General features: G+C 44.6%; 92 protein-coding genes and 1 other RNA gene (1 of these 93 running past the window's edge). 70 read left to right on the top strand and 23 right to left on the bottom strand.

The features are described from left to right. The first annotated feature begins 4 nt into the window (after positions 1–4). From pstA to phoU, 3 genes are all read left to right on the top strand, one after another. Positions 5–1,714: a phosphate ABC transporter permease PstA gene (gene pstA / locus AACU28_RS21720; RefSeq protein ID WP_102456848.1), complete on the top strand. Its 1,710-nt coding sequence runs from the start codon at positions 5–7 to the stop codon at positions 1,712–1,714. Beyond that, positions 1,715–2,533: a phosphate ABC transporter ATP-binding protein PstB gene (gene pstB, locus AACU28_RS21715; protein WP_004735071.1), complete on the top strand. Its 819-nt coding sequence runs from the start codon at positions 1,715–1,717 to the stop codon at positions 2,531–2,533. 74 nt (positions 2,534–2,607) lie between these two features. Next, positions 2,608–3,306 carry a phosphate signaling complex protein PhoU gene (phoU, locus tag AACU28_RS21710; RefSeq protein ID WP_004735072.1) on the top strand — a complete coding sequence of 233 codons (699 nt, stop codon included), beginning with the start codon at positions 2,608–2,610 and terminating at the stop codon, positions 3,304–3,306. A 9-nt stretch (positions 3,307–3,315) separates the two neighbouring features. Here phoU and AACU28_RS21705 read toward each other — a convergent pair whose 3' ends face one another. The 5 genes from AACU28_RS21705 to AACU28_RS21685 all read right to left on the bottom strand — a co-directional run bounded on the left by AACU28_RS21705 (position 3,316) and on the right by AACU28_RS21685 (position 7,337). Then, positions 3,316–3,807: a hypothetical protein gene (locus tag AACU28_RS21705; RefSeq protein WP_121603584.1), complete on the bottom strand. Its 492-nt coding sequence runs from the start codon at positions 3,805–3,807 to the stop codon at positions 3,316–3,318. Between the two features lie 150 nt (positions 3,808–3,957). Next, complete coding sequence (locus tag AACU28_RS21700; protein ID WP_061023908.1) at positions 3,958–4,509, bottom strand: porin family protein; 552 nt, start codon at positions 4,507–4,509, stop codon at positions 3,958–3,960. A 128-nt stretch (positions 4,510–4,637) separates the two neighbouring features. Then, a complete protein-coding gene (locus AACU28_RS21695) occupies positions 4,638–5,567 on the bottom strand; it encodes a LysR family transcriptional regulator (protein ID WP_102566207.1) in 930 nt (309 codons plus the stop codon). A 99-nt stretch (positions 5,568–5,666) separates the two neighbouring features. Beyond that, on the bottom strand, positions 5,667–6,410 hold the full coding sequence (locus AACU28_RS21690; RefSeq protein WP_121603583.1) for a copper homeostasis protein CutC: 744 nt from the start codon (positions 6,408–6,410) through the stop codon (positions 5,667–5,669). Between the two features lie 318 nt (positions 6,411–6,728). Beyond that, positions 6,729–7,337, bottom strand: coding sequence for a peroxiredoxin C (locus AACU28_RS21685; protein ID WP_004735077.1), 609 nt, complete (start codon positions 7,335–7,337; stop codon positions 6,729–6,731). Positions 7,338–7,546: 209 nt separating this feature from the next. Here AACU28_RS21685 and AACU28_RS21680 point away from each other — a divergent pair, with 209 nt between their 5' ends. Continuing rightward, positions 7,547–8,452: a hydrogen peroxide-inducible genes activator gene (locus AACU28_RS21680; RefSeq protein ID WP_017090958.1), complete on the top strand. Its 906-nt coding sequence runs from the start codon at positions 7,547–7,549 to the stop codon at positions 8,450–8,452. Positions 8,453–8,639: 187 nt separating this feature from the next. Here AACU28_RS21680 and AACU28_RS21675 read toward each other — a convergent pair whose 3' ends face one another. Further along, positions 8,640–9,038, bottom strand: a complete 399-nt coding sequence (locus AACU28_RS21675; protein WP_121603582.1) for a hypothetical protein — start codon at positions 9,036–9,038, stop codon at positions 8,640–8,642. A gap of 83 nt (positions 9,039–9,121) precedes the next feature. Further along, positions 9,122–15,133: a toxin TcdB middle/N-terminal domain-containing protein gene (locus AACU28_RS21670; RefSeq protein WP_121603581.1), complete on the bottom strand. Its 6,012-nt coding sequence runs from the start codon at positions 15,131–15,133 to the stop codon at positions 9,122–9,124. 1,188 nt (positions 15,134–16,321) lie between these two features. Here AACU28_RS21670 and AACU28_RS21665 point away from each other — a divergent pair. From AACU28_RS21665 to AACU28_RS21655, 3 genes are all read left to right on the top strand, one after another. Next, positions 16,322–19,141: a hypothetical protein gene (locus AACU28_RS21665; protein ID WP_121603580.1), complete on the top strand. Its 2,820-nt coding sequence runs from the start codon at positions 16,322–16,324 to the stop codon at positions 19,139–19,141. A gap of 1,263 nt (positions 19,142–20,404) precedes the next feature. Further along, the gene (locus tag AACU28_RS21660) at positions 20,405–23,224 is read left to right on the top strand and encodes a hypothetical protein (RefSeq protein WP_121603579.1); all 2,820 of its coding nucleotides are present in this window, start codon (positions 20,405–20,407) and stop codon (positions 23,222–23,224) included. A 1,263-nt stretch (positions 23,225–24,487) separates the two neighbouring features. Beyond that, complete coding sequence (locus tag AACU28_RS21655; RefSeq protein WP_102454564.1) at positions 24,488–27,307, top strand: hypothetical protein; 2,820 nt, start codon at positions 24,488–24,490, stop codon at positions 27,305–27,307. Positions 27,308–27,409: 102 nt separating this feature from the next. Here the strand turns inward: AACU28_RS21655 and AACU28_RS21650 are convergent, their stop codons facing one another. Next, positions 27,410–29,350, bottom strand: a complete 1,941-nt coding sequence (locus AACU28_RS21650) for a HAMP domain-containing methyl-accepting chemotaxis protein (RefSeq protein ID WP_121603578.1) — start codon at positions 29,348–29,350, stop codon at positions 27,410–27,412. 275 nt (positions 29,351–29,625) lie between these two features. Next, on the bottom strand, positions 29,626–30,069 hold the full coding sequence (locus tag AACU28_RS21645; protein WP_017095409.1) for a CBS domain-containing protein: 444 nt from the start codon (positions 30,067–30,069) through the stop codon (positions 29,626–29,628). A gap of 334 nt (positions 30,070–30,403) precedes the next feature. Here AACU28_RS21645 and queA point away from each other — a divergent pair, with 334 nt between their 5' ends. The 5 genes from queA to secF all read left to right on the top strand — a co-directional run bounded on the left by queA (position 30,404) and on the right by secF (position 36,067). Next, the gene (gene queA / locus AACU28_RS21640) at positions 30,404–31,456 is read left to right on the top strand and encodes a tRNA preQ1(34) S-adenosylmethionine ribosyltransferase-isomerase QueA (RefSeq protein WP_017092445.1); all 1,053 of its coding nucleotides are present in this window, start codon (positions 30,404–30,406) and stop codon (positions 31,454–31,456) included. Positions 31,457–31,650: 194 nt separating this feature from the next. Continuing rightward, positions 31,651–32,787 carry a tRNA guanosine(34) transglycosylase Tgt gene (gene tgt / locus AACU28_RS21635; protein WP_004735086.1) on the top strand — a complete coding sequence of 379 codons (1,137 nt, stop codon included), beginning with the start codon at positions 31,651–31,653 and terminating at the stop codon, positions 32,785–32,787. Positions 32,788–32,898: 111 nt separating this feature from the next. Beyond that, positions 32,899–33,228, top strand: a complete 330-nt coding sequence (gene yajC / locus AACU28_RS21630) for a preprotein translocase subunit YajC (RefSeq protein ID WP_004735087.1) — start codon at positions 32,899–32,901, stop codon at positions 33,226–33,228. A gap of 20 nt (positions 33,229–33,248) precedes the next feature. Next, entirely contained in the window at positions 33,249–35,105 is a 1,857-nt protein-coding gene (gene secD, locus AACU28_RS21625) for a protein translocase subunit SecD (protein ID WP_004735088.1), read from the top strand. Between the two features lie 14 nt (positions 35,106–35,119). Beyond that, the gene (gene secF / locus AACU28_RS21620) at positions 35,120–36,067 is read left to right on the top strand and encodes a protein translocase subunit SecF (protein ID WP_004735089.1); all 948 of its coding nucleotides are present in this window, start codon (positions 35,120–35,122) and stop codon (positions 36,065–36,067) included. Positions 36,068–36,326: 259 nt separating this feature from the next. Here the strand turns inward: secF and suhB are convergent, their stop codons facing one another. Next, positions 36,327–37,130 (bottom strand): inositol-1-monophosphatase, encoded by an 804-nt coding sequence (gene suhB, locus AACU28_RS21615; protein ID WP_004735090.1) that lies wholly within the window; start codon positions 37,128–37,130, stop codon positions 36,327–36,329. Between the two features lie 180 nt (positions 37,131–37,310). On the opposite strand from suhB, the gene trmJ reads away from it, so the two are divergent. The 34 genes from trmJ to ureG all read left to right on the top strand — a co-directional run bounded on the left by trmJ (position 37,311) and on the right by ureG (position 69,715). Then, on the top strand, positions 37,311–38,039 hold the full coding sequence (gene trmJ, locus AACU28_RS21610; RefSeq protein WP_004735091.1) for a tRNA (cytosine(32)/uridine(32)-2'-O)-methyltransferase TrmJ: 729 nt from the start codon (positions 37,311–37,313) through the stop codon (positions 38,037–38,039). Between the two features lie 116 nt (positions 38,040–38,155). Further along, a complete protein-coding gene (iscR, locus tag AACU28_RS21605) occupies positions 38,156–38,677 on the top strand; it encodes a Fe-S cluster assembly transcriptional regulator IscR (protein ID WP_017079865.1) in 522 nt (173 codons plus the stop codon). A gap of 27 nt (positions 38,678–38,704) precedes the next feature. Beyond that, a complete protein-coding gene (locus AACU28_RS21600; protein ID WP_004735093.1) occupies positions 38,705–39,919 on the top strand; it encodes an IscS subfamily cysteine desulfurase in 1,215 nt (404 codons plus the stop codon). A 33-nt stretch (positions 39,920–39,952) separates the two neighbouring features. Then, positions 39,953–40,330: a Fe-S cluster assembly scaffold IscU gene (gene iscU / locus AACU28_RS21595; RefSeq protein ID WP_004735094.1), complete on the top strand. Its 378-nt coding sequence runs from the start codon at positions 39,953–39,955 to the stop codon at positions 40,328–40,330. Positions 40,331–40,433: 103 nt separating this feature from the next. Next, entirely contained in the window at positions 40,434–40,757 is a 324-nt protein-coding gene (iscA, locus tag AACU28_RS21590) for an iron-sulfur cluster assembly protein IscA (protein ID WP_004735095.1), read from the top strand. Between the two features lie 80 nt (positions 40,758–40,837). Then, positions 40,838–41,353 carry a co-chaperone HscB gene (hscB, locus tag AACU28_RS21585; protein WP_009848288.1) on the top strand — a complete coding sequence of 172 codons (516 nt, stop codon included), beginning with the start codon at positions 40,838–40,840 and terminating at the stop codon, positions 41,351–41,353. Positions 41,354–41,375: 22 nt separating this feature from the next. Then, entirely contained in the window at positions 41,376–43,226 is a 1,851-nt protein-coding gene (gene hscA / locus AACU28_RS21580; RefSeq protein ID WP_017090953.1) for a Fe-S protein assembly chaperone HscA, read from the top strand. 20 nt (positions 43,227–43,246) lie between these two features. Further along, entirely contained in the window at positions 43,247–43,585 is a 339-nt protein-coding gene (gene fdx, locus AACU28_RS21575; protein WP_004735098.1) for an ISC system 2Fe-2S type ferredoxin, read from the top strand. A 92-nt stretch (positions 43,586–43,677) separates the two neighbouring features. Beyond that, complete coding sequence (iscX, locus tag AACU28_RS21570; protein WP_004735099.1) at positions 43,678–43,878, top strand: Fe-S cluster assembly protein IscX; 201 nt, start codon at positions 43,678–43,680, stop codon at positions 43,876–43,878. A gap of 206 nt (positions 43,879–44,084) precedes the next feature. Continuing rightward, positions 44,085–45,380, top strand: a complete 1,296-nt coding sequence (gene pepB, locus AACU28_RS21565; RefSeq protein WP_065606557.1) for an aminopeptidase PepB — start codon at positions 44,085–44,087, stop codon at positions 45,378–45,380. Positions 45,381–45,486: 106 nt separating this feature from the next. Then, complete coding sequence (ndk, locus tag AACU28_RS21560; RefSeq protein ID WP_004735101.1) at positions 45,487–45,921, top strand: nucleoside-diphosphate kinase; 435 nt, start codon at positions 45,487–45,489, stop codon at positions 45,919–45,921. A gap of 473 nt (positions 45,922–46,394) precedes the next feature. Continuing rightward, a complete protein-coding gene (locus AACU28_RS21555; RefSeq protein ID WP_004735102.1) occupies positions 46,395–47,537 on the top strand; it encodes a bifunctional tRNA (adenosine(37)-C2)-methyltransferase TrmG/ribosomal RNA large subunit methyltransferase RlmN in 1,143 nt (380 codons plus the stop codon). Positions 47,538–47,977: 440 nt separating this feature from the next. Continuing rightward, positions 47,978–48,913 carry a cytoskeleton protein RodZ gene (gene rodZ / locus AACU28_RS21550; RefSeq protein ID WP_121603577.1) on the top strand — a complete coding sequence of 312 codons (936 nt, stop codon included), beginning with the start codon at positions 47,978–47,980 and terminating at the stop codon, positions 48,911–48,913. 7 nt (positions 48,914–48,920) lie between these two features. Continuing rightward, the gene (ispG, locus tag AACU28_RS21545) at positions 48,921–50,042 is read left to right on the top strand and encodes a flavodoxin-dependent (E)-4-hydroxy-3-methylbut-2-enyl-diphosphate synthase (protein WP_004735104.1); all 1,122 of its coding nucleotides are present in this window, start codon (positions 48,921–48,923) and stop codon (positions 50,040–50,042) included. Between the two features lie 70 nt (positions 50,043–50,112). Next, a complete protein-coding gene (hisS, locus tag AACU28_RS21540) occupies positions 50,113–51,381 on the top strand; it encodes a histidine--tRNA ligase (RefSeq protein ID WP_004735105.1) in 1,269 nt (422 codons plus the stop codon). A gap of 79 nt (positions 51,382–51,460) precedes the next feature. Then, a complete protein-coding gene (locus tag AACU28_RS21535; RefSeq protein WP_004735106.1) occupies positions 51,461–52,075 on the top strand; it encodes a YfgM family protein in 615 nt (204 codons plus the stop codon). 10 nt (positions 52,076–52,085) lie between these two features. Further along, on the top strand, positions 52,086–53,246 hold the full coding sequence (gene bamB / locus AACU28_RS21530; RefSeq protein WP_004735107.1) for an outer membrane protein assembly factor BamB: 1,161 nt from the start codon (positions 52,086–52,088) through the stop codon (positions 53,244–53,246). Positions 53,247–53,404: 158 nt separating this feature from the next. After that, entirely contained in the window at positions 53,405–54,886 is a 1,482-nt protein-coding gene (der, locus tag AACU28_RS21525) for a ribosome biogenesis GTPase Der (RefSeq protein ID WP_004735108.1), read from the top strand. Positions 54,887–55,019: 133 nt separating this feature from the next. Continuing rightward, positions 55,020–55,940 (top strand): metal-dependent hydrolase, encoded by a 921-nt coding sequence (locus tag AACU28_RS21520; protein ID WP_102497436.1) that lies wholly within the window; start codon positions 55,020–55,022, stop codon positions 55,938–55,940. A 289-nt stretch (positions 55,941–56,229) separates the two neighbouring features. Next, positions 56,230–57,231 (top strand): GGDEF domain-containing protein, encoded by a 1,002-nt coding sequence (locus AACU28_RS21515; RefSeq protein WP_017087870.1) that lies wholly within the window; start codon positions 56,230–56,232, stop codon positions 57,229–57,231. A gap of 36 nt (positions 57,232–57,267) precedes the next feature. Further along, complete coding sequence (locus AACU28_RS21510; protein ID WP_017056199.1) at positions 57,268–57,495, top strand: zinc ribbon domain-containing protein; 228 nt, start codon at positions 57,268–57,270, stop codon at positions 57,493–57,495. A 294-nt stretch (positions 57,496–57,789) separates the two neighbouring features. Then, positions 57,790–59,076, top strand: coding sequence for an urea ABC transporter substrate-binding protein (gene urtA, locus AACU28_RS21505; protein WP_004735113.1), 1,287 nt, complete (start codon positions 57,790–57,792; stop codon positions 59,074–59,076). Between the two features lie 159 nt (positions 59,077–59,235). After that, positions 59,236–60,864, top strand: coding sequence for an urea ABC transporter permease subunit UrtB (gene urtB, locus AACU28_RS21500; RefSeq protein WP_017087871.1), 1,629 nt, complete (start codon positions 59,236–59,238; stop codon positions 60,862–60,864). A 10-nt stretch (positions 60,865–60,874) separates the two neighbouring features. Next, the gene (gene urtC, locus AACU28_RS21495; protein ID WP_121603576.1) at positions 60,875–62,047 is read left to right on the top strand and encodes an urea ABC transporter permease subunit UrtC; all 1,173 of its coding nucleotides are present in this window, start codon (positions 60,875–60,877) and stop codon (positions 62,045–62,047) included. Further along, positions 62,044–62,886 (top strand): urea ABC transporter ATP-binding protein UrtD, encoded by an 843-nt coding sequence (urtD, locus tag AACU28_RS21490; protein WP_017092438.1) that lies wholly within the window; start codon positions 62,044–62,046, stop codon positions 62,884–62,886. Before urtC ends, urtD begins: the two co-directional genes overlap by 4 nt. 1 nt (position 62,887) lies before the next feature. Then, positions 62,888–63,583, top strand: a complete 696-nt coding sequence (gene urtE, locus AACU28_RS21485; RefSeq protein ID WP_121603575.1) for an urea ABC transporter ATP-binding subunit UrtE — start codon at positions 62,888–62,890, stop codon at positions 63,581–63,583. Continuing rightward, positions 63,580–64,527 carry an urease accessory protein UreD gene (locus AACU28_RS21480; RefSeq protein ID WP_017092436.1) on the top strand — a complete coding sequence of 316 codons (948 nt, stop codon included), beginning with the start codon at positions 63,580–63,582 and terminating at the stop codon, positions 64,525–64,527. The genes urtE and AACU28_RS21480 overlap by 4 nt, the downstream gene beginning before the upstream one ends. 133 nt (positions 64,528–64,660) lie before the next feature. Beyond that, complete coding sequence (gene ureA, locus AACU28_RS21475; RefSeq protein WP_017092435.1) at positions 64,661–64,963, top strand: urease subunit gamma; 303 nt, start codon at positions 64,661–64,663, stop codon at positions 64,961–64,963. A gap of 11 nt (positions 64,964–64,974) precedes the next feature. Further along, a complete protein-coding gene (locus AACU28_RS21470) occupies positions 64,975–65,310 on the top strand; it encodes an urease subunit beta (protein ID WP_004735120.1) in 336 nt (111 codons plus the stop codon). 39 nt (positions 65,311–65,349) lie between these two features. Next, positions 65,350–67,053 (top strand): urease subunit alpha, encoded by a 1,704-nt coding sequence (ureC, locus tag AACU28_RS21465; protein WP_121603574.1) that lies wholly within the window; start codon positions 65,350–65,352, stop codon positions 67,051–67,053. 130 nt (positions 67,054–67,183) lie between these two features. Beyond that, on the top strand, positions 67,184–67,636 hold the full coding sequence (gene ureE / locus AACU28_RS21460) for an urease accessory protein UreE (protein WP_017080288.1): 453 nt from the start codon (positions 67,184–67,186) through the stop codon (positions 67,634–67,636). Positions 67,637–67,710: 74 nt separating this feature from the next. Further along, on the top strand, positions 67,711–68,307 hold the full coding sequence (locus tag AACU28_RS21455) for a HupE/UreJ family protein (protein ID WP_121603573.1): 597 nt from the start codon (positions 67,711–67,713) through the stop codon (positions 68,305–68,307). Between the two features lie 42 nt (positions 68,308–68,349). Further along, on the top strand, positions 68,350–69,030 hold the full coding sequence (locus tag AACU28_RS21450; RefSeq protein WP_054542213.1) for an urease accessory protein UreF: 681 nt from the start codon (positions 68,350–68,352) through the stop codon (positions 69,028–69,030). 46 nt (positions 69,031–69,076) lie between these two features. Next, positions 69,077–69,715 carry an urease accessory protein UreG gene (gene ureG, locus AACU28_RS21445; protein ID WP_121603572.1) on the top strand — a complete coding sequence of 213 codons (639 nt, stop codon included), beginning with the start codon at positions 69,077–69,079 and terminating at the stop codon, positions 69,713–69,715. 108 nt (positions 69,716–69,823) lie between these two features. Here the strand turns inward: ureG and xseA are convergent, their stop codons facing one another. Beyond that, positions 69,824–71,170 (bottom strand): exodeoxyribonuclease VII large subunit, encoded by a 1,347-nt coding sequence (xseA, locus tag AACU28_RS21440; RefSeq protein ID WP_121603571.1) that lies wholly within the window; start codon positions 71,168–71,170, stop codon positions 69,824–69,826. Positions 71,171–71,439: 269 nt separating this feature from the next. Between xseA and guaB the strand changes: the two genes are divergently transcribed. The 5 genes from guaB (at position 71,440) to AACU28_RS21415 (ending at position 79,769) form a co-directional block, all read left to right on the top strand. Continuing rightward, complete coding sequence (guaB, locus tag AACU28_RS21435) at positions 71,440–72,903, top strand: IMP dehydrogenase (RefSeq protein ID WP_004735127.1); 1,464 nt, start codon at positions 71,440–71,442, stop codon at positions 72,901–72,903. A gap of 202 nt (positions 72,904–73,105) precedes the next feature. Continuing rightward, positions 73,106–74,659, top strand: a complete 1,554-nt coding sequence (guaA, locus tag AACU28_RS21430) for a glutamine-hydrolyzing GMP synthase (protein ID WP_017079884.1) — start codon at positions 73,106–73,108, stop codon at positions 74,657–74,659. Between the two features lie 323 nt (positions 74,660–74,982). Next, the gene (locus tag AACU28_RS21425) at positions 74,983–76,695 is read left to right on the top strand and encodes a chitinase (protein ID WP_121603570.1); all 1,713 of its coding nucleotides are present in this window, start codon (positions 74,983–74,985) and stop codon (positions 76,693–76,695) included. Positions 76,696–76,968: 273 nt separating this feature from the next. Next, positions 76,969–78,519 (top strand): Na+/H+ antiporter NhaC family protein, encoded by a 1,551-nt coding sequence (locus AACU28_RS21420; RefSeq protein WP_121603569.1) that lies wholly within the window; start codon positions 76,969–76,971, stop codon positions 78,517–78,519. Positions 78,520–79,175: 656 nt separating this feature from the next. Further along, a complete protein-coding gene (locus tag AACU28_RS21415) occupies positions 79,176–79,769 on the top strand; it encodes an acetate uptake transporter (RefSeq protein ID WP_108195564.1) in 594 nt (197 codons plus the stop codon). Between the two features lie 159 nt (positions 79,770–79,928). On the opposite strand, the gene AACU28_RS21410 is transcribed toward AACU28_RS21415, so the two are convergent. The 4 genes from AACU28_RS21410 to AACU28_RS21395 all read right to left on the bottom strand — a co-directional run bounded on the left by AACU28_RS21410 (position 79,929) and on the right by AACU28_RS21395 (position 85,354). Next, on the bottom strand, positions 79,929–81,476 hold the full coding sequence (locus AACU28_RS21410) for an alanine/glycine:cation symporter family protein (RefSeq protein ID WP_017084421.1): 1,548 nt from the start codon (positions 81,474–81,476) through the stop codon (positions 79,929–79,931). 456 nt (positions 81,477–81,932) lie between these two features. Further along, a complete protein-coding gene (locus tag AACU28_RS21405; protein ID WP_121603568.1) occupies positions 81,933–83,273 on the bottom strand; it encodes an MBL fold metallo-hydrolase in 1,341 nt (446 codons plus the stop codon). A 177-nt stretch (positions 83,274–83,450) separates the two neighbouring features. After that, positions 83,451–84,218: a 1-acylglycerol-3-phosphate O-acyltransferase gene (locus AACU28_RS21400; protein WP_121603567.1), complete on the bottom strand. Its 768-nt coding sequence runs from the start codon at positions 84,216–84,218 to the stop codon at positions 83,451–83,453. A 197-nt stretch (positions 84,219–84,415) separates the two neighbouring features. Then, entirely contained in the window at positions 84,416–85,354 is a 939-nt protein-coding gene (locus AACU28_RS21395; protein WP_121603566.1) for a hypothetical protein, read from the bottom strand. Positions 85,355–85,569: 215 nt separating this feature from the next. On the opposite strand from AACU28_RS21395, the gene AACU28_RS21390 reads away from it, so the two are divergent. The 4 genes from AACU28_RS21390 to AACU28_RS21375 all read left to right on the top strand — a co-directional run bounded on the left by AACU28_RS21390 (position 85,570) and on the right by AACU28_RS21375 (position 90,256). Next, entirely contained in the window at positions 85,570–86,403 is an 834-nt protein-coding gene (locus tag AACU28_RS21390; protein WP_371690344.1) for a YeeE/YedE thiosulfate transporter family protein, read from the top strand. Between the two features lie 46 nt (positions 86,404–86,449). Then, positions 86,450–87,178, top strand: a complete 729-nt coding sequence (locus tag AACU28_RS21385; RefSeq protein ID WP_121603565.1) for a DUF429 domain-containing protein — start codon at positions 86,450–86,452, stop codon at positions 87,176–87,178. An 82-nt stretch (positions 87,179–87,260) separates the two neighbouring features. Then, positions 87,261–88,070: a M15 family metallopeptidase gene (locus AACU28_RS21380; protein WP_121603564.1), complete on the top strand. Its 810-nt coding sequence runs from the start codon at positions 87,261–87,263 to the stop codon at positions 88,068–88,070. Between the two features lie 305 nt (positions 88,071–88,375). After that, positions 88,376–90,256 (top strand): ATP-dependent zinc protease family protein, encoded by a 1,881-nt coding sequence (locus AACU28_RS21375; RefSeq protein ID WP_121603563.1) that lies wholly within the window; start codon positions 88,376–88,378, stop codon positions 90,254–90,256. Between the two features lie 209 nt (positions 90,257–90,465). On the opposite strand, the gene ssrA is transcribed toward AACU28_RS21375, so the two are convergent. Together ssrA and smpB are read right to left on the bottom strand one after the other, a co-directional pair. Further along, positions 90,466–90,832: a transfer-messenger RNA gene (ssrA, locus tag AACU28_RS21370) on the bottom strand. A gap of 66 nt (positions 90,833–90,898) precedes the next feature. Then, positions 90,899–91,384: an SsrA-binding protein SmpB gene (smpB, locus tag AACU28_RS21365; RefSeq protein ID WP_004735156.1), complete on the bottom strand. Its 486-nt coding sequence runs from the start codon at positions 91,382–91,384 to the stop codon at positions 90,899–90,901. A 119-nt stretch (positions 91,385–91,503) separates the two neighbouring features. Between smpB and AACU28_RS21360 the strand changes: the two genes are divergently transcribed. Beyond that, entirely contained in the window at positions 91,504–91,932 is a 429-nt protein-coding gene (locus tag AACU28_RS21360; protein ID WP_004735157.1) for an SRPBCC family protein, read from the top strand. 3 nt (positions 91,933–91,935) lie between these two features. Beyond that, positions 91,936–92,247, top strand: coding sequence for an RnfH family protein (locus tag AACU28_RS21355; RefSeq protein ID WP_004735158.1), 312 nt, complete (start codon positions 91,936–91,938; stop codon positions 92,245–92,247). A 216-nt stretch (positions 92,248–92,463) separates the two neighbouring features. Here AACU28_RS21355 and bamE read toward each other — a convergent pair whose 3' ends face one another. The 3 genes from bamE to nadK form a co-directional block, all read right to left on the bottom strand. Continuing rightward, positions 92,464–92,823, bottom strand: coding sequence for an outer membrane protein assembly factor BamE (gene bamE, locus AACU28_RS21350; protein ID WP_004735159.1), 360 nt, complete (start codon positions 92,821–92,823; stop codon positions 92,464–92,466). A 167-nt stretch (positions 92,824–92,990) separates the two neighbouring features. Continuing rightward, complete coding sequence (gene recN, locus AACU28_RS21345) at positions 92,991–94,655, bottom strand: DNA repair protein RecN (RefSeq protein WP_065682545.1); 1,665 nt, start codon at positions 94,653–94,655, stop codon at positions 92,991–92,993. A gap of 294 nt (positions 94,656–94,949) precedes the next feature. After that, positions 94,950–95,834 carry an NAD(+) kinase gene (nadK, locus tag AACU28_RS21340; protein ID WP_004735161.1) on the bottom strand — a complete coding sequence of 295 codons (885 nt, stop codon included), beginning with the start codon at positions 95,832–95,834 and terminating at the stop codon, positions 94,950–94,952. Positions 95,835–95,977: 143 nt separating this feature from the next. On the opposite strand from nadK, the gene grpE reads away from it, so the two are divergent. From grpE to dnaJ, 5 genes are all read left to right on the top strand, one after another. Next, a complete protein-coding gene (gene grpE, locus AACU28_RS21335) occupies positions 95,978–96,559 on the top strand; it encodes a nucleotide exchange factor GrpE (protein ID WP_017059864.1) in 582 nt (193 codons plus the stop codon). Between the two features lie 392 nt (positions 96,560–96,951). Continuing rightward, positions 96,952–98,226: a dicarboxylate/amino acid:cation symporter gene (locus AACU28_RS21330; RefSeq protein WP_004735163.1), complete on the top strand. Its 1,275-nt coding sequence runs from the start codon at positions 96,952–96,954 to the stop codon at positions 98,224–98,226. 256 nt (positions 98,227–98,482) lie between these two features. Further along, entirely contained in the window at positions 98,483–99,520 is a 1,038-nt protein-coding gene (locus AACU28_RS21325) for a polysaccharide lyase family 7 protein (RefSeq protein ID WP_121603562.1), read from the top strand. Between the two features lie 390 nt (positions 99,521–99,910). Beyond that, positions 99,911–101,824 carry a molecular chaperone DnaK gene (dnaK, locus tag AACU28_RS21320; protein WP_004735165.1) on the top strand — a complete coding sequence of 638 codons (1,914 nt, stop codon included), beginning with the start codon at positions 99,911–99,913 and terminating at the stop codon, positions 101,822–101,824. Positions 101,825–102,107: 283 nt separating this feature from the next. Further along, the gene (gene dnaJ / locus AACU28_RS21315; RefSeq protein WP_004735166.1) at positions 102,108–103,253 is read left to right on the top strand and encodes a molecular chaperone DnaJ; all 1,146 of its coding nucleotides are present in this window, start codon (positions 102,108–102,110) and stop codon (positions 103,251–103,253) included. A gap of 137 nt (positions 103,254–103,390) precedes the next feature. Here the strand turns inward: dnaJ and AACU28_RS21310 are convergent, their stop codons facing one another. Next, positions 103,391–103,822, bottom strand: coding sequence for a type IV pilin protein (locus AACU28_RS21310; protein ID WP_108086541.1), 432 nt, complete (start codon positions 103,820–103,822; stop codon positions 103,391–103,393). Between the two features lie 102 nt (positions 103,823–103,924). On the opposite strand from AACU28_RS21310, the gene AACU28_RS21305 reads away from it, so the two are divergent. The 7 genes from AACU28_RS21305 to tadA all read left to right on the top strand — a co-directional run bounded on the left by AACU28_RS21305 (position 103,925) and on the right by tadA (position 110,864). After that, a complete protein-coding gene (locus AACU28_RS21305) occupies positions 103,925–104,431 on the top strand; it encodes a GspH/FimT family pseudopilin (RefSeq protein WP_017091999.1) in 507 nt (168 codons plus the stop codon). Beyond that, positions 104,412–105,044, top strand: a complete 633-nt coding sequence (locus AACU28_RS21300) for a PilW family protein (RefSeq protein WP_121603561.1) — start codon at positions 104,412–104,414, stop codon at positions 105,042–105,044. Before AACU28_RS21305 ends, AACU28_RS21300 begins: the two co-directional genes overlap by 20 nt. After that, positions 105,041–106,300, top strand: a complete 1,260-nt coding sequence (locus tag AACU28_RS21295) for a hypothetical protein (RefSeq protein WP_259462841.1) — start codon at positions 105,041–105,043, stop codon at positions 106,298–106,300. The genes AACU28_RS21300 and AACU28_RS21295 overlap by 4 nt, the downstream gene beginning before the upstream one ends. Further along, the gene (locus AACU28_RS21290; protein ID WP_121603560.1) at positions 106,290–106,739 is read left to right on the top strand and encodes a prepilin-type N-terminal cleavage/methylation domain-containing protein; all 450 of its coding nucleotides are present in this window, start codon (positions 106,290–106,292) and stop codon (positions 106,737–106,739) included. The genes AACU28_RS21295 and AACU28_RS21290 overlap by 11 nt, the downstream gene beginning before the upstream one ends. A 297-nt stretch (positions 106,740–107,036) precedes the next feature. After that, complete coding sequence (locus AACU28_RS21285; protein WP_065607463.1) at positions 107,037–108,599, top strand: AbgT family transporter; 1,563 nt, start codon at positions 107,037–107,039, stop codon at positions 108,597–108,599. Positions 108,600–108,836: 237 nt separating this feature from the next. Next, entirely contained in the window at positions 108,837–110,126 is a 1,290-nt protein-coding gene (locus tag AACU28_RS21280; RefSeq protein WP_121603559.1) for a hemolysin family protein, read from the top strand. Positions 110,127–110,207: 81 nt separating this feature from the next. Beyond that, the gene (tadA, locus tag AACU28_RS21275; RefSeq protein WP_076644755.1) at positions 110,208–110,864 is read left to right on the top strand and encodes a tRNA adenosine(34) deaminase TadA; all 657 of its coding nucleotides are present in this window, start codon (positions 110,208–110,210) and stop codon (positions 110,862–110,864) included. A 58-nt stretch (positions 110,865–110,922) separates the two neighbouring features. On the opposite strand, the gene AACU28_RS21270 is transcribed toward tadA, so the two are convergent. Both AACU28_RS21270 and mltF read right to left on the bottom strand, forming a co-directional pair. After that, positions 110,923–111,057 carry a hypothetical protein gene (locus AACU28_RS21270; protein WP_004735176.1) on the bottom strand — a complete coding sequence of 45 codons (135 nt, stop codon included), beginning with the start codon at positions 111,055–111,057 and terminating at the stop codon, positions 110,923–110,925. 318 nt (positions 111,058–111,375) lie between these two features. Next, on the bottom strand, positions 111,376–112,944 hold the full coding sequence (gene mltF / locus AACU28_RS21265) for a membrane-bound lytic murein transglycosylase MltF (protein WP_121603558.1): 1,569 nt from the start codon (positions 112,942–112,944) through the stop codon (positions 111,376–111,378). Positions 112,945–113,273: 329 nt separating this feature from the next. On the opposite strand from mltF, the gene purL reads away from it, so the two are divergent. Beyond that, on the top strand, positions 113,274–115,343 hold the 5' portion of the coding sequence (gene purL / locus AACU28_RS21260; protein ID WP_121603557.1) for a phosphoribosylformylglycinamidine synthase. The gene runs 1,845 nt beyond the window's last position; the window shows 2,070 of its 3,915 coding nt (coding positions 1–2,070); its start codon is at positions 113,274–113,276; its stop codon lies beyond the right edge, outside the window.

The raw sequence follows: 115,343 nt of genomic DNA, 5'->3' as shown, positions 1-115,343 counted from the left end.
CATGATGAAAAAATTGAAGTCATTATTATCTTGGGTTAAATCGGGATCTCCGTGGATCTGGCTTACGGGCGGGGCGGTGAGCATCAGTATGCTTTCTGTTCTTGGTCTTATGTTGTTGATTGGCTGGAAGGGCTTAACCTATTTTTGGCCTGCTCCTTTGTATCAATGGCAAGTCGACTCCAAAGACTTATCGTTAGTGGTTGATCTGGACGAAACCGTATCAAAACAAGATGTATTGATTGGCCAGTTGTATGAACGTAAATACATCCCGATAGAGCAAGTTCCACAAGTACACGACCTCTTGTCGCCTCAAAATTTGTCGACGGGACTAATTCAGCGCTTAAGTATCAAAGTCGCCAACAGAGAACTGTACCCTGCGGATTTTGTTTCCATTCTGGATGTTAACTTACGTGAACCAACAACGCCGCTTGATTGGATTGTGATTGAACGAAGTCGAGGTGGTTATTTCTTTGGTAAACCGGTGGGTTTTAAAACCGCTTCTGGCACCTTTGATTCGAACATAGACCAAAAGCTCGAACAAGGCTTGGCGTTCGCTGATACGTTACGTAAAGAAACGTCGCGTGTTGTGAACCAAGAAATCCGCAATATCAGCTGGCAATTGGAAAATCTACGCTTAGAAAAACGTAAGCTTGAACTCAATGAGTCAGTGAGCGATGAATACCTTAAAACCTATACTCAAACTAAATTGGAATTAAATAGCCAGTTAGCTGAAGCAGAAGTAAAGCTTGAGCATCTTAGAACACAGCTCAATGTCGAAAGCTTGTTGGTGGAAGATATGACAGGAGAGCAGGTTGAAATTTCGCTCAGTCATATCTTGGATTATTGGTACCCAAATAATATGTCTTATCTTGAAAAGGTTGGGCATTGGGGCAAACAAGTTTGGAAGTTCTTATCAGAGAACCCGCGAGACTCAAACTCTGAAGGTGGGGTGTTTCCTGCTATTTTCGGCACTGTGTTGCTGGTTATTCTCATGTCGATCGTAGTGATGCCACTTGGCGTAGTTGCAGCGATATATCTTCATGAATATGCAAGAAACAACGCACTAACACGTTTGATTCGTATTGCCGTGATTAACTTAGCGGGTGTACCGTCGATTGTGTATGGCGTATTTGGCTTAGGATTCTTTGTGTATACCATCGGTGGCTCAATCGATTCCTTATTTTATGCAGAGCGATTACCCGCTCCGACATTTGGTACACCGGGCCTATTATGGTCTGCTCTGACCTTAGCGGTATTAACATTACCTGTTGTTATTGTAACTACGGAAGAGGGTTTAACGCGTATTCCTAGCTCCGTGAGGCATGGTTCATTAGCGCTTGGGGCTACTCAATTTGAAACGCTTTGGCGCATTGTTTTACCGATGGCAAGCCCTGCGATTATCACCGGTTTGATATTGGCAATCGCGAGAGCTGCGGGGGAAGTTGCCCCACTTATGCTGGTGGGTGTAGTGAAATTAGCATCAAGTTTGCCAGTGGATGGTCAGTTTCCATATCTACATTTAGAAAGAAAGTTCATGCATTTAGGCTTTCATATCTATGATGTTGGTTTTCAAACTTCTAATATCGAAGCAGCACGACCTTTAGTGTATGCGACTTCATTTTTACTGGTTACGGTGATTGTTGGGTTGAACTTAACCGCTATCAATATCCGTAATAACTTGCGTGAAAAATACCGAACCTTAGGACAAGATTAGATGTTCTCGATTAATGAAACCTTGGGTTACCAAGCACCACTTGATGTACACAACCTGAAGGATGAGCAAATTGCTATCTCGATTGAAGGGCTGAACCTTTATTATAAAGAGAGCCAAGCACTCGATGATATTTCAATGCAGATCCCTAAGGGGCAGGTGACCGCGTTTATCGGCCCATCAGGGTGTGGTAAGTCGACTCTTCTGCGCTGCATTAATCGCATGAACGATCTTGTTGAAGGCTGTAAGGTTTCCGGGAAAGTGAAGCTTCATGGCAAGAACGTCTATCACCCTAAAGTGGATGTCGCGACTTTAAGACGCCGTGTCGGCATGGTATTCCAGCGACCGAACCCTTTTCCTAAATCTATCTATGAGAATGTGGTTTATGGTTTGAGGCTACAAGGCGTGAGCAACAGTCGAGACCTTGATGATGCGGTTGAGCGCTCTCTGCGTGCAGCTGCGTTATGGGATGAAGTGAAAGACCGTTTGCATGAGAACGCCTTTGGTTTATCGGGTGGTCAACAGCAGCGTTTGGTTATCGCTCGTGCGGTTGCTATCGAACCTGAAGTGCTTTTATTAGATGAGCCGACCTCGGCACTCGACCCTATTTCTACTTTGACGATTGAAGAGTTGATCAATGAATTGAAGACCCAATACACCGTGGTTATTGTTACTCATAACATGCAACAAGCGGCGCGTGTGAGTGACCATACTGCTTTTATCCATATGGGTAAGTTGATCGAGTACTCAGATACCGATTCGATATTTACTTCGCCATTGAAAAATCAAACGGAAGACTACATTACTGGTAGGTATGGCTAGCGTTTAAGTTCGTGCCATCTAGAGCTAAGTCACTCTGAAATAAACGGCTTTATTCATTTTTTTAAGGAGCTGACATGCATTTTGGTCGCCACATCTCAGGACAGTTTAATGTCGAATTAGAATCTATCCGTACACACGTATTAACTATGGGTGGATTGGTAGAGCAGCAGTTGTCCTTTGCGATGCAAGCTCTGCATAAAGATGACGCGGAACTGGCCAAGAAAGTGATTCGTGATGACCACAAAGTGAATGCGATGGAAGTTTCAATCGATGAAGCATGTACTCGTATTATTGCGAAGCGTCAGCCGACCGCAAAAGATCTGCGTTTGATTATGGCGATCATCAAAACCATTACCGACTTAGAACGTATTGGCGATGTTGCCTCTAAAATTGCTCAAGGCGCGATCGAGATCCCTTCGACCAAAGAGCAAAAATTTCATGTCTCATTAGAGCCTCTTTGTCGTCAGGCAATCACCATGCTTCACCAAGTATTAGATGCGTTTGCTCGTATGGATGTCGATGCTGCGGCAGAAGTTCACAAACTTGATGATAAGTTGGATGCGGAATACGAGGCAGTCATTCGTCAGTTAATGACGTATATGATGGAAGATCCTAAGAACATCCCAAATATTTTACAGGTGATGTGGTCAGCTCGTGCGATTGAGCGAGTGGGAGACCGTTGCCAAAATATCTGCGAATACATTATTTACTTTGTGAAGGGTAAAGATGTACGTCACCTAGGCGATCAAAGCCTTGATGACGCACTGAAGTAGGTCGAGCCTTTAAAAGCTAATAATGGCACCAAGATTGAAATTGACCGTCGTGTCGTAAGGCACAAAGGTTTTATTGTGATCAAAGATATTCATATCAACACCTGCACGTAGTCCAAGCATTGGTGTCGCTTGGTACACGTAGGCACCGCCTAGGCTTAAACCATGTGTTGTCTTCTCTTCAACTTCGCCTGAGCGCGTTTTTGTGCCGTCATAGCTTGCCACACCAATTTCAGCCTGAAAGCCGTGATTTTGGTTTCTTCCAAACATGTTCTGGATACCAACTCGATACGCATCAACCGTTTCATCATATCGATCGCTGTCATACCAAATATGAGAGTAGCTTAGGTAAACGGCACCTAAACTGGCCGCATCAGTAATACCCGCCTGTACTCCAAAGCCATGATAAGAGCCAATCTTTAGTTCTGGGGATAAATGAAGAGCACTTGCTGAAACGGAAGTGGAGAGGACAGAAAGTAAAAGCAGGGAAGTTTTTATCTTCATAAAAATACCTAAAGCAATTAGCCGTCCGTGGCTGCAATGAATTTTGATTTGAGAATTGTTCAAAAGTGAGTCAACTTTGATGAGGTGTTAAAACCCAGCAATTGACTGATCGCAAAAAAAGCCAGTTTAGACACTGGCTTTTTCAATCTATTAGAAGCGGTAACCGACAGTCCATGAGAATGTTTCGTAATCTACGTCATCGTAGCTCGCGAATTCAAAGCGCATGTCAGTGTATAGGTGTAGTCCGAATTCAGCTCGACCACCTAGGCCAACAACGAAGCTGGTATCGTTGTATGATTCAGTCCACTTTTTGTCTAGGATGCTAATTGAATTATCTTCACTTTGACGAGCTAGGCCCAGAACACCATAAGGTTTCAAAGAGAAGCCATCTAATTCAAATTTATAACCGATATCAGCATCAACTTGGAATTTGTAACCATCGATCTCGGCTTTTATACCTTCAACGTTTTCGTCGTCACTATTCGTTGCGTAAGAAACATTGATACCTACGATACGGTTAAATTCATAACCATATTCAAGTTTGATACCGTTACCCCAATCAACTGTGTCATCGGTTAGCCAGTCGTCTACCTGAGTTTGGTTGTAACCGATACCCACACGGTGTTGGCTGTCAAAGTTGTTTGCAAGAACTGGAACAGAAAGTAGTGAAGCTGAAATTAGGGTAGTAAGTGCAATTTTCATATTAGTCTCTATTTAGGGTTAACTTAACTGCACGATCCTTCGTAGTTCAGTATCCGTTTTGATAGGGCTAATATTAAGCAGTGTTTTATTTTTAGGCTAAGTAGATATTCGTATCTCTATAATAAGCATTACTTATTAACCTGAGTTGATAGTGCTTTTTGTATTAACTCAAATAGCCAATTGGTAATAGGGGAGTTTCTGTTTTTAATATGTAAATGGCAGTAAACAGGAGTTTTGGGAGGCTCGCCATCTATCACAACATTGATTCCGCGTAGGGTTGGGTAATTATCAACGAGGAAAAGATTCGAGTGTGGCATGTACATATCTGTGTGTTGAATGACATCAATGACCGCCATAATTAGCTCACTACGGAAACCAACACTATGTTCAACGGAGAGATCAGTTAGGATATCCGATGCCAAACTATGGTTGTCGTTCCAACCGGGTGTGACTAGTGAAGCGATATCGTAGCCTGCCACATCATAAGGTGTAACGATTTCTTGCTTTAAAGGGTGGTCTTTTCTTACAAAAATACGCCCTGTTAGTTCAATTAACTTTTTCGTATAAACTTCTTTACTCGTTTTGCTACCAAGGTAACTGACCCCCATCAACACCTCACCTTTCTGAATGTCAGAAACAGAAGCATTGGTCCAAGAGACTAATTCTAGATTCGCATTCGGTGCTTGCTCTCTTATCATTTTAAATAAAGAACCAGATAAACAAGATAGCACGATAGGTGATAGCGCTATTTTGAGTGTGTAATCGATCTCTTTTGGATCAAAAGTGTTTGATGCATTGATCGCGACAGATAGACCGTCCATGAACGGCTTTATTTCATTGGTGAGTTGTTCTGAGAAAGCGGTAGGCTGCAGACCTCCATGAACTTTAACGAAAAGGTCATCGTTGAAGTGGTGTCTTAGCTTTTGCAGGGCTTGGCTAACCGCTGGCTGAGAAACGAATAAACGCTCCGCAGCCTTTCTGGTGTTTTGTTCTTGATAAACAATCAGAAATGTTCGTAACAGGTTTAAGTCAAGAGAGCTGAATAAGTCTTTAGCCATGTCTATCCATGAAAATTTTCTGCGCTATTTAATCTAATATACGTCAGTCAGTTAGATTAGTCAGCGAGGTTCTCTGGATTTGTGTTAGCGACTATTGCCCTAAGCGATGAGAGCGGCTCTCACACTGGATATCTTGCTAGCATCAGTTACTGGTATCCGATAATCATCAATATCATCACTGCCCATTTGAGCGCTTGAATTGCTTTCCATTAGACTCGGTCTTGTCGATTTACCTGAAAGGTGAAGTGCAGGTACTTGGGTGGTGCTTTGAATCATCTTAGCATTCGTTGCATTGACGCCAGCTCCAGCCATGATATCGATTCTGCCATCGGCTTGTTTGACCATATCTGCGAGCACATTGATGCCTTGCTCAGCATTAACAGCAAGCCCTGATGTTAGGATTCTTTCACATCCAAGTGTGATGACCTGTTCTAATGCTGTTTGGTAATCAGAGCTTTGATCAATAGCTCTATGAAACGTCATTCCAAGCTTCAATGAGTGCGCTTTGTCAGCCAGTTGATGCATTTTTGGCATATCAATACTTCCGTTCGACGCTAACACACCAAGTACGACCCCATCCAAGCCTGCACTTGCACAAGCTTCAATATCTTCAAGCATACAGAGCATATCGTCATTATCGAAAATGAAGTCGCCTTGTCTTGGTCGTATCATCGCGTAGACAGGAACAGACGAAATTTTTGCGGCTTGCTTCATCATTCCGAAGCTTGGAGTTAACCCGCCAAGTGCCAATGAAGAGCAAAGCTCAATTCGATTCGCGCCACCAGATAGTGCGTTATGTAGAGATTCTAAGTTATCGATACAGACTTCAATTTCGGTGTTCATCATATTTATCCGTTCAAAAGATACTGATGAAATCATAGCAATCTAGATACGGATATGAATAGGTGGTCGCAGAGGAAAATAGGGGTAAAGTTTGTTTTTGTAATTACCTCTATTAAATGTTGCAGAGGGAGCTTTGGGGAAATGAAAGGCCGTCGAATAGATATGAAAAAAGCCCGAAGCGTTAACTTCGGGCTTTTAATAGGACTTTACTTCTTAACTGATTGGCGGTGCGCTTTGCGCTATTAGCTTATGCTTTATTTCTCTTTATAGAGAGTCTTCCAACCATTAACCTGAGTTGAGTTCAGGCTTAAGAGGTAATTACTTGCTTAGGTCGTCAGCGTGCTCAGATAGGAACGCAGCAACACCTGTTGGTGATGCGTCCATACCTGCTTTGCCTTCTTCCCATTGTGCAGGACAAACTTCACCGTTCTTCTCGTGGAAGTTTAGTGCGTCTACCATGCGTAGCATTTCGTCGATGTTACGACCTAGTGGAAGATCGTTAACTACTTGGTGACGTACAAGGCCGTCAGCGTCGATTAGGAAAGAACCACGGAAAGCAACGCCTGCTTCTGGGTGCTCAACATCGTATGCTTTGCAGATCTCGTGCTTAACGTCAGCAATTAGAGGGTACTTAACTTGACCGATACCGCCATCAGCGATAGCAGTGTTACGCCATGCGTTGTGAGAGAATTGAGAATCGATTGAAACACCGATTACTTCAACGCCTTTAGCTTGGAAATCTTCTAGACGGTTGTCGAAAGCGATTAGCTCTGAAGGACAAACGAAAGTGAAGTCTAGTGGGTAGAAGAAAACTACAGCTTTCTTACCTTTAGTGAATTCTGCGAAGTTGAAGTTATCAACGATCTCACCGTTACCTAGAACAGCTGCTGCAGTAAAGTCAGGGGCTTGACGACCTACTAGTACCATTTGGAATCTCCTAAAAAATTAGTTGGCCCAACACATCTTTGTTTGGGCTCCGTTTCTACGGGACAAACTATAGTACAATCGGTACTATAGAAAAAAGCGAATTAAATAGATTAAGTTAATCGAAAAAAGCGATGAGCTTAATCTTTGCCCAGTCCTTAGGTCTACTGACCTTTACGTAACTTATCCTACTCATATTACAAAGTAATTTCATGAATAAATGGCCAAGTCTAAAGCAGCTTCATTATCTTGTTACCCTTCACGAAACCCGTCACTTTAGCGACGCTGCGGATCGCTGTTTCGTCAGTCAATCTACGCTAAGTAAAGGCATTCAAAACCTCGAAGAGCTGATTGGTTGTCCTCTTTATGAGAAGAAAGATAAAAAGAGCCCATTGGTTTTCACTCAAGCGGGTGAGCTGGTGGTTAAGCACGGTCGAGAGCTATTGGCGAAAGGGCAAGATCTTGTTGAACTTGGAAATCTATGTAATGGAGACGCGATGCAAGGGCAGCTAAGAGTCGGGTGTATCCCTACCATTGCGCCATTCCTTCTGTGTGATTTGGTTCAAGAAGCCAATCATCGTTTTCCTCAGTTGAACTTACTGTTACGTGAAGACACGACGACTAACTTATTGGCTGCACTGCGTCATGGTGAGTTAGATGTGTTGATTCTGGCTCTGCCCGTCGATATCGACAACATGGAGAGTAAAGTTGTCGGGCAAGACCCGTTCAGAATGGTGATCAGTCGTAATCAAGCTGATGGCATTCGTGTTCCGATTAAATACGATGACTTGCCAGATGAGTCTGTATTTTTGCTGGAGAACGAGCACTGCTTAACCGAGCACGCGGTATCAGCTTGTAAGTTAACCGACAAAGAGAAGATAAATCCGTTCACCGCCACAAGCCTCCACACATTGGTGCAAATGGTAGCAAATGGTTTGGGAACCACCTTTATTCCACAAATGGCGATCGATCATGGTTTGCTGGAAAATCAAAACCTAGTGGTTATTGATCCTCCAGGTCAGCAAGCATACCGAGATATTGGTCTTGTCTGGCGACCGAGCTCATCACGTCGCGAAACCTTCCATCAACTTGCTGATGTGGTGTCTGAATTGCTTTAAAGTGGTTGTCTTTACTGATGGACTACTTATTATTTTTATTTGTCTTATGCAAAACACCTTGCTTTGCGGCAAGGTGTTTGTTGTTACTGTTTTACCTGTGATACTCCCATTACCTAGTATGGGAAATTATTGGTACTGACCCAGTCTCGAAATGTTATACTAAAATATTAATTAGAAGCGGTAAAAATCATTCATTACATTTATCTTTCGAGGTTGCAAACTTTTCTAAAACCCCTACGGAACTTCTCATCTTTAATATTGATCCGCAATATACGTGACTAATGCTTGTTTCTTTATACTCTTCAACCTTAAAGTAATAAAAAGTAGATAGTGACATGGCGATGATAAAATAAACACCGATATGATGATTTTTAGTTTGGTACTTATCATCCCTATTTTTTATTATCAGTGCTAACTGTGCCACGGTAAACACTAAGAGAAAAAATACAAAAAATGAGCTTAGTACAGTAACAAAGTAAACTTTATCTGAGTCATACTCCCCAGAAGGGAAGTATATAAATGGGTAACTACATACAGTAATGATTACTAAGCATATTATCGAGTGCTCATATTCTGATATTTTCATCTAAATAGCTCTTTTTGTAAATTAATTTGAATTTTTCAATATAACCCTCGCAATGAGGGCTTTTAAATTTATTGACATCGGTGTTATTTTTTATCTGAAGTAGTACTAGAAGTTCCCTTCTTTGTAGAGTCATCAGAAGTACCTGTAGTACTTTCTGTGTTTGTTTTACTGGCCTTATCTACTCCATTGCCATTACTTGAATGGTCACCATCATTTCCAGTATCAGTAGTGCTAGGTAGCTTAGAAGCCCCCCAGGCTGCAAGTTGAATTGAATTACCAATAGCTGCTTTCTTAGGGTTTGTAGACTGCGCAAGTCCATATCCAATAGTAGAAGCCATACTCAGGGTTGCTTTTGATTGATTAAGGGAGTTTGACATATAACTTGCACCTACTTCGCATACGGTGGCACCAAACGAAATTCCACCAGTCAGGGCCGCATTTGCTAACGCTAAATCTGACACTGGGTTTAGAAGGCCCCCTGCAGGAAGGGTAGCAAGCCCCAATGCGGCTGAGCCTATAGAGATATCTCCAGCAACATTAGCAACTTTACCACAGCCCATTTGTAATGCACTGGCAGCATTACTCAGTTGCTTAGACGCTTCGTGGTAAGCAACCTCTGCCGCTTGTTTTGTACTAGCTTTAGCGTTACTTATTGTTTCTGCATGAGCTTTAGCCGCAATACTTTCCATGTTTGACATCGTTTCATGGTAACTCACAGGGCCTAGATCGTATCGCCCATTCATAACGTCATCTATGAACTCTCCTGTTGGATCGCTATACCTCAGCGGATTGCCTCGCCCATAGGCGTAAGGTGACCAGCGTTGAGGATCCGTGAATCGGGCCTCTCTTGCAAACACAGGATCGGGGGTGATGAATTGCCCGTAGCTATGGTTCATATAGCGTTGCGAGAAATAACCAAGTCCAGATTCTTTGTCTTGCTCTTTATCGGTAAAACGATAAACCGTTTGATCGGATTGACCAAACTGAGCTTCCACATCACCAAATGGTTCGTAATTGAACGCATTAATGACTTGAGCAGAAGTGTCCACAGTCAATTCTGTTGAGCCAAGGTGCTGTTTAATATAATAAACTTCTGGAGTGAAGGTGTCATCACTTTTGCTTGTCTTGGCCACACGGTGGCTACCTAAACGAGCAAACTTGATCAGCTTACCTTCACGAATCTCAGCATCATCACTGATATACCAAGTTGTTGTGACCTTTCCTTTACTGTCTTTAACTACTTTGAGGCGTCGTTTGTTGTTATGGTCATAGGCGTATTTTGCTTGGTTTTTCGGGTTTTCGACTTGTTTCAAGCGGTTCGCATGATCCCACTGAAATTGTTGATCCCCTGAACGCAGCTGGTTGCCTACCACATCATAACTGATACCTACGTCAGCATGGGTGAGCGCTTGTGGTCCTGCTGTATCGGTTGTACGTAATCCTTGTCGGTTGTAGCGTTTATCTTCTCCTGTGCCTGTATTTCCGCCGTAGCGTAAGGTTAAGTTGTTGTCACCTAGAATTGGATCATTGGCGTTCTTAGCAATAAGGTTACCAATAGGATCAAAACGGTATTGAGTGAGTTTTAATTTATTTTGCTCGAGTGCAATTCGATACCAATCGTCGTAGTCATAAAAGCGCGTTTGGTCGAGCTCAGAATATTGATTCTCGATCCCTAGCTCTTTGGCAATGGTCTTTTTATCTTGCTCTGTTCGTTGGTCGGTGATGCCGAGTAAGTTCGATACCTCATCATACTGATAATTGAGTGACTGAAGGCGTGTTCTGTCCGAATGACGAGTGGTCTCTCGGCTCTTGAGTCGGTTCAATGCATCATATTCATAATCACTTTGCATGCCATTACCATATTGAACATGGCTCAATTGCGCAGAGGCACTGTAGGAAATGTTGTTGACAATGTTACCCATCGCCAATAATTCACCGCCTTGACCATATTGGTAGTCAAGATGGGTACTGTCTGGGTAAGTCAGTTGTGTTAGTTTACCGGCGCTATTAAACGCTCGCTTAGTTGTATAAATATCCGATTGTTGACCCAAGGCTTTGATTTGGCGTTTTTCAACAGTACGACGACCGTTTTGATCGTAACCAAACCAACTGCTCCCTGCTTCATCGATAACTTGTGTAAGTCGGCCTTTCAAATGATGGAGCTGTTTATCTTGGTTATTATCATATTGGTACTGCTTAGAGATACGGCCCTTGGTTGGATCGAGAATAAGCGAGTGAAAACCTGTTGCTGGGATAGCGGTTTGGTCTTGATAGAAGCGCTCTTCAAGTTGTCGGCTAAGGCCATCATAAAGGTAAGTGTGTGCCATGCCTCGTGATTCTATGGTGCCAACTAAATTATTCGCAGCATCATAGTTAAACCACGCTTGTCCACGGTTTGGGTCGTCTCGATACGTTTGACGACTTAAACCGTCATAAAGCATAGTACGGGTATTGCCAAACGCATCGGTTAAGCGGGTAAAATTATCGAGAGCATCATATTCATACTGGGTGGTCCAGTCTTGCAGAGTGCTTTGCTCACCATTGACATCAACACCAACGTATTCTTTTACCTCTCGTAATTGACCAAGACCATCAAATATTAACCATTTACCGGCTCCGCTGTGTTGGCCTCCGATAACAGTTTGTGCGGTATCTTGTACCCATGACTTAAGAGGCAAGTACTCGTTATAAGTAAATGTTTCACCTTGTGAGTCAGTGGCTGGCAGGTATTTACTGATTGTGCGGTTAGTTGCATCGTATTTGTTTCGAATGACTTGCGACCCAGTCCCTGAATGAAAAGCCATATTCGCCGAAAAGTAAGGCATACTTTCACTGGCCAGTAATCCACGGCTATCGAAATTATTCTTCAAACTGACTCGTGGGCCTTGTTCCGTTTGGCTTACGTTCATTAGATTACGCCCACCACCATCATAATACTGGCGGCGTTCAATATGGCGGCCATCTTTTTCAAGGCGCTGTAAACTGCGGATCCAGTTAACCATGACGCCATCAAAATTTTGCTGGTAATGATATTCAAACGATTGAGTCGGCGCACTAGTGCTGTCACCCGGAGCAATGATATCAGTGACTCGACCAAGGCCGTCATACTGTATGTGAGTTTGCTGTTGGTTAAAATCCTCGAATTGAGTCATCACGCCCAATGAAGAGTCGTAACTCGCACTGGCAACCAGGCTCTGGCCACCCAAATGTAGCCTCTCTTTTATTGGGTATATTCCCTCTTGATAAGACACGCTAACCTTATGCCCTGGTTGCTCGCCATAAAGAGGGCCAAAGAATTCTGTAGCGTTACCGTAAGAGTCGTAGCGTGAACGTTGACTAAAAACAGATTGGTTATTCTTACTTGGTGAAATCCACTTTTTCGTCGCGGTTAGGTTGCCCGTTGACACTTCACCTAAGTTACCGGCATTAAAGCTTTCATCGTCATAAAACCATTGAGTTTTTGCAACAAGCTTGCCCTGTGCATTGGTGATGGTCTTTTCAATTGGGCGATGTAATTGCCAGTTGGCCAATGACGTTGCATTCTCCGCACTGTAGCGCCAATGGGTTTCACGCTGATCTTGAAAGCGACCGTCTAGGCGGCCATGTTCGCGTTTAAGAATTAAGTTACCAAAATCATCATATGCGTAATCCCAAGCAAGAGTGATAGGGTTTCCACGCCCTTGTTCAATCAGCGTTTTCTCTTGGCGTGTTTTACTTGCAAATGAGACGAATTTGTCATCGTCGAAACTGTCAAATAAACGCTTTGAAGACCACTGATAAGTTTCTCGCCAGAATAGACGTCCTTCCGCATCTTTCTTTTCTATTTTCGATATCTTTCCGCGCAATGCTTCGTCTTTAAGACCCAACAAAAAAGAATACTGAGTTTGACTTTCCGGTGCTGATTTTGAAGCGAAATCGCGTTGTGTTGCTTCGCTAAATCCAACAAATTTACGCTCTTTTGCAAAGTAAAAGCCGTCACGGTATTGATAACTTTTTATCGATGCTTGGCCGGGTCGACTGGCATCTTTTGTGGTGACTGACTTGACGACTTGCATCGCCATAGGCAGGGTATGTTGCCACGGGGTGTTTTGCTCTTCATCACGTAACATCTCAGAAGCAACGGTTGCGTATTGTATGCTTGACGTTTGCCCTATGCCATTATCGACAGAAAGCAATTGGTTCGGTAAATTTCCTGGAATTACTGATAAATAGGTAAAGGATTTTTCATATTTTCCAGGACGAAACCACACTATGTCGACAACACCATTGCCATCAATATCAGCCAGTTTGGTTTTAGAAGGTGCGATTTTATCGGGGTGCGTAAACTCGATAGGGCGACCGAAAGCTAATGTTCCTTGAGGCCCCGATAGTCCTTTGCTTGGCCAAATAGTGACTTTGAAACCATTAAAGTAAACAAGGTCAGCAAGGCCATCATGGTTTAAATCGGCAAACTGAACTTTATCCGTATTGTGGATACTTTTCGCAATTTCGCGAATGTTATCAACCTGAATGGCCTCTGAATAGCCGCCCGTTCCCTTGCCTGCGAAAAAGTACATCGACTTTTGATCCATATGAACTATGTCGTTGAGTCCATCTCCATTCATATCGGCCATATGAGAGGTAGATTTTGCTAGTGGAACCCCCACACTGAGCTCGGGCATTGGCATACTGATAGGCGTATCCCAACCGTTCCCGTTATTTATCGCAACTGTATGTTCAAAAACGCCATTTCTTGAATTACTGTTGGTCACAAAGACATCGGCTAATCTGTCATGGTTAATGTCAATTAATCGAGCGTTAGGGCTATTAATCGATAATGTTTGATTGCCTAAATTGCCCTGTTGTTGCCAATTGTAGTTTTCATCTAATCCATAAACATAACTGTTGCGTCGGATCGCATTCAGCATATTGATTTTGCCGTCACCGTTTAAGTCCCCCCATTTAACATATTGGCTGGAGAGTTTATTTCTAGAGTGGCTGCTCATTTTTACCATTTTAGAGAATTGAACTTCCCCCTGTGGGTTTTTGCCTTGGTTAAGTGCATAGCGATGAGGTGAAAAGCCCGTGTTAATAACATCGGGTAAACCATCAGCATTGATATCAATAAAATCAACATCTGGGCTCTTTAAAGGAAACAACTTAGCGGAAGGAACGTAATGCGACGCCGCGAGCGTTGGGTCAAAGTTGGTATACTGGAAGCGGGTTGGAGGGGCGCTATCTTGTCCGTTAGCCGCGACTTTTGATACTTGTGATAAGCGAGATAGAGTCTGCCAATCTGAAGCTGCCTCGTAGTCAAATTGATAAGACATGACCGGATTTTGCTTGTTAAAAGTGGCTATCTTTTTTAAGCGGAGCGCTTTGGTCAATTCATACGTTGGTAAGTAAGAAACGATGGGGTCGGGTCTTGGTTCATAAGACAGCTCAACCACACTCGCGCCGTCATTGTAGTCAATTTGCGTTAAGTATACCGCTTGGCTGCTATCAAGTGAGTCATAGTGGTAATTAATTCGGTTACCATGAGTATCGGTTATGCTCTCGATAAACCACTGAAAAACCTTGTTTCCACTTTTGTCATGGTGTTGTGCGTTACTGTTTTGTCCTAATAACCAGACACTGCCATTGGCTAAAGTCATTCGCCAGCCATCAGGTAATTTTTGGTATTTTACAAATTGCCCTTCAATTTTTGCGCGGTATTCATTGTTTCCAATATGAACGAGTTCTTGCCCTTCATGATTCACAAAAACATCGGGGTTGCTAGCGTCGTAACTTGGCAGGCCATCCACGGTTTGACGTTGTATATAAGGCATGCTCAAGCGTCGCCCAATGCCGATCAAACCATTGCCATAACCACTGTCGTAAGTAATCGACAATTCAGGCGTCATCTGCTTACGGCCCGTTGGTAAGCTAAAATTCAGTTTGTCTTGGCTAGTACCCGTGTTTAATTGGGTATTAAATCCCTCTCCAAGCCCTTGTATCGTTCCGGGGCCGGTTGGCAAAGAAATAACAGTAGGTGATACTGCACTTGGTTCATTGGCGAGAGCGCAAGTCGTTAAACCAGCCAACACCATTCCTATCGAATAGGCTAAAATTTTCATTTATATCTCTGAGTTTATAAAAGTCAGGGAAATATAAATTCCATCAATTAAATATACAAGCAATTGCATATAAAGTGTGAGTTGTATACTGAATAAGTATTGTTTTCTGGCGTTTTTTAAGAATTTTAGGAACCGTCAGTAAGTTACTATGCTTGAGTGGTTCCGTTCTTTAGCGTGCATTGAGATTGATTCATCTGTTGCTAAGCCAAGCTAGAAAAATATGCGATCAAGTCAGCTGTTTTTGATGCTGATCCTTAGGGTGGTTTTATTTTTAGTTAATTTATAAAACATAATGATTGTATATTGGTTGTGGTGTAATATCCATAATTAATATAAATATGATTTTGTTATTGTGCTTTTTGTTATTTATATGGGATTTTTTGTATTGAGCTTTTTGTTATTTGATAGGGTTATTTAGTGATATTTTTATAGAGGGAGAGACAGGGTAGGGTATAAATAAGGCAACTTTAAGATATGACAGAGCTAATGGTTTTGTCTTTATTGTTTCAATCGTCAATAAATAAAAGAATAATTATGAATTATATTAAACGCAGTTTGGTAGGGCTTTTTACGCTCTTAATAATACCATCAGGGGGGGTTCAGGCCGCCAATAATACACCTTATCCATTTGGTGATGAGTTTGTCTATCACACTTGTCCTTCTGGGTTTGATAAACAAGGTATGAGTTGTTTAAAACCCGCGTCTTTAAAATGTGATTCGGGGTATAGCCTAGATCGTGGGCAAAAGGTTTGTACCAAAACTACCAGGATTACTTATAAGTGTCCCACAGGCTTCACCATGCAGGGTAATAAGTGTAATAAAACTATCACTGAAAGTAGATATCACGTTGATGGAACCCGCTCTTCTATGGCGGCGAATTTTAATAATAAATGGAGGCTTTTTTGGGGAGGGCTAATATACGATGGTCCAAATAGTTCTTACTTATCGAGAGATGGTTGGCTATATGAGGCAGGTCCTCATTACCCGAAGGCTTGGGATGCTTTTCATTATATAAAGAGAACAAAAACAATTGTTCAAAATAGGCTAGCGCAGTGCCCATCTAGTTATAAAAAGCATTCAGGAACCTGCCGTAATCAAGTTGCCGCGAAGAAATACTGCCCTTCTGGTAGTTTAAACAGCGGTCGTTGTGTGGTGTCACCGCTACGCCACTCCCCTATCGAAGAGACGATGGCGGCGTTATACCCACGTTATTCTAATGACACTGAACAACAACAGTCAGCCGCATTCCGCTACCTCGATAACATGTTTACCTTAGACCCAAAGCTAGGCGATATTGTGTCTACGATGAGCTCTGCGGGACTGAGCCAAGATTTTTCTACGTTATGGGCTAATGCGGAGAAGTCGACAGCCGATAATGCCATTGAGGTGGTGGAAGGCTTTGCAGCACTGCAGCCGGATTTACCTTACCTTAAAGAGATACTGTTTGATGTTTACTACGACCGTGCGGCTGCCGAATTTATTTTAGCTAACCGTTCGATTGACCAAGCTCGAATCGATTGGGTTAATGATGCAGACGTCTCGGTCGCTAGCCTTGAGCGAAGCCGTCAAAACGCCGTTGATATTCTACAGAGTAGCTTGAATGAGTACTGGTCGCTTATCGATAATCACCCACAGGCGTATGTGACGCAATTACCGCAGCGTGATTTACAGAGTGCGCGATACCTTAATGGTCAGGGCCAACATTCACCTATCTTTGAAGGCGAAGCCTTGGTGGTGGGGTACAAAGATGCCCTGCTGGTGTATCAAATGATGAACACCCTACTAGAGCAGCAAGTGCACCTGAGTAAGCTCAAAGCGGTCTACGCGAATACCGATACCATGCAAGCGTTAGCGGCAGAAGCGCAAACTCTGCTTAACAGTGTGACGTCGAAAGCCACACAGCTTGAGCAGCTATTGGGCAGCGATGCGCAAGTGAGCGCAATGCTGGTTGCAGAGCAGGCGAAGCTGAATAGCCTTGCGATGAAACTGGGCTCGGTGATTCAGTGGTTAAAAGGCGAGGGTAACTACCTAGGGCTTCCTGATGACTTTGTTTTGTTCTTGCAAGGGTACAAAGACAAAGACCACACCGTTTATGACTCGTTTGATGCGATTAAAATGTTACTCAAAAGCAGCGCGTATGACGTAGTGCCATCGGCAGAGAAAGCGCTGCAAGAGGCGAAAAACGCGACCACGAACTACCGCTACCAACGCGACCAGTTCAGACAGACCTTTACCAACGAGCAGCAAGCGCTCAATAACCAGCTGTTTAAAGTGCTGGGTTGTACTGTGGGGCAAGGCGACAACCTGTGCGCGAGCCAGACAGAAGCGCAGAGGAAAGGTAGCTTAATTGCCCAACAGCAACAAAGCATTAAAGCGGCGAAGCTGGGCGTCGAAAGAGCGCAGAAAGCACGCCAGACCATCACAGGCAATATCACCATTGAGATGGAGCGCCTTGAGCAAGAGAAGCAAATTCATGATGCGATTGATAAAATCATGGTGCAGTTTGGTCAGAATGAGTTGTCTTTGAGTCAGTTGCTTGAAGCGAAACGAGATGCGGAGCGCGATGGTTCATCGTCAAGCAAAGTCACTGTTGATATTAGTGAGTTATTGAAACAGGAAGATTTAGATACTCTGGATAACTTTGTTACCGAAACGGGCAACGTAGATTTGTCATTGGTGCAAGCAGCGCTGGCCAGCTTAAAAGAGGACCTAAAAGACGTGCCGCGTGATGACGCTATCAAGTACACACAAACCTTGGCGGTGTTAGAGCGTGCAACCATTCGAGGCCTTGAGCGCGGGTTACTTGACGTTAATTCTAAGGCGCGCATAAAAGCGCTCATTTTAGAGTTAAAAACGGCAGAAGTAGACATCGCGAAGTCGCTGAGCTACTTGGCTTATGAAGTCGAAAGGTTAGCAGGGTTCAGTGCGGAAGCCGAGCGACTGATTGCGCAGTTGGGCGAAAACCAGCAACAACAAGCGGACCGTTACTATGCTAACCCAGTGCATTACAGCGTACTGACAAAAGAAGCATTGAAGGCCGAGTTGGCGTTTGCAGAGCTGCAAGAGTGGATGTTTTATGCCGTTCAAGCGCTAGAGTACAAATGGCAAGAAGCCTTTATTTCCCCAGAGCATGGGTTTAATCGTGCGTCGGTATTTAAAATTCAAAATATCCCACAGCTGATTGAATACTTTAAGGAATTACAGAGTTTTGATGACATTCGTAATCTAAGAAGCAGCCAAGAGGCAACGGATACTCTGTCGGTGAAGAAACACATCTTCGGTTATGTGGATAAGCTTCGAGGTAAAACGATGTGGTACCCGGCTTTGGATGGCAGTGGTGATATGTTGACGGCGGATGAAGCGTTCAAAGCCAAGTTAACCCAACTGACTCAACGTATCGGGCAAGACCAATGGTTAACGGTAGAGTTCAGTACCGTGAAAGAGCTACCACGCTCTAACTTCTTCCAAGGGCCAGTCGTTGCAGGTAATGATGACCTCACTTGTTTAGCGGATGCGGGCACTTACTTGGATAAGTTGGATGGCATTGGTATTAACTTGCAGGTGAGTATGGACATCTCTGGTGAAGATTCTACCCCTGCTTACTTGACGTACGGGGGCAACAACTACATGCGCAGTCGTATGCCGGGGTCGTTAACCGATGATGAAACGGGCATCAAAGATGAACTGGTGTCGTACTCTACGCGCTTCTGGGATGTGTCGAATGGTAACTTCTTTGCTAAAGATAGCTATCGCCAGCAAATGAGTGCCAACATCATGACCGACGAAGAGAGTCAATCGGCGTTTTTGAATCCAACGTATGCCTTTAAAGAGCGAAGTGTCGCGGCTTCTGGTTGGAGGTTGTCAGTGAAACTGAGTGATGAATACGGTGACATTGTTGATCTTGATGGGCTGGATGATATCGAGCTTATTATTAAGCACCGATACTACTCACGCAATGCAGAGACGTGTGGCGGGGGAGACTCAGGTCCACTCATCCTATTAAGATAATCAACGTTAGAGCCTCATAGTTTTATGAGGCTCTTTTTATATCGAGAATCAATTTTTCATTCTAAGTTAGATTTGAAGAATAACCTTATTTCAACACTGAGTGTTGTATATCAATACCCAGCCCTTCCTAATAGTAAATATCTCCATAAAATATTAATACATGAGTTCAATATCGGTATTGCGTTCTAGTTTTTATTGTTTTATCTATCATTTTTATCGTAAATAAATGTAACGAAAGTCATGCTAATGATAATTATTATCAATAGTTGTTGAGGCAATATTTAGTTGTGTGGATAATTTGCAATCTATTAAATGTAACTCGATTGTTTTTAGTTATTGTTTTTTTGTGTTCACCCCATAAAAATACTCGGTTAACTATTGTTAAGTTTACTATTATGGTTTCCGACTTAGTTGGCCAAGAGAGGATGAATACCTAATTAAACCTGTTGGCATGCTTAATAAATGATGGGGCGTTTTAATGGAGCAAGCAGTAGCCGATGATTTAAAGCTACTTAACCATAATTAAATATAAAAAGAAGAATGATGAAATATACTAAACGAAGTTTGGTAGGGCTTTTTACGCTCTTAATAATGCAGTCGGGTGTGGCTCAGGCCACCAATAATAATGCGCCTTATCCATTTGGCGAGGAGTTTGTTTACCACACTTGTCCTTCTGGGTTTGATAAACAAGGCATGAGTTGTTTAAAACCAGCATCATTAAAGTGTGATGCGGGGTACAGTATGGGTTCTAATAAGCAGAATTGTACGAAGACAATGACCAAAAACGTGACACGTGTTTGTCCAAGTGGTTATTCGGAGCATCAGAAGTCGAATTCTCCTTATCCATGGAGTTCTAAGGATTGTATTAAAACCATTGAAGAGGTGGATTACAAAGCGAACAGTTCTTACTGGAGCGAGTCCCTTAAAGAGACTCCTCATTTTAAATTCATGGTTGCTACTGTTGCATGGAAAGGGCAGGTTTTATTTAGAGAGCATCAGCTTATTCTCGGATGGGGATTATACAAAGATGGTTGGAATTATAGAAAAGGCGATGCTGTAGGGAGAGGGCGCCCCTCGAAAGTAGAACGATGGAAAATAGTTGGGAAAAATAAAACCAGCGTTTGTCCTAGTGGATACACTAAATCAGGCAGTAGCTGTAAAAAAACAGTGACTAAGCCTGTCATTAAACACTGTCCTTCAGGGAGCTTAAACAGTAACAGCTGTGTGGTTTCACCGCTACGCCACTCCCCTATCGAAGAGACGATGGCGGCGTTATACCCACGTTATTCTAATGACACTGAACAACAACAGTCAGCCGCATTCCGCTACCTTGATAACATGTTTACCTTAGACCCAGAGCTAGGCGATATTGTGTCTACGATGAGCTCTGAGCAGCAAAGCCAAGATTTTTCTAAGCTATGGGCCAATACGGAGAAGTCGACAGCCGATAATGCTCTTGAGGTGGTGGAGGGCTTTGCAGCACTGCAGCCGGATTTATCTTACCTTAAAGAGATACTGTTTGATATTTACTACGACCGTGCGGCTGCCGAATTTATTTTAGCTAACCGTTCGATTGACCAAGCTCGAATCGACTGGATAAATGATGCAGATGTATCGGTGGCTAGCCTTGAGCTAAGTCGCCAAAACGCCGTTGATATTCTACAGCGTAGCTTGAATGAATACTGGTCGCTTATCGATAATCACCCACAAGCGTATGTGACACAATTACCGCAGCGTGATTTACAGAGTGCGCGATACCTTAATGGTCAAGGCCAACATTCTCCTATATTTGAAGGCGAAGCCTTGGTGGTGGGCTACAAAGACGCTCTGCTGGTGTATCAAATGATGAACACCCTACTAGAGCAGCAAGTGCACCTGAGTAAGCTCAAAGCGGTCTATGCGAATACCGATACCATGCAAGCGTTAGCGGCAGAAGCGCAAACTCTGCTTAACGGTGTGACGTCGAAAGCCACACAGCTTGAGCAGCTATTGGGCAGCGATGCGCAAGTGAACGCCATGATGGTTACAGAGCAGGCAAAACTCAACAGCCTTGCCATAAAATTGGGCTCGGTGATTCAGTGGTTAAAAGGCGAGGGTAACTATCTAGGGCTTCCGGATGATTTTGTCCTGTTCCTGCAAGGGTTCAAAGACAAAGGCAACACCGTGTATGACTCGTTTGACGCGATTAAAACGTTACTCAAAAGCAGCGCGTATGACGTAGTACCGTCGGCAGAGAAAGCGCTGCAAGAGGCGAAAAACGCAAATACAAACTACCGTTACCAACGCGACCAGTTCAGACAGACCTTTGCTAACGAGCAGCAAGCGCTGAATAACCAGCTGTTTAAGCTGTTGGGTTGTACAGTAGGACAAGGCGACAACCTGTGCGCGAGCCAGACAGAAGCGCAGAGAAAAGGCAGCTTAATTGCCCAGCAGCAACAAAGCATTAAAGCCGCGACGCTGGGCGTCGAGCGAGCACAGAAAGCACGTCAGACTATCGAAGGCAATATCACTATTGAGATGGAGCGTCTTGAGCAAGAGAAGCAAGTTCATGATGCGATTGATAAAATCATGGTGCAGTTTGGTCAGAATGAGTTGTCTTTGAGTCAGTTGCTTGAAGCGAAACGAGATGCGGAGCGCAATGGTTCATCATCAGGAAAAGTCACTGTCGATATTAGTGAGTTATTGAAACAGGAAGATTTAGATACTCTGGATAACTTTGTTACCGAAACGGGCAACGTAGATTTGTCATTGGTGCAAGCAGCGCTGGCCAGTTTAAAAGAGGACCTGAAAGACGTGCCGCGTGATGACGCCATTAAGTACACACAAACCTTGGCGGTGTTAGAGCGTGCGACTATCCGAGGTCTTGAGCGTGGTTTACTTGACGTGAATTCTAAGGCACGCATTAAAGCGCTCATGTTAGAGCTCAAAGCGGCCGAAGTGGACATCGCGAAGTCGCTGAGCTACTTGGCTTATGAAGTGGAAAGGCTGGCAGGGTTCAGTGCTGAAGCCGAGCGACTGATTGCACAGCTGGGTGAAAACCAGCAACAACAGGCAGACCGTTACTATGCTAACCCAGTGCATTACAGCGTACTGACAAAAGAAGCATTGAACGCAGAGTTGGCGTTTGCAGAGCTGCAAGAGTGGATGTTCTATGCCGTTCAAGCGCTGGAGTACAAGTGGCAAGAAGCCTTTGTTGCGCCAGGTAAAGGGTTCAATCGCGCGTCGGTCTTTAAAATTCAAACAATCCCACAGCTGGTTGAATACTTTAAAGCGTTACAGCGTTTTGATGACATTCGTAATCTGAGAACAAGCCAAGAGGCGACGGATACTCTGTCGGTGAAGAAACACGTTTTCGGTTATGTGGATAAGCTTCGAGGTAAAACGATGTGGTACCCGGCTTTGGATGGCAGTGGTGATATGTTGACGGCGGATGAAGCGTTCAAAGCCAAGTTAACCCAACTGACTCAACGTATCGGTCAAGACCAATGGTTAACGGTAGAGTTCAGTACAGTGAAAGAGTTACCACGCTCGAACTTCTTCCAAGGGCCAGTCGTTGCAGGTAATGATGACCTAACCTGTTTAGCGGATGCGGGCACTTACTTGGATAAGTTGGATGGCATTGGTATTAACTTGCAGGTGAGTATGGACATCTCTGGTGAAGATTCTACCCCTGCTTACTTGACGTACGGGGGCAACAACTACATGCGCAGCCGTACACCGGGCTCGTTAACTGATGATGAAACGGGCATCAAAGATGAGCTGGTGTCGTACTCTACGCGCTTCTGGGATGTGTCGAATGGTAACTTCTTTGCTAAAGACAGCTATCGCCAGCAAATGAGTGCCAACATCATGACCGACGAGGGGAGTCAATCGGCGTTTTTGAATCCAACGTATGCCTTTAAAGAGAGAAGTGTCGCGGCTTCTGGTTGGAGGTTGTCAGTGAAACTGAGTGATGAATACGGTGACATTGTTGATCTTGATGGGCTGGATGATATCGAGCTTATTATTAAGCACCGATACTACTCACGAAATGCAGAGACGTGTGGCGGGGGAGGCACTGGACCGCTTATCCTTTTAAGATAATCTAACGTGAGCCTCATAGTTTTATGAGGCTCTTTTTTATATCGAAAGATCAATTTTTCATTCTAAGTTAAATTTGAAGAATAACCTTATTTCAACACTGAGTGTTGTATATCAATCCCCAGTCATTCCTAATAGTAAACATCTCCATAAAACATTAATACATGAGTTCAATATCAGTATTGTGTTCTGGTTTTTATTGTTTTATCTATCATTTTTATCGTAAATAAATGCAACTCAAGTCATGCTAATGATAATCATCATTTATATGTATTGATGTATTGTTTGGTTGTGTGGATAATTTAAAATCTATTAAATGTAACTCGATTTTTTAGTTATTGTTTTGGGTTGGATGTTCACCTTATAAAAATACTCGATTAACGATTATTAAGTTTCCTATTATGGTTTTCGACTTAGTTGGCTAGGGGAGAATGAATATCTAATTAAACCCGTTATCATACTTAATAAATAATGGGGCGCTTTAATGGAGCAAGCAGTAGTCGGTAATTTAAAGCTACTTAACCATTGTAAAATATAAAAAGAAGAATCATGAAATATACTAAACGTAGTTTGGTAGGGCTTTTTACGCTCTTTATAATGCCATCAGGGGGGGCTCAGGCCGCCAATAATAATGCACCTTATCCATTTGGCGATGAGTTTGTTTATCACACTTGTCCTTCTGGGTTTGATAAGCAAGGGTTAAGTTGTACAAAAAAAATCACAAAACCAGTTTTAGCTAAATGTGATAATGGATATAACCTTAGTTCAGATAAGCAACGCTGCTCGAAAAATATTTCTCAAAGTGTTACCTATTCTTGTCCTTCCGGGTTTCGAATGCAGAATAATTCGTGTCGAGGGATCATTACAGAAAGAAGCTATTCCCGAAGCACTTCATATGTTTTTCACCGCGACAACCCGTGGAATCACAGGAATAGTGAGTCATTCAGTTATTATATTATAAGCTGGAAGGGAGGGAAGCTTACGAAGGACAGGATAAATAACCTCCCGTATCGACATTCAGATGGGTGGATTTATGATAAAGGAGCTTCAAAAGGAAGTAGTCGTTATGAAGTTGTCAGAAAAAAAGAAGGCAACAAACCCCGATTGAGTCATTGTCCTAGCGGATATAACAAAACGGGAAGCTCATGTAATAGGATTTTAACTAAGACAGTAGTCAAATATTGTCGTGAGGGCAGTTTAACTAATAACCATTGTCTAGTTACCTTATCCCAGTCTGCGTTAAGAAGATCTCCTATCGAAGAGACGATGGCGGCGTTATACCCACGTTATTCTAATGACACTGAACAACAACAGTCAGCTGCATTTCGATACCTGGATAGCATGTTTGCCTTAGATCCAGAATTAGGTGAGATTGTGTCTGCGATGAGCTCTGAGCAGCAAAGCCAAGATTTTGCGAAGTTATGGGCTAATGCAGAGAAATCGACAGCCGACAATACCCTTGAGGTGGTGGAAGGCTTTACAGCACTGCAGCCTGATTTAACTTACCTTAAAGAGATACTGTTTGATATTTACTACGACCGTGCGGCTGCCGAGTTTATTTTAGCCAATCGCTCGATTGACCAAGCCAGAATTTATTGGATAAATGATGATAAGTTTTCAGCTGTTATTCTTGAACAGTACCACCAAAACGCCGTTGATATTCTGCAGCGTAGCTTGAATGAGTACTGGGCGCTTATCGACAACCACCCACAAGCGTATGCGACACAAGTACCGCAGCGTGATTTACACAGTGCGCGATACCTTAATGCTCAAGGTCTATACGTTCCAATTTATGAAGACGAAGCCTTGGTGGTGGGGTACAAAGATGCCCTGCTGGTGTATCAAATGATGAACACCTTACTAGAGCAGCAAGTGCACCTGAGTAAGCTCAAAGCGGTGTACGCGAATACCGATACAATGCAAGCGTTAGCCGCAGAGGCGCAAACTCTGCTTAACAGTGTGACATTGAAAGCCACGCAGCTTGAGTTGTTATTGGGCAGCGATGCGCAAGTGAGCGCAATGCTGGTTGCAGAGCAGGCGAAGCTGAATAGCCTTGCGATGAAACTGGGCTCGGTGATTCAGTGGTTAAAAGGCGAGGGTAACTACCTAGGGCTTCCTGATGACTTTGTTTTGTTCTTGCAAGGGTACAAAGACAAAGACCACACCGTTTATGACTCGTTTGATGCGATTAAAATGTTACTCAAAAGCAGCGCGTATGACGTAGTACCGTCGGCAGAGAAAGCGCTGCAAGAGGCGAAAAACGCGACCACGAACTACCGCTACCAACGCGACCAGTTCAGACAGACCTTTACCAACGAGCAGCAAGCGCTGAATAACCAGCTGTTTAAAGTGCTGGGCTGTACGGTAGGACAAGGTGACAAATTGTGCGCGAGTCAAACAGAAGCGCAGAGGAAAGGTAGCTTAATTGCCCAACAGCAACAAAGCATTAAAGCGGCGAAGCTGGGCGTCGAAAGAGCGCAGAAAGCACGCCAGACCATCACAGGCAATATCACCATTGAGATGGGGCGCCTTGAGCAAGAGAAGCAAATTCATGATGCGATTGATAAAATCATGGTGCAGTTTGGTCAGAATGAGTTGTCGTTGAGTCAGTTGCTTGAAGCGAAACGAGATGCGGAGCGCGATGGTTCATCGTCAGGCAAAGCCACTGTCGATATTAGTGAGTTATTGGAACAGGAAGATTTAGATACTCTGGATAACTTTGTTACCGAAACGGGCAACGTCGATTTGTCATTGGTGCAGGCGGCGCTGGCCAGTTTAAAAGAGGACCTGAAAGACGTGCCGCGTGATGACGCTATTCAGTACACACAAACCTTGGCGGTGTTAGAGCGTGCAACTATCCGAGGCCTTGAGCGCGGGTTACTTGACGTGAATTCTAAGGCGCGCATCAAAGCGCTCATTTTAGAGTTAAAAACGGCAGAAGTAGACATTGCGAAGTCGATGAGCTACTTGGCTTATGAAGTCGAAAGGTTAGCAGGGTTCAGTGCGGAAGCCGAGCGACTGATTGCGCAGCTGGGCGAAAATCAGCAACAACAGGCAGACCGTTACTATGCTAACCCAGTGCATTACAGCGTACTGACAAAAGAAGCATTGAAGGCCGAGTTGGCGTTTGCAGAGCTGCAAGAATGGATGTTTTATGCCGTTCAAGCGCTAGAGTACAAGTGGCAAGAAGCCTTTGTCGCTCCAGAGCAAGGGTTTAATCGCGCGTCTGTATTTAAAATTCAAAATATCCCACAGCTGATTGAATACTTTAAGGAATTACAGCGTTTTGATGACATTCGTAACCTAAGAAGTAGCCAAGAGGCGACGGATATTCTGTCTGTTAAAAAGCACATCTTCGGTTATGTGGATAAGCTTCGAGGCAAAACGATGTGGTACCCGGCTTTGGATGGCAGTGGTGATATGTTGACGGCGGATGAAGCGTTCAAAGCCAAGTTAACCCAACTGACTCAACGTATCGGGCAAGACCAATGGTTAACGGTAGAGTTCAGTACCGTGAAAGAGCTACCACGCTCGAACTTCTTCCAAGGGCCAGTCGTTGCAGGCAATGATGACCTCACTTGTTTAGCTGATGCGGGCACTTACTTGGATAAGTTGGATGGCATTGGTATTAACTTGCAGGTGAGTATGGACATCTCTGGTGAAGAGATAACCCCTGCTTACTTGACGTACGGGGGCAACAACTACATGCGCAGTCGTACACCGGGCTCGTTAATCGATGGTGAGACGGGCATTAAAGATGAACTGGTGTCGTACTCAACGCGTTTCTGGGATGTGTCGAATGGTAACTTCTTCGCTAAAGATAGCTATCGTCAGCAAATGAAAGCCAACATCATGACAGACGAGGAGAGTCAATCGGCGTTTTTGAATCCAACGTATGCCTTTAAAGAGAGAAGTGTCGCGGCTTCTGGTTGGAGGTTGTCAGTGAAACTGAGTGATGAATACGGTGACATTGTTGATCTTGATGGGCTGGATGATATCGAGCTTATTATTAAGCACCGATACTACTCACGAAATGCAGAGACATGCGGCGGGGGAGGCACTGGACCGCTTATCCTTTTAAGATAACCTAACTTTGAGCCTCATAGTTTTATGAGGCTTTTTATACTTTATCTTATATGTGAAGTAAAAAACGCCACAAACTGTGGCGTTGGAAAGCTATCTATAGCGTTAGATTTTGAAAAAGCTCAGTAAGTCTTTTTGTTTCACTGCTAATGAAGAAAGCTCTTCACTCGCTTGCTTGCTTTGTTTGATTCCTGAAACATTTTGGTGAACGATATCAAAGGTCAAAGAAACATTTTGTGAAATATCCTGTGTGACTCCTGATTGCTCTTCAGATGCTGTCGCTACTTGTGTATTCATATCTGAAATCAGGCCAACGGATTCAGTTATTGATGCAAATGCAATTCTAAGCTGTTCGCTGTAATGACGCGACTCTACGGCTAGCGATAAGTTAGATTGCATGAATTGATTGGCATCTTTCGCTTGCGCTTGAAGTCGAGAGATTATCTCTTGAATATCGACAGTTGATTGTTGTGTTTTAGCCGCCAGAGAGCGAACTTCATCAGCAACGACAGCAAAACCACGCCCTTGCTCACCAGCTCGTGCCGCTTCAATTGCTGCATTTAACGCAAGCAAATTCGTCTGTTCGGAAATCGAGTTGATCACTTCAATTACAGTCCCGATCTCTACCGAGTACTCTTGCAGTTGATTGACGATGTTTGATGTTTCTTCGATTGAGTCTTCAACCTTGCGAGAGATATCATCAGATGCATCGAGTGAAACTCCTCCCTCTTTGACATTGGAAGTTGCACCAGTTGCTGCGTTCTCCGCACTAGCAGCGTTGTGGCTGACTTCATTCGCAGTGCTAGAAAGCTCATTGATGGCTGTTGCTATTTGTTCCATTTGACTCAGTTCTTGTTGAGCGTTCCCCTCGGTTTGGCTCATTACGGCGGTTAACTCGACTGAAGCCGCTGAAACATTATCTGAAATTTGGTGGAATCCATCGATGATGCGACGTAGTTCTTGGCGCATTTCTAAAATGTTGGCGTATATACCCGTCTCTTTACCTGTTACTGGAATCTGTTTTGAAAGATCGCCTGAAGCAACTTCTTCGACAATCGATTGAATCTCGCTAGGCTCACCCCCTACGACTTTCCATACGCTTCGGTAAATTGAGATTGCAATACCAAGAGCGATAGCGATAACAATGACTGAAAGTGCGCCTAAGATAAATTGAGCACTTGAAAATCGTTCAACCATATTTGGTCCTACAGAGTCTTGTTTTGACTTTGTGGATAGTTTGATTTCTTCAATTGTTTTTGCTGCGTTGCTACCAGCAACATCAAGGGTGCCAGAAACGATGTTGTTTCGTTCCTTTATCGTGTTAACAACTTCTGAAAAAGTGACTCGGTAGGTTTTAAAGGCATTATTAAAATCAGCTAAGTAACGAATTTGCTCGGCTGACATCAATTGAGATTCTATGGTTTCTACGAGAAATGTGGCGGATGCAAACTCTTTTTGAGCTCGTTGAGCATCTTCTATTTTGTTGCTAGTCAAAAATTTAGAAGCATACAATCGTGATAACAATACATGTTGTTGAAGTTGCCCTGAACTGACAGCAACCTCTAAATCCTCTTCAGCAGAAGCTTGAGTCATTAAGTTAGTCACTGCTTGTCGCATTTTTAAACCTGATGGGTCTAAGCTCTCTTTTACTAAGTTATTTCTAGTATTGACCAGTTGAACAACCTGGCTAAATCCTTGGCTATACTGTTTAAGCTGCTTCTCTATCGCTAAGAACTCATTCTTATGGAGGTCGTCAAGATGAGCCTCTAACACTTCGTCGATCAATTGAATTGATGTGGTGATGCGCTTGTCCAGTTCTGAAGCATGCGATGCAACAGGGTTCTTTATATATTTTAATGCAGATAAACGAGCTTCCAATATGTTGGCTTGGATTCGCCCTGTGGATACGCTTGTTAATGCTAGGGAACGATAGGTATTAAACCCATCACTCGATTGATAAAAGCGCAATGAAGCAACGATTGAAATAACCAAAATTAGCGCAAGAATTACGCCAAAACCCAAGGACAGCAATTTCTTTAAACTCATAAGTATCATTCCCAGAAAGGCAGTTTGTTTTTATTGTTAACAAATTTTCACACTATCCAAACGATAGATATATCAATAAATCTAATTAGAGCCTTACATTCTCATATATAAGAACAATAAGTGAGGTCGGTTTATTGAGAGGCCTGAACTTTGGAACTGGTCTTTAAGAAGAAATGAGGGCTGTAGTGAGTTTCACAGTGAATATGTGATAGTTGGACATGTAAAGAGCCTTGGGTTGAAAGGCTCTAGGGGGATAGTGGATAGCACAACGCTGGTTAACTTTCGACTTCTTCTGGCTCGACTTCTTCCTGTAGCTCTAATAAGTTAATCGCTATCGTGACAAAATCGCTGTCTGTAATAATGCCTATTAGTTCGTGGTTTTCTACGACAGGTAAACAGCCCACTTTGTGTTTCTGCATATAGATAGCCGATTCTTTTAACCCAGCACGCGGCTCTACTGACATAACACTTTTGTGCATGATGTCGTTGAGGGGAGTAGCGAGAGTAAAAGATTGAGCTTGTGGGATGTTTTGTAGGCTGGATTCTTGAGCGGCTAGAACGTCTCGCTGTGTGACGACGCCAAGTAGTTGCCTGTCGGAATCAACGACCGGAATATGGCGGATATCAAGCGCTTCCATCATGTGCTTAGCATCGGCCAGTGAGTGTGAGCGCAATAGGGTATGAGGGTTGCGAGTCATCATATCTTCAACCTTGATCATACGAACCTCCTTCTTTTTTATTTGTTGCTATTACTATAGTTTTTTATCCAAAAAATAACTGAGATCTGACGCATTCTTGGGTGAGTTTTATGCAACTAATTCTTTAGTTTGAGGTGGTGAATCAGTAGCATTATTTTACGCCTCTTTACAATAATCCAGTGCTGTAAACCTTGCTATTGCGGCTCGTGTGCCTATACTAGCCCACTGCGAAATTTTTAGTCGTGTTTGTGATGTGTTTCTGGTAACGATTGACTTACCGTAACGATTGATCTGCAACCATGATTTATTATTCGTCAACAGCACAAATCTCATCAACTAAGACAAGACTACAAACATGCAAGTTTCAGATTTTCACTTTGACCTACCAGATGAACTCATTGCTCGCTACCCTCAAGAGGAGCGCACAGCAAGCCGCCTGCTTAAATTAGATGGCAACAGCGGTAACCTAGCTGATGGTTCGTTTAAAGACGTTTTAGACTTGGTTGAGCCAGGCGATCTTGTTGTTTTTAATAACACTCGCGTGATTCCTGCTCGTGTATTCGGTCGCAAGGCCTCAGGCGGTAAGCTTGAAGTGCTAGTGGAGCGTATGCTCGATGAGAAAAGCATTCTTGCGCATGTTCGTTGTTCTAAATCACCGAAGCCGGGCACGAAGTTGTTCCTTGGTGAGAATGATGAGTATGAAGCTGAAATGGTAGCGCGTCATGATGCGTTGTTTGAAATCCATTTCACTTCCGATCAAAGCGTTCTAGAAATTCTTAACAGTGTTGGTCACATGCCACTGCCTCCTTACATCGATCGTCCTGATGAAGATGCAGATAAAGAGCGCTACCAGACTGTCTATAATGAAAAGCCGGGTGCGGTTGCAGCGCCAACAGCAGGCCTTCACTTTGATGACAAGCTAATGGCTGGCATGAAAGAAAAAGGTGTCGAGTTTGCTTACGTGACGCTTCACGTTGGTGCTGGCACGTTCCAGCCGGTAAAAGTAGATAATATTAACGATCACCACATGCACGCAGAGTACGTTGAAGTACCGCAAGAAGTGGTTGATGCCGTTGCAGCAGCAAAAGCTCGCGGCGGACGCATTATCGCTGTCGGTACAACCTCTGTGCGTTCACTAGAAAGTGCGGCTCAAGATGCATTGAAAAATGGCACTGAGTTAGTTCCTTTCTTTGGTGACACAGAAATCTTCATCTTCCCTGGTTATGAATACCAGTTGGTGGATTGCTTGATTACCAATTTCCACTTACCAGAATCAACATTGATCATGTTGGTGAGTGCATTTGCTGGTTATGACAATGTGATGGGCGCATACGATCACGCAGTGAAGAGCGAATACCGTTTCTTCAGCTACGGTGATGCGATGTTCATCAATAAGAAAACGAGCTAATTTTAGCTGGTTATAAACGATATAAGCAGAATTTACGGGTGCTAGCAGTAAGCTAGGAGTCGGGCAGGGTGTCTGTCTAATCTCTCGCAAGGAATACGCGACCGCTCCTCATAGAACTCGCTAGATTGAACTTATGTTTAGCTTAAGGTTCTGAATTATCAGTCAGATTGTTTCTCTGGCATATTGGAGGCTTCGTGAAATTAAAATACGAACTTAAAAAAACAAACAGCGGCGCACGTCGTGGTCAACTTCAGTTTGAACGTGGTAGCGTTGAAACACCAGCATTCATGCCTGTAGGTACTTACGGTACGGTTAAAGGCATGACACCTGAAGAAGTGAAAGACACAGGTGCTGAAATCTTGCTAGGTAATACGTTCCACCTATGGTTACGCCCTGGTCAAGAAATCATGAAACTGCACGGTGACTTGCACGATTTCATGAATTGGAAAGGACCTATCCTGACTGATTCAGGCGGTTTCCAAGTATTCAGTTTAGGTGCGACGCGTAAAATCACTGAAGAGGGTGTTCACTTCCGTAACCCTGTAAACGGTGACAAGATCTTCATGGACGCTGAAAAGTCGATGGAAATCCAAAAGGATCTAGGCTCAGACATCGTAATGATCTTTGACGAATGTACGCCTTACCCTGCGACGCATAAAGAAGCTAAAGACTCAATGGAGATGTCTCTTCGTTGGGCTCAGCGTTCACGCAATCACTTTGACAAGCAAGAAAACCCGAACTCACTATTCGGCATCGTTCAAGGTGGCGTATACGAAGACCTTCGTGACGTATCCGTTAAAGGCCTAACAGAAATTGGTTTTGACGGTTACGCTGTTGGCGGCCTAGCAGTAGGCGAACCAAAAGAAGACATGCACCGTATTCTTGAGCACACATGCCCTCAACTGCCGGAAGATAAGCCACGTTACCTAATGGGCGTAGGCAAACCTGAAGACTTAGTTGAAGGTGTTCGTCGCGGTATCGACATGTTTGACTGTGTAATGCCAACGCGAAATGCACGTAATGGCCACCTGTTTGTCACTGAAGGTGTGATCAAGATCCGTAATGCGAAGCATAAAACGGATACAACACCACTAGATTCAGATTGTGACTGTTACACTTGTAAGAACTACAGCAAGTCGTACTTGCATCATTTGGATCGTTGTAACGAAATCCTAGGTGCTCGACTGAACACGATTCATAACCTGCGTTTCTACCAACGAATTATGTCAGACATTCGTCAATCTATTGATGAAGACCGTTTTGAAGAGTTCGTTGCTGAGTTCTACGCAAGAATGGGGCGTGAAGTGCCACCGTTAGGTAAAGAATCTTAGTATTTCTTTTTTTGCGAGCCCCATCTCTCTTCCGAGAGTTGGGGCTTGAAAATAAAGGGATACAACCCAATTAGACAAACAATTACCAAAATATAATAGAGGATGTTTTTAATGTTTATTTCTCAAGCTCACGCAGCAGTAGAAGGTGCACCAGCAGGCGGCGGTTTCGAAATGCTTATCATGCTAGGTATGTTCGCTGTGATCTTCTACTTCATGATCTACCGCCCACAAGCTAAGCGCGTAAAAGAGCATAAGAGCCTTATGTCTTCTATGGGCAAAGGCGATGAAGTTCTAACAAGCGGCGGTCTAATCGGTAAGATTACTAAGATTGCAGAAGACAGCGACTACGTTGCTATCGAACTGAACGCAAACAACGAAGTTGTTATCAAGAAAGACTTCGTTACAGCAGTGCTACCAAAAGGTACTCTGAAATCACTATAAACAGCTAGAGGATCCTCGCTGTGCTAAACCGTTATCCGTTATGGAAGTATTTGATGGTGGTGTTTGCCATCGCTATCGCCGCGTTGTACGCACTTCCGAATATATACGGTGAAGATCCGGCAGTTCAAGTTACAGGGGCGCGTGGCGCCTCTGTAGATCTGTCTACGCTGGATGCTGTCACCAATGCTCTGGAAGCAGAGAACCTTTCTACTAAATCCGTTGCTCTAGAAAACGGTTCCATTCTTGTTCGCTTTAACGATACAGATACGCAAATTAGTGCCCGTGATATCATCACAGAAGCACTAGGTGATGATGTTATCGTTGCTTTAAACCTTGCGGCTTCAACTCCTGATTGGCTTGAATCTATTGGTGCTGCACCAATGAAACTGGGTCTTGATCTACGTGGTGGTGTTCACTTCTTAATGGAAGTGGATATGGATGCTGCGATGCAAAAGCTGGTTGGCCAACAAGAAGAAGCCTTCCGTAGTGAACTCCGTGAAGAAAAAATTCGTTACCGTGCTATTCGCCCATCGGGTAAAGATGCAGTAGAAGTGATTCTACGTAACGAAGAGCAGCTTGCTGAAGCGAAATCGCTACTGCAATCTAAGCACCAAGATATGACGTTCGTAGATTCAGAATCTAATGGTCGTTTCTCTTTGGTTGCTCGTTTTACAGATGCTCGTCTTCAAGAAATCCGTAACTACGCAGTAGAGCAAAACATTACCATTCTACGTAACCGTGTTAACGAACTTGGTGTTGCTGAGCCTTTGGTTCAACGTCAAGGTGCTAGCCGTATCGTAGTGGAATTGCCTGGTGTTCAAGACACGGCGCGCGCTAAAGAAATTCTTGGTGCAACGGCGACACTTGAGTTCCGTGAAGTTGATAGTAGTGCTGACTTAGCCGCTGCCGCTTCTGGTCGTGCCCCTGCGGGTAGCGAAATCAAGCAAGACCGTGATGGTCGCCCTGTGGTACTTAAGAAGCGCGTTATTCTAGGCGGTTCAAGTATTACTGATGCAAGCTCAAGTGTAGATGAATATGGTCGTCCACAAGTTAACATCTCGCTAGATAGCGAAGGTGGTAGCAAGATGTCTACATTCTCTCGTCAGAATATCGGTAAGCTTATGGCTACGGTATTTGCAGAGTACAAAGACAGTGGTCGTAAAACACCTGAAGGTCGAGTGATCTTAAGTAAGCACGAAGAAGTGATCAACCAAGCGACGATTCAATCTGCGCTAGGTCGTAACTTCCGTATTACGGGTATCGACTCAACGGCTGAAGCTCATAACTTGGCACTTTTACTGCGTGCTGGTGCATTGATTGCACCTATCTCGATTGTAGAAGAACGTACGATTGGTCCATCTATGGGTCAACAAAACATCGATATGGGTATCATGGCGATGGTTTGGGGTATGGCTGCAGTAATGTTGTTTACTCTGCTTTACTACCGTACTTTCGGTTTGATTGCGAACGTTGCTCTGATGGCTAACTTGGTGTTGATTATCGGTGTGATGTCGATGATCCCGGGGGCTACTATGACTCTGCCAGGTATTGCCGGTATCGTATTGACGGTTGGTATGGCGGTCGATGCCAACGTACTTATCTTTGAGCGTATACGTGAAGAACTTCGAGATGGACGCAGTCCACAACAAGCGATTCACCAAGGTTATGCAAACGCATTTAGCACCATCGCCGATGCCAATATCACCACACTACTAACAGCAATTATTCTATTTGCTGTAGGTACAGGTGCAATTAAAGGCTTCGCGGTAACGCTGTCTATCGGTATCTTAACTTCAATGTTTACAGCTATTGTCGGAACACGTTGTATCGTGAACCTGATGTATGGCGGCAAACGCGTTAAGAAACTGTCGATCTAAGGCTAGGAATTAATATGTTTCAGATTCTAAAAGCAGAAAAAATGATCGACTTTATGCGTTGGTCAAAGGTTGCCTTTTTATTCTCAATCTTGATGATTGGTACTGCCATCTTTACCTTAACAACGAAATCGTTGAATTGGGGTCTAGATTTTACCGGTGGTACTCTGATTGAAGTGGGTTTTGAGCAACCAGCAAACCTACCTGATATCCGTAGTGCACTAGAAGCGGAAGGTTTCGGTGATGCAACGGTACAGAACTTTGGTTCTGCACGTGAGGTCATGGTTCGTTTACGTCCACGTGACGGTGTTGCTGGCGAAACGCTTGGTAACCAGATCCTGTCTGCAATTAAAGATGGTACTGGTGAGCAAGTTGAGATGCGTCGTATCGAGTTCGTTGGCCCTAATGTGGGTGACGAGCTAACAGAAGCGGGTGGCCTTGCTATCCTTGTTTCTCTGATCTGTATCTTGATCTATGTGTCAGTGCGATTCGAATGGCGTTTGGCAGCAGGTGCGGTATTAGCACTGGCGCACGACGTTATCATCACACTGGGTGTGTTTTCTCTAATGCAAATTGAGGTGGATCTTACCATCGTAGCAGCCTTGCTAACGGTAGTCGGTTATTCCCTCAACGATACCATAGTCGTATTTGACCGTATTCGTGAGAACTTTCGTAAGATGCGTAAGGGTGAAGCACCTGAAGTACTGAACAGCTCAATCACACAAACATTGAGCCGTACATTGATTACTTCTGGTACAACGTTATTCGTAGTTATCGCGCTGTTCGCTCAGGGCGGTGCTATGATTCACGGCTTCGCGACTGCACTTCTATTGGGTATTACCGTTGGTACTTATTCTTCTATCTACGTTGCATCTGCACTCGCTATGAAGTTGGGTATTACGCGTGAACACCTAATGCCACCACAAGTGGATAAAGAAGGTGAAGAGTTTGACGAAATGCCTTAGGCCTTGGCTTAACAATTTTCGCTGAACCAAAAAAACCGCTAGGCAACTAGCGGTTTTTTTACGTCTGTATTCTGTCGATAAACTCAACGTAATTTATCGGCGAAGTGCATCGTGCTCGTCGCAACTAACCGCCATCTTGCTCGTATCTCGTATCTCGTATCTCGTATCTCGTATCTCAGATACAAAAAAGCCCCGCAATAGCGAGGCTTTGAAATTTCTATGCGCCCTTGAAAAAAGGAGCATTAACGTAAGGTCTGAATTACTTCAGCATACCTTCGTTAGAGTTCTCACGAACGTGCTTAAGAATAGACTTAACACCACGTGCGCTTGAAGCAACAACATTACCAGACGTCATGTAATCAGTACCGCCAGCAAAGTCAGTCATGATAGCGCCAGCTTCACGAGCGATTAGATCGCCAGCTGCTAGATCCCATGGCTTAAGGCCTAGTTCTAGGTAACCGTCAACACGGCCAGCCGCTAGGTAACATAGGTCAAGTGCTGGAGAGCCAGTACGACGGAAGTCCGCACAATCAACGAATAGACCTGAGATGATCTTCATGAAAGATTCAGAGTGTTGTTTTTGCTTGAATGGGAAACCAGTCGCTAGAACAGTACCTTGAAGGTCTTTAAGTTGAGTAACACGCATACGAGCGTTGTTAAGTTGAGCGCCAGAGCCACGTTGAGCTGTGAATAGCTCGTTTAGCATTGGGTCATAAACACAAGCAACTTCTGTACGACCGTTCATACGAACAGCAATAGATACAGAGAAGTGAGGGAAACCTTTTACAAAGTTGTTGGTGCCATCTAGTGGGTCAACGATCCATTGTACGTCAGAATCTTTACCTTCAGTCAGGCCTGACTCTTCAGAAATAATGCTGTGCTCTGGGTAAGATGATTTGATTGTCTCAATAATCATGTACTCAGCTTCTTGAGCAATGTTAGTAACGTAATCGTTGTTACCTTTTAGAGACGATTCGATCTTATCAGTTGTTTCTAGAGATTTAGCAATATGGTTGCCAGCTTTACGCGCAGCGCGTATCGCAATGTTTAGCATTGGATGCATAGGTTTTTCCCACAAGATGTTAAAGAACAGTTTAAAGCGGCGGCGAGTATACCAAATTTTTTGCAAAAGGGAAGTGGTTGTTTTTTGAACTCTTGAATTCACATTACGAGAAGGGTCTGACCATTTTACTTAGCTATGTGTTAATATCTCGCGATTATTTTTAAAGTGGTGTCATATAGCATGTTAGACAATGTAAAAGTCGTTCTGGTTGGTACGTCTCATTCAGGGAATATCGGATCAGCAGCTCGCGCAATGAAAGTGATGGGTTTGAGTCAATTAGTTCTTGTAGACCCTCAATGTGAAGTTGACGAGCAGACCTTAGCACTGGCTGCGGGTGCTGGTGACATCGCAGAAAACGCGACCATTGTGTCTACATTGGATGAAGCAGTAAAAGACTGTGGTTTGGTGGTCGGTTCAAGTGCTCGTTCAAGAACACTTGAATGGCCAATGCTAGAGCCTCGTGAGTGCGGGCAAAAGTTTGCCGTTGAAGGTCAAAAGCACCCAGTCGCATTAGTCTTCGGCCGTGAGCGCACTGGCTTGACTAACGATGAGCTTCAGAAGTGCCACTTCCATGTATGTATCCCAGCCAACCCTGAGTACAGTTCATTGAACCTAGCGATGGCTGTGCAAACGCTAAGCTATGAAGTTCGCGTGGCACACCTTGATATGGTTGCGAGCCAATATCAGCCACAGCAACAAGATGAGTACCCACGTCACGAAGAACTAGAAATGTTCTATGAACACCTTGAAAAAGTGATCATTGATACCCAATTTATCTCTAAGGATAAACCGGGTCAGGTGATGAACAAGCTACGTCGTCTGTTCAGCCGAGCTCGTCCTGAACTGCAAGAGATCAATACTCTACGTGGTATTTTGACTTCAATTGAGAAGAGCAAAAACGACAAATAAAACCCACTCTGCTTGTAGGGATGAATACCTGACTAAAATAGTCAACTAAATACTTGACCAATTTAGTCGGGTATGGGAAAATTCCAACCACATAAACAATGTGGATACGGTGTGATATGAAACTTACATCTAAAGGAAGATATGCGGTAACAGCTATGCTAGATGTAGCACTGCATTCGCAAAAGAGCCCAGTTCCTCTGGCTGACATTTCAGAGCGACAAGGCATCTCGTTATCTTACTTAGAACAACTATTTTCTAAGTTACGTAAAGCTGGCTTAGTTGCTAGTGTTCGTGGTCCTGGCGGTGGTTACCGTTTAGGTGCTGAAGCGAGCGACATCGCTGTCGGAACTGTGATTGCTGCAGTAGACGAATCAGTGGACGCAACTAAGTGTCACGGTCGAGCAGACTGCCAAGGTGGTAGTCGTTGTTTAACTCACACTTTATGGCGTGATTTAAGCTCCCGAATCAGCAGCTTCTTAAACGACATTACGCTCGGTGAGCTAATGAAAGATAACGAAGTTTTACAGATTTCTGATCGTCAAGATATCGATCTTGCGGTTAATAATGGTTTTGCACATAAAAATACGAGCACTACAACGATTAGTGCAGCACCTCACGGTGTTAATGCCCGCTCTTAGCGGTCAGTTTTTACATTGGAGTAGAAAATGAAACTGCCTATTTACTTTGACTATTCAGCTACATGCCCAGTCGATCCACGTGTTGCTGAAAAAATGGTTCAGTGCATGACGATGGACGGTAACTTCGGTAACCCTGCATCTCGTTCACACCGTTACGGCTGGCAGGCAGAAGAATCAGTAGATAATGCTCGTGAGCAAATTGCCGATCTACTAAATGCAGACCCACGTGAAATTGTTTTCACGTCAGGTGCTACAGAGTCAGACAACCTTGCTATCAAAGGTGCAGCGCACTTTTACGAGAAGAAAGGTAAGCACGTAATCACGTGTAAAACAGAACACAAAGCGGTTCTTGATCCATGTCGCCAACTAGAGCGTGAAGGTTTTGAGGTTACTTACCTTGAGCCAGAAGCAAACGGCATCATTGATCTAGACAAGCTACAGTCTGCAATGCGTGAAGATACTGTTCTAGTTTCTATCATGCACGTAAACAACGAGATTGGTGTAATCCAAGATATCGGTGCAATCGGCGAGTTATGTCGTGCACGCAAGATCATCTTCCACGTTGATGCGGCGCAGTCTGCGGGTAAAATCCCACTAGACGTAAAAGAGATGAAAGTTGATCTTATCTCTATGTCTGCACACAAAGCATACGGCCCTAAAGGCATCGGTGCTTTGTACGTTCGTCGTAAGCCACGTATTCGTCTTGAAGCGCAAATGCACGGTGGCGGTCATGAACGTGGTTTCCGTTCTGGTACGCTTGCTACTCACCAAATCGTGGGTATGGGCGAAGCGTTTGCTATCGCTAAACAAGACATGCAGAAAGATTACGATCACGCACTAGCACTTCGTGAGCGCCTATTGAAAGGTGTTCAAGATCTAGAAGCAGTAACCGTAAACGGCGACTTAGACCAACGTGTACCACACAACCTAAACGTGAGCTTTGCTTTCGTTGAAGGTGAATCTCTGCTTATGTCTCTTAAAGACCTAGCAGTATCATCAGGTTCTGCATGTACATCAGCAAGCCTAGAGCCTTCATACGTTTTACGTGCTCTTGGCCTGAACGATGAACTGGCACACAGCTCAGTACGTTTCTCATTCGGCCGTTTTACAACGGAAGAAGAAATCGACTACGCGATTGCACAAATTCGTGTAGCGGTAAATAAATTACGCGACATGTCTCCTCTATGGGATATGTATAAAGAAGGGATTGATTTGAACACTGTTGAGTGGGCTCATCACTAATCTCACGGAAATAGAGGATTCGAGGTAACTATCATGGCATATAGCGAAAAAGTAATTGATCACTACGAAAACCCACGTAACGTAGGTTCGTTTGATAAAGAAGACCCAAGTGTAGGTAGCGGCATGGTTGGCGCTCCAGCTTGTGGTGACGTAATGAAACTGCAAATCAAAGTATCTGCAGAAGGTATTATTGAAGACGCAAAATTCAAGACTTACGGTTGCGGTAGCGCAATCGCTTCTAGCTCACTAGTAACTGAGTGGGTTAAAGGTAAAAGTATTGATGAAGCAGCTGCAATCAAAAACTCTGAAATCGCAGAAGAGCTTGAGTTGCCACCAGTGAAAGTTCACTGTTCAATTCTTGCTGAAGATGCAATCAAAGCAGCGGTTGCGGATTACAAAAAGAAGCACTAATCGCTTCAATACCGTAATCACGTCGAAAAAATAAGTAATATTTGGGAGCACCCTTTGTGCTCCCACCTGAGTTCTCAATTTATATAAAACACAAGGTTGTAGTATGGCCATCACCATGACAGATACGGCAGCAAGCCGAGTTCAAGCTTTCCTAGATAACCGTGGTAAAGGTCTCGGATTACGCTTAGCAGTAAAAACTACTGGCTGTTCGGGTATGGCGTATGTACTGGAATTCGTTGACGAGCTTAACGAAGAAGACGAAGTGTTTGAGCATTCAGGTGTTAAGGTCATCATTGATCCAAAGAGCCTAGTATACCTAGATGGTACTGAGCTTGATTATGTAAAAGAAGGCCTAAACGAAGGTTTTGAATTCAACAACCCGAACGCGAAAGGCGAATGTGGTTGTGGTGAGAGCTTCAATGTTTAAACGCTTGAATCGTTAAGCGTTGTAAGCGAAGAATAAAATTAGGCTCTGAACAAAGAGCCTAAACTTAGGACCACCTTTACATGAATCATTTCGAATTATTTGGGCTACCACTTCAGTTTCAACTGGATGGTAGCCTTCTTTCTTCTCAGTTTAGAGATCTGCAACGCCAATTCCATCCTGATAAATTCGCGATAGCTTCTGAGCGTGATCGCTTATTAGCCGTGCAAAAAGCGGCACAAATCAATGATGCGTACCAGGTATTGAAGAATCCAATCAGCCGAGCAGAATACCTGCTGGTTCAACACGGTGAAGACATTCGTGGCGAACAACAGACCATGCAAGATCCGATGTTCCTGATGGAGCAGATGGAATTGCGTGAAGAGCTGGAAGACATCGCAGACAGTTCTGATCCCGAAGATGCGCTATTTGCATTTGAAGGCAAGGTTAGCAAAATGTATAAACAACAATTAAGCGCTATCCAACAAGAACTCGAAAGCGAAGCTTGGCTTGAAGCTGCAGACCGAGTAAGAAAGCTTAAGTTTATTGCAAAATTAAAGAATGAAATCGAATTAGTTGAAGATCGTTTGATCGGCTAGTTTGTATAACAAGGACACCTCCATGGCACTACTTCAGATTGCAGAACCAGGGCAAAGCGCCGCTCCTCACCAGCATAAGCTTGCTGTGGGTATTGATTTAGGTACAACAAACTCGTTGGTTGCTGCAGTACGCAGTGGCGAGGCGAGTACACTCGTTGATCAACAAGGTCGAAGCATTTTACCTTCAGTTGTTCACTACCAATCGGAATCTTATACGACTGGTAATGAAGCGCGTGCAAATGCACAAACTGATCCTAAAAATACCATTATCTCAGTTAAGCGATTAATCGGTCGTTCACTGTCAGATATTCAACAGCGATACCCGTCTCTGCCATATCAGTTTGAAGAAAGTGATAATGGTTTGCCTGTGATTCGCACAGAGCAAGGCAACAAGAACCCAATTCAAGTATCAGCAGACATTCTGCGAGCGCTAGGTCAACGTGCTGAGTCAACACTAGGTGGCGAGCTATCTGGTGCAGTGATTACCGTTCCTGCGTACTTTGATGATGCACAGCGTGCCGGTACGAAAGACGCTGCGCAACTTGCTGGTCTTCACGTGTTACGTCTTCTTAATGAACCTACTGCCGCAGCGATTGCTTACGGTCTGGATTCCGGTAAAGAAGGGGTAATCGCCGTTTATGACTTGGGTGGTGGTACGTTTGATATCTCTATCCTACGCCTATCTAAAGGTGTCTTTGAAGTTTTAGCAACCGGTGGTGACTCTGCGCTAGGTGGCGATGACTTTGACCATTTGATTGCAGAGCATTTCCAAGCGCAAATGGGCTTATCAGAGCTAACGGCAGAACAGAACCGTATTCTTCTAGACGCAGCAACAGAAGCGAAGATTGGCTTATCTGAAGCTGAAAGTGTTGATGTTGACGTACTAGGTTGGTCTGGTTCATTAACTCGTGAAGAGTTCGAAGAGCTCATCAAGCCATTAGTTAAGAAAACGCTACTTTCGTGCCGTCGCGCACTGAAAGATGCTGAAGTTGACGCGGACGAAGTTCTGGAAGTGGTTATGGTTGGTGGTTCAACTCGTACCTTACTTGTCCGTGAAATGGTGGGTGGCTTCTTTGGTCGTACGCCATTAACCAGCATTAACCCTGATGAAGTGGTTGCGATTGGTGCGTCGATTCAAGCGGATATCTTAGTTGGCAACAAGCCTGACTCTGAGATGCTACTTCTAGATGTTATCCCACTTTCCTTAGGTATCGAAACTATGGGTGGCTTGGTCGAAAAGATCATCCCTCGTAACACCACGATCCCTGTTGCTCGCGCACAAGAATTTACCACGTTCAAAGACGGTCAAACTGCAATGACAGTGCACACCGTGCAAGGCGAGCGTGAAATGGTCGACGACTGTCGTTCACTAGCTCGATTTGCTCTGAAAGGCATTCCGCCAATGACAGCAGGTGCTGCGCATATTCGTGTCACTTACCAAGTGGATGCTGATGGCCTGCTATCGGTTACCGCGATGGAGAAGAGCACTGGCGTTCAAGCTGAAATCCAAGTTAAGCCTTCTTACGGTCTAAGTGACAACGAAGTAGCTAGCATGCTGAAAGATTCGATGACGTTTGCAAAAGAAGACATGCAAGCGCGCGCTCTGGCTGAGCAACGCGTAGAAGCGGATCGTGTTATCGAAGGCCTTATTGCTGCGATGCAAGCTGATGGTGACGAGCTGCTTGATGAACAAGGAAAACAACAACTTGTTCAAGCGATTGAAGCACTGATCGAAGTGCGTAATGGCGATAATTCCGATGCCATTGAACTAGAAATTAAGAATACCGACAAAGCGAGCCAAGACTTTGCTTCTCGTCGTATGGATAAATCAATTCGAGCTGCACTGTCAGGTCAGTCAGTCGATAATATTTAATAGTTAGAGAATAGATAAACATGCCAAAGATTATTGTTTTACCTCACGAAGATCTATGTCCAGAAGGCGCTGTTTTAGAAGCAAAAACTGGTGAGACGGTTCTTGATGTTGCACTGAAGGCCGGTATTGGTATTGAACACGCATGTGAAAAGTCGTGTGCATGTACTACATGTCACGTTGTGATTCGTGAAGGTTTCGACTCATTAGAAGAAAGTGATGACCTAGAAGACGACATGCTTGATAAAGCATGGGGTCTGGAAATGGAGTCTCGTCTTGGTTGCCAAGCTAAAGTGGCGGATACTGACCTGGTTGTTGAGATTCCAAAGTACACATTGAACCTAGCTTCTGAAGAGCACTAAGAATTCAGCTCGGCTAAAACTGTTAGTAAAACTGGCATAGAATATAAATCATGAAGATGACAAATCGTCGCTGATAAATATAAGGAAGTGTTATGAGCTTGAAATGGATTGATTCGCGAGATATTGCGATTGAACTATGTGATTTATACCCAGATACCGATCCTAAAACGGTGCGTTTTACGGACTTGCATCAATGGGTGTTAGATCTCGAAGATTTTGATGATGAGCCGAATCACTCGAATGAGAAAATTCTAGAGGCCATTATTTTGTGCTGGATGGATGAGATGGACTAGCCCTCTTGTTCTATAATTTGGCCGTTGGTTGGAATTTATCCAATATAAAACACAGCCAAGTTAACAATTCTTACTAAAAAAAGCGGACCTTATGGTCCGTTTTTTTATCAAAATGACATTTTTCTCCTACATAATGCTAACATCAGTCCGCTAATAAAAAATAATCAGAACCACACACTCAAGGTGGTTCATGACAAGGAGAAATCATGTCTACACAGATGTCAGTATTTTTAAGTCAAGAAGCTGCCCAGCCTCAGTGGGGAGCAAGAGCTATTTTATCGTTTTCTGAAGCGGGAGCGACAATTCACATTGGTGAAGGCCACGATTTAGGGGCGGTTCAACGTGCTGGTCGTACGCTTGACGGACAAGGTATCGCATTGGTTTCACTTAGCGGTGAAGGGTGGGATTTAGAAAGCGTTTGGGCTTTCTACCAAGGCTACCGTGGACCAAAGAAAAAGAATGCATTGGAATGGGATACACTTTCAGAAACCGATCAAGCTGAGCTAGAAGCTCGCATTCGCTCTACTGATTGGACTCGTGACATTATCAACAAAACCGCTGAAGAAGTGGCCCCTCGTCAATTAGCGACAATGGCTGCGGAATACATCAAGTCAGTGGCTCCTGCGGGCACAGTTAAAGCGAAAATCGTTAAAGACAAAGACCTACTAACCGAAGGTTGGGAAGGCATCTACGCGGTAGGCCGCGGCTCTGAGCGTACTTCTGCAATGCTTCAACTGGACTTCAACCCTACCGGCGACGAAGACGCACCTGTATTTGCTTGTCTGGTTGGTAAAGGTATCACTTTCGACTCAGGCGGTTACAGCATCAAGCCAGGTCAATTCATGACAGCAATGAAGGCTGACATGGGCGGCGCAGCAACTATTACGGGTGGTTTAGGTCTAGCGATTGAACGCGGCCTGAACAAGCGTATTAAGCTTATTCTATGTTGTGCAGAGAACATGATCTCGGGTCGTGCATTGAAGCTTGGCGACATCATTACTTACAAAAATGGTAAGACGGTTGAGATCATGAATACCGATGCGGAAGGTCGCTTGGTTCTTGCTGATGGTTTGATGTACGCAAGTGCACAAAACCCTGAGTTGATCATCGACTGTGCAACGCTTACCGGCGCGGCTAAAAACGCACTGGGTAATGATTACCACGCGCTATTGAGCTTCGATGATGAGTTGTCTCATCAAGCACTAACGGCTGCAAATCAAGAGAAAGAAGGCCTATGGCCATTGCCTCTTGCTGATTTCCACCGTGGCATGTTGCCTTCAAATTTTGCTGATCTATCAAACATCAGCTCTGGTGATTACACTCCGGGTGCAAGTACAGCTGCTGCGTTCCTTTCTTACTTTGTCGATGACTACAAAAAAGGTTGGATTCACATGGACTGCGCGGGTACTTACCGTAAGTCATCAAGTGATAAGTGGGCTGCAGGCGCGACCGGTATGGGTGTTCGTACACTGGCTCGTCTTCTTATCGACCAAGCAAAATAATAATAAGAGTGAGCGGTATTTCGATACCGCTTATTCATCAACTCAGATCGAATGATCTCAGTAATTTCAGTATTTAATAACAAAAAAATGAAGTGAAGGAATCCCTATGGCTCTAGAAAGAACGTTCTCAATTGTTAAGCCGGATGCAGTTAAGCGTAACCTTGTTGGTGAAATCTACCACCGCATTGAAAAAGCAGGCCTACAGATTATTGCCGCTAAAATGGTTTCTCTTACTGAAGCGCAAGCAAGTGGCTTCTATGCAGAACATGAAGGTAAAGAGTTCTTTGGACCACTAAAAGAGTTCATGACTTCTGGTCCTATCATGGTTCAAGTACTTGAAGGCGAAAATGCGATCGCTCGTTACCGTGAACTAATGGGTAAAACTAACCCAGAAGAAGCGGCATGCGGCACTATCCGTGCTGACTACGCAATCAGCATGCGTTACAACTCAGTACACGGCAGTGACAGCCCTGAGTCTGCAGCTCGCGAGATCGAATTCTTCTTCCCAGAATCTGAAATTTGCCCACGTCCAGCTGAATAAGCAGACAACAGAAAATATCAATAAAGGCTTCACTTCGGTGAAGCCTTTTTCGTATGTGGACTTTGCATTCTCGATAATCTATTTAGTCGTCATTCCCGAGAGCTACGTAGGAGTGTAATCGGGAATCTCTGTTAGTTGTTGGAGATTCCAGATACCTCGTTCCTCAGTTCTGGAATGACGGGCTTTGAGGAGTTCATGACCTGATAGCGATGAATGGTGGGGCCACAATCTTGTGGTAAGTATTGGTTAGATTGTGGAGATTATTTACGTCATTCCCGAGAGCAACGGAGGAGCGTAATCGGGAATCTTTTCTTCAATTTAGGTATTCTCAGACCGAACAAAACAATTGTTCAAGTTTTAATCGCTTAACTTTGAATGTCTTAATAAACACAGGGTTTTACAGCGCTTGTTGAAGTTGCGTAAAGCCTGTACAATTCGCGCCCTTAATTATTGTTCCGTCATTGAGAGGCATCATGACCACAGCTAAAGTCAATCTACTCGATTTTGATCGTAAAGGTCTTCGTAAATTTTTCACAGAAGAACTGAATGAGAAAGCGTTTCGAGCAGAGCAAGTGATGAAGTGGATTTATCACTTCGGTGTCGATGACTTCGAACAAATGAACAACATCAACAAAAAATTACGCGAGAAACTTCTGCATCGCTGTGAGATTGTTGCACCTATCGTTTCTGAAGCTCAGCACTCTGCAGATGGCACCATTAAATGGGCGATGAGCGTTGGTGACCAAGACGTTGAGACGGTATACATCCCAGATGGTGACCGTGCGACGCTATGTGTATCTTCGCAAGTCGGTTGTGCGCTTGAATGTAAATTCTGCTCTACGGCTCAACAAGGCTTCAACCGTAACCTGAAAGTTTCAGAGATCGTTGGTCAAATCTGGCGTGCTGCACGTGAAATCGGTTTAGAGAAAGATACGGGTCGTCGTCCAATTACTAACGTCGTAATGATGGGTATGGGTGAGCCTCTGCTTAATATGAAGAACCTAATTCCATCATTAGAGCTGATGCTTGATGATCTAGGATTCTCACTGTCTAAGCGTCGTGTGACAGTATCAACATCTGGTGTTGTTTCTGGTCTTGATCAGATGACAGACAACATCGATGTGGCTCTGGCGATTTCTCTACACGCACCAAACGATGCACTACGTAGCCAAATCATGCCAATCAACGACCGTTGGGATATCCAAGATTTCCTAGCATCGGTTCGTCGTTACATTGCTTCTTCAAATGCTAACCGCGGTAAAGTAACGGTTGAGTACGTTCTATTGGATCATGTGAATGATGATATGGACCACGCTCGTGAACTTGCTGAGCTAATGAAAGAGACGCCTTGTAAGATCAATTTGATTCCATTCAACCCTTATCCGGGTTCGCCTTACAAGAAGCCAAGCAACTCTCGAATTGATCGCTTCCAAAAAACGCTGATGGAATACAACTACACAGTAACGGTTCGTAAAACACGTGGTGATGATATTGATGCCGCATGTGGTCAGCTGGTTGGTGATGTCATTGATAGAACCAAGCGTACTAAAATGCTGAAAGCCGCCTCTGAAGCTAACTTAATCGCAGGTGATGTGATTCAAGTAAAAGCGGTTTAAATACCATTTAGATCTAAACAAGCCAGAAGGATTCCTTCTGGCTTGTTGCTTTTCTGGAAGGTGAATTTCCAAAAATTGGATTTTTTCCCCACGCTTTCTTACATTTTTCGTTAAATTTTGGACAAAACCATGAGCTGACGGTAAATTTTGTCGAAAGTGTTTTTGCCTTGTAATGGCATTAGCTTATGATTAAATAATCTTAAATTAATTTAAGTGCTCGCTTGTTACCCGATAATCGTCAATGTGTCTATTTAGGTTGGCTACTTGATAAACTAGCTTCCTGAGAAAGTCGCTCACCAACAGTGTGTGGTTTTCTACTTTAAGGGTTGATGAACCGGGTGACAGGAAAAATTCCACATAGTAGGTTGTAAGATTGAGCTTAAACGAAAATAAAAAATGCTCTCATCAACCTGCAATAATACTTTAGAAGTTCACTCTCTATGAACACAGAACAAGAAACACAAACGCAAGAAACTGTCGCTCCAGCAATTGAAGCGGGAACGCTGCTCAAAAATAAACGAGAATCTCTTGGTTTAACACAAAAGCAGATCTCTGATCGCTTGAAGCTACGCGTTACGCTTATCCAGCAAATTGAAGAAAACCAATTCGAGTCAGATCAGGTTGCCACCTTTATGCGTGGTTACATTCGTTCATACGCGAAATACGTCAATCTTGATGAAAAAGTCGTGTTGAACGCGCTTCATCATTCTGGTGATGCCCAACATCAAGAACAAGAAATGTTGAGCTTCTCTCGTAAGACTAAAACCGAGAAGCACAACAGCCGTATTATGCTCCTTACTTGGAGCATCTTTGCTGTGATTGTGGGTATCTCCTCACTTTGGTGGTGGCAGAACCAACAGCAAGATACCTTATCTCAATCTTTAGCCAATACTGAAAGCTCGGAAGAGCTAGTGGTAGAAGAGTCGCTTGATCCTGAACTGACTTCACTCGAAGTGATTGAAGCAGAACAAAACACAGAGACATCTCCTGTTACTGAAAACTCTGATGAGCTTACTGAAGTGAGTTCAGCTGAAGATTCAGTAACTCTTGACCCTGTTGAAGTCATTGAAGAAGCACCAGAAGCAGCAAACGTTGCTTCGGTTACTGCGGAACCAGAGACTGTAGCGCCTGAAGCTGTGGTTAACGAGCTAGTGATGCAGTTCTCTGCTGATTGCTGGATCCAAGTGAAAGATGCTTCGGGCAAAACGTTATCTACCGGCATTAAAAAAGCAGGCCAGACATTAAATCTTTCTGGAACTGCACCATATAAAGTGATTCTGGGTGCGCCTGAAGGCGTATCGATGACATTTGCAAGTGAACCTGTCGACCTTTCTGGGTATACTTCAGGCAAAGTAGCTAGAATAACCTTACCTTAGAGTTAATATGCAACACGAATCTCCTATTATTCGTCGCAAATCAACCCGTATTTATGTGGGTGATGTGCCGATCGGTGATGGTGCACCAATTGCTGTGCAATCCATGACCAACACAAGAACAACAGATGTCGCCGCGACCGTCGCTCAAATTAGAGCTTTGGAAAAAGTGGGGGCAGATATCGTTCGCGTATCTGTACCGACTATGGAGGCCGCTGAAGCTTTTAAGCTAATCAAGCAGCAGGTCTCTGTTCCTTTGGTTGCTGACATTCACTTCGACTACCGTATCGCTCTTAAAGTGGCAGAGTATGGGGTTGACTGTCTGCGTATCAACCCAGGTAACATCGGTAACGAAAGCCGCATTCGCTCTGTTGTGGATTGTGCTCGTGATATGAATATCCCGATTCGTATTGGTGTTAACGGTGGTTCTCTTGAAAAAGAGATCCAAGAGAAATACACAGAGCCTACAGCAGAAGCGCTAGTTGAATCTGCAATGCGTCACGTCGATATCCTAGACCGTCTGAACTTTGATCAATTCAAAGTCAGCGTGAAGGCTTCTGATGTATTCCTAGCCGTCGGTTCTTACCGTTTGCTTGCTAAGCAGATTGACCAACCACTTCACCTAGGTATTACTGAAGCGGGTGGAGCTCGTGCGGGTTCTGTGAAATCGGCTGTAGGTTTGGGCATGTTATTGTCTGAAGGTATCGGCGATACGCTGCGTATCTCGCTAGCAGCAGATCCAATCGAAGAGATCAAAGTTGGCTTTGATATTCTTAAATCTTTGCGCATTCGCTCACGTGGCATCAACTTCATTGCGTGTCCGAGCTGTTCTCGCCAAGAATTCGATGTTATCAACACTGTTAACGCCCTTGAAGAGCGCTTGGAAGACATAGTGACTCCAATGGATGTCTCTATCATCGGTTGTGTCGTTAACGGCCCTGGTGAAGCTGAAGTGTCTCACTTAGGCCTTGCGGGTAGTGCTCGTAAGAGTGCCTTCTACGAAGACGGTAAGCGTCAGAAAGAGCGTTTTGACAACGATGACCTTGTCGACAAGCTTGAAGCTAAGATCCGAGCAAAAGCATCGGTGCTTGATAAAGCAAATCGCATTGATGTAGAAAACTTAGAAGATTAATACAACGCGATGGGGTGTGTTTGTCTATTCGCACTAACACCTGGTCGTGAGAAATTACGGAATAAATACTGTGGCTAAAAATATCCAAGCAATTCGAGGCATGAATGACTGCCTACCAACTCAATCACCACTGTGGCAGAAAGTAGAAAGCGCAGTTAAAAGTGTGGTGAGTGCATACGGTTACAACGAAGTACGTATGCCTATCGTTGAAGAAACGAACCTATTTAGCCGTGCGGTTGGTGAAGAGACAGACGTTGTTTCTAAAGAGATGTACACCTTTGATGACCGTAATGGCGACAGCCTAACGCTGCGTCCAGAAGGCACAGCAGGTTGTGTACGTTCATGTATTCAAAACAGCCTTATCAACCGTGATGAGCAGCGCCTATGGTACATGGGTCCAATGTTCCGTCACGAGCGTCCTCAAAAAGGTCGTTACCGTCAATTCCACCAATGTGGTGTTGAAGTGTTTGGCCTAGACGGTCCAGACGTTGACGCAGAACTTATCATGATGACAGCACGTCTATGGCGTGAACTCGGCATCGATAAGCACGTTCGCCTCGAGCTGAACTCAATCGGTTCTCAAGAAGATCGCGTAAGCTATCGTACAGCGTTAGTGGCTTTCCTTGAGCAACACATTGATGTGTTAGATGAAGACTGCAAACGTCGCATGCACACTAACCCTCTACGTGTACTTGATACTAAGAACCCAGATGTTCAAGCGATCTTAGGTGACGCACCTCGACTATCTGAATATTTAGGTGAAGAATCGAAGCAACATTTTGCTGGTTTGTGTGAACTTCTTGACGCTGTTGGTATCGAATACCAAGTTAATGAGCGTCTAGTACGTGGCCTAGATTACTACAACCGCACAGTATTTGAGTGGATCACTGACAGTCTTGGTGCTCAAGGTACAGTTTGTGGTGGCGGTCGTTACGATGGTCTTGTTGAGCAACTAGGCGGCAAAGCAACCAATGCTGTTGGCTTCGCAATGGGCCTAGAGCGTCTGGTTCTTATGATGGAAACGCTAGAGCTAACAGAAGTTCGCCGTAGCGTTGACGTATACGTGGTTGCTGCTGGCGAAGGTACTATGATCGCAGGCATGCAGTTAGCGAATCAATTACGTGACACCGTTGAAGGCGTACGTGTAATGAACCACTTCGGTGGTGGTAACTTCAAGAAGCAATTCAAGCGTGCTGACAAAGTAGGTGCTGTTGTAGCACTGGTACTTGGTGAGAACGAAGTTGCTGACAATACAGTTGTGCTAAAAGATCTGGTTGGCGGCGAGCAAGAAACCGTGTCTCAAACGGAAGTTGCAGAGAAAGTTGCTGCGCTAATCTAATTAGCCATTGAGCAAACGCTCATCATGAATATCAACGTCAGCACTATGCTGGCGTTTAAAGAATTAAAGAGGACAGGAAGTGGAACTTTACGATAGCGAAGAGCAACAAGTTGAAGCCATTAAAGATTGGTGGAAAGAGAACGGTAAAGCCGTAATCTTTGGTGCAGTTATTGGTTTAGGCGGTCTATTTGGCTGGCGCTATTACCAAGATTCAGTCGTTGAAGCGCGTGAAGTGGCTTCAGAAGGCTACACCTCTGTAATTTCAGCTCTTGATGCTAAGGGCGTTGATGCTCAATCTGATATTCAAGCTTTTATCGACGCTAACAAAGACGCTGAATACTCTGTACTTGCTGCTATGCAATTAGCAAAAGCGCAAGTTCAAGCGGGTGACCTTGCTGCTGCACTTGAACAGCTTGAGTGGGCAAAATCGGCAACTAAGGATGCGGCACTTACGCCACTACTGACTTACCGTGCTGCACGTATCAAAGCTGAGCAAGGTGAATTTGACGCAGCATTGACTGATCTTGAAGCGATGACTGACGAATCTTGGACTGGCCGTGTTGCTGAACTGCGTGGTGATATCTCACTTCGTAAAGGCGATACAGATGCGGCTTACAGTGCTTACTCTGAAGCACAACAAGCAGCTGATGCGAGCCAAACGCTTCAAATCAAACTTGACGACCTAGCTAAATAAGGCGCTTTGAATGAAGAAGATGTTTCCAAAAGCGGCGTTGTGTGCGATTGCTCTTGGCCTATTGGCTGGCTGTGCGGGTGAAGAAGACACCGTAATCATGGCGCCAGTACCAACAGTAAATAGCGAGTTCACTCCTAGTCAGGAATGGTCTACGTCGGTTGGTGATGGTGTTGGTCACTACTTTTCAAAACTAACGCCAGAATTGGCTTACGACAAAGTGTTTGTTGCGAGCCGTGAAGGTATGGTTAAAGCGCTTGACCCTGAAACCGGTAAAGAGCTGTGGAAAGTCGATCTTGAGAAAGAAGTACTGGCTCGTTTATCGGGTGGCTTAACGGCGGCTTACGGCAAAATATTTGTTGGTTCTGAAAATGGCGAAGTGATCGCGATGGATGAATCAACCGGTGAAGAGTTGTGGCGTGTATCAGTGAATGGTGAGGTGCTTGCATCCCCAGCAACTGAAAGCAACATGGTTATTGTTCATACCAGTCGCGGTATGTTGATCGCGTTAGATCAAGAAAGCGGCGAACAAAAATGGACGATTAGCACTGAAGTTCCAAGCCTAACACTTCGTGGCGATAGCTCGCCTGTTGCGGTTTCTGGCGGTGTATTCTGGGGAACGGCAAATGGTCGTTTAGCAGCCGCTATTGTTGACCGTGGTCAGCTTATTTGGCAACAGCCTGTAGGCACACCAAAAGGTGCAACGGAAATCGATCGCTTGGTTGATGTCGATGCATCACCGATTGTTCTTGGCGGAACCCTGTATACCGTAGGTATCAATGGTCAACTAATCGCTATCGATCTCCGTTCTGGTAAGCCAATTTGGAAGCGTAACTACTCGTCAGCGATTGACTTAGCGAGTGATGGTAGCCGTTTGTTCGTTGTTACCGACAAAGACCATGTGGTTGCGGTTGATGCGCGTAGTGGTACTGAACTTTGGAGCACTCCATTGTTAGAAAACCGCTTACTGACAGCACCTGCTATTATTAATGGTTATGTAGTTGTGGGTGATACAGAAGGTTATCTGCACTGGTTAGATCGTTCATCGGGTGAGTTTGTTGCTCAACAGCTCGTCGATGATAGCGGCTTTGCGGTTGCGCCAATTGAAATGCCTGAAGGCTACTTAGTGACGACTCGCAATGGCGATGTAAAGAAACTAACGATTAGCCAATAAAAGCGTGATACAATTCACAGTCGGCTCCTGGTTGGTAACAGCTAGGAGCCGTTTTGTTGTTATGAATTAATAAACCGTGTGGTTATAGGTAAGAGTTTAAACTTGCGATCAAGTGCTTACCTATAACTACATTTAGAGAAGAAATTGTAGAGGTTGTTATGGTACCTGTTGTTGCTCTAGTAGGGCGTCCGAATGTAGGTAAATCTACGTTATTTAACCGATTGACTCGAACTCGTGATGCATTGGTTGCGGATTTCCCTGGCTTAACGCGTGACCGTAAATACGGTCATGCTCATTTTAGCGAGCATGACTTTATTGTTATTGACACTGGTGGTATCGACGGTACCGAAGAAGGTGTTGAAACTAAAATGGCTGAACAGTCGCTAGCGGCGATTGATGAAGCTGATGTCGTTCTATTTATGGTAGATGGCCGTGCGGGTCTAACACCTTCAGACGTGGCTATTGCTAAGCACCTTCGTCAACTAGAAAAGCCTTCAATGCTAGTAGTAAACAAGGTTGATGGTATCGACCCTGATGCTGCAAGTGCTGATTTCTGGCAACTAGGCGTAGAAGACATGTACCAAATCGCTGCAGCGCACGGTCGTGGCGTAACAGCGTTGATTGATCTTGCTCTTAACCCGTTCGCAGAAGCGTTAAAAGCAGAGAATGGCGAAGTAAGCGATTTAACTGAGTTTGAAGACGAAGAAGAAGAGCAAGTTGATTTTACTGAAGAAGAAGCTGAAGAAGAATTCAAGCGCCTTCAAGATCAACCAATTAAGCTAGCGATCATTGGCCGTCCTAACGTTGGTAAATCAACACTAACTAACCGTATTCTTGGTGAAGAACGTGTTGTTGTTTACGATATGCCAGGCACAACTCGTGACTCTATCTACATTCCAATGCAGCGTGATGAGCGTGAATACGTTCTGATTGATACTGCAGGTGTTCGTCGTCGTAAAAATATCAACGAAACAGTAGAGAAGTTCTCAGTGGTTAAAACACTGAAAGCGATTGAAGATGCTAACGTTGTATTGCTGCTTATTGATGCTCGAGACAACATCTCTGATCAAGATTTAAGCTTGTTAGGCTTTGCGTTGAATGCTGGTCGTTCAATTGTTATTGCAGTAAACAAGTGGGATGGTCTAGACAGCGATGTTAAAGATCGCGTTAAGAAAGAACTAGACCGTCGTTTAGGTTTCGTTGATTTCGCACGTATTCACTTTATCTCTGCACTTCACGGTACAGGTGTTGGTCACTTGTTTGAATCTGTTCAAGAAGCTTACAAGTCAGCAACGACTCGTGTTGGTACTTCTGTGCTAACTCGTATCATGAAGATGGCGACTGATGATCACCAACCGCCTATGGTTCGTGGCCGTCGTGTTAAATTGAAATACGCGCACGCTGGTGGCTACAACCCACCGATTATCGTTATCCACGGTAACCAAGTACGTAACTTGCCAGATTCATACAAACGATTCTTGATGAACTACTACCGTCGTTCACTAGAGATTATGGGTACACCTATTCGCATTCAATTCCAGAACAGCGAGAACCCATTTGAAGCTAAGACAACCAAGCTGACAATTTCTCAAGAACGTAAACGTAAGCGTATGATGAGCATGGTTAAAGGTCGTAAGTAAACCTTTCCAATAGATTTGATACCCGAGCCTGTCTCGGGTATTTTTTTAAGCAAAATTCACGTTAAGCCATAACCTCATATCTCCATATCGTGATGGGTTAACGAATTAGACTCAATTTCAAAAGAAGAACGATATGACCACTAGCGATCCAATGACACCAGCGACATCCATGAAACCAATAATAGTTATCACACCAACTATTACTCAATTTTGTCATCAGGCTTGGCAGATCAATGCAAAGGCGTTGTACGTTGAAAACGATGACAGCAAAACCTACCTGATCACCGACATGACACCTTTCCACCCAGTAAGTCATATTTGGCCAGACCACCCTGCAGACCGAGGCTTTGTGAATGTTGGTGACGTGCAATATCCCGTTGAAGACTGTCTTGTTGGTGCAATAGAACAATCTACTGGCAAGCTTCATATCGCAGCAGATATCCCTGTTAAGCGTGATGCGGAAGGGTGGGCGTTTGTGGTTGTCCACCAGCTCCCCGCATCTGCTTCTATGATTAAGGTTAACGACGAAGTCATGTTGTCGGTTGATAAAGAGTATCAAGCTAGTTTGAGCCGTGGTCACAGCGCTGGCCACATAGCTTTCCTAGCCTTGAATAAAGTATTGGCTGAGAGTTATTGGCGTAAAGATGCAGACCGAAAAGATCCACTTGGCAGCTACGATTTCAATAGCTACGCGCAAGTGACTAGCTTTGTGACTCCAGAGTTGTGTACCGATAAGTATCGTTTGGGAAAAACCCTCAAGAAGCGCGGTTTGAACGTTGCAGACATGCTAACCAATCTTGATGGTATCGAAGCCGACATTAATCAAATGATTAAAGGTTGGCTTGCAGACTCAACGCCAGTAGCAATGAGACTGGAAGGTGAGGCATTAACAGACTCTCGCTATTGGGAATGGCAGTTGGATAGCGACACTTTAGTGTCTATTCCGTGTGGTGGTACTCACATCGAGAATACGTCAGAGCTTAAGTCTTTATCGGTTAAGTTAACTCAGTTAGATGACCAGCATATTGAAATGCTGACGCATGTAATGCGATGATTTAGACTACAGATCGAATTGGCTTGTGCTGTTTATTTTGTTTTTATATGTAACTTTTAATATAAATGACCATTTAAAATTGAAATGCAGCACATGTAACTTATGCTTTCGGTGTGTGGTGATATAAATATTCTTTTTTGGGTAGATCGCTGATCAAAATAGATAAAGCGAAAGATCAACCTATGATCTTCGATTGTGTGTACGGCTTATTTAGTGTGTTATTATTAACCAATAGTAAGCTTGCATAAGAACAAGCTGTACCCTATTACACAATTGAAAGCTTTAGTGAATGGAACAACAATTTTTATTAGAAGGCCACCGAGCCGTCAATAGTTTGCTGCGCAAGCTTGCTCTTGGGATGGATCGCAAAGATTTAAACCATAAGATCATTCAGCTTACCGAGCAGATTTTTGGGCAGCGTATGGCTTCAATTTTACTGCTCAACTCAGAGTCTAAAACTTTGCATCTTGAATATGCCCCAAACCTGCCTGATTTTTACAATCAGCAGATAGAAGGGGTTGGGATTGGTGCAGGGATTGGTTCTTGTGGCGAGGCGGCTGCACTCAAGAAAGCAGTGATGGTCTCCAACATAAATGCACACCCAAACTGGGCACCTTTTTTAGCCCTCACCAATCAAGCGAATCTGCATGCCTGTTGGTCGGTACCCATTATCTCGTCGCGCGGTCATGTACTGGGTACCTTTGCCATTTATAGCCAGTACATATCTGAGCCGCATGAATTTGAGCTCGAGATCTTAGAACTACTGGCTTCCCTGTATTCGGTAGCACTAGAAAAGTTCGAGTTGGAGAATCAGCTTAACTTTTTCGCCAATCGTGATTCTCTTACCCATTGCTTGAATCGTCGCGCATTGTTTAATGAAGCTGAGAAAGTGTTGGCTAAGCGATGCTTTTCAGAAAAGGTGATGGCGTGTTTGTTTGTTGATGTCGATAAGTTCAAATCGATAAATGATACCTATGGCCATAGTTTTGGTGATGATGTGCTGTTGGCGGTTGCCGAAGTTCTTGATGAGGCAACCACAGCATGTGCCAAGATAGGGCGTTATGGTGGCGATGAGTTTGTGGTGTTCTCTTGCTTTGATGATCAAGAAAGCGTTGTTAGTTTCTACCACAGCTTAGAGAAAGCACTGCAACAAGCGCTTTATATCAATGATGTGCAGTTCTCAGTGAGTGTTGGGTTGTCTTGTGAGAAAGATCCTCAAGGATTAGACCAGTTGATCGCACAAGCTGATAAGAACATGTACCAAATCAAGCAAGCGAAGTCTCAGCGGTAGTAGATTGTAAAAATAGTAGTGAATTAGGAAATGCTAATGAGTGAAAATATCTGCCCTAAGTGTCAGTCTGAGCTAGCTTGGGATGGCAAGTATCACTGTGAAAGTTGTCAGGCTCACTTTACTAAAGTTGGGTTTTGCCCTGAGTGCAGCAGCCAACTTGAGAAGCTTCAAGCCTGTGGTGCGGCGAGCTATTTTTGCAACGGTGATTGCAACGAGTTGAAATCAAAGTCGAGAGTAAAATTCGAATTCCAACCAGCGGAATAGCCTTAAACAGCATGGTTTGAACGACCATCGGTGATGTTATACCAGAGACCCAATACCAAAGTGTTGGGTCTTTTTTGTATCTGATGAACAGGAATGTGTCATCTTGGTTCATTCTCATCGTCACTGCACCAGTATGAAACATAGTGACATGATTGCTATGCACTTTATTGGTGTGGCTGGCTAATAAGTTTAATTAATACAAAAGCTTATAAATTTATTGATTGCTTTTTAAGTTTGGCACTCTTCTTGTAACTCTGTAATTGAATAACAAAAATACAATTATGGAGTAATATCATGAACAAGGTGTTCAATTTATCGCTAGCTGCACTGTGTACAACACTTTCATTTTCTTCTGCAACAGTGTTTGCTGCTGATGAGACCATCAAGGTCGGTGTTCTACACTCACTCTCTGGCACCATGGCGATCAGTGAGACAACGCTAAAAGATACCGTGCTAATGCTTATCGAAGAGCAGAACAAAAAGGGCGGTTTGCTTGGCAAAAAGCTAGAGCCTGTCGTGGTTGACCCTGCGTCAAACTGGCCGCTATTTGCAGAAAAAGCACGTGAGCTTATCGAAAAAGAGAAAGTGGATGTGGTGTTCGGTGGTTGGACATCAGTATCACGTAAATCCATGCTGCCTGTTTTTGAAGAACTCAACAGCATCCTTTTCTACCCAGTACAGTATGAAGGCGAAGAGTCTTCTAAAAACGTTTTCTACACCGGTGCCGCGCCAAACCAACAAGCGATACCTGCAGTGGATTACTTGATGGAAGAGCTTGAAGTTGAGCGCTGGGTACTTGCAGGTACCGATTACGTTTATCCACGTACCACCAATAAGATCCTTGAAGCCTACCTAAAAGATAAAGGTGTCGCAGAAGAAGACATCATGATCAACTACACGCCATTTGGTCACTCTGATTGGCAATCTATCGTTTCAGACATCAAGAAGTTCGGTGAAGCGGGCAAGAAAACCGCTGTGGTTTCTACTGTGAATGGCGATGCGAACGTACCTTTTTATAAAGAGCTTGGTGCTCAAGGCATTTCATCTGAAGACATCCCAGTTATTGCATTCTCTGTTGGTGAAGAAGAACTGTCAGGTATGGACACAGAACCGCTGGTAGGCCATCTAGCGGCGTGGAACTACTTCATGAGTGTTGATACCGAAGCCAATGAAGAGTTCGTTGAAACGTGGCAGTCGTTCATCAAGAGTGAAAAGCGTGTCACCAATGACCCAATGGAAGCACACTATGTTGGCTTCAATATGTGGGCTCAAGCGGTCACTAATGCGGGCACAACCGATCCTGAATCTGTGCAAGATGCCTTGATTGGCGTGTCTGTTCCTAACCTTTCTGGCGGCTACTCAACCATGTTGCCAAACCACCACATTACTAAACCAGTCCTGATCGGTGAAATCCAAGACGATGGTCAATTCGATATCGTTTGGGAAACCACAGGTCTAGTGGCGGGTGATGCTTGGTCGAGTTACTTACCTGAATCGGCAAAACTGTTCTCTAGCTGGTCGAAGCCATTCTCATGTGGTGCGTTTAATGTCGAAACGAAGAAGTGTTCTGGCGGTAACTAGAGCGTCAATTCAGGAATATTGAGCCTTCCTGTTTGGGAGAACGCCCCTGTTTAAGGGGCGAAGCGACCGGAAGGTTCATAGTTTCAGGTAACAACCACTATCCACACATCCTCCAAGTAAAAATAACAATATCTAACTTGGTTGGTTAAGGAAGCAGGGATGAAAAACGTATTAAACGTATTTAAGGCACTATTGCTCATGGCAGTCAGTGCTCAGTTGGCTTTTGCGGGAATAACGGATGAAGCTAGCTTTACCAAGGCGCTAGTTGGTAAGAAAACATCGGATAAAGAATTAGCTATCGATTGGGTGATTGAGACGCAAACGGAAGATGTGTCGAAACCTATTCTGGATGGTTGGTTAAACGGAAACCTTTACTATTTTGGTGATAAACAGAGCGAGCAGTACAAACAGCTCTACCTCATTCAAAGCATCAAAACAGCGACGTCAGCTCAGTCAGTATGGACTGATTCAACGCTGAATATCGAGAAAACGAGACAGTTTAAAAAGGTTCGTGTGAATAACAAACTTCGCGGGATCTTGCGCGGGGAAATTGCTTCTATCGGACTCAACAGCAGTAATCCTGATGTGCGTTATAAAGCGGTTTTGGATCTACTAGGGACCAAAGACGCTGACATCATTGAACGCATAGCTGAACTCAGAGCCAATGAATCAGATGGCAAAGTAGCCGAGCTAATGGATTTGTCGTTAGCGATTTTCACTTCTCTTAATAACAGTGCCACCACTGAAGATCGTGTGGCTTCAATTGAACGAGTTGGCGACTTCAAACACTCGGTCGTTTTGAAAACACTGAACCAACTACTGAACAGTGAGCAAGATCCAAGCATTACCGCTGCAGCAGAACGTGCGATGGATAGCTACCAACAAAGCCAAGCACTCTATTCGGGTGTCGAAACCGTATTCTTCGGTTTGAGTTTAGGTTCGGTATTGGTGCTGGCGGGCATTGGCTTGGCGATTACCTTTGGTGTAATGGGCGTTATCAACATGGCTCATGGCGAGTTGATCATGATTGGCGCTTATACCACCTATGTCATGCAATTGTTGATGCCCAATCATATTGGTTTGGCACTGATACTCTCTATCCCTGCTGCGTTTATTGTTTCTGGTTTGGTGGGCATTGTGATCGAGCGAAGTGTGATTCGTCATCTTTATGGTCGCCCATTGGAAACCTTACTCGCGACCTTTGGTATCAGCTTGATCTTGCAGCAAGCCGTTCGCTCGATTTTCTCTCCTTTGAACCGCTCAGTGAGCACACCTGAATGGATGTCTGGCGCACTTCAATTAAACCCAATGTTGTCCCTGACTTACAACCGACTTTATATCATCTTGTTCTGTGGTTTGGTGTTTATGGGCTTATTAATGGTTCTGAAAAAGACACCACTAGGCTTACAGGTTCGTGCGGTTTCTCAAAACCGTGGCATGGCTCGTGCGATGGGGATTCGTTCTGAGCGAGTTGATGCGATGACCTTCGGTTTAGGCTCTGGCGTTGCGGGTGTCGCGGGTGTTGCACTTTCTCAACTGACTAACGTGGGCCCTAATATGGGGCAGGCGTACATCATCGACTCATTTATGGTGGTGGTATTCGGCGGTGTTGGCAACCTATGGGGCACGCTAGTCGCAGGCTTAAGCCTTGGTCTTTTCAACAAGATTTTAGAACCATGGGCTGGTGCGGTTCTCGCCAAGATTCTGGTACTGGTTTTCATTATTCTATTTATTCAAAAACGCCCACGCGGACTCTTCCCGCAACGTGGTCGTGCGGCTGAAGGTTAAGGACAACATCATGCAGTCAAAATCATTTGTACTTTCGGCAATGCGTGGTGACAAAGGTGGCCAACTGACCATCCTTGTTATTCTTGCGGCCGTCATTCTTATCCCACTGGCTAACACCATGTTACCAAGTGGGCACCCGCTCCATGTCGAGACTTTCACTATCTCACTAATGGGTAAATACCTGAGCTACGCAATGTTGGCGTTGGCGCTCGATCTTGTGTGGGGCTATCTCGGAATATTGAGCCTCGGCCACGGTGCTTTCTTTGCGCTTGGTGGTTATGCGATGGGCATGTACTTAATGCGCCAGATTGGTGACCGTGGGGTTTATGGTGACCCAGTCTTACCAGATTTCATGGTGTTCCTTGATTGGTCTGCGTTGCCGTGGTTTTGGCAGGGCTTTGATCAGTTCTGGTTTGCTTGTCTGATGGTGGTGCTAGTGCCGGGCGCATTGGCTTACTTGTTCGGTTATTTAGCTTTTCGATCTCGCGTGTCCGGGGTTTATCTTTCTATCATGACTCAGGCATTAACTTATGCATTGATGTTGGCATTTTTCCGCAACGAGATGGGCTTTGGTGGTAACAACGGACTAACGGATTTCAAAGACATCATCGGCCTGAGCTTACAGAGTGATGCGGTCAAGATAGGTCTGTTTGTCGCGACTGGTATTGCGCTTATTCTCAGCTACATCGCGTGTCGCATGGTGGTGACCAGTCGATTAGGTCGTGTGGCATTAGCGATTCGTGATACAGAGTCACGTACTCGCTTTATGGGCTACGACGTCGATGGCATCAAGCTGTGGGTCTTCGTTCTTTCAGCGGTTATTGCTGGTATTGCTGGGGCTTTATATGTTCCTCAAGTTGGCATCATTAACCCGGGTGAATTTGCTCCGCTTAACTCGATTGAGATTGTGGTTTGGGTAGCCTTAGGCGGTCGTGCCACTCTGTTTGGCGCCATTGTTGGGGCATTGATCATCAACTACGCCAAGAGTTGGTTTACGGTTGAGTTCCCAGAGGTGTGGTTATTTGCTCTGGGTGGGCTATTCGTTCTCTCGACCATGTATTTCCCACAAGGTGTAATTGGCTTTGTTAGTGAAAAATGGCAGCTGCTACGCAAGGCATCAAATGGGAAAAACCAAGATGAAGATAAGGATGATCAGCACAAAGCAAAGGAGGTGATCGCATGACCACATTTAATAGCGTAAAGGAATCGGTTCAGGCGTTCACTCGTCGAGACCAAGTCTTTGATTACCTTAAACCTGATATTCACCCCGCTATCGATACTCGCCACAACGTGCTGTTGTATGTGGAAGGCGTCAACAAAAGCTTCGATGGTTTCCAAGCGATAAACGATCTGAACCTCTACATCAATGAAGGAGAGCTTCGCTGCATCATTGGCCCTAATGGCGCAGGTAAAACCACCATGATGGACATCATCACAGGTAAAACTAAGCCAGATACTGGCGAGGTGTGGTTGGGTTCGAACATCAACTTATTGAAGATGAGCGAAGCTGAAATTGCCAATGCAGGCGTTGGGCGTAAGTTCCAAAAACCGACCGTGATTGAGTGTTTAACTGTGTGGCAGAACCTTGAGTTAGCGATGGCCGGTGACCGTTCAGTGTGGGCGACGTTCACTGCTGTGATGTCTGGTGAGCAGAAAGACAAGCTGACCTCGGTACTTGAGCTGATTCATTTAAAAGACGAAGCGGCGAATTTGGCAGGTAACCTGTCTCACGGTCAGAAACAGTGGTTAGAGATAGGCATGTTATTGATGCAAAACCCTAGGCTATTGTTGGTGGATGAACCCGTTGCAGGGATGACTCACCAAGAGATGGATCGTACCTCTGAGTTACTCAATTCACTGGCAGGTAAGCACTCGGTTGTGGTAGTTGAACACGATATGGATTTCGTTCGTTCTATCGCAAGCCATGTCACTGTACTTCATCAAGGTCATGTGCTGGCTGAAGGCACCATGGACCAAGTGCAGGCTCACCCAGAAGTTAAACAAGTTTATCTCGGAGAATAGGATGTTAGAGGTTAAATCAGTTAATCAATATTACGGTGAGAGCCACACGCTGTGGGATTTGGACATGCAGATCCCGGAAGGCAAGTGCACAGTGTTAATGGGACGAAATGGTGTCGGTAAAACGACGTTGCTGCAATGCATCATGGGGTTGGTTAAGGTCGAAAGCGGTGACATTTCGTTATCGGGTGAGTCGCTTCTTAAAACCGATGCGGAAGATCGCGCTCGCCAAGGTATCGGTTATGTGCCGCAAGGCCGTCAGATCTTTCCGATGCTTACCGTTCAAGAAAACCTAGAAGTAGGTTTGCCGATTCGAGAAAAGGGCGACCGTAAGATCCCTGAGTTCATCTTCGATATATTCCCAGTGTTAAAAGAGATGCTGCATCGTCGCGGTGGTGACTTATCTGGTGGTCAACAGCAGCAACTGGCGATTGGGCGTGCGCTGGTGGTTAATCCAAAACTGTTGATCTTGGATGAACCAACAGAAGGTATTCAGCCCAATATCGTGCAAGAGATTGGCGACATCATTCGCATGCTCAACGAGAAGATGGGACTCACCGTCCTGCTTGTTGAGCAGAAGCTGCCATTTGCGAGAAAGGTCGGTGACCGATTTTGCATTATCGACCGTGGTCGTCAGGTAGCTGAAGGTGAAATTAAAGGGCTCGATGAGTCTTTGATTAAGGAGTACCTAACCGTATGAGCTCTCTATATTCTTCGAGTGAAGCAATAAACACTTCTTTAGCGGGAGTGTTGTCTCTGAATGAGACCATCGAGCAAGATATCCGAGACGGTTGGCAAGCGAGTTTAAATCTCACCTTTGTCGACCGCGGTGATAAAACCGTATTAAAGAATCGTCAGCAGTCTGGTCCGCTTGCGGTGCAACGCCCCTTGTATCCTGATGGGGAAACGTGTCACACCTACTTACTCCATCCCCCCGGCGGAGTGGTAGGTGGTGACACTCTCAATATTGAAGCGATCATCGAAAGCGGTGCGCATGCGTTGATCACCACACCCGGTGCGACCAAGTTTTACCGCTCAAACAACAAGTACGCCAAGCAGAAGCAGACCCTACGAGTGAAGAAAGATGCACGCTTAGAATGGATGCCGCAAGAGAACATCTTTTTCCCGAATGCACACGTTCGTTTAGACACTGAAATTCGCCTAGAAAAGGGTGCACAATTTTGGGGTTGGGAGATGCACTGTTTTGGACGCCCTGCACAGAATGAGGGATTCGAGCATGGTCACCTCGTTGGGAAAACAGAAATCTATCTTGATAATCAAAGGCTTCTGACTGAAGGTTTTAATTTTCACGGTGGCGATAAGTTAATGATAAATATGGGATTACTTGATTATTCAATGATGGGGACTTTTTATATCACCTCAAATGAGAAGCAAGATTTAGAGTTGGTACAGAGCTTGCTCTTATCTATTACACAGCAAGCTTCACAGCAATCAGTTACATCAAAAACGTCGAGTGAACCCACATTAATATTGGGTGCAACTCAGATAGAAGGATTGATTGTGGTGCGAGCCTTGGGTAATTGGAGTGAAGATATCCTCCAGGCCTTTGGTCAGATATGGCAAGCAACTCGCTCTCATTTATGTGGTACGACTCCTGATTTACCAAGGATTTGGGCGACTTAGCGATTAGCCCTTTTTGTACCTAGGGTGACTTCCGACCCTAGGTACATTTTTTCAAGCTTGCTGTGATTGAATCCCACTTACTGCTCATGTGTTTTTGAGCACTAAGAAAACAACACTAACAGCGGGCGGCTAAATGGAATTAACACCAAGAGAAAAAGATAAGCTACTTATCTTCTGCGCAGGAATGCTGGCACAGCAGCGCAAACAAAAAGGCTTAAAACTCAACTACCCAGAATCTATTGCACTGATCAGCAGTGCCATTCTCGAAGGTGCCCGTGAGGGTAGAACAGTTTCAGAATTAATGGATTTTGGACGCACACTGCTTACTGTCGATGACGTTATGGAGGGGATCCCTTCCATGATCCCTGATGTACAAGTCGAAGCCACTTTTCCTGATGGCACCAAGCTGGTGACCGTTCATGAACCTATCGTGTAGAGAGAAGTAATATGGCTGGTTCCACAAAACAATACTCAGGATTCGTTCCCGGAAAAGTCGAAACCGCTCCCGGTGACATCACTCTCAATGAAGGCCGCGACACAACGTCCGTTAAGGTGCAAAACATTGGCGATCGTCCTGTTCAAATTGGCTCTCATTACCACTTCTATGAAGCAAACCCTTCGCTGATCTTTGACCGAGAAGCCACTAAAGGCTTTCGACTCAATATCCCTGCGGGTACTGCAACCCGCTTTGAGCCGGGTCAGTCGCGCAGCGTCGAGTTAGTGCGTTACGCCGGTAAGTTAGAGATCTATGGCTTCCAAGGAAAGGTGATGGGCAAGCTCTAAGCGCTCCCACGGAATAATGAAAATAACAAAGGATTGAACATGGCGACGATATCCAGACAGGCTTATGCCGAAATGTTTGGGCCAACAGTCGGTGACCGAGTGCGTCTTGCTGACACTGATTTATGGCTAGAAGTTGAAAAGGATTACACGATATACGGCGACGAAGTGAAGTTCGGCGGCGGTAAAGTTATCCGTGATGGACAAGGGCAAAGCCAGCGTCCAAGTGCCGAAACTCCAGATTTGGTGATCACCAATGCGATTGTGTTGGATTACTGGGGCATCGTAAAAGCCGATATAGCAGTCAAAGATGGTCGAGTTCAGGCATTGGGTAAAGCGGGCAACCCAGATGTTCAACCGGGCGTTGATATTGTGATCGGCCCGGGCACGGAGATTTTAGCGGGCGAAGGTTCAATCTTGACTGCTGGTGGCATTGATTCACACATCCACTTTATTTGCCCACAACAGATTGAAGAAGCACTGGCGTCGGGTGTGACAACCATGATCGGCGGTGGTACTGGGCCAAACACCGGCACTAACGCAACCACATGTACTCCGGGGCCTTGGAACATGCACCGTATGCTGGAATCGCTCGATCAATTCCCAATGAACTTTGGTTTGTTAGGCAAAGGCAATGCCAGCCAGCCAGAAGCTCTACGCGAACAAGTAGCGGCAGGTGCAGTGGGTTTGAAGTTGCATGAGGACTGGGGAACCACTCCCGCTTCAATCGATACCTGCTTAAATGTGGCTGACGAGATGGACGTACAAGTTGCGATTCATACCGACACTCTGAATGAATCTGGTTTTGTTGAATCGACACTTGGCGCAATCGGTGATCGCGTGATTCATACCTATCACACCGAAGGTGCGGGCGGTGGTCATGCTCCCGATATTATTCGTGCGGCAGGCGAACCTAACGTTCTGCCTTCATCGACTAACCCAACACGACCTTACACCATCAATACCGTCGATGAGCATTTGGATATGTTGATGGTGTGTCATCACCTTTCACCATCGATTGCTGAAGATGTCGCGTTCGCCGAATCGCGTATTCGCCGTGAAACCATTGCCGCAGAAGACATTCTTCATGACTTAGGCGCGTTCTCGATGATCGCTTCGGATTCACAAGCTATGGGGCGAGTGGGTGAAGTAATAACTCGAACTTGGCAAACCGCGCACAAGATGAAAGTTCAGCGCGGCAGCCTAAAAGAAGATTCAGACTACAGCGATAACTTCCGATTAAGACGCTATGTCGCTAAGTACACCATCAACCCAGCGATCACTCATGGTATGTCTCATGAAATCGGCTCTATTGAAGCAGGAAAGCTGGCTGATTTAGTGTTGTGGAAGCCCGCTTTCTTTGGTGTGAAACCGAGTGTGATTTTGAAAGGCGGCATGATCGCCATGGCGCCGATGGGTGACCCAAACGCTTCAATCCCAACCCCTCAGCCAGTTCACTACCGATCTATGTTTGGTAGCTATGGCAAGGCATGTCAAAACACATCAATGCTGTTTGTCTCTAAGGAAGCCAAAGCGCAGAACATTGATAAACAGTTGGGTCTGCAGAGTTTGATTAGCGTAGTAAGTAACTGCCGAAACATTAGCAAAGCCGACATGAAGCTCAATGATTGGATGCCGAAGATTGAGGTGGACTCTCAGACGTATCAAGTACGCGCCGATGGTGAACTGCTAACGTGTGAGCCTGCTGAAGAACTACCAATGGCACAACGGTATTTTCTATTTTAAGAGCTCGGCTGAAGGCTTTTATTTTAGCGCTGAGCTGAAGGCTCTTGTTCTAGCTCTTAGCTAAGGGCTTTTAGGCTGAAGGCTCCTAATTTAAACGTTATAAATCTCACAAGGAGATTGAGGTAATAGCATGATTGAACTGACTCAACTGAATACTAAAATACAAAATGCACCGGACGGCTACTTAAGCCTGCCGATCGATAGCCGCATTAAAAGTCGTCTTAAGGTGATGCTCGATGACGGGCGTAATGCCGGCCTGTTTCTACCACGAGGTCATATCTTGCGTGGCGGCGAACAACTCTCAAGTGAATGCGGTTTAGTCGTAGAAGTGAAAGCGGCACCAGAAACCGTTTCGACTGTTTACTGTGAAGACTTGCTCCTGTTAACGCGAGTGGCGTATCACCTTGGTAACCGTCATGTTCCGCTGCAAGTGGAAGCGGGTTGGGTTCGTTATCAACACGACCATGTTTTAGATGAAATGGTTGAAGGCTTAGGCGCGAAAGTGACCACCGAGAAACAACCGTTTGAACCAGAAGGCGGTGCTTATGGCGGTCGCTCTGGTGGACATCATCACCATCATTAATCGAGTCATTTGAGACTCACCCATTTATTAGATACAACCACGATATTAATAACTATAAACGCAAGGAACTCGCGATGAATTTTAAAACAGCTGCAGGCTTATGCACTTTCACAATAGCTTCTCTAACAACATCAACGATGGCTTTCGCTCACCCAGGACATGGAGCGCATTCAGTTCATGAGTCTCACTCGTTTATGTCTGGCTTAACTCACCCTGTGACTGGTATGGATCATCTGATCATGCTGATCGCTTTCGGTTTATTAATTGGCGCACTGTCATTTTCCACCAAGACAAAAGCAGCTCTGATTGGCGGTGGATTGGTGTCTTTGGTGGTAGGGCTTATCGCAGGCCAAGCCCTAGGTTTCTCTGTGATTGTTGAGCCTGCCATTATCGCTTCTCTGTTCATTGTCAGCTTATGTTTATGGCACGTGTTCTCACCATCAACCAAGCGTGTGAACAGCGTATTAGTCGCTTCGATTGCTATGTTGTTTTTCCATGGTTACGCACACGGCGTTGAAGCCGCGAGCAACCTGACTCAGTTCGCAACAGGCATGAGTATCAGTGCTTTGGCTCTGATGGTTATCGGTACTTTTGTTGGTCGCGCGGTTTACTCTAAATGGTTGTCAGTCGGCGTGGCTTCAGCAAGCGCACTATTGCTGTTAGGCGCGTAGGCTCTCGAACTTATTTGATTCTAGAAGACTGAGGGCACGGTTATGACCACAACAGAAAATGTCGCCATCTATCGTCTGTTTCAATTGATCAGTCCGTCATTGCCAATTGGTGGGTTCACTTACTCGCAAGGTTTAGAGTTAGCGGTTGAAGCGGGGTGGGTGACCGATCGCAACAGCATGGAGCAGTGGCTCAATACCATCGTTAGTTCCAGTGTCGCGACTTTGGAATTACCCATCTTAGAGCGTCTTTATCACGCGCTAGAAAAGGGTGAAATCGATGAGATTGAGCATTGGTGTAACTACTTATACTCAAGCCGTGAAACCAGTGAATTGCGAGCGGAAGAAAAGCAGCGTGGGCATGCATTGAACACCTTGTTGAAGCGCTTGGATATCGATATTTCGCTGGTGGATTCTGTTGATAGTCATCCAAACCAATTGTTGGGAATGTGTATGGCAGCTCAACATTGGGGTATTGATTTAGAAAGCCTCAAACAAGGTTATTTATGGAGTTGGCTTGAAAACATCGTTACCGCAGGCGTGAAACTGGTGCCTTTAGGGCAAACCGATGGTCAGTTGGCATTGATTAATATCACCAACACGTTTCCCGAGATCATTGAGAAAGCACGCTCGATAGAAGATTGGATGATAGGCAGCTTTTCGCCTTCGATGGCATTAGCGAGTTCACTGCACGAAACACAATACACACGACTATTTCGTTCGTAGCGGTTAGCGCGAACGATGTAGCAAAAAGAATATAAGGAAGTAGACAATGGAAAGTTATAAGCAACCACTTCGAATTGGTATTGGCGGCCCGGTAGGGTCTGGTAAAACAGCATTGTTAGAGGTTCTATGTAAGGCTATTAGAGACAAGCTCAACATTGCCGTCGTAACCAATGATATCTACACCCAAGAAGACGCAAAGATACTCACGCGAGCAGAAGCGCTGGAACCAGATCGCATCATTGGTGTTGAAACGGGGGGCTGTCCGCACACGGCGATCCGTGAAGATGCGTCGATGAACTTAGCTGCCGTAGAAGAGCTTGCTAAGTTACATAAGAACCTCGATGTGGTGTTCGTCGAAAGCGGTGGCGACAACCTCAGTGCCACGTTCAGTCCTGAATTAGCCGACCTGACTATCTATGTAATCGATGTAGCAGAAGGGGAGAAGATCCCACGTAAAGGCGGGCCGGGTATTACGCGTTCTGATCTGCTAGTCATCAACAAGATCGATTTAGCACCGTATGTTGGTGCGTCACTTGAGGTGATGGAGCAAGACACACAACGCATGCGTCCAACCAAGCCATATGTGTTCACCAACCTAAAAGAGAGCCAAGGCTTAGATTTCATCATCAACTTTATTGTGACGGAAGGGATGCTGACGATGAAGGAGTCTTCTACGACTGAGTAGGATTTGAATCCGTTCGTTTTCTTTTGAAGCCAGTAGATACAAAAAAGCCCTGTCGATTATTCGATAGGGCTTTCTGGTTTTAAATGATTTTTAACGTCCTAGTTGAATCTAAAGCTCGCTCTTCGCGACTCTTGTTGTTACTTGCGATTCAATTACACCGTCTTCAATTTGGGTGGTGATCACTTCACCAACTTCGACGTCGTTAATCGATGACACGGTCTTACTCGATGCTGAATGAGTAATGCTGTAGCCACGCTTTAGGGTAGCAAGTGGACTAACGGTCTCTAACTTCTCGGCAGCCATGGCTAGCTGGTGGCGAGTGGTTAGCAGTGTTTTATCCATTGCATCCAATAGTTTTTGCTCTGAACGTTGTAGATGCAGTTTTTGTTCACCAAGGCGCTTTACTGGTGAGTTCAGCTGAAGCTGGTGCTGTTTACGTTCAACACGCTGTGCATGTTGTTTTAGGTATTGAGTCATACCACGACGCAAACGCATGTCTAGGTCATCAAGCTGCTGACTCTGCTTTTGCAGTTGGTAGCTCGGGTGTTGTTTCTCTAAGCGGTATTTCAACGTTTGAGTTGATTGTGCTTGTTTGATTAGCACATGACGAATCGCACTCACTAAACGAGCACGTTTAGACGCATAAGCTTGCTCTTTATGACTGTTGTCACGGCTAACCAATTCAGCGGCTGCTGATGGCGTTGGAGCTCGCATGTCTGCGACGAAATCGGCGATAGTGACGTCAACTTCGTGGCCAACGGCGCTGATAATCGGTATTTGGCTTGCTGCAATTGTGCGAGCGACGATCTCGTTATTGAAACACCATAAGTCTTCTAATGAACCGCCACCACGACCAACGATCAATACATCACATTCGTCGCGCTCATTCGCACGCCCAATCGCTTGAGCGATCTGAATCGAAGCTCCTTCACCTTGTACCATGGTCGGATATACGATGACTGGCAATGAAGGGTCGCGTCTCTTGAGAACATCGAGAATATCGAAGAGGGCTGCGCCTGTTTTAGAGGTGATGACACCGACGCACTTAGGATGTTCTGGCAGAATTTGTTTACTGGACTGAGCAAATAAGCCTTCCGCCGCCAAGTTCATCTTAAGTTTTTCAAACTCTTGCTGAAGCTTACCGTCACCCTCTGGCTGCATGCTTTCGATGATGAGTTGATAGTCACCGCGTGGCTCATAAAGAGAAAGACGAGCTTTGACTAGAACTTGATTACCGTTCTGAGGCTTAAACGTTACACGGCGGTTATTGCCACGAAACATAGCGCACTTAACTTGAGCGCGAGAGTCTTTAAGCGTGAGGTACCAGTGACCAGAGACAGGTGCAGAGAAATTTGAGATTTCACCAACGAGCCAGACTATTCCCATTTCGTTTTCTAATAGGAGACGAACCTCTGAGTTGAGGCGAGAAACAGTAAAGATGTTTGGATTAGTCATAGAAGCACTATCTTTCCTTGAAGGAAGGTCTTTCTTGGAATCTCACAGGGCGTGAGTATGGAAGATAGCGGCAATATAATACATAGCAAGGGGGTAAATGCAAATTAAAAACACAAAAATGTGTAGCCAAGCGATTTCGTTGGCCGTATAATCCGTCCGCAATATCTAATCCAAATGCAGTTTGATTTTCCTTAATTGGCTGCCCTCATTAGGCGAAACGATGAGATTGGATTGTTTCTTTTTACTCCTATTATTGTGAGATATTGCAAATGCTAAGAATTGCCAAAGAAGCGCTGACATTCGACGACGTACTGCTAGTGCCAGCACACTCCACCGTTCTCCCTAATACAGCTGATCTTCGCACTCAGCTGACGAAGAATATTTCCCTAAACATCCCAATGATCTCTGCATCGATGGATACTGTGACAGAAGCTCGCCTAGCGATTGCACTGGCACAAGAAGGCGGAATAGGCTTCATTCATAAGAACATGTCTATTGAACAGCAAGCAGAAATGGTTCGCCAGGTTAAAATTTACGAAGCAGGTGTGGTTTCTCACCCTGTTACTGTAAACCCTGATGCGACAATCGCTGATGTTGTAGCCCTTACTCAAAAACACGGCTTTGCCGGTTTCCCTGTTGTTACTGAAACAAACGAACTTGTTGGTATTATTACTGGCCGTGACGTTCGCTTTGTGACTGACCTTTCTAAGAAAGTTGATGTAGTAATGACGCCTAAAGCTCGCCTTGCTTCTGTTAAAGAAGGTGCAACTCGTGAAGAAGTTCAAGAGAAAATGCACGAAGCGCGCGTTGAAAAAGTTCTTGTTGTAAATGATGACTTCCAACTAACGGGAATGATCACTGCAAAAGATTTCCATAAAGCAGAACGTAAACCAAACGCTTGTAAAGATGAGCGCGGCAGCCTACGTGTAGGTGCAGCTGTTGGTGCTGGTGCTGGTAACGAAGAGCGCGTTGCTGCTCTAGTTGAAGCTGGCGTAGACGTTCTACTTATCGACTCTTCACACGGTCACTCTGAAGGCGTACTTAACCGTATCCGTGATACGCGTGCTGCATACCCTGATCTACAAATCATCGGTGGTAACGTAGCAACTGGCGCTGGCGCTCGTGCTCTTATCGAAGCGGGTGTTAGTGCGGTTAAAGTAGGTATCGGCCCGGGTTCAATCTGTACGACTCGCATCGTTACTGGTGTTGGTGTTCCTCAAGTAACAGCAATCGCAGACGCAGCTGAAGTGGCTAACGAATACGGTATTCCAGTAATCGCAGATGGCGGCATTCGCTTCTCTGGCGATATCTGTAAAGCTATCGTTGCTGGCGCATCTTGTGTGATGGTTGGTTCAATGTTCGCGGGTACTGAAGAAGCACCGGGTGAAGTTATCCTTTATAACGGTCGTTCTTACAAGTCTTACCGTGGTATGGGTTCTCTTGGCGCTATGTCTCAAGGTTCTTCTGATCGTTACTTCCAATCTGACAACGCTGCAGACAAGCTTGTTCCAGAAGGTATTGAAGGTCGTATCGCATACAAAGGTCGTCTAAAAGAGATCGTTCACCAACAGATGGGCGGCTTACGCTCAAGCATGGGCCTAACGGGTTCTGCAACTGTTGAAGACATGCGTACTAAAGCTGAGTTTGTTCGTATCTCTGGTGCGGGCATGAAAGAATCTCACGTACACGATGTTCAAATCACGAAAGAAGCACCTAACTACCGTTTAGGTTAATAATACGTCCGAACGTTTGAATAATGTGCTGATTTAGTCGGCACATTATTTTATCTACCGTCTGTTTTGTTAAAAGTCCGATTTTCTCAAAACACGTGGTTAAAGATATCTAACGAAAACGTTTGCTTTATTTCTTGAAGAGTTAATCAGAGGTGAGTAAACTCGCCTCCGTTTTATCACATAGCCAATAAGACTGCTTACAATGACTAAAAATATTCATGACCAACGTATTCTAATTCTGGACTTCGGTTCTCAATACACACAGCTAGTAGCTCGTCGTATTCGTGAGATCGGTGTTTACTGTGAACTTTGGAGCTGGGACGTAGAAGAAGCGGATATTCGTGAATTCAATCCAGACGGCATCATCCTATCTGGTGGCCCTGAAAGTGTAACGGAAGAGAATTCTCCACGTGCACCTCAGTACGTATTTGATTCAGGTGTTCCTGTCTTCGGTATCTGCTACGGCATGCAAACGATGGCTGAGCAACTTGGCGGTAAAGTAGCAACGTCTACTGAGCGCGAGTTCGGCTACGCAGCGGTACAAGTTACGGGTGAATCTGCACTTTTCGCTGACCTTGAGACGACTCAAGATGTTTGGATGAGCCACGGTGACAAAGTAGTTGAAATCCCTGCTGATTTTACAAAAATCGCAGAGACAGACACTTGCCCATACGCAGCAATGGCAAACGAAGATAAGAAATACTACGGTGTTCAATTTCACCCAGAAGTAACGCACACTAAAAACGGCCTAAAAATGCTTGAGAACTTCGTTCTTAACGCGTGTGGTTGTGAAGGTCTGTGGACTTCAGCGTCTATCATTGAAGATGCAGTTGCACGTATTAAAGAACAAGTAGGTGACGACGAAGTTATCCTTGGTCTTTCTGGTGGTGTTGATTCATCAGTAGTAGCGATGCTTGCTCACCGTGCTATCGGCGACAAACTAACATGTGTATTTGTTGATAACGGCCTTCTTCGTTTAAACGAAGGCGAGCAGGTTATGGACATGTTTGGTGACAAATTCGGCCTTAACATCATTAAAGTTGATGCTGAAGAACGTTTCCTTAACGCTCTGGAAGGTGAAGCTGAACCAGAAGCGAAACGTAAGATCATCGGTCACGTATTCGTAGATATCTTCGACGAAGAGTCTAAGAAGCTGAAGAATGCTAAATGGCTTGCTCAGGGTACTATCTACCCAGACGTCATCGAGTCTGCAGCATCTAAGACTGGCAAAGCACACGTAATCAAATCTCACCACAACGTTGGTGGCCTTCCTGATGATATGGAAATGGGCCTTGTTGAGCCTCTGCGTGAGCTGTTTAAAGATGAAGTACGTAAGATCGGCCTAGAGCTTGGTCTTCCATACAACATGCTTTACCGCCACCCATTCCCGGGTCCAGGTCTAGGTGTTCGTGTACTTGGCGAAGTGAAGAAAGAGTACTGTGATTTACTGCGTCGTGCTGATGCTATCTTCATTGAAGAGCTTCACGCTGCTGACCTTTACCACAAAGTATCTCAAGCATTCACGGTATTCCTACCAGTACGTTCAGTTGGCGTAATGGGCGATGGCCGTAAGTACGATTGGGTTGTATCTCTACGTGCTGTAGAAACTATCGACTTCATGACTGCTCACTGGGCACACCTACCATACGACTTCCTAGGTAAGGTTTCTAACCGTATTATCAACGAAGTTAACGGCATTTCACGTGTTGTTTACGATATTTCTGGTAAGCCACCAGCAACTATCGAGTGGGAATAATCTCTTAGAGATTTAACCAGTTTTGATTTAGCTGTTATTTGACTTAGCCATGATTTGACTTAGTTATTAAAAGCCTCGAACTCAGTTCGGGGCTTTTTTATTTCTGACTCAGGGTATTAAAAGCTTATAGCTGACAACTAAACACCAAATCAGTTGGAAACTAGATATCAGCTCAAGAAACCATGAGACGCTTTGTTGTGTTGAGCTATATATCAAAAAGATCACTCGCACTTTTTATAAATTCACACCGCTACAGCTAGGCCATTTCACATGTGAAGCATACTCTTTGATGGACTTATTAAGGACAGATAAGAGAATCCATCATGTTAAAAATCAAATATTTGGCGACAGTGCTCGGCTGCACATTGGCAGCGCAAAGTCATGCGTCTTTGAACATCCAACCTGATCCGCAAAACCCGAATGGTTACCTTGTTGAAAAGTCGGCCCTACAAGCTGCTGAACAAGCGAAAACATCCGATCCTATGTATGCGATCTGGTCACAAGCATTACAGACTCGTCCCAATAGTATTGTTGAAGCGATAGAACCGGGCTTAGCCTCGAATCCTGAAAACGTGAAACGAGTCGAGCGTGTATTCCCCCAATCTGAATGGGATTTCCTCACTCAGATGGCAGCGCCAGAATATACTTACACTCGCTTCTTACGTGCGATTGGCAAATTCCCAGCCTTCTGTGGAGAGTACACCGACGGCCGTGACTCCGACGCCATTTGTAAAAAGTCCATCATTACGGCCTTTGCTCATTTCTCACAAGAGACGGGCGGTCACATCGCGATAGACAACACCTCTGATAACCCATTAGCTCTAGAAGAGTGGCAGCAAGCGCTGGTGCATGTTCGTGAAATGGGTTGGTCTGAAGGCCAAGAAGGTTATACCACAGGTTGTGGTCAGAACGATTGGCAGAATGCTCGTTGGCCTTGTGCCGCGGGGCAGGGTTACTTTGGGCGTGGTGCTAAACAGCTTTCTTACCATTTTAACTACGGCGCTTTCTCGGAAGTGATGTTTGATGGCGATGCAACGGTGTTACTGAATAATCCGGGCTTAGTCGCTGATTCTTGGCTGAACTTGGCTTCTGCTATCTGGTTCTTCCTTACTCCTCAAGCACCCAAACCAGCCATGCTGCACGTGATTGACCGTACTTGGACGCCCTCTCAACGCGAATTAGATGCGGGCATTGGTTATGGATTTGGTACCACGATCAATGTGATTAATGGTGGTATCGAGTGTGGGGAGCAGAACAAAGACAAAGGCCAACCTGTTAACCGTATTCGTTACTGGGAAGGGCTAGCGGCGCACTATCAAATTCCGGTAGAAGTGGATGAAACTAATACTTGTTGGCAGCAAACGCCTTACGGAAGCTTGAATCTCAACGGCGCGACCGATGTGTTGTACACCAACTGGGATGGCAACTGGAAATACTACGCAGACCGCCCAGAAGGCTACTCATTTGAATGTGAGTTGGTTGGATTCCAAACGGCATATTCAGCGCTAGTGGCTGGCGATTACGAGAAGTGTGTGACCAACTTTTATGGTTCTCATGCGAGTTGGCCTGAAGTGAAAGTGGTCGATAAGCTTGATCCGGTAGACCCTGGTACTGATCCCGGTGGTAACGGTTGGAGTGCGACGAAGGTTTACAACGCTGGAGACCAAGTTACTCACAACGGTGCAACCTACGAAGCGAAATGGTGGACACAAGGGGATGACCCTGCGAGTGGAGGCCCTTGGAAGTTGATTGCTGGAGAGCCAACACCACCCGTAGTCACCGATCCTGCGCCAGTCGATCCTACACCTGTTGATCCTGCTCCGGTTGACCCAACACCAGTTGAACCACCTGTTACCGAGCCGCCTGTCGTCGTTGACCCATCGATGTTTATCACATGGCAAGCGGGCGTTAGCCAAGTGAGTAACGGTGATAAAGTGACGCATAACGGCAAGTGTTTCGTGGCTAAAAACGGCCCGGGTGTATGGGAAAGCCCTGTTCAGTCGAATTGGTTCTGGGATGAAATTAGCTGTAATTGATTGTTTGAATACTGAAAATCGGTCTAACCGACGAGTTCAGTAGTACGACCATAATGATATAAATAATCAAAAGCCGAAAGTTTCTACTTTCGGCTTTTTTTCGTTTCGAACTTGGCTATCTAAGGAGGGCTATTAGTCTATTTGGCTATGTTGAAGCGCATTTAAAGACTAATTATCCAGTTAGAGGATAAAGTTCTGTACAAATGGAGGTTGTGAATTTATATTCAAATTTAATTTATATTTATTCTTTCATTTTAGGGTTAAGGTGTACCTATGGAACAGACAGATATCACGTCACTCATCCCCATTGTGATTACTTTGGTGTTGTCGTTGGCGACAAGGAATGTAGTGATAGGCCTATTTGCAGGCGTGCTGAGTGGTGTGGCAATGCTCACTGGTATGTTTAGCGAACTTAACCCGCTTGATACGTTTGGCGCCATGGTTAAAGGTTACCTAGTTCCTCAATTGACTGACAGCTACAACGCAGGTGTGATCATGCTGTTGGTGTTCATCGGTGGCTTTGTTGCCTTGATGGAGAAGTCAGGTGGTGGTGTTGCGTTTGCAAAACGTGTTACTCAATGGGTAAGCAATAAATGCCAAGCCCAAATCTCAGCATGGTTTGGTGGAATCGTTATATTTTTCTCAGACTTAGGCACCCCTTTAATTGTTGGCCCTGTTTTTCGTCCTCTTTTCGATAAACTGAAACTCTCAAGACAGAAGCTAGCATTCATCATCGACTCAACCTCGTCGCCCGTCGCTATTCTTATCCCTTTCATTGGATGGGGCGTTTACATCATGAGTCTGATTCAAAAAGAGTTCACGGCGTTGAATATCAACATGTCTGATTGGGATGCTTTCATCGGTGCGATTCCTTTTCAGTTCTACGCATTCCTCGCGATTTTCATCGTCCCGTTAGTGTCCGTTAAAGGTTTAGACTTTGGGCCAATGGCAAAAGCCGAGCGTGATTGCCAAGCGGGAATCGATACTGGCGTGAATAGCGAATCACTGAATCCGTTCTCGCATAAAAATGCAAAGGCATCTTTTGTCTGGGCACCGTTGTTAGTGATGATGCTGGTGTTGTGTGCGATGCTAGTTCCTCAAGGCTTCCCGTTCCAAAAGGTCGCGGGTTCATCGTTCAGAGCAGCTTTATCATCGGCTTATTTCTTTGCGGCGATTACCTTAATCTCACTCATGGCTTACTACGGCGTAAGAAAGCTTTCAGATGGTGTTTCAGTGTATTTAAAAGGCATGGGAAACATGATGCCCGTAGCGATCATTCTAGTATTGGCTTGGGCGTTAAGCACAGTCGGTAAAGAGCTAGGTGCAGCGGCTTATATTGCTGAACAAGCGCAGAGTGGTTTTCCATACTGGTTAGTACCAGCGGTCGCTTTTTTGTTGTCGGCGATTATTTCATTCGCAACGGGATCGTCGTGGGGAACCTTCGCGATTATGATGCCATTGGTTATTCCAACCGCGATTGCGATTGATGCACCGTTACTCGTCGCAATTGGCGCTGTGTTGTCTGGTGGTTTGTTTGGTGACCATTGCTCACCGATCTCTGAAACAACGATTCTTTCTTCAACAGGGGCTGGGTGTGACCAGTTTGAACACTTTAAGACACAGCTTCCTTATGCGTTGATGAACGGCTCTATCGCTTTGGTTAGTTTTGTAGTGGCAGGCTTTACTGGAAGTGCACTGGTTGTGTTGGGCGCTCTTGTTGCTCAGCTTATCCTTGTGACTCTGTTAGCTAAACGCGATGCGAGTAAACACGCTTCTTCAGAAGTTCAATCTCAAGTGCCTGAATCTAAACCACAACAAGCGTAATTTAAGATTACAGGAGAGGGCGAGATTCCTGATATCTCGTCCCTCGATTCTGGAATGACGATTCAATGAATAGATACGGGATGCGAGTAAACGGGTAACGAAAAGCTCGCCCTATTATTACTCGTGTTTGCTATTTAGTTTCACGCTTACTCAATCTCAATACGCTCTTCGTATCTCGTTACCCGCATCTCTGGCCAAACCTCGTCATTCCCTACAGTGAGGAACGAACGCGATAGGGAATCTCTTGCGTTTATCATCGGTGTTTATGTCTCAGAGGAGATTCCAGATATCTCGTCCCTCGATTCTGGAATGACGATCTAATGAATAGATACGGGATGCGAGTAAACGGGTAACGAAAAGCTCGCCCTCTGTTGCCTACGTTTGCTATTAAGGGGGCGCTTACTCAAGTCTAAAGACTCTTTTCGCATCTCGTATCTCGTTACTCGCATCTTTTTTATAGCGTGATAGGGAATCTGCTTACTTATAGTTTCTGTGAATTAATTGGCGTTGTTATGAAACTAATTTTCCATAGGATCATTTACACAATCTTAGTTTGCGATAACTGGATTACCTAGTTGAGCGGTTTATAGATTAAAATTTTCTTACAAATTTTATCGATTTTTTTTAATCAACCACTTTAATAAGGTAAATTCGCAATGTCGACCAAACTAGCTAACCCAGCGCCACTAGGCTTAATGGGTTTCGGTATGACCACTATTCTTCTTAATATCCACAACGCAGGTTTCTTCCCAATGGATTCAATGATCCTTGCGATGGGTATTTTTTACGGTGGTTTGAGCCAAGTTATCGTGGGCACAATGTGTTTCAAACGCGGTGACACGTTCGGTACAACTGCGTTTACTTCTTACGGCCTGTTCTGGTTGTCTTTGGTTGGTTTGATTGTAATGCCTTACATGGGTCTACCAGCAAGCCCTGCAGCATTCATGGGTTGGTACCTACTATTATGGGGCATCTTCACAGGCTTCATGTTCATCGGTTCTCTATGCTACCCAGTAGCGAAGCAAGTAGTATTCGGTTCACTCACTATCTTGTTCTTCCTACTTGCAGCTCGTGATTTCACTGGCAGCGAACTAATCGGCACTATCGCTGGTTTTGAAGGTATCTTCTGTGGCGCTTCAGCTATCTACTTTGCTATGGCACAAGTAATCAACAACGAATACGGCCGTACAGTACTGCCTGTTGGTGAGAAGAAAGCACCTCAAATGGAAACACAAGAAATCGCTGCTTAATACTCTAACTTGGGAACAGTTAGTTTGTTATAAGCCGTTTATTGGTTATGAATAAAACAAAAGGGGTTAGCCGAAATGGCTAACCCCTTTTTTATGCGTTATTAATAGCGCGAGTTAAAGCGATCTATTTATTAAAGCAATCTGTTTGTTAAGGTAATCTTAAGCTGAAGGTTGCTCTACAGGTTTAGTGTCTGCAGCTTCTGCTTCAGGAGACTTACCTGTTTTACGCTTGTACTTCTCTTCCCAGTAAGTAGCACCTTTAATGCCTAGTTTTACAGGGTTGAATGTGTACTCAGTCACACCTTGTTTCTGTTGCTCTTCGTAGTCTGCTAGAGCTTTAAGTGCAGGCTTAGACATGAAGAAGATGATCAGAATACCTACGATGTTTAACCATGCCATCAAGCCAACACCAACATCACCCATTGCCCATGCAAGGTTAGCTGTTTTGACTGTGCCATAGAAAACCGCAGTGATAAGAACTAGCTTAAGTACGAACATCATGCCAGGGATCTTGATGGTACGACGTAGGTAAGCAATATTCGTTTCTGCGATGTAGTAGTAAGCAAGAATCGTTGTAAATGCGAAGAAGAACAGAGCAAATGCGATGAATGGCTTACCAATGCCTGGTAGTGCACTTTCAATAGCAAGCTGTGTAAATACAGGACCATTCGCACCAATGTTTGCTGCTAGGTTCTGAACAAGGAACACGCCTTCAGCGCCGCCGTGAACGTTGTAAGCACCAGTGATGATGATCATGAACGCTGTAGCAGAACATACTAGAAGAGTATCGATGTAGATAGAGAACGCTTGTACCAAACCTTGCTGAGCTGGGTGATCGACATTTGCCGCTGCTGCCGCGTGAGGACCAGTACCTTGACCTGCTTCGTTTGAGTAAACACCACGCTTAACACCCCAACCAATTGCAGCACCAAAGCCCGCCATAGGTGTGAATGCATCGCCAAGAATCATTCCGAAAACAGCTGGCACTTGGCCGATGTTTAGCAAGATGATAACGAACGCGATAATGATGTAAGCCAATGCCATGAATGGAACAACAATTTGTGTGAAGTTCGCAATACGTTTAACACCACCAAAGATGATGAAAGCAAGGATGATAGCAACAACAGTACCAGTGAAAATTTTAGCGAAACTGAATGTACCGATAGCTGTTTCAATCATGTCGCCTGAGCCAAATGCAGCTTCTACAGCATTACCAATACTGTTTGACTGAACACCTGGAAGCAAAATACCACATGCAAAAATAGTCGAGATAGCGAAGATCCATGCGTACCACTTTTGACCCATTGCTTTTTCAATGTAGTAAGCCGGACCGCCACGGAACTGGCCTTCGTCTTCTTCTTTGTAGATTTGCGCTAGCGTAGATTCTGCGTAAGCAGTCGCGGCGCCAAAGAAGGCTACAACCCACATCCAGAATACTGCACCCGGGCCACCGAAACCGATAGCGGCAGCAACACCAGCAATGTTACCTGTACCTACACGGCCAGATAGCGAAACGGCAAGAGCTTGGAAAGACGAGATGCCTTTTGCAGAGCTTTTACCTGATAGTAGCAAGCGCCACATTTCAAAGAAGTGACGGATTTGAACAAATCGAGTCATGATGGAGTAGAACAAACCTGCACCTAAACATAGGTAGATAAGTACTGGGCTCCAGATTATTCCATTCAAAAAATCAACGAATGACTGCATGAGTATTTTCCCTGTTAGTTTTACTTATGATTGTTTTTCGAACAACACAATACTTCACTTGTAACCCAAGTGTTAAATTATTTAACTGCGCATTAGGATTACTGTGACATAAAGCAAGTTACAGAGGGGGTTTGTTAACGCTTAGTTCTAATTCGATAATCGTTCCATTTAACTTTATATGCAACTGTGCGTATTTATTGGCGTTTTGCAGAGTGAATAAATAGTGATTAATACAAAAATGGAAATTTGAGCCATGCAGATGAGACAAAATCGAGAAAAACAGCGGTTAAAATCGCTTAGCATGAACGGCTGATATATGAGTGGTGAGATGGATTTGATTGGAATATATCACCTGCATCGAGTGATCTCGCAGGTATAAGAAACTGTGTTTTTTGAAGGTTCGATAGTTGAGGACTTCATGTTTACTGAGTGAAAGTGGCTAGTTTGATGCGTGTTTTAAACAACCACAAACCCTCGATCCTTTAGTTCTTGAGCGAACTCAGACTGAGTATTTGGCTCACCGTGAATCAAATGCACCTCTTTCGGTGGCGTCGCGATGCCCTCTATAAATCGGTAGAGATCTTCTTTATCAGCATGGGCAGAATAGCCAGACATGCCATGAATTTGAGCATTAACCTCAACGTCTTTGTTATCTATAGAAACCTGCATTTCGCCTTGTTGCAGCTCTCGCCCGAGCGTTCCGTGCGCTTGATAGCCCGCTAAAATCACGTCGGTTCGTTTATCGGGAAGCAAGGCTGATAAGTAGTTCATTATCCTGCCGCCCTGACACATTCCAGAAGCTGCGACCACAATTGCGGGTTCACCTGTCGACTTGAGGCGGTTAACGATTTTCTTGTGCATTCTATGCCCATCAACAGTAATGCATTGTTCAAAAGCGAGTGGGTGACGTTTCAGTTCAAGACGTTGCTTTGCTTCTTGTCCCCACAACTCTTTAAAGCGTCGGTATGAACGCGTCACTTTCTGAGCCATAGGTGAGTCGAGAATAATAGGAATATCGCTGCTGAGTTGATGCTCAAAGATCAGATTTTCGATATCAAACAGCAGTTCTTGTGTTCTGCCGATGCTAAAAGCCGGAATTAAAATAACGCCACCATCAAGCAGCGAACGATCAATGATCGCCTTCAAGCGCTCCGATCGCGTTGCAATATCGTCATGTGTACTGGTGCCGTAAGTTGATTCGATAAATAGGTAATCGGCTTGTTGTGGTGGCAGAGGATCGGGCAGCAGTGGTGTGTTAGTTGGGCCTAAGTCGCCAGAGAAGACTACGACCTCTTGTCTTGGTAACTTAATCTCTATATAGGCCGAACCTAAGATATGCCCTGCAGGTTGAAAACGGGCATACAGAGTATTTGGCCTATGGTGATCCTTTCCGTTGTTTTGCTGTGTGGACGTGATGGGAAACCATTCCCCGTAAGGCTTGGGAGCTATCAACGAATGAATTTTTTTGAGTATCAGCTTCGATTGTTTATTGCTGAGCCCTTGTAGTTTTAACCCATCCTCAATCATTAAAGGAGCGAGTTCAGCGGTGGCTTGCGTGCAATAAATTGGCTGGTTAAATCCACTGGCGAGTAACCAAGGTAATCGGCCAATATGATCAATGTGGGTATGGGTCAGCAGCAGAGCGTTGAGGTGGGAAGTTTCAAATTCAATATCAAGAGAACGTGCATCCGAACCTTGAAAAAGGCCACAGTCGATGAGCACCGCTTGGCCTGAATCTCTTAGTTCGTGATAAGATCCTGTGACAGTATGTTTGCCACCATGGTGAATCACTTTCATCGTTTACTCCCATTGCTCTATAAAGCCATTAACGCCTGTTTTTATTTTGCGGATAAGCGCCGGCATGTAAAACAAGAACAATGAGAGTTGCGATCGTTGAGTGTCTTTTAAAGTAATTGAGCGATGACTTAGTGTATTCGTTGCGAGTTAGCTCTTGTTCCTTCTGTGACTATCTTGTTAGCGCGTAGAAGAACGGTCTGAATCCAGCTCTGGATTTTGTTGAGCCTCTATACGAGCCACTTCGTCATCAAGCTCTGCTATTTTTTCTGCCATGATTGCGTGACAGCGATTGGCCAGTTCTCTAGCGTCGCTGATCTTGTATCCAGACACATCGATAGGTTCAAGCATCTCGGTGATCACAACGCCATTATTAACTCGGTTGAGGTCAATCTTATTGTGTGTGGTGCTGGTACACATCGGGGTGATAGGCACGCCAGCTTCAATCGCCATTCGAAAAGCGCCCGTTTTGAATGGCAGTAGTCCACGCCCTTTACTGCGCGTTCCTTCAGGGTAAACCCAAACAGACAGATTTCGCTGATGAATGGCTTCTGCCACTTGCTTGATCGTATCGCGTGCTTTGGATTTATCTTCGCGGTTAATCATGATGTTACCGGTGATCCAATACAGCAGACCAAAGAAAGGCACATACAACAAATCGCGCTTGCCTAAAGAAACGGTACGAGGCCTTAGCATCCCAGGGTCAGTCACAAAGTCTAATATGCTTTGGTGGTTAGAGATGTAGACGCTTTTTTCTGATGTCGGCGCATTGTCTAGGCCGCGCTGCACCAGTTTTACACCGACGATCTTTTGTAGCTGGTTGAACCAACGACAGAAAACGTAAACATGCTTGGGGTTCTTGGGGCTAAACAAGCAGTAAACAAAAGCACAGAGGGTGGTGAAAATAATAAACACCGTAGCCAAAATAATACGAAGAACAGCAAGCACAATTCACTCCTTACTCACCGCAAGATTGCAGTGATTAAATAGTTTTAGATGCTTGAAGTTTTCACTCTATTTAACCAAATTGCAACAATTAACTGTTATAGGTGGTAATTTTTAGATCTTTATATAAAACAAAGACTAACAATAGATGTTTGACACACTTATCGAGCTTACACGTGTTCACCAGTAATGGTTAATGATCACCAATATTGTTTATTTGGGTCCGATTTTTCTACCCATTCAGGATCTTGACGCGACTCTAAATAGAGTTGTAGGCCGTTATAAGACATGAAAGCCGCAGGGCCACCAAGATGCTCGAAATAGTCAAAATAATCATCCTCGATCGCACAAAGGTGAGCTAAATCTTTAACGTTATTCATCATTGCCCATTGAATGGCAAATACAGGCGCTATTGAGCCAGAGATACTCACTTCTTCGACATTCGGGTTGAACAGTGAATTGGCTTGTTCAAGCAGTATCTCTTCTTGTTCAGACTCTTGCTGTAACACCTCTTCGACGATCTCTGAGCGTTTGGTATTAGAGACATTCTTGTTTAGCTTGGCGATTCGTAGTGCGTAGCTAAAACGGTCTGTTGAAACTATGTCGACAAGTTGAGATAGCAGCTCTTTGTCTACGCCCGCAGCCTTAGTGAAATAATCGATACATGAATTGATTGAAGCATAGCGAGTACCGTCGAATTCAAAGCCACTGGTTTCGTCGTAGACCTCTATTAAAATGTCATCAACGGACAAAGGCCAACCTTTATAGTCGATTCGCTGTTTGGCTATTTGATACATCTTCCAAGCACTGCGCCCAAACCCACCGAGCGTCGAGCCAGAGAAATCAGAATCAATAAGCTCTTGCTCCGTCCAGTTCTCACCAATGCCTAGGTGCTTTGCGTACTTATCGATGAGTGCGTGTTTTATCTGATCGCGCACCGCCCAAATTGAGGTTAGATCCTTTGCATACCTAACACCCGCGCACTCCTTACAAGCCGGCAGTGCAATCGGTGAATAGTCTATCTTGGCAATAGCCTGTGCAGTCTTAGGGAATTCAACAACATCATTGGAAGGTTCACCACAAAACCAACAGGTGTGGCGCAGGTTAAATGGGATGTCTATATACGAATATGTGGTCATTAGTCTTTATCGGCTGGGTGTTTGAGGGCGGTTAATTATCAAAACAATTATCCCTGTTCGGGCTTGTGCTTGCACGCTGTTATTGGATGTTCTGACTATATTTAACCAACGGCACTAATAAAATCAATGCAATTCGGAGGCTGTGTATGTTGTTTATTCTCGCTTTGCTCTGCATTTTTCTGGTGGGATACCTCGCCCAAACTACCGGCCTTTGCATGGTTCGGGGCGTAAAAGAGGCGACAAGCGGATCACCAATGTTGATTGTCGCGATTGTGTTTAGTGGCTCATTGGCTTGGGTGTTTATGGCATTAGGATCGGCAGTGGAAGGACGAGCTTTATCTTCTGCGTTTTGGCCGAGTCTGTTTTCTCTGTTTGGTGGTTTTCTGTTTGGTATTGGCGCGGCAATTAATAGTGGTTGCGGCGTCTCTACGGTGAGTCGTTTAGCTCGTGGCGAAGTGGTTATGTTGGCGACCATATTAGGGTGGTTCGTTGCTTGGTTGTTGTTTGCTCCAGCTTTACCGACGGAGTTAAAAGGTTCTCGGTTGGTTTTATCTGATTTTTCCCGATATGCATTCCTTGGGGGCATTTCGTTCATTATTGTGGTGAGTTGCTACTTCATGAATGCGGTAAATCGCAAGTTATGGTTCTCAATGTTGGGGATTGGGTTAATGGCAGGCTTTGTTTTCTTGTATGAGCCACACTGGACGCCAAGTGGATTGTTGAAATCTATGGGGACTTCTCTTTGGCACGGCAAAGCCGAAGATTGGCCAAGCAGTGAGCGCTTTATATTGATGATCTCTCTGTTAGTTGGAATGGTCAGCGCCGCGTTGTTTACTGGGTCTTTTTCTTTGAGGTTGAGTCCGATACGTCGATTGGGTAAACACTTGGTTGCTGGTGTGCTTATGGGCTTTGGAGCCGTAATGGCAGGTGGCGGGAACGATACTCAGCTGTTAGTGGCGATGCCAGTGCTGTCGTTGGCGGGTGTTTTTTCTGTGTTGAGTATCATTGTGGGCATATATACCGGAGTTAAGTTGATTCAAAGCCGATAGTTAGCGACAGTACGTACATAACATGAGCACGTAATTTGAGAACACAATGAAATACATCGGAATTGATGGCTGCAAGGCGGGTTGGATCGCTTGGATTGTCTCTAACAACGAGATCCCTACGTTCAAAGTGGTCAACACGCTCGATGAGTTGGTCGATGAACTTACAGGTTCGACGACGTTAATCGATATGCCGATTGGCTTTAGTGACTCGCTCACTCCAGATAGGTTATGCGATAAAGCAGCAAGGCGCTTTCTAACCAACAAGCGTGGCTCTTCCGTTTTTCCTGTTCCGTGTCGTGAGGCGGTTTACCAAACCGATTACATCGCAGCGTGTGATGCTAATGTGGAGCAGCTCGATAAGAAGTTTTCTAAACAGACTTGGGGAATTGTGCCCAAGATCCGCGAGCTTGATGAGCTCATTGAAACTCATCCCAATCTTACTATCAGGGAGTCACATCCTGAGGTGGTGTTTGCAGCATTGAAAGGCGAACCGCTGGCGTGTTCAAAACGAACGCAAGAGGGCAAAGAGGAACGGCTTTCTATTATTCAGCAACTCGCCCCTCAATGGTGTGACCGCTTGTCGTTGGCCATTTCAAATACCAAGCGTAAAGACGTCGCGATAGACGATATTTACGATGCGTTCGTACTTATGTTGGTTGCCTATTACGCTCCGCAATTATCGACCTTACCTGAGCCTTCTGATGTTGGTGGAGAAGCGGATGTCGACCAGAACGGACGAGTTCGAGAGATTGTTTATTGGAACAAAACGCGCTAACAAAGCGTGCGCTCAACTTGGCTTAATATGCTATTTTCCAACTTCTGCTACTTTTCACTCTTACTATTTTTGAGTCTTTGATATGAAACGTTTTATTGTCGGCTGGCTGGCCACTGTGCTCAGTGCTGCGAGTTATGCTCAAGTTGCTCCTATATCTCAATGGCAATGCGACATGATGAAAAAGAACAATGTCTTGAGTAGTGGTGCGCCTGTTGGTTGTGAGCGACTATCCAAAGTGGATTTCGATTTCATTAATTTCAAAGGGGAAACGCAACAGGGCAATATGATCGTGCTTGATGTGGTTGCACCTGCGGTTGAACAAATCTTTTCAGAACTCAAACAGCGTAATTTTCCTCTTTATTCTGCTCGCCTTATGCGTGAATTCAGAGGTGACGATAACGCCTCAATGGACGCGAACAACAGCAGTGCGTTTAACGCTCGTCCTATTACAGGCGGAGGAGGTTGGTCGAAGCATGCCTATGGTGTGGCGATAGACATCAACCCAGTTCAAAACCCTTTCTTAGAGTTCGATAGCAACGGAAAAATAACGGTAAAGCCTTCACAATCTGCGACAAGCTATGTGAACCGTACTCGCTTTCGTGCGCGTGATGAAATAGAACGCCGCGGCATGGCTGAAGATGTGGTGGAGCTGTTTGCCCATCACGGATTTATGATCTGGGGAGGGGATTGGAATAGCCCCATCGATACTCAGCATTTTGAGGTCGGCTCAAGAAAATTCGTTAACCAACTGCTCTTTAAACCAAAACCTGAAGCCAAGGTGTTATTTGAGCGTTACGTCGAATCTTATCGACAGTGCTATCTCAAAAATAAAGGTGAGGACGCAGAAAAAGCTCGGGCTATCTGTGCAAAGAAAACAGTTGGGACTTTTTAGTGCTATGTTTATCTAGAACCGTTTGTGTTTTAGCAAGTTAAACTCGCTTCAGGTGTGTTTTGAATCGCTAAGGTCAGCGCTTGTCGTTGGCCTTTTTTGTATTCATTTCTCCAATAGAACACCGAGTATTGAAAAGATTATTGGGTATCCATTAGTCAATAATCGATAAGCGAATGCAGCGCAAAGTCATCGGTTTGTCATTGAAAAACTCATAGCGTTAACGTTTTGTGAGAACCATTACTGGTGGGGGAACTCTTTACCGAATCGCCAGTATTATTAGTGAACTGATCACAACGGACCAACTAATGAAAAAGATACCTTTGGCTCTAACTCTTTTAAGCACTCTACTTTTTTCACAATATACTTTGGCTACTGACACTTCACCTACCACTCAAAACCCGACTTACGAACTCGATGGTAAGGCGGTATTAGGCCGTACAGAGAATGTATACCTCTCTAGTGTTCAAGGGCTAAAAGACGTTCCTTTCATTGGTAAAATTGATACCGGTGCAGAAACCACTTCTATGCATGCTGAAGATATTCATGTGAAGAGCACGAATGCCGACTACAAAAACCTCAAAGACAAAGAGTTGATGGCGGCATTAACCGAAGACTTGTTGAATAATTCCGATGTTGATTACGATGATTGGAATGGAAGTACCTTTGCGAAATATGAAGCTGTGGTCTCTTTCAAGGTTCAAAACCCACGTACGGGAGATATGGTATTAATCGAAGCGCCTTTAGAGCGTGTCAGCATGATACGAAGCCGCACCAGCAGCACACCTTTGCTTCGTCCTACCGTAAAAATGTCGCTCACCATTGCAGACCAAGAGCTAAAAACCGATGTTAACCTGACCGACAGAAGCCATTTCTCTGCGCCTGTGCTGATTGGTAAAACCTTCCTTGCGGATAACGCTTTAGTGTTTGCGGGCTATGACTACTTGCAAGAGCAGGAAAACGCGACCGTTGTTGGCCGAAAAGAGGTGGTGTCTATCTCTGGAATGGCGATGAACGCGACCTTCTCATTAAAAAATCGCTACAGCATCCTTCATGCAAAAGACATCGATGTAGATAAGAAGAACAGTGAAGTGACGTTTGATATGTTCGACAACGATGGCAAGCAGAAAGAGATGACACTGCCATTAGTTCGTATGTTAAGCGTGAGTGGTAAGAAAAGACCTTTGGTGTATGTGCCGGTTCAACTCGATGAAAACACAACTAAAGACGTTCTGGTGTACCTACGTGAGCGCTCGAGTAGTGAGTCGCAGTTGAGATTTGGTACCAGTACCGCCAGTGAACTTTTCATGATTGATACCAATGCAGAAAATATTCTTTCTGAAGGTTCAGAAAGTTTTAGTGACGTCGCTAAAAAGAGTGAACCTTTGGTTATTTCTCCAGAAGAGGACATCACCCTTGATGACTTCCCACTCAAGGCCGTTGCCTCTTTCACTGTCAACACGCCTCTGTTGAAGGTCGACAGTTTTGAAATGACAGGTAAAGGCAAAGATGCCTCCGTTGAATTTTACCTTACAGATGTAAATGGTGAGAAGCAGAAGGTGACCAAGCCAATTATTAAGAAGCTTAAAGTCGGTGATGATACTCGTCCGGTTGTAAGTGGTGAGTTTGCGGTGTCAGGAAAAGTGCGTACGCAAGAGTTTGCCATCGATGTGCTCAATACAAATGAGAAAGAAGCGTACTTTATTTTAGGCAAGAAGATGGCAAAAGACGGTGTGTATGTGAACACTCGATCTGACTACCTTTTGAAAGCTGAGCCGCTGTTTAAAGTAGGGCACATCGAAGTTGTTGAAGTGAACGGTATGAAGTTCCCGGCCAAGCTCGACACTGGTGCGGATGTGAGCTCAATGAATGCAGTCAACATCAAACGATTTAAGAAAGACGGCCAAGACATGGTGAGTTTTACCTATCAAAACAACCAAGGCGATAAGCAAGATTTCACCAAGCCAGTGATTGATGTAATGCGCATTAAAGCCAAGAAAGGCGAGAAGGTGAACATTCGCCCTGTAGTAGAAATGAAGGTTAAGCTCGGAGACTTAGAGAAAGAGGTGAGGGTAAACCTTCAAGATCGCTCTCGCTTTGAATACAGCATGATCCTAGGTAAGAACTTCTTGAAGCACGGCGCGGTAGTGAGTAGCGATGAAGATTACTTGTTGGGTGATATGGATTAACACCTAAACTTATCTAAGTTCGTAAGAGAACAGTTCTAAACGGCCACACATTTCAGCAAAGGGATGTGTGGTTTTTTATTGAGTGTCTGGTTTTATTGTCGGCGTGCTAATAGTAACTCATTGTTATAAATGTAAATTGTCATATTGTGGCAAGTAAAATAAAGATAAAAAAAGGGCCAACTCTTTCGAGTTGGCCCTTTCCAAACGTTTGGTGGAGCTGGCGGGAGTTGAACCCGCGTCCAAAAATCATTCATCATTGGTACTACATGCTTAGTCGATCTTTAATTTCACCAGCAACCTGCGAACCGACACGCTAGTTAAAGGCTAACCTGAATTGTTATTCGCGCTTTTCCTCTCAGGTGGGAGAATCCGCGCTAGCTAGTTTGGGTTTGATCTCTTATTGGTCCCCGTCTTACGAGCGGAAGCTAGGGTAAGAGAGCTCTGAGCAGGTTATTAAGCTGCTAGTGCGTAGTTTTCGTCGTTTGCGACTATTTTTTTGCGGCTTTTAACGTGGCCAACCGCCCCACGGCATGCACCTCAGACTTCAAAATTCCTGTCGAATCCTAAATCAGCCCCAAGTGTTATTTGCATAGTACCAGAAAAGCATTGCCTGTCTAGCACTGTGCGTTTAAGTGCTTAAAATTAACGCAAATTACTCTTCATAATTCGTGCTTTATCTCTCGCCCAATCTTTTTCTTTCATATCAGTACGTTTATCGTGCAGCTTTTTACCTTTCGCTACGCCAACTTTAATCTTCGCCCAAGAGCGAGACCAGTAAAGTGCGGTTGCGACAAGTGTCATGCCTTCACGGTTAATACGACCGATAAGGTTGTCGAGCTCTTTTCTCGACATAAGTAGTTTACGGATACGTGTTGGGTTCGCCACGATATGAGTACTCGCCTGAGTGAGCGGAGTGATCGTCATACCACTGATGAATGCTTCGCCGTCTCGGATGTAGACGTAGCTTTCTGCGATATTGGTTTTGCCTTCACGTAGGGATTTTACTTCCCAGCCTTGTAGCTCAAGCCCCGCTTCTATCTCATCATCGATGAAATATTCGTGGCGAGCTTTCTTATTAAGCGCAATGGTATTACTACCGGCTTTTGATTTTGATTTATTCTTTGCCATAATGGCCTCATTATACGGATTGCACCCTAGTTGGGGAATCCTTTTTATTTGCGCTCTGGCCCAATACAATTAAAATTGCAGTTTGTGTTAATGTAACGCTGTCTTTAACAGGAGTCTATATGCCAAAGGTTACTCGTTCAGCATTAGTGTCGTTTAGTGCCGACCAGATGTTCAGCTTGGTCAATGATGTTGCTCGTTATCACGAGTTTTTGCCAGGGTGTTCTGGTTCACGTGTGATCGAATCTTCAGATTCAACTATGGTGGCTTCGGTTGATGTCTCTAAAGCTGGTATCAGCAAAACATTTACCACATCGAACCGCTTAGCGGATGGTGCTGAGATCTTGATGGAGCTGGTGGACGGCCCGTTCAAAAAATTGCAGGGCGGTTGGTATTTTACTCCGCTCGATGAGCAAGCGTGTAAGGTTGAGCTTAAGTTGGAGTTTGAATTTTCTAGCCGAATGATTGAAATGGCATTTGGTAAGGTTTTCAATGAGCTGACGAGCAATATGGTCAGTGCTTTTACTCAACGCGCGAAACAGGTTTATTAAGCCATGACTATTGAATCGGATATGATCCACGTAGAGGTTGTGTTTGCGCTTCCGCACGAACAGCGTGTGTTTACCTTGGTGGTGAACAAAAACGCGACTGTGGAAGAGATTATTGCGCAGTCTGGTGTTTTGGAACTGTATCCAGAAATCGACTTAGCGAAAAATAAGGTTGGCGTGTTCAGCCGTAACGTTAAGCTAGATGCGACGGTTCGTGATAAAGACCGTATCGAAATCTACCGTGCACTGTTAGCCGATCCAAAAGAGATTCGCCGTAAGCGTGCTGAGCAAGCGAAAGCAGCAGCTGCTAAATCGTAATGCTAAACAAATTCGACTAAGAAGAGAGCTCGCTATATTGGCGAGCTTTTTTGTGCCTGTTGGTTAGACAACGCACTTAATTTGTTAGCGGATATTAAAAAGCCTGCTCGTGTTAGCAGGCTTTTGCGATTCTTGCTTTGTCGACCGATAGCTTTGTCGACTGATAGCTTTATCGGCTAAGAGCTTTGTTGACTGGAAAGCTTTGTTGGTTGAAAGCTAGCGAAGGCTTTCGAAGAACTCATCACTGGCTTCAAAATCACCGTTGATCGTTACTAGAGTGCCTGTGGCATCAAAGTTAACGACTAGGTTTTTCTGAATAGGGTCTTCATGGCCTTTTTGGTGGTGGTAAATGTAATACCACGTATCTGGGTAGCCGTTTTCGATAAGCATTGGTGAGCCCATAACGTAACGAACTTGTGTTTTTGTCATGCCAAACTTGAGCTGATCGACAGCTTCTTGTTCAACATAGTTACCCTGATTGATGTCAATTCGATAAACCAACTTCTCTAGTAGAGAGCAACCGGTCAACATTGTTAGTGCAAGTGGAACTGCAACTAACCACTTTTTAATTCGCATAGTTTGAGATCTTTCTTCGCTAAAATACTGCCTGATAATAAACAAGCTCCAGCAAGAAGTAAAAAGCTCCTTGCGCTTTGAGCTTGTTATGACTGGCAATTTTGAATTAAGTTGCAAAATTGCCAAGAATTTTCGGTAAATTATCAGAAAGTTGCCGAATATGTAACCTAAGCTGCGATTAATAACTCTTTTGCATTGGCAAGTGTCGATTCGGTAATTTGGCTGCCACCAAGCAGTCGAGCAAGCTCTGAAACGCGTTGTTGTTCATCAAGCGTGTGCATTTGAGTCTCGGTTTTACCTGATTTCGTGTTCTTCGCAACAAACAGCTGTTGGTGACCGCAACCGGCAACTTGAGGTAAGTGAGTTACACACATCACCTGCGTAGATTCGCCCAGCTTACGTAGCATTTTTCCGACAACCGCAGCCGTTGGTCCACTGATACCCACATCTACTTCATCGAAAATAAGGCTTGGTGTATCCACTTTTTGCGCTGTTATCACCTGAATCGCCAGTGAGATTCGTGATAACTCACCACCAGAAGCTACTTTGGCAATTGGCTGCATTGGTTGGCCTGGGTTGGTCGAAACAATGAAGGTCACGTTATCCATACCCAATGGGGAAGGGTGCGTGTTGGTGTTGTTCACTTCAATGGCAAACTGCGCTTTTTCCATGCTCAGTTCGTGCATGCTTTGCGTGATCAGTTTGTTGAGCTCTTTTGCATAACGAGTTCGAGATTTATGAAGCTTCTCTGATTTGGCAACGAACGATTGGTATTGGTTTTCTACCTCGTTTGCTAGGTCTTCGAGTTTTTCATCGGAGCAATCAAGCGCTTCAACCTGTTGTAATAAGTCTTGATGGTGCTTGTAAAGCTCTTCTGGTAATACGTGGTGCTTACGAGACATCGACATCACTTTAGAGAAACGCTCTTCAACGTAAGCCATACGACCTGGATCGACATCAATGCTGTCTAGGTAGGTTCTTAATTCGTTATTGGTCTCTTCAATCTGAATAATGGCTTCAGACAGTAAGCTCGGTAATTCAGCCAATCTTTCATCAAGCTCAGCTAACTGAATCAGGGAGTTATTGGCCGATTGCAGAATACCAAGCGCATTAACTTCTTCGCCTTCATAAATAAGCTCGATAGCTTGCTGACAGGTTGTGGCCAATTCTCCGCTATTGGAGAGGCGCTTATGCTCTTGTTCGAGGTCTTCATATTCTTCCTCCCCAATAGACAGCTCATTTAACTCTTTGATTTGGTATTCAAGAAGTTGTTTTTGAGCTTGATTTTGCTGGCTATTTTCACGTAACTCTTTCAAGTGGTTATCGGCTTGTCGCCAGGCTTGGTAAGCATTACGTGTCGATTTCAACAGGTTCAAGTGGCCTGCGTATTGATCAAGCATGGCCATTTGGTAATCGCTCTTCATCAATTGATGGTGCGCGTGTTGACCGTGAATGTTGATCAACAGCTGCCCAAGCGATTTCAATTGTGAAAGAGGGACAGGACTGCCGTTAATGAATGCGCGAGAGCGACCTTCTTTTGAGATGGTTCTGCGCAAGATGCATTCACTGCCATCAAGCAATTCGTTGTCTTCTAACCAGCGGGTAGCGTGTAGATTGTTCTCAAGTAAAAAAGCAGCACTGACTTCGGTTTTTTCTTCACCTTGTCGAACCATTCCCGCATCTGATCTTCCTCCAAGACATAAGCCTAAAGCATCGATAGCGATAGATTTACCCGCACCAGTTTCACCGGTGATTGTTGTCATGCCTTTAGAAAGTTCTAGCTGTAAAGACTTAACAATAGCGAAATTATTAACACTTAGATGAGCCAGCATTTTTATTTACCTGTATAACTGAACAATACTGTATATAAGCTCAGTATATACTGTTTCTTTATACAGTAAAGTCGACAGGTGAAAATTTTTTGTGACCGAACTCAGAATTGAGTGCGTCCGTAGATCACTGATACCGCTATAGATTCCCAACTCAGTCGTTCCTCCTTCTCGGGACTGACGGTATAAGGAATTGAAGAGAAGCGTGAGCCGACGGGCTTTTTACTGGCAATAAAAAAGGCTGACGAATGTCGTCAGCCTTTCAAATTTTCGGTTACCACTGGAGCGTTTATTCTTTTAGAACAGCTTACTCGACCAGCCTAGTTTGTTACGTAGAACATGGTAGTAATTGTAGTCTTTAGGGTGGATTAGCTTGAGCACATTTGGGCTTTGGTAAATATGGATCTCGTCGCCAGGAGAAACCGGTAACGAGATTTGACCATCGCAGCTGACTTCTTGAGTGCCGCGGTTATCAGGCGATACGATCAACTTGATACGACGTTTTCCATCCACCACCAGTGGGCGGCTTGAAAGGGTGTGCGGGAACATTGGCACTAGTGAGATAGCATTTAGGCTTGATGACAGGATAGGGCCGCCGCCAGAAAGCGAATAAGCAGTAGAACCTGTCGGTGTTGAGACGATTAAGCCATCAGAGCGCTGTGAGAAGGCGAAGCTGTCATCAATATACACTTCGAACTCGATCATGTGCGCGACTTGGCCGGGGTGCAGTACAGCCTCATTAAGGGCTGCATTGTGGCTTTTTATCTGGCCGTGACGATGAATTTCAGTTTCAAGTAAGAAGCGCTCTTCTTCCATGAACTCTCCCTTAAGCACATCAGTCAGCGCGCTCTGGAAGTTTTCAGGGTTGAGATCGGTTAGGAAACCAAGATTACCTCGGTTAACACCTATCACTGAAATGTCGAAACGTGACAAGATTCTAGCGGCACCGAGCATATTTCCATCACCACCCACAACAATTGCGAGATCGGCACGTTTACCCAATTCAATCAGGCTAGAAAAATGTTCTTGTGGGATATCGTCCAAAATGCTGGAGAGCCTATCATCAACAAACACTTGATAACCCTCAGTACTTAACCACTGATAGAGCTCTCTATGAGTCTGAATTGCTTGTTGATCTCGAGGTTTACCAATAATTGCGATGACTTCAAATGGCTTTTTCATAACGTTTCCAAACGAATTAGGCTTGAATCAAAATTCTTCATCCCCATAATAAAGGCAAGTTGAACGTCTATGCGAGTGTTTTATATCAATTTGAGGCGCAAACACGCCTGTCACTGGCATTGAAAACGAATTCTGGAGATATCATGAGCAACGAAGAAAACAAAGTAACCGAAGAAGAGCTAGATCAGATCATTGCTGAAGCTGAGAAAGTTGAAGAAGCTGAACTGAATGAAGACGCGGCTGATGAGCAGGAATCAAAAATTGCTCAATTAGAAGCCGCACTGCTTTCTAGTGAGTCTAAAGTGAAAGAGCAGCAAGATTCTGTTCTTCGCGCAAAGGCTGAAGTTGAGAATATGCGTCGTCGTACTGAGCAAGAAGTGGATAAAGCACGTAAATACGCGCTAAACAAATTCGCTGAAGGCCTACTACCTGTTATCGATAACCTAGAGCGTGCAGTACAAGCTGCAGATGCTGAGAACGAAGCGGTTAAGCCGATTCTTGAAGGTGTTGAGCTAACTCACAAAACGTTCGTAGATACAGTGGCTAAATTTGGTCTTACAGAGATCAACCCTGAAGGTGAAGCATTCAACCCTGAATTCCACCAAGCCATGTCGATTCAAGAAAGCCCAGACCACGAGTCAAACACTGTGATGTTTGTTATGCAGAAAGGCTACGAGCTTAACGGCCGTGTTATTCGCCCTGCAATGGTAATGGTTGCTAAGTAATTGAGTGGCCGTTTGCCAAGCAGTTGATTATTGCAATTGTGAAGTAACAAAATAGCGGCGACAAAACAATTCACTGGTTAACGTGAAATGAAAAGAGAGGCATATGCCTCTCTTTTTTTATGCCTGTAACTTGAGAGTCCACGTGAATAGTCACCAAAATCGCATTAAGAATGTCGTTCTTTTTATTTTATCCAGAACAGTGATTTAGAGTTTTATATTATGAAACTGGTTGTTAATGAAGAAATGTTTTGATGTCACACTTGTAATGTTTTTGTAAATAAATGCTTTTAATTGTTACCTTTGTATGTAAAATCCACTGCAATATAGCGATTTGGGTCGCATATATAACTATAAAAGTACAATTTTTAAACACAACAAACTGGAGAAGAACGATGGATAAATCGCTCTCAAGTAAGATTTTTGTAGGCTTGTTTGCCGGCCTTATTATTGGTACTGCTATTCAGTACCTATTCAGCGGCATTGCTATTTTTGATACGTACCTACTCGGCGCTGCTGAAGGTGCTGGTGGTATGTTCGTATCACTTATCAAGTTGCTTGTAGTACCTCTTGTATACGTATCTATTGTTTGCGGTATCGTTGAGCTAAAAGATATTCGTTCATTCGGTCGTCTTGGTGGTAAAACCTTTGGTCTTTACATTATTAACACCATCATCGCGATTTCAGCTGCTCTAACGATTGGTCTTATTTTCCAACCGGGTGCTGGTGCGAATCTAGCGGGTACAGTTTCTGAGACAATTGCGCTTACAACAACTGAAACGCCAGATATCTTCTCTCTTGTTGTTAATATCGTTCCTAGCAACCCTGTAGAAGCATTTGCAAGTGGCGACATGCTGCAAATCATCTTTATGGCTATTCTGACTGGTCTTGCTATCCAAGCTCTTGATTCTCGTGGTGGCCCAGCTATCAAGACATTCAAGATGGCTAACGAAATCATGATGAAGCTTATCGGCCTAGTAATGAGCCTTGCGCCATACGGTGTATTTGCTCTGATGATTCAATTAGGTGCAACACTTGATGCAAACACGCTAATGTCAGTTGCTGGCTATGTCGCGCTTGTTGTAGCGATGCTTGTGTTCTGGATCTTCTTCTTCTACCCAATGATGGTTGGTTCATTCACTGGTATTTCTCCAAAGCAGTTCCTACGTGCAACTCGTGAGCAAATCCTTTTCTCACTATCGACTGCAAGTTCGAACGCGACGATTCCAGTAACAATGCGTACTCTGACGGACAAACTAAACGTATCTAAGTCAGTGGCAGGTTTCGGTGTACCACTAGGTGCAACAATGAACATGTCTGGTGTATCTATCTACATCGCACTAGCAACTATGTTCGTAGCAAACGCGTTCGGTCAGCCAATCAACACTGCTGATATCTTTACTCTAGGTCTAACTATCTTGCTACTGTCTATCGGTGCTGGTGGTGTTCCTGGTGGTGGTGTGGTTATGGTCGGTGTTCTATTGCACCAACTAGGTTTACCACCAGAAGGTCTAGCGATTGTTGCTGCTGTTGACCGTATCTGTGACATGTTCTGTACTTCTTCTAACGTTGTTGGTGATACTGCGGTTAACACTATCGTAGCGAAATCTGAAAACGAAATCGGCGTTGAAGCTAACGAAGAAGCTGAGCTAAAGAAAGCAGAAGCATAATTCTTAATTAAGATTCGATAATTAGAAGCCCCGCTCAATGAGAGCGGGGCTTTTTTGTTTCTGATGATAAGTGCTTTGGGCTATCTGATAACTTGGCTAAAAAGATCTTTGATTGGTGTTAAGTCTCATTTTTTCTTTTTACTCGTGCCGAATTGGCCATCAGTTTTCAATATTTAATATAGATCACATATAATAATACAATATTATTATATTGTTCTGGCAACCTACATTATGACGACATAAAGGAAACCCAATAATGAAGCTGTCTTACCTTGGCCTACTGACTGCCAGCCTTTTAGCCGCTCCCGCTCTTGCTTCTAATCACGATATTGGTCAACAGTTCAATCTTGACCCTGCAAAAGCACCAGCACAAAACTTCGATTTATCTAAATGGAAAATTAACTTACCGGAGCTGACGACTGAAGGGTCTAGAAAAGGTAAAACGCTGGAGATTGGTAAAAAGGAACTGTCGAATGTAGACACGCCTTACGTTCATCCTAAATGGTTCTACACGGATGCCGAGTCTGGTGCGATGGTGTTTGTGGCTCCGAATACAGCTCCAACGACGCCAAACAGTAAAAACACGCGTAGTGAGCTAAGAGCGATGCTAGCGGATAGCTACTCTGCGCCGAGCAACAACTTCGCGATTTCAAGCCATAAGAACGCGGAAGAGTTTGGCTCTATCGGTGGGCAGATGACGGCAACACTTTCTGTTGATCAGGTGAGCACCAGCGGTAACTATAAGAAAACCGGTGCATTCTCTGTGGTTATTGGTCAAATCCATGGGTCGGATAATGAACCTCTGAAAATTGTTTACCGCAAATTGCCAGAGCATGAGCATGGTTCGTTAACGTGGAACTATGAATTAAATCCGCCGACAGAGATGAAAAATGCGAAGGATGAAAATGGTAAGAAGCTTCGTAAAGACATTCGCCATGATGTATTTGGCCAATACAATCTGAAAAAAGGCAGCTCGGATCCTACTGATGGTATCAAGCTAGGTGAAGTGTTCTCATATGATGTGAATATCAAAGATAACATCATGCACTTAACCTTTACTAAAAATCCAAACTCAGCCGAACCTGTTGTGAAGACCTATGATGTTGACTTGGCAAAGGGTAAATATCAGGGACACGATATCGATCTTGGTTACGGTCAAGACTGGATGTACTTCAAAGCGGGTGCGTATAACCAGTGTAATACTAAGAAGTCGAGTTCTGCCTGTGAGTGGCGTGGTATGGAAGCGGGTGACTACACCCAAGCAAGCTTCTACCAGTTAGTTCTTAATCAATAATATTGCCGAATCAAAAATAGTGCAGAATCAATAACGGTTCGACTCGCTGTTAGTTGAAAAAAGACCTTCCATATGAAGGTCTTTTTTTATGCGAGATAGAATAGGGAGACATTTTATTTATGAAGATGAACGCGTGAATATGTCAACTTTCGAGCCTTAAGCAGTAAGGGGTAAGCCACTTTTTACCTTTAAGTAGAAAGATAGGGGAAAAAACAGATTTTTTTTACCTATTTCCCTTGAAAATTAGTTTGCAGCCCTTATCTATGGTGCATACGAAAGCAAAATACATTTGCATTTAAATTTTGTGTATTAGGGTTGAATCCCTGATTACTACCCCCCACATAGTGGGTATAGCAAAAAACTAAATAGAATTTATTCGGAGAAAGCCTGATGGGTCGAATCATTGGTATTGATTTAGGTACTACTAACTCTTGTGTTGCTGTTCTTGACGGTGACAAACCACGCGTATTAGAAAATGCTGAAGGCGAACGCACAACAGCATCGGTAATCGCATACACTGAAGGCGAGACGCTAGTTGGTCAACCTGCGAAACGTCAAGCAGTTACTAACCCTCAAAACACGCTATACGCGATTAAGCGTCTAATCGGTCGTCGTTTTGAAGATGAAGAAGTTCAACGCGATATCGAAATCATGCCTTTTAACATTGTTAAAGCTGATAACGGTGATGCATGGGTTGAAGCGCAAGGCCAAAAAATGGCTGCTCCTCAAGTATCTGCTGAAGTTCTTAAGAAAATGAAGAAAACAGCTGAAGACTTCCTAGGCGAAGAAGTAACTGGCGCAGTTGTAACTGTTCCTGCTTACTTCAACGATGCTCAACGTCAAGCAACGAAAGATGCTGGCCGTATCGCTGGTCTAGATGTTAAACGTATCATCAACGAACCTACTGCTGCTGCTCTGGCTTACGGCTTAGACAAGCAAGGTGGTGATCGCACTATCGCTGTATACGACCTTGGTGGTGGTACATTCGATATCTCTATCATCGAAATCGATGAAGTAGAAGGCGAGAAGACTTTCGAAGTTCTTTCAACTAACGGTGATACTCACCTTGGTGGTGAAGATTTCGATAACCGCATGATCAACTACCTAGTAGATGAGTTCAAGAAAGAGCAAGGTATCAACCTTAAATCTGATCCACTAGCAATGCAGCGTGTTAAAGAAGCAGCAGAAAAAGCGAAAATCGAGCTTTCTTCTACTACTCAAACTGACGTAAACCTACCTTACGTTACTGCTGATGCGACTGGTCCTAAGCACATGAACATCAAAGTGACTCGTGCGAAGCTTGAGTCTCTAGTTGAAGACCTAGTTCAACGTTCTCTTGAGCCACTAAAAGTTGCTCTAGCAGATGCTGACCTATCTGTAGGCGAAATCACTGACGTTATCCTAGTTGGTGGTCAGACTCGTATGCCTATGGTTCAAGCTAAAGTAACTGAATTCTTCGGTAAAGAGCCACGTAAAGACGTGAACCCTGACGAAGCTGTTGCAATGGGTGCTGCTGTTCAAGGTGGTGTACTAGCTGGTGAAGTTAAAGACGTTCTTCTTCTAGACGTTACTCCTCTATCTTTCGGTATCGAAACGATGGGTGGCGTAATGACTAAGCTTATCGAGAAAAACACAACTATCCCTACTAAAGCGGATCAAGTGTTCTCTACAGCTGAAGACAACCAAAGCGCAGTAACTATCCATGTTCTTCAAGGTGAGCGTAAGCAAGCGACTTACAACAAGTCTCTTGGTCAGTTCAACCTAGAAGGTATCCAACCAGCACCACGTGGCATGCCACAAGTTGAAGTAACATTCGACCTAGATGCTGATGGTATCCTGAACGTATCTGCTAAAGATAAAGCGACGGGTAAAGAGCAGAAGATCACTATCCAAGCATCAGGCGGTTTGTCTGAGGAAGAGATCGAAGCAATGGTTCAAGAAGCAGAAGCTAACAAAGAAGCTGACAAGAAGTTCGAAGAGCTAGTAACTGCACGTAACCAAGCTGACCAAATGATTCACGGCACTAAGAAGCAAGTAGAAGAAGCTGGTGAAGCTCTACCTGCAGACGAGAAAGCTAAAATCGAAGCAGCTATCGAAGCTCTAGAATCAGTTAAGTCTGGTGACGACAAAGAAGCTATCGACGCTAAAGTTCAAGAACTTATGCAAGCAGCTCAAAAGCTAATGGAAATTGCTCAACAGAAAGCTCAAGCTGAACAAGCTGGTGCTGACGCTGGTGAACAACCTAAGCAAGATGACGACGTTGTTGATGCTGAGTTTGAAGAAGTTAAAGAAGACAAAAAATAATTTCGTCGCAGAGTAGCCTGATTTCGTTATCGGAAGTGCTCACCTACTAACGTAGGCTCCGCGCTTCCACTTAGGACTCAAGCTATCTGCTTAGAAATTTGTCTCAAAGACTTATTATTGCGGGCGTCAGAGGTAACTCTCACGCCCGTAAATTTGTATTTAGACTTGTCGATCTAGATAATAGCTTTATTCGGCGTTTCAGCCGGCAGAACTTTTATCTAGATTGATACATAGACTACTGAAGTGATCATTCGGTAGTAGCAATTATTTGGTGACCTAGAACATGTCAAAACGTGATTTTTACGAAGTATTAGGCGTAAGCCGCGATGCATCAGAGCGCGATATTAAAAAAGCGTACAAACGCTTAGCGATGAAATTCCACCCGGACCGTAATCAGGGTGATGACAGCGCAGCAGACAAATTTAAAGAAGTAAAAGTAGCGTACGAGATCCTAACCGATTCTCAAAAGAAAGCAGCTTACGACCAATACGGCCACGCAGCTTTTGAACAAGGTGGCATGGGTGGCGGCGGTTACGGCGGCGGTGGCCAAGGTGACTTCGGCGATATCTTCGGTGACGTATTTGGCGATATCTTCGGCGGCGGTCGTCGTGGTGGTGGTCAAGCGCGTGCACAACGTGGTTCTGATTTGCGTTACAACATGGAGCTTTCTCTAGAAGAAGCCGTTCGTGGTGTATCTAAAGAGATTGAAGTACCAACACTTGTTGAATGTGACATTTGTGATGGTAGCGGTGCTAAAGCGGGTTCTTCTGCACAAACGTGTGGTACTTGTCATGGCCACGGCCAGGTACAAATGCGCCAAGGTTTCTTTGCGGTTCAACAGACTTGTCCTACTTGTAACGGTAAAGGCAAGATCATCAAAGACCCATGTAACTCATGTCATGGTCAAGGTCGCAAACAGAAGACGAAAACGCTTAACGTTAAGATCCCAGCAGGTGTTGATACTGGTGATCGCATTCGTCTATCTGGCGAAGGCGAAGCAGGGGAGCACGGCGCTCCAGCTGGCGACTTGTACGTACAAGTACACGTAAAAGAGCACAATATCTTTGAGCGTGACGGCAACAACCTTTACTGTGAAGTGCCAGTAAGCTTCTCTATGGCTGCTTTAGGCGGTGAAGTTGAAGTTCCAACACTAGATGGTCGTGTAAATCTTAAAGTGCCAGAAGAAACACAAACGGGCCGTATGTTCCGTATGCGTGGCAAAGGCGTGAAAGGCGTTCGTGGCGGCGGTGTGGGTGACCTAATCGTTAAACTAGTGGTTGAAACACCGGTTAAGCTAAGCTCTCGCCAGAAAGAACTACTGCGTGAATTCGAAGAAACATGTTGTGGTGAAGCGGCAAGCAAGCACAAGCCAAAGTCTGAAGGTTTCTTCAGCGGTGTTAAAAACTTCTTCGATGACCTAACTAAGTAATTGATAGTGATTTGAAATTTTTAAAGCCTGCCAGTGTGCAGGCTTTTTTGTATCTGTAGATCAGAGAAAAGAAGATCAGAGAAGAAAGAGTCGAGATTTCTCAGATAAATTATCGAGCCCTTTGGTGGTTGTTCTTGTTACTTCCAACACGCTTCTGGCTCTGAAACACCCGAGTGGTGTAATTCCAATATATCGGTATTCGAGTCTAAACATTCATCATTCACTTGCTGTGAAAGTGGTTCTGCTTGAATGGCATAGGTTGTACTACTCGCCGAAATCGCTAACGTGTATCGGCTGGTGTCGGTATCGCAAAACAAACATGTCCCTCCGGAAATAATATTCTCCGCTGCGGATGCATAGTTCCCCGTGTACAGCGTCTCTATTTCCAATTGTATCTTTGTCATATCAGCTATCGCTGTGACTCGATGCGCTTTGATTACATGGTTTGTATAACTTGGATAGGCAATGGCGCCGAGTATCCCCACGATGGCGACAGCGATCAATAATTCGATCAATGTCATCCCTCTAATGCTTAAGTTGTTGTTGTTGCATATATTTCTTCGAATCATCGCGAGTAGTTTCCTTTAATATCTCTGCCTATTTTTCTCCGGTGGTAGCATCGGCGCAAGATTAAATACGGTTACGAGCGGTATTACATAGGAAATTGGGAAATGACTCGCGGGTTTACTTTATTAGAGCTTTTAATCACGGTGTCGGTGTTATCGATACTGATAGCGACGGCTGCCCCGAGTTTTAGTTCAGTAACGCAAGCTGTGAAGATGCAGAGATTGGCTAGCGAGTTGAATGGTTTCCTTATTCAGGCCAAGTCAGAGTCAGTAAAAAGGAATCAAGATCTTTGGGTTCATTTCTCGATGGAAAAGAATGAAGTGCAATCAACTGGAGATTGGACTGTTTGGTTAAAACCAACCGAAGACTTGTCAGGAGAAACCTTACTGCAGTTGTCGGGTGAACCTTTTCGTGACCTTTCTTTTTCTCATAATTACACCGGAGACAGAATTACTTTTGAGAGCGTTCGTGGGAGGCCTGCTCGTGGGACTCTCTATTTAGCTCCTAATACAGCTTCAACCGATCGGATGTTGATCAAATTATCCAGTCCACCGGGGCGAATTAAGGTGTGCGGTGAATCGAGTGCACAGTATGGCTATGATGCCTGTTAAATCGACAGCGGTAGCTCCTAGCAAGCAGCAAGGCACATCATTAATTGAGTTAATGGTGGCGTCTGTGATTGGTGTGTTCGCGATTTCGATTATCGGTAGTGTCTTTATAACAGGGCAGAGAATTGCTAAAGATAAAGGCATTGAGTTATTACTGCTGCAAAATCTAACCAGTACGATGCAGGTGATGAAGGAGGATATCCAACGGGCGGGCTACGATGGCTCTAATGGTTACTCAATCAAGTTGTCTGGAGCGAGTAACACCATCCAAGTGAGTGGCGGTGTTGCCGTTGGGTTTGTCTATTTCAGAGAGGGCTCGAACGGAAACAAAGATAATCGAAATATCGTTTATCGGAAAGATGGAACCAAGCTACAAATTTGTGAGAAGGGCACCACTGTATCTGAGGCGATTCCTATTTTTAATCAGGTTACTGGATGTTACTCACTTTTCGATGACAGCCTGATCGAGGTAGACGCATTCAGCGTTGATGCACAGTTATTAGAGCAGAACTCTATTAAAACCACGCTTACCGATATCAGCATTACGGCTTCAATTCCAACCGCAGGTGTTACCAAATCGGTTTCGTTTTCCGTTAAACAAAGGAACTGGCAATGATGGTGTTTAGAAAGCAACGCGGCGTGGTGACCTTGTTGATCACATCGGTGCTTTTAGTTGGTGCTTTAGTGGTGACGTTAGGCACGTATCGCAGTGTGTTTCATCAAATTAAAGTGGCTCAGAATGAGGTGGAAGGAAGGCAAAATCATTGGCGTTCAGAAGGTGGTTTAGAGTGTGCATATTCAATAATGAAAACTGACTCGTCTATTCACCCTATTGAGCAAAACTATGGTTCTTGCGACCTCTCTATGATTGGCTTTTCTCCATCTACTAGTGGGCACAGTCGGTATATAGTAAGTTCAAAGAGCGATAAACATCTCCTATCTAAAAGCATATATTCGGTGTCTCGCTCTGTGGGAGCTATTCAAGCACGATCAAATCTTAAGTTGATAGGGGCTAATGAGTTTGTCCCTGATGTCGAAGGTTCCGATAGGTGTGTGTCTGTAAGATATAGTGAGCAGTTAATAATTAATGGGGCTTTTAAAACACTAAACCCAACAGGTGTGATATGTAACAGTGCCTATAAAACAGATACTGGTAGCTCAGAGTATGAGTGCGATGATTCCAAATGTAAGAAGAACAGCCAGTGGGATTATGACTTGACTGTTAATGGGAGTGATAACTCGCACAAAGGTGATGGAAAACTGATTGAAAATGACTTTGTACACGATGGAACTTTAGATCCTTTCGAGAGTTTTTTTGGTAATACTCGGGATAATCTGCCGGCGATAAAAGTAGACTATGAAGTAATAGTTGGCAGTGTGAGTGGAGACTCCGGGAATACATGCCAAGACAAAATAAAGGACGCATTCGCGATTAATAATAAAGTCTGGGTTATTGGTGATTGTGACCTTGAAGACGGAGGAAGTCTGAGTGAATCAGAAATTGGCAATGATTCAAAAATCCTTGTTATTCAGGATGGGATAGTTGCCGTAAATGGGGCGAATAATTTTCCTGGAGTAATTTATCACTTATTTACTTCATTGATAGGTACGGGAACAGATCTGTCAGGTCGCTGGACCGCAAAGGTATCTACAACAGCAAACCTTGCGGATGCTGAATTAACAGCCGCGCAAAAAGAAAAATTAACTTTCTTTTCCAGAGGTTCTTTTAAACCTAAAGGAGGCTACGTTTTTGATACTCCTGGGGGGATGACTGTGTTTGGCGTGGCACTAAGTTTGGACTTTGATTCAGGGAATATTCCGGGTGGGAATCCAGTAGTTAAATGGAAGCGAGGATCATGGAATGATTTCTAAACACTCAGGTTTTAGCCTGATAGAGGTTCTTATCTCTTTTCTATTGATCGGTGTAGCTTCTCTAGGGTTGGTTAAGCTGCAAGTTTATGCGGAGCAAAAGTCGGACTTTGCGCTTCACAGTGTAGAGGCACTTCACTTTGCTGAAAGGCAAATGGAATATTATCGAACGCGAGTCTCAGATGTGAGTGGGGCAATAGGGCTTATTCCTTTTTCGCAACTCAATCAAGCGAACTATTGTCTCAACACAGCAAGCTCAGATCCTTTATCCGGTTTGTCGGACTCTGGGTATGCGATGACTTGTGAAGTGGAGAATGCTGCTGGCGCTTTGTCGGGAGCGTTAAAAAGCATTACTGTTTCCGTTGCATGGCAAGATCGTATGAACCATTCGCAAAGCATTTACCTCGAGACTCTGCTCTCCAAATACAGTGAGTTTGATTGATCTATTAAGCAAACGTTTACTGCATGCCAAGGCCTACGCATCCCCTTTACTGATAGTTTTCACTCCTCGGACATTGTTTACGTGCCAGTTAAAACTCTGTATATGGAATGGTGTTTTTTGTGTTTTTATATTGTTGCTGTTGTACAGTATTTTTGCAAAATATGTCTCCATTTATGGAAAATGATGTGGAACCTTGTGCTTTTTAACAGCGACTTTAATAGAATATGTGCTGTACCAATAGGCCATGGTCAAAACTTTTATTAGGCCTAAACAAACAACATCACATATGGAGTTACAATGAGTAACCAAGCTGTAAAAAAAGCACCATCGACTGAGAAGATCAGTGGGATGGACCGCTTTCTAAACTTCATTGAACGCGCCGGCAACAAAATTCCAGACCCTGCAATTCTGTTCTTCTGGGCTCTAGTTATCGTATGGGTAGCATCTGCACTTTTATCGAATCTTTCATTCGACCTAATCAACCCTCAAACGGGTGCTGCTCTAGAAGTAAACAACCTATTAACTGGTGAAGCGCTTGCTAGCTTCCTAGCGAATATGGTTACCACGTTCACAGGCTTCGCACCGTTAGGCATCGTACTTGTTGCTATGTTAGGTGTTGGCGTTGCTGACTCTTCAGGCTTCATTACGACTGGCCTTAAGAAGATGTTGAACTTCACGCCAGCTAAGCTATTAACGCCAATGCTAATCCTTGTTGCTATCGTGTCTCACACAGCAGCAGATGCAGGTTACGTTCTAGTAATCCCTCTTGGCGGTATCATCTTCCACGCAGCGGGTCGTCACCCTCTAGCGGGTATTGCAGCAGCGTTTGCTGGTGTATCAGGTGGTTTCTCAGCGAACTTCATTCCTTCAGGTATTGACCCGCTACTAGCAGGCTTCACTCAAACAGCGGCAAACGTTCTTGACCCTGCATACGTGGTTAACCCTCTAGCGAACATTTTCTTTACTGGTTTGTCTTCAGTTCTCATTGTTGGTATCGGTTGGTACGTGACAGAGAAGATCATTGAACCTCGTCTTGCAAAAACTCCAGTAGATGAAGATGCTGAACAAGCACCTGATCTAGGTACGTTCACAGCGATTGAATCTAAAGCATTCAAATTCGCTGGTTGGGCTATGGTTGCAGGTATTGGTCTGCTTATCGCTGCTTTGGTTCCTGAAAACTCAGCACTTCGTTCGCCTGAAGGTGAACTAACGGCGTTCTCAGCACCAGTAATGAAGTCTATCGTTCCTCTGATCTTCATTCTGTTTATTATTCCGGGTATCGTCTACGGCCGTGTAGCGGGTACATTCAAGAATAGTAACGATGTTATCAAAGCGATGTCTGAGACAATGGCAACGATGGGCGCATACATTGTAATGTCGTTCTTCTGTGCTCAGTTCCTATCTGCATTCGCTCAATCAAACATCGGTACTATGCTGGCGCTTTACGGTGCTGAAGGCCTGAAAGCGATGGATCTTCCTGGTGAAGCAACGGTTGTTGGTATGATTCTACTAACGGCTGCAGTTAACCTTCTTGTAGGTTCTGCTTCAGCTAAGTGGGCACTGATTGGTCCTATCCTAGTTCCTATGCTGATGGTTGTGGGTATCTCTCCAGAGCTATCTCAAGCGGCTTACCGTGTAGGTGACTCAGTGTCTAACATCATTTCTCCACTGATGGTGTTCTTCCCACTGGTTGTTGTTTACTGTCAACGCTACGTTAAGTCGACAGGTATCGGTACTCTAGCTTCTCTAATGATGCCGTTCTCGATTGCGATGCTAATCGGTTGGTCTATCTTCTTGCTAGCTTACTGGGCTCTTGGTATCCCACTAGGTATCCAGGCACCTTACACTTACACAATGTAAGCTAAGTAAGAAAAGCAAAACGAACTAACATAAAAATCATCGAAGCCCGCACCGAAATGTGCGGGCTTTTTTTCGCCATCTTTTTCCGTTTTTTTTATCCAAGATTTTTATTGCCAAGACTTTTTATATCCCAAACTTTCTATATCCAAAACTTTTTATATTCAAAATAAAGGCACTCAGCTTATACTCCGGATCACGGCTAATTGTTGGCCGGTAAAATTAGGAAATCCAAACCACATGAAGATTCTGCTTTTAGTAGGGTTAATTGTTTTAAATGGTCTGTTTGCCATGTCAGAGATTGCACTGGTAGCAGCAAAGAATAGTCGGCTGAAACGCTTAGCCGAAAAACATCGCTCCGCTCAGATTGCTCTTGAGCTCAAAGAAAACCCAACCCGCTTCCTTTCAACCATTCAAATCGGTATTACGGTAATCGGCCTACTCAGCGGTATTGTGGGCGAGGCGACGCTCTCTGCGCCACTGGCCGTTCAACTTGAGCTGTGGGGATTCGACCCAACACAAGCGAATATCTTGTCTACTACGGTAGTCGTTGTCGGTATTACTTACTTCGCGATTGTTGTGGGTGAGTTGGTACCAAAGCGTTTTGCTCAGTCTCAAGCTGAAAACATCGCCGTGTTAGTCGCGCTGCCAATCTTCTGGTTATCTAAAATCGCGACGCCGTTTGTGTTTGCGTTGTCTGCGTCAACCGAAGGCATCTTAAAGCTGATGGGGCGTGGTGGTGAAGAAGACAGTGTGACTGAAGACGATATTCATGCACTCGTGAAAGAGGGCTCTGAATCAGGTGTGATAGAGCGTGGCGAGCAAGAGATGATTCGCAATATCTTACAGCTTGATGACCGCCTTGTGAGCTCGTTGATGACGCCACGCCGAGACGTCGACTTTCTAGATATTGAGCAACCTGTAGAGCTGATATTTAAGAAACTGCGCTCTTCAAAGCACAGTGTATTTCCATTATGCCAAGATCATCTCAATAAAGTGGTCGGTACGGTGTCGTCCAAAGCCTTGCTGAATCAGGCAGGCAATTTAAGTATTCAAGTTATCATGGGGCTGTCTAAGTCACCGATCTATGTTCCAGAATCGATGAAGGCACTGCGGTTACTTGGCTACTTTAAAGAGTCGGGTACCGAGATGGCATTCATTGTTGACGAGTATGGCGATGTGCAAGGCCTTGTGACTCATTACGATATTCTCGAAGCGATTGCAGGTGAGCTATCCAATAACCCCAATGACCTATGGACAGAGCCAGTGGAAGACGGATTGCTGGTGGATGGATTAATCCCTATCAGTGAGCTCAAGAACCGCTTAGAGCTGTCAGAGTTAGAAGGGGAAAGCGAAGGCTTCCAAACATTGAATGGCCTTGTGACTTGGTTAATCGGGCGTTTACCCGATACGGGAGAAGTCGTTCAGTGTCAGCAATGGCAGTTTGAAATTATCTCGGTCGAGAACAACCGTATTGTGAGTGTGAAAGCGACAAAAATAGTCAATGAGCTAGGCGATGCTATTAGTTAGATAAGTCGCTAGATATTTAACGAACAAGCCCGCGCTTGTTGTTCGTTATCTCTTTATTGTTCATAATCACTAAGATTAGGTATGCTTCTACGCATACCTTTTTTTGTTCTTATCCTTTGTTTTCTGGAGTTCCCTTTGTCAGACCATCAATTCACCCCTCAAGATGAAATCTTCATGCGACGCGCCATCGAGGTTGCTAAGCAAGCAGAGAAAGAGGGAGAGGTTCCCGTTGGTGCCGTGTTGGTAAAAGAGGGTGAGATTATTTCTGAAGGTTGGAACCGTTCTATTGGAAGCCACGATGCCACGGCACACGCAGAAATCGAAACCTTGCGTAAAGCTGGGCAAGCTTTAGAAAACTATCGCTTACTCGATACCACCTTATACGTCACGCTTGAGCCTTGCCCAATGTGTGCAGGAGCTTTGTTACACAGCCGAGTAAAGCGCATTGTGTTTGGGGCTCCTGACTTAAAAGCGGGTGCAGCAGGTACGGTATTGAACCTCTTTGAAAGCCAAGCCTCATACCACTATGCAGACGTGGAAAATGGTTTGTTAGAACAAGAGTGCCGTGAGCAACTGCAAGCGTTTTTCAAGCGTCGTAGAAAAGAGATAAAAGAAAAACGAAAGCAAGACCGTCTGTTGGAAGAGCAGTGTTTAGAATCTGACAAGGCAAGTAACAAGAATAAGGTCAGTAACAAGAACAAGGTCTGTAACAAAAACAAGGTCTGTAACAAAAAATAGCAGCAAGCTTTCGGCACTCTCGATAGCAAGAGTGCCGCAGAAAACTTACTCGGTATATTTACTCAGAAAGTATCTGCATGAAAGCACGGTTGCGCCAAATGATTTTCTTCTTATTATTTGAAAGCATACGCTTACGACGGTTTGCAGCAACGGTCTTATCAAGGCGCTTCGATTTCAGTTTACTCTTCATCATTTCAACGATTTCCTATTTGTCGTCTGGCTTTGTAATTATGACTTCAGTTTTAATTATAGTGGTTATTTGTTTATGAGCTCTGTCGCGAACTTAGCGTTAGCTTTCTGAACCACTCTTGCAATGGTTAGTATCTGAATCCAACCGAGCATGATGTCGCTTATGGTGTGACGTTATAAAGTTCGATTGTTACTGCAATATGACACCTCAAATTTAACGGTCACTTTGCTGGTTTAGTTTCTCAATGCGAAACAGCCAATACGAGCCAAAGGCCCATGTATAAAAAAAAGAGCAACGCTATATAGCATTGCTCTTTTTTATTTATTTGGAAGACTCAGCTTCATCGACAGCGGATTCAGCCGCACTGATTGTCGATTCAGCGCCCGAGATCTCTAAAGGTGGGATAACCACCAACCCTTCAAGGCTCGCTTCTTCCTCTTTATTACGCTTATTCACATGGCCGATAATGCTTTGGTAATAACGGCGAATGTTCTCAACGTAATTCCTTGCTTCATCACCACGCGCATAACCGTAACGAGTTTTGCTGTAGTACTTCTTCTGTCTTAGCAGAGGCAGCCTGTCTTTCACATCACCCCAAGCGTCAGGATCACCGCCTTGTGCTTTGGTTAAGCGACGAGCATCCATCATGTGCCCGTAACCTACGTTATATGAGGCAAGCGCAAACCAGATCTTTTCGTGTTGAGTGATTGAGTCGGGCACTCGGTTAACGATACGACGCAGGTATTCAACCCCGCCTTGTACCGACTGTTTAGGGTCAAGACGATTGGTCACACCAACGCTCTTCGCAGTTGGTAGCGTTAACATCATCATGCCTCGAACACCGGTTGGAGAGCGTGCGACAGGATTCCAGTGGGACTCTTGGTATGCCAAAGCAGCAATCAAGCGCCAATCAAATTCTTGCGAATATTTCTGAAACAGTGGAGACCATTTTGGCAGCTTGCTATCCAAGGCGCGGATAAAGGCACGAGTATCGACATAATCGAAGGTGCCGATATGGCCAATATATTTCTCTTCCAATGAAGCGAGCTCACCAGACTGCTTTAGGTTACCGAAAAACTCAATCAGCAGCGCATAAAGGCTTTCATCTTCAGACTTCTGTAAATACCAAGAGATCGGTTGGTCTTCTGTAAGTTCAAAAGCCAAGGCTACGTCTGGGTATAAACGTTGTGCGAGTGACAGCTCAATCGAATCCGCCACAGTAAACAAGCGTTCCCCTGTAGAGACTTCTTTTAGCAAGTCGTTGATATCAGCATTACCGATCGCATCGTAGATAAAGTCATCGTGTGTGTTTTGCAGCTGTTTTAGTGTTGGCTCAAAGTGTGAGTCTTTCACTACAACCAAAGATGGCGTCAATGTGTCAGTAGTCGCTATCTCTTCTGATTCAGTTCGTGCTTTTACGAAATCAGCCTGACGCTCATTCTCGAACTTGATCAGTTGCTCAAGGTTTCTTGGGCGCCACTGGCCTTTTTTGTACACGACTTGCTGGCTTACATAGTAATAAGCGGGCGCAGCGCGATAGGCACGTGTCAGGTTGCTATTTTGTGTCAACCCCGTTGCGATAAGATCGATCTCGCCTTTCTTTAACGCAGGAAATAGGCCGGATAGACGGTAAGCAGGTTTAACCTCAAGCTTGACACCGAGCTCTTCTGCAAACTCGCGAGCTAACTCGTAGTCCAAGCCAGCAGGGCCATCTGGGCCGATGTAATAAGAGAGTTGGTTATTCAGGGTGCCGACACGAAGAACGCCACGCTCTCGTATCTGCTCAAGGACACTTTTAGGTTCAGATTCAATCTGGCATCCAGCCAACCCAAATAGGGCAATAGCGAGCAGAAGGAACTTAGACGAAAAGATGAGCGTAAATTTAGGCATCAAAATGAAATCTCGAAAAGTGGAAGCCCCTTTATACCAAACCCCGCAAGGCTGGCAAAGCAGGTTTATTTAAACAGTTGTAAAAGTGCTGATAAATGCAGCAAAAGTACCATTTACACAGAAAGATAAAAAAAATAACGCAAACGGTTGCTTTTGGTGTTACGTCACAAAAAGAAATGCTTTATAATGCGCTCGCATTGAAGAGGTGGAATCGGCATAGGTTTGGCAACCTTCGGGAATAGCTTCGAAGAAAACAGTTAGGTTGTTCCTATAACCCACTGAATTTATTCCAATACTACCTTAATCAACTGCATAAGAGACGTAAGCACATGAGAATTTTGCGTGGCTCCCCAGCTCTATCTGAGTTTCGTGTTAACAAGCTTTTAGAGCTTTGTCGTGAATTAAGCTTACCTGTAACAGGTATTTACGCTGAGTTTGCCCACTTTGCTGATCTAACGGCAGACCTAGATGAGTCTGAAGTTGAGAAGCTAGAAAAGCTACTGACTTACGGTCCAACGATTGAAGAGCATGAACCTGAAGGTTTACTGCTGCTTGCAACGCCACGCCCGGGCACTATCTCGCCTTGGTCTTCAAAATCAACAGATATCGCACACAACTGCGGACTGGCTAAAGTGTCACGTCTAGAGCGCGGTACTGCTTTCTACATTGAAACCTCTTCTGAACTTTCTGAGCTTCAACTTGTTGAGCTGAAAGCCATTCTGCACGACCGTATGATGGAAGTGGTTTTCACTGACTTCGAATCAGCGGCCGCACTGTTCACTGTTGCTGAGCCTGCTCCTTATGCGGAAGTTGACCTACTAACTGGTGGACGTAAAGCGCTTGAAAAAGCAAACGTTACCCTAGGTCTAGCACTTGCAGAAGACGAAATTGATTACCTTCTTGAAAGCTTCACTGAGAAGCTAGGTCGTAACCCGACTGACATCGAGCTAATGATGTTTGCACAAGCGAACTCAGAGCACTGTCGTCACAAGATCTTTAACGCTGATTGGACTATCGATGGCGTTAAGCAAGAAAAATCATTGTTCAAGATGATTAAGAACACCTTTGAAACGACACCAGAACACGTTCTGTCTGCTTATAAAGATAACGCAGCGGTAATGACAGGTTCTGAAGTCGGTCGTTTCTTCCCAGATCCAGAAACTCGCCAATACAACTACCACCAAGAAAAAACACACATCTTGATGAAAGTTGAAACGCACAACCACCCAACGGCAATCTCTCCATGGCCGGGCGCATCGACAGGTTCAGGTGGTGAAATCCGCGATGAAGGCGCGACTGGTATTGGCGGTAAGCCAAAAGCGGGTCTGGTTGCTTTCTCTGTATCTAACCTGAAGATCCCGAACTTCGTTCAACCTTGGGAAACAGACTTTGGTAAGCCAAGCCGTATCGTTACTGCTTTGGATATCATGCTTGAAGGCCCTCTTGGTGGCGCAGCATTCAACAACGAATTTGGTCGTCCAAACCTATTAGGTTACTTCCGTACTTACGAAGAGAAAGTAAACTCTCACGCAGGTGAAGAAGTACGTGGTTACCACAAGCCAATCATGCTGGCTGGTGGTCTAGGTAACATTCGTGATGATCATGTTCAGAAGAAAGAGATCCCAGTAGGTGCAAGCCTGATCGTTCTTGGCGGTCCAGCAATGAACATCGGCCTTGGTGGCGGTGCTGCATCTTCAATGGATTCTGGTTCGTCTTCTGAAGATTTAGATTTTGCTTCTGTACAACGTGAAAACCCAGAGATGGAACGTCGTTGTCAGGAAGTTATCGACCGTTGTTGGCAGCTTGGTGATGCGAACCCAATCGCATTCATCCACGATGTAGGCGCGGGCGGTATCTCGAATGCACTTCCTGAGTTAGTAGACGATGGCGAGCGTGGCGGTATCTTTAACTTACGTGACGTGCCAAACGATGAGCCGGGCATGAGCCCACTTGAGATCTGGTGTAACGAATCTCAAGAGCGTTACGTAATGGCGGTTGCTGATAAAGACTTAGCGACATTTGAAGCGATTTGTAAGCGTGAACGCGCTCCATTCGCGATTGTTGGTAAAGCAACAGAAGAACGTGATCTTAAATTAGAAGATTCACACTTCGACAACACGCCAATCGACATGCCGATGGACATCCTATTAGGTAAAACGCCTAAGATGCACCGTGACGCGAAGACGCTAAAAGCAAACAACCCTGCGATTGACCGTTCTGGTATCGAACTAAACGAAGCAGTTGACCGTATTCTTCGCCTACCAACAGTGGCAGAGAAAACATTCCTTATTACTATCGGTGACCGCTCGGTAACAGGCCTTGTGGCTCGTGACCAAATGGTTGGCCCATGGCAGGTTCCTGTTGCTAACTGTGCAGTAACAGCAGCAAGTTACGACTCT

Source organism: Vibrio sp. SBT000027 (assembly GCF_963894355.1).
In the GTDB taxonomy this organism is placed as follows: domain Bacteria; phylum Pseudomonadota; class Gammaproteobacteria; order Enterobacterales; family Vibrionaceae; genus Vibrio; species Vibrio splendidus.
The sequence above is the reverse complement of the archived record's forward strand: the minus strand, read 5'-3'. Positions and strand labels throughout refer to the sequence as shown.

What these genes read in the sequence shown, in the direction of transcription:
- pstA (WP_102456848.1), top strand. Translation starts at nt 5, where the DNA reads ATGAAAAAATTGAAGTCATTATTATCTTGGGTTAAATCGGGATCTCCG.
- pstB (WP_004735071.1), top strand. Translation starts at nt 1,715, where the DNA reads ATGTTCTCGATTAATGAAACCTTGGGTTACCAAGCACCACTTGATGTA.
- phoU (WP_004735072.1), top strand. Translation starts at nt 2,608, where the DNA reads ATGCATTTTGGTCGCCACATCTCAGGACAGTTTAATGTCGAATTAGAA.
- AACU28_RS21705 (WP_121603584.1), bottom strand. Translation starts at nt 3,807, where the DNA reads ATGAAGATAAAAACTTCCCTGCTTTTACTTTCTGTCCTCTCCACTTCC.
- AACU28_RS21700 (WP_061023908.1), bottom strand. Translation starts at nt 4,509, where the DNA reads ATGAAAATTGCACTTACTACCCTAATTTCAGCTTCACTACTTTCTGTT.
- AACU28_RS21695 (WP_102566207.1), bottom strand. Translation starts at nt 5,567, where the DNA reads ATGGCTAAAGACTTATTCAGCTCTCTTGACTTAAACCTGTTACGAACA.
- AACU28_RS21690 (WP_121603583.1), bottom strand. Translation starts at nt 6,410, where the DNA reads ATGAACACCGAAATTGAAGTCTGTATCGATAACTTAGAATCTCTACAT.
- AACU28_RS21685 (WP_004735077.1), bottom strand. Translation starts at nt 7,337, where the DNA reads ATGGTACTAGTAGGTCGTCAAGCCCCTGACTTTACTGCAGCAGCTGTT.
- AACU28_RS21680 (WP_017090958.1), top strand. Translation starts at nt 7,547, where the DNA reads ATGAATAAATGGCCAAGTCTAAAGCAGCTTCATTATCTTGTTACCCTT.
- AACU28_RS21675 (WP_121603582.1), bottom strand. Translation starts at nt 9,038, where the DNA reads ATGAAAATATCAGAATATGAGCACTCGATAATATGCTTAGTAATCATT.
- AACU28_RS21670 (WP_121603581.1), bottom strand. Translation starts at nt 15,133, where the DNA reads ATGAAAATTTTAGCCTATTCGATAGGAATGGTGTTGGCTGGTTTAACG.
- AACU28_RS21665 (WP_121603580.1), top strand. Translation starts at nt 16,322, where the DNA reads ATGGCGGCGTTATACCCACGTTATTCTAATGACACTGAACAACAACAG.
- AACU28_RS21660 (WP_121603579.1), top strand. Translation starts at nt 20,405, where the DNA reads ATGGCGGCGTTATACCCACGTTATTCTAATGACACTGAACAACAACAG.
- AACU28_RS21655 (WP_102454564.1), top strand. Translation starts at nt 24,488, where the DNA reads ATGGCGGCGTTATACCCACGTTATTCTAATGACACTGAACAACAACAG.
- AACU28_RS21650 (WP_121603578.1), bottom strand. Translation starts at nt 29,350, where the DNA reads ATGAGTTTAAAGAAATTGCTGTCCTTGGGTTTTGGCGTAATTCTTGCG.
- AACU28_RS21645 (WP_017095409.1), bottom strand. Translation starts at nt 30,069, where the DNA reads ATGATCAAGGTTGAAGATATGATGACTCGCAACCCTCATACCCTATTG.
- queA (WP_017092445.1), top strand. Translation starts at nt 30,404, where the DNA reads ATGCAAGTTTCAGATTTTCACTTTGACCTACCAGATGAACTCATTGCT.
- yajC (WP_004735087.1), top strand. Translation starts at nt 32,899, where the DNA reads ATGTTTATTTCTCAAGCTCACGCAGCAGTAGAAGGTGCACCAGCAGGC.
- secF (WP_004735089.1), top strand. Translation starts at nt 35,120, where the DNA reads ATGTTTCAGATTCTAAAAGCAGAAAAAATGATCGACTTTATGCGTTGG.
- suhB (WP_004735090.1), bottom strand. Translation starts at nt 37,130, where the DNA reads ATGCATCCAATGCTAAACATTGCGATACGCGCTGCGCGTAAAGCTGGC.
- trmJ (WP_004735091.1), top strand. Translation starts at nt 37,311, where the DNA reads ATGTTAGACAATGTAAAAGTCGTTCTGGTTGGTACGTCTCATTCAGGG.
- iscR (WP_017079865.1), top strand. Translation starts at nt 38,156, where the DNA reads ATGAAACTTACATCTAAAGGAAGATATGCGGTAACAGCTATGCTAGAT.
- AACU28_RS21600 (WP_004735093.1), top strand. Translation starts at nt 38,705, where the DNA reads ATGAAACTGCCTATTTACTTTGACTATTCAGCTACATGCCCAGTCGAT.
- iscU (WP_004735094.1), top strand. Translation starts at nt 39,953, where the DNA reads ATGGCATATAGCGAAAAAGTAATTGATCACTACGAAAACCCACGTAAC.
- iscA (WP_004735095.1), top strand. Translation starts at nt 40,434, where the DNA reads ATGGCCATCACCATGACAGATACGGCAGCAAGCCGAGTTCAAGCTTTC.
- hscB (WP_009848288.1), top strand. Translation starts at nt 40,838, where the DNA reads ATGAATCATTTCGAATTATTTGGGCTACCACTTCAGTTTCAACTGGAT.
- hscA (WP_017090953.1), top strand. Translation starts at nt 41,376, where the DNA reads ATGGCACTACTTCAGATTGCAGAACCAGGGCAAAGCGCCGCTCCTCAC.
- fdx (WP_004735098.1), top strand. Translation starts at nt 43,247, where the DNA reads ATGCCAAAGATTATTGTTTTACCTCACGAAGATCTATGTCCAGAAGGC.
- iscX (WP_004735099.1), top strand. Translation starts at nt 43,678, where the DNA reads ATGAGCTTGAAATGGATTGATTCGCGAGATATTGCGATTGAACTATGT.
- pepB (WP_065606557.1), top strand. Translation starts at nt 44,085, where the DNA reads ATGTCTACACAGATGTCAGTATTTTTAAGTCAAGAAGCTGCCCAGCCT.
- ndk (WP_004735101.1), top strand. Translation starts at nt 45,487, where the DNA reads ATGGCTCTAGAAAGAACGTTCTCAATTGTTAAGCCGGATGCAGTTAAG.
- AACU28_RS21555 (WP_004735102.1), top strand. Translation starts at nt 46,395, where the DNA reads ATGACCACAGCTAAAGTCAATCTACTCGATTTTGATCGTAAAGGTCTT.
- rodZ (WP_121603577.1), top strand. Translation starts at nt 47,978, where the DNA reads ATGAACACAGAACAAGAAACACAAACGCAAGAAACTGTCGCTCCAGCA.
- ispG (WP_004735104.1), top strand. Translation starts at nt 48,921, where the DNA reads ATGCAACACGAATCTCCTATTATTCGTCGCAAATCAACCCGTATTTAT.
- bamB (WP_004735107.1), top strand. Translation starts at nt 52,086, where the DNA reads ATGAAGAAGATGTTTCCAAAAGCGGCGTTGTGTGCGATTGCTCTTGGC.
- der (WP_004735108.1), top strand. Translation starts at nt 53,405, where the DNA reads ATGGTACCTGTTGTTGCTCTAGTAGGGCGTCCGAATGTAGGTAAATCT.
- AACU28_RS21520 (WP_102497436.1), top strand. Translation starts at nt 55,020, where the DNA reads ATGACCACTAGCGATCCAATGACACCAGCGACATCCATGAAACCAATA.
- AACU28_RS21515 (WP_017087870.1), top strand. Translation starts at nt 56,230, where the DNA reads ATGGAACAACAATTTTTATTAGAAGGCCACCGAGCCGTCAATAGTTTG.
- AACU28_RS21510 (WP_017056199.1), top strand. Translation starts at nt 57,268, where the DNA reads ATGAGTGAAAATATCTGCCCTAAGTGTCAGTCTGAGCTAGCTTGGGAT.
- urtA (WP_004735113.1), top strand. Translation starts at nt 57,790, where the DNA reads ATGAACAAGGTGTTCAATTTATCGCTAGCTGCACTGTGTACAACACTT.
- urtB (WP_017087871.1), top strand. Translation starts at nt 59,236, where the DNA reads ATGAAAAACGTATTAAACGTATTTAAGGCACTATTGCTCATGGCAGTC.
- urtC (WP_121603576.1), top strand. Translation starts at nt 60,875, where the DNA reads ATGCAGTCAAAATCATTTGTACTTTCGGCAATGCGTGGTGACAAAGGT.
- urtD (WP_017092438.1), top strand. Translation starts at nt 62,044, where the DNA reads ATGACCACATTTAATAGCGTAAAGGAATCGGTTCAGGCGTTCACTCGT.
- urtE (WP_121603575.1), top strand. Translation starts at nt 62,888, where the DNA reads ATGTTAGAGGTTAAATCAGTTAATCAATATTACGGTGAGAGCCACACG.
- AACU28_RS21480 (WP_017092436.1), top strand. Translation starts at nt 63,580, where the DNA reads ATGAGCTCTCTATATTCTTCGAGTGAAGCAATAAACACTTCTTTAGCG.
- ureA (WP_017092435.1), top strand. Translation starts at nt 64,661, where the DNA reads ATGGAATTAACACCAAGAGAAAAAGATAAGCTACTTATCTTCTGCGCA.
- AACU28_RS21470 (WP_004735120.1), top strand. Translation starts at nt 64,975, where the DNA reads ATGGCTGGTTCCACAAAACAATACTCAGGATTCGTTCCCGGAAAAGTC.
- ureC (WP_121603574.1), top strand. Translation starts at nt 65,350, where the DNA reads ATGGCGACGATATCCAGACAGGCTTATGCCGAAATGTTTGGGCCAACA.
- ureE (WP_017080288.1), top strand. Translation starts at nt 67,184, where the DNA reads ATGATTGAACTGACTCAACTGAATACTAAAATACAAAATGCACCGGAC.
- AACU28_RS21455 (WP_121603573.1), top strand. Translation starts at nt 67,711, where the DNA reads ATGAATTTTAAAACAGCTGCAGGCTTATGCACTTTCACAATAGCTTCT.
- AACU28_RS21450 (WP_054542213.1), top strand. Translation starts at nt 68,350, where the DNA reads ATGACCACAACAGAAAATGTCGCCATCTATCGTCTGTTTCAATTGATC.
- ureG (WP_121603572.1), top strand. Translation starts at nt 69,077, where the DNA reads ATGGAAAGTTATAAGCAACCACTTCGAATTGGTATTGGCGGCCCGGTA.
- xseA (WP_121603571.1), bottom strand. Translation starts at nt 71,170, where the DNA reads ATGACTAATCCAAACATCTTTACTGTTTCTCGCCTCAACTCAGAGGTT.
- guaB (WP_004735127.1), top strand. Translation starts at nt 71,440, where the DNA reads ATGCTAAGAATTGCCAAAGAAGCGCTGACATTCGACGACGTACTGCTA.
- guaA (WP_017079884.1), top strand. Translation starts at nt 73,106, where the DNA reads ATGACTAAAAATATTCATGACCAACGTATTCTAATTCTGGACTTCGGT.
- AACU28_RS21425 (WP_121603570.1), top strand. Translation starts at nt 74,983, where the DNA reads ATGTTAAAAATCAAATATTTGGCGACAGTGCTCGGCTGCACATTGGCA.
- AACU28_RS21420 (WP_121603569.1), top strand. Translation starts at nt 76,969, where the DNA reads ATGGAACAGACAGATATCACGTCACTCATCCCCATTGTGATTACTTTG.
- AACU28_RS21415 (WP_108195564.1), top strand. Translation starts at nt 79,176, where the DNA reads ATGTCGACCAAACTAGCTAACCCAGCGCCACTAGGCTTAATGGGTTTC.
- AACU28_RS21410 (WP_017084421.1), bottom strand. Translation starts at nt 81,476, where the DNA reads ATGCAGTCATTCGTTGATTTTTTGAATGGAATAATCTGGAGCCCAGTA.
- AACU28_RS21405 (WP_121603568.1), bottom strand. Translation starts at nt 83,273, where the DNA reads ATGAAAGTGATTCACCATGGTGGCAAACATACTGTCACAGGATCTTAT.
- AACU28_RS21395 (WP_121603566.1), bottom strand. Translation starts at nt 85,354, where the DNA reads ATGACCACATATTCGTATATAGACATCCCATTTAACCTGCGCCACACC.
- AACU28_RS21390 (WP_371690344.1), top strand. Translation starts at nt 85,570, where the DNA reads ATGGTTCGGGGCGTAAAAGAGGCGACAAGCGGATCACCAATGTTGATT.
- AACU28_RS21385 (WP_121603565.1), top strand. Translation starts at nt 86,450, where the DNA reads ATGAAATACATCGGAATTGATGGCTGCAAGGCGGGTTGGATCGCTTGG.
- AACU28_RS21380 (WP_121603564.1), top strand. Translation starts at nt 87,261, where the DNA reads ATGAAACGTTTTATTGTCGGCTGGCTGGCCACTGTGCTCAGTGCTGCG.
- AACU28_RS21375 (WP_121603563.1), top strand. Translation starts at nt 88,376, where the DNA reads ATGAAAAAGATACCTTTGGCTCTAACTCTTTTAAGCACTCTACTTTTT.
- smpB (WP_004735156.1), bottom strand. Translation starts at nt 91,384, where the DNA reads ATGGCAAAGAATAAATCAAAATCAAAAGCCGGTAGTAATACCATTGCG.
- AACU28_RS21360 (WP_004735157.1), top strand. Translation starts at nt 91,504, where the DNA reads ATGCCAAAGGTTACTCGTTCAGCATTAGTGTCGTTTAGTGCCGACCAG.
- AACU28_RS21355 (WP_004735158.1), top strand. Translation starts at nt 91,936, where the DNA reads ATGACTATTGAATCGGATATGATCCACGTAGAGGTTGTGTTTGCGCTT.
- bamE (WP_004735159.1), bottom strand. Translation starts at nt 92,823, where the DNA reads ATGCGAATTAAAAAGTGGTTAGTTGCAGTTCCACTTGCACTAACAATG.
- recN (WP_065682545.1), bottom strand. Translation starts at nt 94,655, where the DNA reads ATGCTGGCTCATCTAAGTGTTAATAATTTCGCTATTGTTAAGTCTTTA.
- nadK (WP_004735161.1), bottom strand. Translation starts at nt 95,834, where the DNA reads ATGAAAAAGCCATTTGAAGTCATCGCAATTATTGGTAAACCTCGAGAT.
- grpE (WP_017059864.1), top strand. Translation starts at nt 95,978, where the DNA reads ATGAGCAACGAAGAAAACAAAGTAACCGAAGAAGAGCTAGATCAGATC.
- AACU28_RS21330 (WP_004735163.1), top strand. Translation starts at nt 96,952, where the DNA reads ATGGATAAATCGCTCTCAAGTAAGATTTTTGTAGGCTTGTTTGCCGGC.
- AACU28_RS21325 (WP_121603562.1), top strand. Translation starts at nt 98,483, where the DNA reads ATGAAGCTGTCTTACCTTGGCCTACTGACTGCCAGCCTTTTAGCCGCT.
- dnaK (WP_004735165.1), top strand. Translation starts at nt 99,911, where the DNA reads ATGGGTCGAATCATTGGTATTGATTTAGGTACTACTAACTCTTGTGTT.
- dnaJ (WP_004735166.1), top strand. Translation starts at nt 102,108, where the DNA reads ATGTCAAAACGTGATTTTTACGAAGTATTAGGCGTAAGCCGCGATGCA.
- AACU28_RS21310 (WP_108086541.1), bottom strand. Translation starts at nt 103,822, where the DNA reads ATGATTCGAAGAAATATATGCAACAACAACAACTTAAGCATTAGAGGG.
- AACU28_RS21305 (WP_017091999.1), top strand. Translation starts at nt 103,925, where the DNA reads ATGACTCGCGGGTTTACTTTATTAGAGCTTTTAATCACGGTGTCGGTG.
- AACU28_RS21300 (WP_121603561.1), top strand. Translation starts at nt 104,412, where the DNA reads ATGGCTATGATGCCTGTTAAATCGACAGCGGTAGCTCCTAGCAAGCAG.
- AACU28_RS21295 (WP_259462841.1), top strand. Translation starts at nt 105,041, where the DNA reads ATGATGGTGTTTAGAAAGCAACGCGGCGTGGTGACCTTGTTGATCACA.
- AACU28_RS21290 (WP_121603560.1), top strand. Translation starts at nt 106,290, where the DNA reads ATGATTTCTAAACACTCAGGTTTTAGCCTGATAGAGGTTCTTATCTCT.
- AACU28_RS21285 (WP_065607463.1), top strand. Translation starts at nt 107,037, where the DNA reads ATGAGTAACCAAGCTGTAAAAAAAGCACCATCGACTGAGAAGATCAGT.
- AACU28_RS21280 (WP_121603559.1), top strand. Translation starts at nt 108,837, where the DNA reads ATGAAGATTCTGCTTTTAGTAGGGTTAATTGTTTTAAATGGTCTGTTT.
- tadA (WP_076644755.1), top strand. Translation starts at nt 110,208, where the DNA reads ATGCTTCTACGCATACCTTTTTTTGTTCTTATCCTTTGTTTTCTGGAG.
- AACU28_RS21270 (WP_004735176.1), bottom strand. Translation starts at nt 111,057, where the DNA reads ATGATGAAGAGTAAACTGAAATCGAAGCGCCTTGATAAGACCGTTGCT.
- mltF (WP_121603558.1), bottom strand. Translation starts at nt 112,944, where the DNA reads ATGCCTAAATTTACGCTCATCTTTTCGTCTAAGTTCCTTCTGCTCGCT.